Source organism: Priestia sp. FW507-14D1A, assembly GCF_058781295.1.
Window position 1 is genome coordinate 1 of sequence record NZ_JBYSWQ010000007.1, and the last position, 112,662, is coordinate 112,662.

Annotated in this window: 125 protein-coding genes, 3 pseudogenes, 2 riboswitches and 3 other annotated features (1 of these 133 only partly in view); of the genes and pseudogenes, 84 read left to right on the plus strand and 44 right to left on the minus strand. The window is 38.7% G+C overall.

The window, feature by feature from the left end; translation table 11 throughout:
* The first annotated feature begins 192 nt into the window (after window positions 1–192).
* The 4 genes from AC3WJG_RS21115 (at window position 193) to AC3WJG_RS21130 (ending at window position 5,378) form a co-directional block, all read left to right on the plus strand.
* A complete protein-coding gene (locus AC3WJG_RS21115) occupies window positions 193–768 on the plus strand; it encodes a TetR/AcrR family transcriptional regulator (RefSeq protein WP_492588565.1) in 576 nt (191 codons plus the stop codon).
* 33 nt (window positions 769–801) lie between these two features.
* Window positions 802–1,251 (plus strand): DUF6188 family protein, encoded by a 450-nt coding sequence (locus AC3WJG_RS21120; RefSeq protein ID WP_013057813.1) that lies wholly within the window; start codon window positions 802–804, stop codon window positions 1,249–1,251.
* A 120-nt stretch (window positions 1,252–1,371) separates the two neighbouring features.
* The gene (locus AC3WJG_RS21125; RefSeq protein WP_336117776.1) at window positions 1,372–4,410 is read left to right on the plus strand and encodes an efflux RND transporter permease subunit; all 3,039 of its coding nucleotides are present in this window, start codon (window positions 1,372–1,374) and stop codon (window positions 4,408–4,410) included.
* 245 nt (window positions 4,411–4,655) lie between these two features.
* Window positions 4,656–5,378, plus strand: a complete 723-nt coding sequence (locus AC3WJG_RS21130) for a GDSL-type esterase/lipase family protein (RefSeq protein WP_098524741.1) — start codon at window positions 4,656–4,658, stop codon at window positions 5,376–5,378.
* A gap of 29 nt (window positions 5,379–5,407) precedes the next feature.
* On the opposite strand, the pseudogene AC3WJG_RS21135 reads toward AC3WJG_RS21130, so the two are convergent.
* Together AC3WJG_RS21135 and AC3WJG_RS21140 are read right to left on the minus strand one after the other, a co-directional pair.
* Window positions 5,408–6,448, minus strand: a pseudogene (locus AC3WJG_RS21135) (alkene reductase); the annotation flags it as partial.
* 171 nt (window positions 6,449–6,619) lie between these two features.
* Window positions 6,620–6,739, minus strand: coding sequence for a DUF4023 domain-containing protein (locus AC3WJG_RS21140; RefSeq protein ID WP_013057809.1), 120 nt, complete (start codon window positions 6,737–6,739; stop codon window positions 6,620–6,622).
* A gap of 209 nt (window positions 6,740–6,948) precedes the next feature.
* On the opposite strand from AC3WJG_RS21140, the gene AC3WJG_RS21145 reads away from it, so the two are divergent.
* Window positions 6,949–7,266, plus strand: coding sequence for a hypothetical protein (locus AC3WJG_RS21145; protein ID WP_013057808.1), 318 nt, complete (start codon window positions 6,949–6,951; stop codon window positions 7,264–7,266).
* 93 nt (window positions 7,267–7,359) lie between these two features.
* Here the strand turns inward: AC3WJG_RS21145 and AC3WJG_RS21150 are convergent, their stop codons facing one another.
* The gene (locus tag AC3WJG_RS21150; RefSeq protein ID WP_102813096.1) at window positions 7,360–8,547 is read right to left on the minus strand and encodes a macrolide family glycosyltransferase; all 1,188 of its coding nucleotides are present in this window, start codon (window positions 8,545–8,547) and stop codon (window positions 7,360–7,362) included.
* Window positions 8,548–8,766: 219 nt separating this feature from the next.
* On the opposite strand from AC3WJG_RS21150, the gene AC3WJG_RS21155 reads away from it, so the two are divergent.
* A complete protein-coding gene (locus AC3WJG_RS21155) occupies window positions 8,767–9,483 on the plus strand; it encodes a CPBP family intramembrane glutamic endopeptidase (RefSeq protein WP_102813095.1) in 717 nt (238 codons plus the stop codon).
* Window positions 9,484–9,503: 20 nt separating this feature from the next.
* Here the strand turns inward: AC3WJG_RS21155 and AC3WJG_RS21160 are convergent, their stop codons facing one another.
* Complete coding sequence (locus tag AC3WJG_RS21160; protein WP_028409213.1) at window positions 9,504–10,613, minus strand: GerAB/ArcD/ProY family transporter; 1,110 nt, start codon at window positions 10,611–10,613, stop codon at window positions 9,504–9,506.
* Between the two features lie 15 nt (window positions 10,614–10,628).
* The gene (locus AC3WJG_RS21165) at window positions 10,629–10,862 is read right to left on the minus strand and encodes a hypothetical protein (RefSeq protein ID WP_102813094.1); all 234 of its coding nucleotides are present in this window, start codon (window positions 10,860–10,862) and stop codon (window positions 10,629–10,631) included.
* A 222-nt stretch (window positions 10,863–11,084) separates the two neighbouring features.
* Between AC3WJG_RS21165 and AC3WJG_RS21170 the strand changes: the two genes are divergently transcribed.
* From AC3WJG_RS21170 to AC3WJG_RS21185, 4 genes are all read left to right on the plus strand, one after another.
* Window positions 11,085–11,357: a hypothetical protein gene (locus tag AC3WJG_RS21170; protein WP_028409211.1), complete on the plus strand. Its 273-nt coding sequence runs from the start codon at window positions 11,085–11,087 to the stop codon at window positions 11,355–11,357.
* Between the two features lie 84 nt (window positions 11,358–11,441).
* Window positions 11,442–11,633 carry a hypothetical protein gene (locus AC3WJG_RS21175; RefSeq protein WP_014459359.1) on the plus strand — a complete coding sequence of 64 codons (192 nt, stop codon included), beginning with the start codon at window positions 11,442–11,444 and terminating at the stop codon, window positions 11,631–11,633.
* Window positions 11,634–11,675: 42 nt separating this feature from the next.
* A complete protein-coding gene (locus tag AC3WJG_RS21180) occupies window positions 11,676–12,047 on the plus strand; it encodes a hypothetical protein (protein WP_013057801.1) in 372 nt (123 codons plus the stop codon).
* 44 nt (window positions 12,048–12,091) lie between these two features.
* On the plus strand, window positions 12,092–12,625 hold the full coding sequence (locus tag AC3WJG_RS21185; protein ID WP_337134123.1) for a GNAT family N-acetyltransferase: 534 nt from the start codon (window positions 12,092–12,094) through the stop codon (window positions 12,623–12,625).
* Between the two features lie 238 nt (window positions 12,626–12,863).
* Here AC3WJG_RS21185 and AC3WJG_RS21190 read toward each other — a convergent pair whose 3' ends face one another.
* Window positions 12,864–13,625: a MerR family transcriptional regulator gene (locus tag AC3WJG_RS21190; RefSeq protein WP_337134122.1), complete on the minus strand. Its 762-nt coding sequence runs from the start codon at window positions 13,623–13,625 to the stop codon at window positions 12,864–12,866.
* 158 nt (window positions 13,626–13,783) lie between these two features.
* Here AC3WJG_RS21190 and AC3WJG_RS21195 point away from each other — a divergent pair, with 158 nt between their 5' ends.
* Entirely contained in the window at window positions 13,784–14,236 is a 453-nt protein-coding gene (locus AC3WJG_RS21195) for a MarR family winged helix-turn-helix transcriptional regulator (RefSeq protein WP_013057798.1), read from the plus strand.
* A gap of 22 nt (window positions 14,237–14,258) precedes the next feature.
* Complete coding sequence (locus AC3WJG_RS21200; RefSeq protein WP_337134121.1) at window positions 14,259–15,866, plus strand: MDR family MFS transporter; 1,608 nt, start codon at window positions 14,259–14,261, stop codon at window positions 15,864–15,866.
* 34 nt (window positions 15,867–15,900) lie between these two features.
* Here AC3WJG_RS21200 and AC3WJG_RS21205 read toward each other — a convergent pair whose 3' ends face one another.
* Window positions 15,901–16,053, minus strand: coding sequence for a hypothetical protein (locus AC3WJG_RS21205; protein ID WP_013057796.1), 153 nt, complete (start codon window positions 16,051–16,053; stop codon window positions 15,901–15,903).
* A gap of 25 nt (window positions 16,054–16,078) precedes the next feature.
* The gene (locus tag AC3WJG_RS21210; RefSeq protein ID WP_028409205.1) at window positions 16,079–16,261 is read right to left on the minus strand and encodes a YolD-like family protein; all 183 of its coding nucleotides are present in this window, start codon (window positions 16,259–16,261) and stop codon (window positions 16,079–16,081) included.
* Window positions 16,262–16,874: 613 nt separating this feature from the next.
* Between AC3WJG_RS21210 and AC3WJG_RS21215 the strand changes: the two genes are divergently transcribed.
* Entirely contained in the window at window positions 16,875–18,683 is a 1,809-nt protein-coding gene (locus AC3WJG_RS21215) for an assimilatory sulfite reductase (NADPH) flavoprotein subunit (RefSeq protein WP_028409204.1), read from the plus strand.
* Between the two features lie 22 nt (window positions 18,684–18,705).
* On the plus strand, window positions 18,706–20,427 hold the full coding sequence (gene cysI / locus AC3WJG_RS21220) for an assimilatory sulfite reductase (NADPH) hemoprotein subunit (RefSeq protein WP_016764771.1): 1,722 nt from the start codon (window positions 18,706–18,708) through the stop codon (window positions 20,425–20,427).
* Between the two features lie 49 nt (window positions 20,428–20,476).
* On the opposite strand, the gene AC3WJG_RS21225 is transcribed toward cysI, so the two are convergent.
* Complete coding sequence (locus AC3WJG_RS21225) at window positions 20,477–20,743, minus strand: hypothetical protein (protein ID WP_028409202.1); 267 nt, start codon at window positions 20,741–20,743, stop codon at window positions 20,477–20,479.
* 199 nt (window positions 20,744–20,942) lie between these two features.
* On the opposite strand from AC3WJG_RS21225, the gene AC3WJG_RS21230 reads away from it, so the two are divergent.
* Window positions 20,943–21,692 carry an SDR family NAD(P)-dependent oxidoreductase gene (locus AC3WJG_RS21230; RefSeq protein WP_102813090.1) on the plus strand — a complete coding sequence of 250 codons (750 nt, stop codon included), beginning with the start codon at window positions 20,943–20,945 and terminating at the stop codon, window positions 21,690–21,692.
* Window positions 21,693–21,732: 40 nt separating this feature from the next.
* Here the strand turns inward: AC3WJG_RS21230 and AC3WJG_RS21235 are convergent, their stop codons facing one another.
* Window positions 21,733–22,263 (minus strand): GNAT family N-acetyltransferase, encoded by a 531-nt coding sequence (locus AC3WJG_RS21235; RefSeq protein WP_028409200.1) that lies wholly within the window; start codon window positions 22,261–22,263, stop codon window positions 21,733–21,735.
* Between the two features lie 248 nt (window positions 22,264–22,511).
* A complete protein-coding gene (locus tag AC3WJG_RS21240) occupies window positions 22,512–23,516 on the minus strand; it encodes a DUF3231 family protein (RefSeq protein ID WP_060746335.1) in 1,005 nt (334 codons plus the stop codon).
* Window positions 23,517–23,833: 317 nt separating this feature from the next.
* Between AC3WJG_RS21240 and AC3WJG_RS21245 the strand changes: the two genes are divergently transcribed.
* The 6 genes from AC3WJG_RS21245 (at window position 23,834) to AC3WJG_RS21270 (ending at window position 28,318) form a co-directional block, all read left to right on the plus strand.
* A complete protein-coding gene (locus AC3WJG_RS21245; RefSeq protein WP_028409198.1) occupies window positions 23,834–24,628 on the plus strand; it encodes an AAC(3) family N-acetyltransferase in 795 nt (264 codons plus the stop codon).
* A 270-nt stretch (window positions 24,629–24,898) separates the two neighbouring features.
* The gene (gene ystJ, locus AC3WJG_RS21250; protein ID WP_060746334.1) at window positions 24,899–26,131 is read left to right on the plus strand and encodes an NADP-dependent malic enzyme; all 1,233 of its coding nucleotides are present in this window, start codon (window positions 24,899–24,901) and stop codon (window positions 26,129–26,131) included.
* 164 nt (window positions 26,132–26,295) lie between these two features.
* A complete protein-coding gene (locus AC3WJG_RS21255; RefSeq protein ID WP_013057785.1) occupies window positions 26,296–26,601 on the plus strand; it encodes an antibiotic biosynthesis monooxygenase family protein in 306 nt (101 codons plus the stop codon).
* Window positions 26,598–26,963, plus strand: coding sequence for a hypothetical protein (locus AC3WJG_RS21260; RefSeq protein WP_028409196.1), 366 nt, complete (start codon window positions 26,598–26,600; stop codon window positions 26,961–26,963). The genes AC3WJG_RS21255 and AC3WJG_RS21260 overlap by 4 nt, the downstream gene beginning before the upstream one ends.
* Before the next feature lie 191 nt (window positions 26,964–27,154).
* Window positions 27,155–27,799 carry a hypothetical protein gene (locus tag AC3WJG_RS21265; protein ID WP_102813089.1) on the plus strand — a complete coding sequence of 215 codons (645 nt, stop codon included), beginning with the start codon at window positions 27,155–27,157 and terminating at the stop codon, window positions 27,797–27,799.
* A gap of 99 nt (window positions 27,800–27,898) precedes the next feature.
* Window positions 27,899–28,318, plus strand: a complete 420-nt coding sequence (locus tag AC3WJG_RS21270) for an Rrf2 family transcriptional regulator (protein ID WP_028409194.1) — start codon at window positions 27,899–27,901, stop codon at window positions 28,316–28,318.
* A 30-nt stretch (window positions 28,319–28,348) separates the two neighbouring features.
* Here the strand turns inward: AC3WJG_RS21270 and aimA are convergent, their stop codons facing one another.
* From aimA to AC3WJG_RS21295, 5 genes are all read right to left on the minus strand, one after another.
* On the minus strand, window positions 28,349–29,971 hold the full coding sequence (gene aimA, locus AC3WJG_RS21275; RefSeq protein WP_098524736.1) for a glutamate/serine transporter AimA: 1,623 nt from the start codon (window positions 29,969–29,971) through the stop codon (window positions 28,349–28,351).
* A 393-nt stretch (window positions 29,972–30,364) separates the two neighbouring features.
* A complete protein-coding gene (locus tag AC3WJG_RS21280) occupies window positions 30,365–30,820 on the minus strand; it encodes a hypothetical protein (protein ID WP_014459377.1) in 456 nt (151 codons plus the stop codon).
* A 239-nt stretch (window positions 30,821–31,059) separates the two neighbouring features.
* Window positions 31,060–31,512, minus strand: coding sequence for a DMT family transporter (locus AC3WJG_RS21285; RefSeq protein ID WP_102813088.1), 453 nt, complete (start codon window positions 31,510–31,512; stop codon window positions 31,060–31,062).
* Between the two features lie 12 nt (window positions 31,513–31,524).
* Entirely contained in the window at window positions 31,525–31,953 is a 429-nt protein-coding gene (locus tag AC3WJG_RS21290; RefSeq protein WP_028409192.1) for a DMT family transporter, read from the minus strand.
* A 70-nt stretch (window positions 31,954–32,023) separates the two neighbouring features.
* On the minus strand, window positions 32,024–32,338 hold the full coding sequence (locus tag AC3WJG_RS21295; protein ID WP_013083854.1) for an ArsR/SmtB family transcription factor: 315 nt from the start codon (window positions 32,336–32,338) through the stop codon (window positions 32,024–32,026).
* A gap of 296 nt (window positions 32,339–32,634) precedes the next feature.
* Here AC3WJG_RS21295 and AC3WJG_RS21300 point away from each other — a divergent pair, with 296 nt between their 5' ends.
* From AC3WJG_RS21300 to AC3WJG_RS21310, 3 genes are all read left to right on the plus strand, one after another.
* Entirely contained in the window at window positions 32,635–34,125 is a 1,491-nt protein-coding gene (locus tag AC3WJG_RS21300) for an MFS transporter (RefSeq protein ID WP_337134120.1), read from the plus strand.
* Between the two features lie 286 nt (window positions 34,126–34,411).
* On the plus strand, window positions 34,412–34,582 hold the full coding sequence (locus AC3WJG_RS21305) for a hypothetical protein (RefSeq protein ID WP_013057775.1): 171 nt from the start codon (window positions 34,412–34,414) through the stop codon (window positions 34,580–34,582).
* Window positions 34,583–34,728: 146 nt separating this feature from the next.
* Complete coding sequence (locus tag AC3WJG_RS21310; RefSeq protein WP_028409190.1) at window positions 34,729–35,121, plus strand: hypothetical protein; 393 nt, start codon at window positions 34,729–34,731, stop codon at window positions 35,119–35,121.
* Window positions 35,122–35,144: 23 nt separating this feature from the next.
* Here AC3WJG_RS21310 and AC3WJG_RS21315 read toward each other — a convergent pair whose 3' ends face one another.
* Window positions 35,145–35,501: a helix-turn-helix domain-containing protein gene (locus AC3WJG_RS21315; protein ID WP_028409189.1), complete on the minus strand. Its 357-nt coding sequence runs from the start codon at window positions 35,499–35,501 to the stop codon at window positions 35,145–35,147.
* Window positions 35,502–35,769: 268 nt separating this feature from the next.
* Here AC3WJG_RS21315 and AC3WJG_RS21320 point away from each other — a divergent pair, with 268 nt between their 5' ends.
* The gene (locus AC3WJG_RS21320; protein ID WP_060746329.1) at window positions 35,770–36,753 is read left to right on the plus strand and encodes an asparaginase; all 984 of its coding nucleotides are present in this window, start codon (window positions 35,770–35,772) and stop codon (window positions 36,751–36,753) included.
* A gap of 20 nt (window positions 36,754–36,773) precedes the next feature.
* Window positions 36,774–38,204, plus strand: a complete 1,431-nt coding sequence (gene aspA, locus AC3WJG_RS21325) for an aspartate ammonia-lyase (protein ID WP_014459383.1) — start codon at window positions 36,774–36,776, stop codon at window positions 38,202–38,204.
* A 31-nt stretch (window positions 38,205–38,235) separates the two neighbouring features.
* On the opposite strand, the gene AC3WJG_RS21330 is transcribed toward aspA, so the two are convergent.
* Entirely contained in the window at window positions 38,236–38,679 is a 444-nt protein-coding gene (locus AC3WJG_RS21330; RefSeq protein ID WP_372497652.1) for an HIT family protein, read from the minus strand.
* Window positions 38,680–38,878: 199 nt separating this feature from the next.
* On the opposite strand from AC3WJG_RS21330, the gene AC3WJG_RS21335 reads away from it, so the two are divergent.
* From AC3WJG_RS21335 to AC3WJG_RS21350, 4 genes are all read left to right on the plus strand, one after another.
* On the plus strand, window positions 38,879–39,301 hold the full coding sequence (locus tag AC3WJG_RS21335) for a MerR family transcriptional regulator (protein WP_098332019.1): 423 nt from the start codon (window positions 38,879–38,881) through the stop codon (window positions 39,299–39,301).
* A 427-nt stretch (window positions 39,302–39,728) separates the two neighbouring features.
* A complete protein-coding gene (gene clpP / locus AC3WJG_RS21340) occupies window positions 39,729–40,310 on the plus strand; it encodes an ATP-dependent Clp endopeptidase proteolytic subunit ClpP (RefSeq protein WP_337134305.1) in 582 nt (193 codons plus the stop codon).
* A gap of 12 nt (window positions 40,311–40,322) precedes the next feature.
* Window positions 40,323–40,487, plus strand: a complete 165-nt coding sequence (locus AC3WJG_RS21345; protein ID WP_165918639.1) for a hypothetical protein — start codon at window positions 40,323–40,325, stop codon at window positions 40,485–40,487.
* A gap of 161 nt (window positions 40,488–40,648) precedes the next feature.
* On the plus strand, window positions 40,649–41,065 hold the full coding sequence (locus AC3WJG_RS21350; protein ID WP_016764756.1) for a YhfM domain-containing protein: 417 nt from the start codon (window positions 40,649–40,651) through the stop codon (window positions 41,063–41,065).
* A 280-nt stretch (window positions 41,066–41,345) separates the two neighbouring features.
* Here the strand turns inward: AC3WJG_RS21350 and AC3WJG_RS21355 are convergent, their stop codons facing one another.
* Complete coding sequence (locus AC3WJG_RS21355) at window positions 41,346–41,615, minus strand: GlsB/YeaQ/YmgE family stress response membrane protein (protein WP_013083843.1); 270 nt, start codon at window positions 41,613–41,615, stop codon at window positions 41,346–41,348.
* A gap of 349 nt (window positions 41,616–41,964) precedes the next feature.
* On the opposite strand from AC3WJG_RS21355, the gene AC3WJG_RS21360 reads away from it, so the two are divergent.
* A complete protein-coding gene (locus AC3WJG_RS21360; RefSeq protein ID WP_102813087.1) occupies window positions 41,965–42,780 on the plus strand; it encodes an STAS domain-containing protein in 816 nt (271 codons plus the stop codon).
* Between the two features lie 43 nt (window positions 42,781–42,823).
* Here AC3WJG_RS21360 and AC3WJG_RS21365 read toward each other — a convergent pair whose 3' ends face one another.
* Window positions 42,824–43,009 carry a Spo0E family sporulation regulatory protein-aspartic acid phosphatase gene (locus AC3WJG_RS21365; RefSeq protein WP_337134119.1) on the minus strand — a complete coding sequence of 62 codons (186 nt, stop codon included), beginning with the start codon at window positions 43,007–43,009 and terminating at the stop codon, window positions 42,824–42,826.
* Between the two features lie 158 nt (window positions 43,010–43,167).
* Window positions 43,168–43,431, minus strand: coding sequence for a GlsB/YeaQ/YmgE family stress response membrane protein (locus tag AC3WJG_RS21370; RefSeq protein ID WP_013083841.1), 264 nt, complete (start codon window positions 43,429–43,431; stop codon window positions 43,168–43,170).
* A gap of 204 nt (window positions 43,432–43,635) precedes the next feature.
* Here AC3WJG_RS21370 and AC3WJG_RS21375 point away from each other — a divergent pair, with 204 nt between their 5' ends.
* From AC3WJG_RS21375 to AC3WJG_RS21385, 3 genes are all read left to right on the plus strand, one after another.
* On the plus strand, window positions 43,636–44,394 hold the full coding sequence (locus AC3WJG_RS21375; protein ID WP_253352920.1) for a GNAT family N-acetyltransferase: 759 nt from the start codon (window positions 43,636–43,638) through the stop codon (window positions 44,392–44,394).
* Window positions 44,395–44,536: 142 nt separating this feature from the next.
* Window positions 44,537–45,013, plus strand: a complete 477-nt coding sequence (locus AC3WJG_RS21380; RefSeq protein WP_098332023.1) for a hypothetical protein — start codon at window positions 44,537–44,539, stop codon at window positions 45,011–45,013.
* A 138-nt stretch (window positions 45,014–45,151) separates the two neighbouring features.
* Complete coding sequence (locus AC3WJG_RS21385) at window positions 45,152–45,634, plus strand: hypothetical protein (RefSeq protein ID WP_337134118.1); 483 nt, start codon at window positions 45,152–45,154, stop codon at window positions 45,632–45,634.
* 36 nt (window positions 45,635–45,670) lie between these two features.
* Here the strand turns inward: AC3WJG_RS21385 and AC3WJG_RS21390 are convergent, their stop codons facing one another.
* Together AC3WJG_RS21390 and ytvA are read right to left on the minus strand one after the other, a co-directional pair.
* Complete coding sequence (locus AC3WJG_RS21390) at window positions 45,671–46,504, minus strand: STAS domain-containing protein (RefSeq protein ID WP_102813084.1); 834 nt, start codon at window positions 46,502–46,504, stop codon at window positions 45,671–45,673.
* Window positions 46,505–46,742: 238 nt separating this feature from the next.
* Complete coding sequence (gene ytvA / locus AC3WJG_RS21395) at window positions 46,743–47,525, minus strand: YtvA family blue-light photoreceptor (RefSeq protein WP_098334396.1); 783 nt, start codon at window positions 47,523–47,525, stop codon at window positions 46,743–46,745.
* A gap of 152 nt (window positions 47,526–47,677) precedes the next feature.
* Between ytvA and AC3WJG_RS21400 the strand changes: the two genes are divergently transcribed.
* The 4 genes and pseudogenes from AC3WJG_RS21400 to AC3WJG_RS21415 all read left to right on the plus strand — a co-directional run.
* A complete protein-coding gene (locus tag AC3WJG_RS21400) occupies window positions 47,678–47,941 on the plus strand; it encodes a hypothetical protein (RefSeq protein ID WP_102813083.1) in 264 nt (87 codons plus the stop codon).
* Between the two features lie 350 nt (window positions 47,942–48,291).
* Window positions 48,292–48,957, plus strand: a complete 666-nt coding sequence (locus AC3WJG_RS21405) for a cobalamin B12-binding domain-containing protein (protein WP_028409181.1) — start codon at window positions 48,292–48,294, stop codon at window positions 48,955–48,957.
* Window positions 48,944–49,768: an STAS domain-containing protein gene (locus AC3WJG_RS21410; protein WP_028409180.1), complete on the plus strand. Its 825-nt coding sequence runs from the start codon at window positions 48,944–48,946 to the stop codon at window positions 49,766–49,768. Before AC3WJG_RS21405 ends, AC3WJG_RS21410 begins: the two co-directional genes overlap by 14 nt.
* A 134-nt stretch (window positions 49,769–49,902) precedes the next feature.
* Window positions 49,903–50,283: pseudogene (locus AC3WJG_RS21415) on the plus strand (EamA family transporter); the annotation flags it as partial.
* Window positions 50,284–50,396: 113 nt separating this feature from the next.
* Here the strand turns inward: AC3WJG_RS21415 and AC3WJG_RS21420 are convergent.
* On the minus strand, window positions 50,397–51,311 hold the full coding sequence (locus AC3WJG_RS21420; protein ID WP_028409179.1) for a LysR family transcriptional regulator: 915 nt from the start codon (window positions 51,309–51,311) through the stop codon (window positions 50,397–50,399).
* Between the two features lie 410 nt (window positions 51,312–51,721).
* On the opposite strand from AC3WJG_RS21420, the gene AC3WJG_RS21425 reads away from it, so the two are divergent.
* Window positions 51,722–52,825, plus strand: coding sequence for a citrate/2-methylcitrate synthase (locus AC3WJG_RS21425; protein ID WP_337134117.1), 1,104 nt, complete (start codon window positions 51,722–51,724; stop codon window positions 52,823–52,825).
* A gap of 54 nt (window positions 52,826–52,879) precedes the next feature.
* Here the strand turns inward: AC3WJG_RS21425 and AC3WJG_RS21430 are convergent, their stop codons facing one another.
* Window positions 52,880–53,344 (minus strand): DUF4306 domain-containing protein, encoded by a 465-nt coding sequence (locus AC3WJG_RS21430; protein ID WP_223260182.1) that lies wholly within the window; start codon window positions 53,342–53,344, stop codon window positions 52,880–52,882.
* 188 nt (window positions 53,345–53,532) lie between these two features.
* On the opposite strand from AC3WJG_RS21430, the gene AC3WJG_RS21435 reads away from it, so the two are divergent.
* Window positions 53,533–54,417: a diacylglycerol/lipid kinase family protein gene (locus AC3WJG_RS21435; protein WP_169305205.1), complete on the plus strand. Its 885-nt coding sequence runs from the start codon at window positions 53,533–53,535 to the stop codon at window positions 54,415–54,417.
* 28 nt (window positions 54,418–54,445) lie between these two features.
* Here AC3WJG_RS21435 and AC3WJG_RS21440 read toward each other — a convergent pair whose 3' ends face one another.
* Entirely contained in the window at window positions 54,446–55,009 is a 564-nt protein-coding gene (locus AC3WJG_RS21440) for a YitT family protein (protein WP_016764744.1), read from the minus strand.
* 357 nt (window positions 55,010–55,366) lie between these two features.
* Here AC3WJG_RS21440 and AC3WJG_RS21445 point away from each other — a divergent pair, with 357 nt between their 5' ends.
* Together AC3WJG_RS21445 and AC3WJG_RS21450 are read left to right on the plus strand one after the other, a co-directional pair.
* The gene (locus tag AC3WJG_RS21445) at window positions 55,367–56,536 is read left to right on the plus strand and encodes an MFS transporter (protein ID WP_337134116.1); all 1,170 of its coding nucleotides are present in this window, start codon (window positions 55,367–55,369) and stop codon (window positions 56,534–56,536) included.
* 184 nt (window positions 56,537–56,720) lie between these two features.
* A complete protein-coding gene (locus tag AC3WJG_RS21450; RefSeq protein WP_337134115.1) occupies window positions 56,721–57,167 on the plus strand; it encodes a GNAT family N-acetyltransferase in 447 nt (148 codons plus the stop codon).
* A gap of 328 nt (window positions 57,168–57,495) precedes the next feature.
* Here AC3WJG_RS21450 and AC3WJG_RS21455 read toward each other — a convergent pair whose 3' ends face one another.
* Both AC3WJG_RS21455 and AC3WJG_RS21460 read right to left on the minus strand, forming a co-directional pair.
* The gene (locus tag AC3WJG_RS21455; RefSeq protein ID WP_337134114.1) at window positions 57,496–57,852 is read right to left on the minus strand and encodes a hypothetical protein; all 357 of its coding nucleotides are present in this window, start codon (window positions 57,850–57,852) and stop codon (window positions 57,496–57,498) included.
* A gap of 66 nt (window positions 57,853–57,918) precedes the next feature.
* Window positions 57,919–58,785: a YitT family protein gene (locus AC3WJG_RS21460; RefSeq protein WP_013057742.1), complete on the minus strand. Its 867-nt coding sequence runs from the start codon at window positions 58,783–58,785 to the stop codon at window positions 57,919–57,921.
* A gap of 162 nt (window positions 58,786–58,947) precedes the next feature.
* Between AC3WJG_RS21460 and cobT the strand changes: the two genes are divergently transcribed.
* Window positions 58,948–59,985 (plus strand): nicotinate-nucleotide--dimethylbenzimidazole phosphoribosyltransferase, encoded by a 1,038-nt coding sequence (gene cobT, locus AC3WJG_RS21465; protein WP_028409174.1) that lies wholly within the window; start codon window positions 58,948–58,950, stop codon window positions 59,983–59,985.
* A gap of 58 nt (window positions 59,986–60,043) precedes the next feature.
* On the opposite strand, the gene AC3WJG_RS21470 is transcribed toward cobT, so the two are convergent.
* Window positions 60,044–60,208, minus strand: coding sequence for a hypothetical protein (locus tag AC3WJG_RS21470; protein ID WP_155727968.1), 165 nt, complete (start codon window positions 60,206–60,208; stop codon window positions 60,044–60,046).
* Window positions 60,209–60,496: 288 nt separating this feature from the next.
* On the opposite strand from AC3WJG_RS21470, the gene AC3WJG_RS21475 reads away from it, so the two are divergent.
* Window positions 60,497–61,177, plus strand: a complete 681-nt coding sequence (locus AC3WJG_RS21475) for an FHA domain-containing protein (RefSeq protein ID WP_050689859.1) — start codon at window positions 60,497–60,499, stop codon at window positions 61,175–61,177.
* Between the two features lie 15 nt (window positions 61,178–61,192).
* On the opposite strand, the gene AC3WJG_RS21480 is transcribed toward AC3WJG_RS21475, so the two are convergent.
* From AC3WJG_RS21480 to AC3WJG_RS21490, 3 genes are all read right to left on the minus strand, one after another.
* A complete protein-coding gene (locus tag AC3WJG_RS21480) occupies window positions 61,193–61,960 on the minus strand; it encodes a class I SAM-dependent methyltransferase (protein WP_337134113.1) in 768 nt (255 codons plus the stop codon).
* Window positions 61,961–62,148: 188 nt separating this feature from the next.
* A complete protein-coding gene (locus AC3WJG_RS21485; protein ID WP_028409172.1) occupies window positions 62,149–62,610 on the minus strand; it encodes a DinB family protein in 462 nt (153 codons plus the stop codon).
* Between the two features lie 120 nt (window positions 62,611–62,730).
* Window positions 62,731–63,006: an AbrB/MazE/SpoVT family DNA-binding domain-containing protein gene (locus AC3WJG_RS21490; protein ID WP_013057736.1), complete on the minus strand. Its 276-nt coding sequence runs from the start codon at window positions 63,004–63,006 to the stop codon at window positions 62,731–62,733.
* A 413-nt stretch (window positions 63,007–63,419) separates the two neighbouring features.
* On the opposite strand from AC3WJG_RS21490, the gene rpsN reads away from it, so the two are divergent.
* Window positions 63,420–63,689, plus strand: a complete 270-nt coding sequence (gene rpsN / locus AC3WJG_RS21495) for a 30S ribosomal protein S14 (RefSeq protein WP_013083817.1) — start codon at window positions 63,420–63,422, stop codon at window positions 63,687–63,689.
* Between the two features lie 29 nt (window positions 63,690–63,718).
* Here rpsN and AC3WJG_RS21500 read toward each other — a convergent pair whose 3' ends face one another.
* Window positions 63,719–65,470 (minus strand): N-acetylmuramoyl-L-alanine amidase family protein, encoded by a 1,752-nt coding sequence (locus AC3WJG_RS21500; protein ID WP_028409171.1) that lies wholly within the window; start codon window positions 65,468–65,470, stop codon window positions 63,719–63,721.
* A 560-nt stretch (window positions 65,471–66,030) separates the two neighbouring features.
* Here AC3WJG_RS21500 and AC3WJG_RS21505 point away from each other — a divergent pair.
* Window positions 66,031–66,564, plus strand: a complete 534-nt coding sequence (locus AC3WJG_RS21505; RefSeq protein WP_028409170.1) for a GrpB family protein — start codon at window positions 66,031–66,033, stop codon at window positions 66,562–66,564.
* 35 nt (window positions 66,565–66,599) lie between these two features.
* Here the strand turns inward: AC3WJG_RS21505 and AC3WJG_RS21510 are convergent, their stop codons facing one another.
* The 4 genes from AC3WJG_RS21510 to AC3WJG_RS21525 form a co-directional block, all read right to left on the minus strand.
* Window positions 66,600–67,280 carry a DUF4397 domain-containing protein gene (locus tag AC3WJG_RS21510; protein ID WP_028409169.1) on the minus strand — a complete coding sequence of 227 codons (681 nt, stop codon included), beginning with the start codon at window positions 67,278–67,280 and terminating at the stop codon, window positions 66,600–66,602.
* 115 nt (window positions 67,281–67,395) lie between these two features.
* Complete coding sequence (locus AC3WJG_RS21515) at window positions 67,396–67,833, minus strand: hypothetical protein (RefSeq protein WP_028409168.1); 438 nt, start codon at window positions 67,831–67,833, stop codon at window positions 67,396–67,398.
* 93 nt (window positions 67,834–67,926) lie between these two features.
* Window positions 67,927–68,664 (minus strand): oxygen-insensitive NADPH nitroreductase, encoded by a 738-nt coding sequence (nfsA, locus tag AC3WJG_RS21520; RefSeq protein ID WP_098524731.1) that lies wholly within the window; start codon window positions 68,662–68,664, stop codon window positions 67,927–67,929.
* A 29-nt stretch (window positions 68,665–68,693) separates the two neighbouring features.
* A complete protein-coding gene (locus tag AC3WJG_RS21525) occupies window positions 68,694–68,978 on the minus strand; it encodes a putative quinol monooxygenase (protein ID WP_013057729.1) in 285 nt (94 codons plus the stop codon).
* A gap of 204 nt (window positions 68,979–69,182) precedes the next feature.
* Between AC3WJG_RS21525 and AC3WJG_RS21530 the strand changes: the two genes are divergently transcribed.
* On the plus strand, window positions 69,183–69,497 hold the full coding sequence (locus AC3WJG_RS21530; RefSeq protein ID WP_013083811.1) for an ArsR/SmtB family transcription factor: 315 nt from the start codon (window positions 69,183–69,185) through the stop codon (window positions 69,495–69,497).
* Window positions 69,498–69,516: 19 nt separating this feature from the next.
* Here the strand turns inward: AC3WJG_RS21530 and AC3WJG_RS21535 are convergent, their stop codons facing one another.
* Entirely contained in the window at window positions 69,517–69,852 is a 336-nt protein-coding gene (locus AC3WJG_RS21535; protein ID WP_028409166.1) for a CHY zinc finger protein, read from the minus strand.
* 177 nt (window positions 69,853–70,029) lie between these two features.
* Between AC3WJG_RS21535 and murG the strand changes: the two genes are divergently transcribed.
* The 16 genes from murG to AC3WJG_RS21615 all read left to right on the plus strand — a co-directional run bounded on the left by murG (window position 70,030) and on the right by AC3WJG_RS21615 (window position 84,855).
* Window positions 70,030–71,097, plus strand: coding sequence for an undecaprenyldiphospho-muramoylpentapeptide beta-N-acetylglucosaminyltransferase (murG, locus tag AC3WJG_RS21540; RefSeq protein WP_013057726.1), 1,068 nt, complete (start codon window positions 70,030–70,032; stop codon window positions 71,095–71,097).
* Window positions 71,098–71,254: 157 nt separating this feature from the next.
* Window positions 71,255–71,397, plus strand: a riboswitch (cyclic di-AMP (ydaO/yuaA leader).
* A gap of 72 nt (window positions 71,398–71,469) precedes the next feature.
* Window positions 71,470–71,607 carry a hypothetical protein gene (locus tag AC3WJG_RS21545; RefSeq protein ID WP_155920457.1) on the plus strand — a complete coding sequence of 46 codons (138 nt, stop codon included), beginning with the start codon at window positions 71,470–71,472 and terminating at the stop codon, window positions 71,605–71,607.
* Window positions 71,608–71,622: 15 nt separating this feature from the next.
* A riboswitch (cyclic di-AMP (ydaO/yuaA leader) is annotated at window positions 71,623–71,765 on the plus strand.
* A gap of 370 nt (window positions 71,766–72,135) precedes the next feature.
* The gene (kdpF, locus tag AC3WJG_RS21550; RefSeq protein WP_063611563.1) at window positions 72,136–72,216 is read left to right on the plus strand and encodes a K(+)-transporting ATPase subunit F; all 81 of its coding nucleotides are present in this window, start codon (window positions 72,136–72,138) and stop codon (window positions 72,214–72,216) included.
* 24 nt (window positions 72,217–72,240) lie between these two features.
* Window positions 72,241–73,902, plus strand: a complete 1,662-nt coding sequence (gene kdpA, locus AC3WJG_RS21555) for a potassium-transporting ATPase subunit KdpA (protein WP_176526453.1) — start codon at window positions 72,241–72,243, stop codon at window positions 73,900–73,902.
* Between the two features lie 21 nt (window positions 73,903–73,923).
* Window positions 73,924–75,999, plus strand: a complete 2,076-nt coding sequence (kdpB, locus tag AC3WJG_RS21560) for a potassium-transporting ATPase subunit KdpB (RefSeq protein ID WP_337134110.1) — start codon at window positions 73,924–73,926, stop codon at window positions 75,997–75,999.
* A 13-nt stretch (window positions 76,000–76,012) separates the two neighbouring features.
* Window positions 76,013–76,579, plus strand: coding sequence for a potassium-transporting ATPase subunit KdpC (gene kdpC / locus AC3WJG_RS21565; RefSeq protein WP_098332037.1), 567 nt, complete (start codon window positions 76,013–76,015; stop codon window positions 76,577–76,579).
* A gap of 53 nt (window positions 76,580–76,632) precedes the next feature.
* The gene (gene kdpDN / locus AC3WJG_RS21570) at window positions 76,633–77,775 is read left to right on the plus strand and encodes a KdpD-like non-kinase potassium sensor (protein ID WP_060746321.1); all 1,143 of its coding nucleotides are present in this window, start codon (window positions 76,633–76,635) and stop codon (window positions 77,773–77,775) included.
* 35 nt (window positions 77,776–77,810) lie between these two features.
* On the plus strand, window positions 77,811–78,245 hold the full coding sequence (locus AC3WJG_RS21575; RefSeq protein ID WP_337134109.1) for a CBS domain-containing protein: 435 nt from the start codon (window positions 77,811–77,813) through the stop codon (window positions 78,243–78,245).
* Window positions 78,246–78,499: 254 nt separating this feature from the next.
* The gene (lepB, locus tag AC3WJG_RS21580) at window positions 78,500–79,054 is read left to right on the plus strand and encodes a signal peptidase I (RefSeq protein WP_013057720.1); all 555 of its coding nucleotides are present in this window, start codon (window positions 78,500–78,502) and stop codon (window positions 79,052–79,054) included.
* Between the two features lie 90 nt (window positions 79,055–79,144).
* Window positions 79,145–80,239: an oxidoreductase gene (locus AC3WJG_RS21585; protein ID WP_098524727.1), complete on the plus strand. Its 1,095-nt coding sequence runs from the start codon at window positions 79,145–79,147 to the stop codon at window positions 80,237–80,239.
* Window positions 80,240–80,488: 249 nt separating this feature from the next.
* Window positions 80,489–81,376 (plus strand): sulfite exporter TauE/SafE family protein, encoded by an 888-nt coding sequence (locus tag AC3WJG_RS21590; protein ID WP_013057718.1) that lies wholly within the window; start codon window positions 80,489–80,491, stop codon window positions 81,374–81,376.
* Window positions 81,377–81,809: 433 nt separating this feature from the next.
* The gene (locus tag AC3WJG_RS21595) at window positions 81,810–82,271 is read left to right on the plus strand and encodes a hypothetical protein (RefSeq protein ID WP_013057717.1); all 462 of its coding nucleotides are present in this window, start codon (window positions 81,810–81,812) and stop codon (window positions 82,269–82,271) included.
* Window positions 82,272–82,386: 115 nt separating this feature from the next.
* Window positions 82,387–82,845, plus strand: a complete 459-nt coding sequence (locus tag AC3WJG_RS21600) for a hypothetical protein (RefSeq protein ID WP_060746317.1) — start codon at window positions 82,387–82,389, stop codon at window positions 82,843–82,845.
* Window positions 82,845–83,165 (plus strand): hypothetical protein, encoded by a 321-nt coding sequence (locus AC3WJG_RS21605; RefSeq protein ID WP_013057715.1) that lies wholly within the window; start codon window positions 82,845–82,847, stop codon window positions 83,163–83,165. The genes AC3WJG_RS21600 and AC3WJG_RS21605 overlap by 1 nt, the downstream gene beginning before the upstream one ends.
* Window positions 83,165–84,424, plus strand: a complete 1,260-nt coding sequence (locus tag AC3WJG_RS21610; RefSeq protein WP_337134108.1) for a glutathionylspermidine synthase family protein — start codon at window positions 83,165–83,167, stop codon at window positions 84,422–84,424. The genes AC3WJG_RS21605 and AC3WJG_RS21610 overlap by 1 nt, the downstream gene beginning before the upstream one ends.
* Before the next feature lie 14 nt (window positions 84,425–84,438).
* Window positions 84,439–84,855 (plus strand): DUF350 domain-containing protein, encoded by a 417-nt coding sequence (locus AC3WJG_RS21615; RefSeq protein ID WP_013083802.1) that lies wholly within the window; start codon window positions 84,439–84,441, stop codon window positions 84,853–84,855.
* Window positions 84,856–84,873: 18 nt separating this feature from the next.
* On the opposite strand, the gene AC3WJG_RS21620 is transcribed toward AC3WJG_RS21615, so the two are convergent.
* Entirely contained in the window at window positions 84,874–85,020 is a 147-nt protein-coding gene (locus AC3WJG_RS21620; RefSeq protein WP_016764718.1) for a hypothetical protein, read from the minus strand.
* A gap of 189 nt (window positions 85,021–85,209) precedes the next feature.
* Here AC3WJG_RS21620 and AC3WJG_RS21625 point away from each other — a divergent pair, with 189 nt between their 5' ends.
* Window positions 85,210–85,635: a DUF6843 domain-containing protein gene (locus AC3WJG_RS21625; protein WP_014459441.1), complete on the plus strand. Its 426-nt coding sequence runs from the start codon at window positions 85,210–85,212 to the stop codon at window positions 85,633–85,635.
* 42 nt (window positions 85,636–85,677) lie between these two features.
* Here the strand turns inward: AC3WJG_RS21625 and AC3WJG_RS21630 are convergent, their stop codons facing one another.
* On the minus strand, window positions 85,678–86,130 hold the full coding sequence (locus AC3WJG_RS21630; RefSeq protein WP_013083800.1) for a hypothetical protein: 453 nt from the start codon (window positions 86,128–86,130) through the stop codon (window positions 85,678–85,680).
* A gap of 172 nt (window positions 86,131–86,302) precedes the next feature.
* On the opposite strand from AC3WJG_RS21630, the gene AC3WJG_RS21635 reads away from it, so the two are divergent.
* Both AC3WJG_RS21635 and AC3WJG_RS21640 read left to right on the plus strand, forming a co-directional pair.
* The gene (locus tag AC3WJG_RS21635) at window positions 86,303–87,640 is read left to right on the plus strand and encodes a sodium-dependent transporter (RefSeq protein ID WP_028409155.1); all 1,338 of its coding nucleotides are present in this window, start codon (window positions 86,303–86,305) and stop codon (window positions 87,638–87,640) included.
* A gap of 303 nt (window positions 87,641–87,943) precedes the next feature.
* Window positions 87,944–88,345: a YfbO family protein gene (locus AC3WJG_RS21640; RefSeq protein ID WP_013057709.1), complete on the plus strand. Its 402-nt coding sequence runs from the start codon at window positions 87,944–87,946 to the stop codon at window positions 88,343–88,345.
* A gap of 217 nt (window positions 88,346–88,562) precedes the next feature.
* Here AC3WJG_RS21640 and AC3WJG_RS21645 read toward each other — a convergent pair.
* Window positions 88,563–90,087 (minus strand): annotated as a pseudogene (locus AC3WJG_RS21645) (catalase); the annotation flags it as partial.
* Between the two features lie 452 nt (window positions 90,088–90,539).
* On the opposite strand from AC3WJG_RS21645, the gene AC3WJG_RS21650 reads away from it, so the two are divergent.
* Entirely contained in the window at window positions 90,540–91,715 is a 1,176-nt protein-coding gene (locus AC3WJG_RS21650; protein ID WP_028409153.1) for a C40 family peptidase, read from the plus strand.
* A gap of 124 nt (window positions 91,716–91,839) precedes the next feature.
* The gene (locus tag AC3WJG_RS21655; RefSeq protein ID WP_028409152.1) at window positions 91,840–92,154 is read left to right on the plus strand and encodes an MTH1187 family thiamine-binding protein; all 315 of its coding nucleotides are present in this window, start codon (window positions 91,840–91,842) and stop codon (window positions 92,152–92,154) included.
* Between the two features lie 64 nt (window positions 92,155–92,218).
* Here AC3WJG_RS21655 and AC3WJG_RS21660 read toward each other — a convergent pair whose 3' ends face one another.
* Window positions 92,219–93,802 carry a PucR family transcriptional regulator gene (locus AC3WJG_RS21660; RefSeq protein WP_102813069.1) on the minus strand — a complete coding sequence of 528 codons (1,584 nt, stop codon included), beginning with the start codon at window positions 93,800–93,802 and terminating at the stop codon, window positions 92,219–92,221.
* Window positions 93,803–94,108: 306 nt separating this feature from the next.
* On the opposite strand from AC3WJG_RS21660, the gene allC reads away from it, so the two are divergent.
* The 11 genes from allC to AC3WJG_RS21715 all read left to right on the plus strand — a co-directional run bounded on the left by allC (window position 94,109) and on the right by AC3WJG_RS21715 (window position 105,778).
* Window positions 94,109–95,350, plus strand: a complete 1,242-nt coding sequence (allC, locus tag AC3WJG_RS21665) for an allantoate deiminase (protein WP_253352919.1) — start codon at window positions 94,109–94,111, stop codon at window positions 95,348–95,350.
* A gap of 12 nt (window positions 95,351–95,362) precedes the next feature.
* Window positions 95,363–96,613 carry a pyridoxal-phosphate-dependent aminotransferase family protein gene (locus AC3WJG_RS21670; protein ID WP_028409149.1) on the plus strand — a complete coding sequence of 417 codons (1,251 nt, stop codon included), beginning with the start codon at window positions 95,363–95,365 and terminating at the stop codon, window positions 96,611–96,613.
* A 43-nt stretch (window positions 96,614–96,656) separates the two neighbouring features.
* Window positions 96,657–98,267, plus strand: coding sequence for a gamma-glutamyltransferase (gene ggt, locus AC3WJG_RS21675; RefSeq protein WP_060746310.1), 1,611 nt, complete (start codon window positions 96,657–96,659; stop codon window positions 98,265–98,267).
* A gap of 24 nt (window positions 98,268–98,291) precedes the next feature.
* Window positions 98,292–98,876, plus strand: coding sequence for a chromate transporter (locus AC3WJG_RS21680; protein WP_028409147.1), 585 nt, complete (start codon window positions 98,292–98,294; stop codon window positions 98,874–98,876).
* Window positions 98,873–99,403 carry a chromate transporter gene (locus tag AC3WJG_RS21685; RefSeq protein ID WP_028409146.1) on the plus strand — a complete coding sequence of 177 codons (531 nt, stop codon included), beginning with the start codon at window positions 98,873–98,875 and terminating at the stop codon, window positions 99,401–99,403. The genes AC3WJG_RS21680 and AC3WJG_RS21685 overlap by 4 nt, the downstream gene beginning before the upstream one ends.
* Window positions 99,404–99,462: 59 nt before the next feature.
* Window positions 99,463–99,921, plus strand: coding sequence for a GNAT family N-acetyltransferase (locus AC3WJG_RS21690; RefSeq protein ID WP_013057699.1), 459 nt, complete (start codon window positions 99,463–99,465; stop codon window positions 99,919–99,921).
* 200 nt (window positions 99,922–100,121) lie between these two features.
* Window positions 100,122–100,327, plus strand: a binding site (T-box leader).
* A 70-nt stretch (window positions 100,328–100,397) separates the two neighbouring features.
* Window positions 100,398–100,604 (plus strand) — a binding site (T-box leader).
* Window positions 100,605–100,730: 126 nt separating this feature from the next.
* On the plus strand, window positions 100,731–101,804 hold the full coding sequence (locus AC3WJG_RS21695; protein WP_013057698.1) for a bifunctional 3-deoxy-7-phosphoheptulonate synthase/chorismate mutase: 1,074 nt from the start codon (window positions 100,731–100,733) through the stop codon (window positions 101,802–101,804).
* A gap of 6 nt (window positions 101,805–101,810) precedes the next feature.
* Window positions 101,811–102,011 (plus strand) — a binding site (T-box leader).
* A gap of 48 nt (window positions 102,012–102,059) precedes the next feature.
* Window positions 102,060–103,226, plus strand: a complete 1,167-nt coding sequence (gene aroC, locus AC3WJG_RS21700) for a chorismate synthase (protein WP_013057697.1) — start codon at window positions 102,060–102,062, stop codon at window positions 103,224–103,226.
* 20 nt (window positions 103,227–103,246) lie between these two features.
* Window positions 103,247–104,104: a prephenate dehydrogenase gene (locus AC3WJG_RS21705; RefSeq protein ID WP_028409144.1), complete on the plus strand. Its 858-nt coding sequence runs from the start codon at window positions 103,247–103,249 to the stop codon at window positions 104,102–104,104.
* A gap of 15 nt (window positions 104,105–104,119) precedes the next feature.
* On the plus strand, window positions 104,120–105,391 hold the full coding sequence (gene aroA / locus AC3WJG_RS21710) for a 3-phosphoshikimate 1-carboxyvinyltransferase (protein WP_102813066.1): 1,272 nt from the start codon (window positions 104,120–104,122) through the stop codon (window positions 105,389–105,391).
* 141 nt (window positions 105,392–105,532) lie between these two features.
* Entirely contained in the window at window positions 105,533–105,778 is a 246-nt protein-coding gene (locus tag AC3WJG_RS21715) for a hypothetical protein (protein WP_013057694.1), read from the plus strand.
* Between the two features lie 42 nt (window positions 105,779–105,820).
* On the opposite strand, the gene AC3WJG_RS21720 is transcribed toward AC3WJG_RS21715, so the two are convergent.
* Window positions 105,821–107,365, minus strand: coding sequence for an FAD-dependent oxidoreductase (locus AC3WJG_RS21720; RefSeq protein WP_337134106.1), 1,545 nt, complete (start codon window positions 107,363–107,365; stop codon window positions 105,821–105,823).
* A 127-nt stretch (window positions 107,366–107,492) separates the two neighbouring features.
* On the opposite strand from AC3WJG_RS21720, the gene AC3WJG_RS21725 reads away from it, so the two are divergent.
* The 5 genes from AC3WJG_RS21725 (at window position 107,493) to AC3WJG_RS21745 (ending at window position 111,521) form a co-directional block, all read left to right on the plus strand.
* Window positions 107,493–107,651, plus strand: a complete 159-nt coding sequence (locus tag AC3WJG_RS21725; RefSeq protein ID WP_337134105.1) for a hypothetical protein — start codon at window positions 107,493–107,495, stop codon at window positions 107,649–107,651.
* A 366-nt stretch (window positions 107,652–108,017) separates the two neighbouring features.
* Window positions 108,018–108,989: an extracellular catalytic domain type 1 short-chain-length polyhydroxyalkanoate depolymerase gene (locus tag AC3WJG_RS21730; protein ID WP_028409141.1), complete on the plus strand. Its 972-nt coding sequence runs from the start codon at window positions 108,018–108,020 to the stop codon at window positions 108,987–108,989.
* A 340-nt stretch (window positions 108,990–109,329) separates the two neighbouring features.
* On the plus strand, window positions 109,330–109,749 hold the full coding sequence (locus AC3WJG_RS21735; protein ID WP_013057690.1) for a CBS domain-containing protein: 420 nt from the start codon (window positions 109,330–109,332) through the stop codon (window positions 109,747–109,749).
* A 178-nt stretch (window positions 109,750–109,927) separates the two neighbouring features.
* Entirely contained in the window at window positions 109,928–110,428 is a 501-nt protein-coding gene (locus AC3WJG_RS21740) for a hypothetical protein (protein ID WP_337134104.1), read from the plus strand.
* A gap of 139 nt (window positions 110,429–110,567) precedes the next feature.
* Window positions 110,568–111,521, plus strand: coding sequence for a sporulation protein (locus tag AC3WJG_RS21745; protein WP_028409139.1), 954 nt, complete (start codon window positions 110,568–110,570; stop codon window positions 111,519–111,521).
* 29 nt (window positions 111,522–111,550) lie between these two features.
* Here AC3WJG_RS21745 and AC3WJG_RS21750 read toward each other — a convergent pair whose 3' ends face one another.
* A protein-coding gene (locus AC3WJG_RS21750) for a hemolysin family protein (RefSeq protein WP_060746966.1) crosses the window boundary here: on the minus strand, window positions 111,551–112,662 show its 3' portion. 214 nt of this gene lie beyond the right edge of the window; the window shows 1,112 of its 1,326 coding nt (coding positions 215–1,326); its start codon lies off the right edge, out of view; it ends in the stop codon at window positions 111,551–111,553.

The following is a 112,662-nucleotide window of genomic DNA, read 5'->3' on the forward strand; positions in this document are numbered from 1 at the left end:
TCATATACAAGCATCATTTGTATCTGTCACAAAAAAGTCGAAAACGCTTTAATTTGCTCTATAGAAGTGTTTGGTTTCAAAAACTGACATACTCTTGTGATGCAAGGGATAAAGAAGCACACTACGTGTTGACAAGTTATTTTAATTATTTTATATGTATAGTATCGAAAACGTATGAGAGGATTTTTTACCATGACAAACCGAAAACAGCAGAGAGAGAAAATTTTAGATGCTGCTTTTGAAGTGTTCGGATCCAAAGGCTACTATGAAGCAAAAATGATTGATATTGCTAAACTAGCCGGTGTATCTAAAGGAACGCTTTACTTGTACTTTTCGTCTAAAGAGTCGCTTTATATCGCTGTGAACAATCGTTCGTTTGATGAGTTTTTGTATCATGCAAAGCGAAGAACGGATGAATGCCAAACGTTTCATGAAAAGCTGTATTCAATTGCGAAGCATCATCTGCTCTTTTTTTACGAAACTAAAAAATATCCCGACTCTTTTTGGCAAGCCCCTCACCAAATGCCAGAGATGATGGGTAGTCTTCATCAATTTTTTGAGGATTATCACGGGCTTGTTGCTAAATTGATTGAAGAGCAGAAAATAAAAAATGCTTTTTTACATTCAAAAGCGTTTTGCAGCATGTTAAATGGGTATAGGATGGATATCGTTTCCGATGATGATATAACAGAAGAAGATATCATGAACTATGCGGAGTTCATTGTGAACTTATACATTGAAGGCTGCCATTTTGAGACCCAAAAATGACTCGTCGGTACTGGTTGATAATGGAGGGATATGATGAATACCAGCAGCACAGTAATTAATTTTTCATATTTTCAAGAACAAACCGTTACCAAGGTTAACACAGACAATACCCTGCCGTTTTCTCTTGGATTTAGTAAAGGTGGACTTGTGGCAGAATGTCCATGGAGACTAAAAAACAAACGCAGCATCTTGCTTGGTCAAGCGGACTGGAAATCGCTGCATTCTGCCGAGCAGCGTCAGCAAGTCGAAGCGCTGCTGCTTGGCCAGCACATTATTTCTATACAGTGGTATGAAGATATCGGTATACTCCGAATTACGTTTTCTAATGGGTATGCGCTAGATATGTTTCACGACAGCTCGTTTTTTGAAGGTTGGGATTTATATGGTCAAGACGGCTTTTCCTTTATCTCGCTGCCAGGGGGAGCGTGTGACCATCAAATTTCAGTTTGTATAGACAGTTCATCAGCACATGAGAGGAGGTGAGTTTTTTTGTGAAAAACTGACCCGTGGGTACTCTAAAATTGTTGAAAAATTAAAACGGGTCTGCAGCTATTAAAGGATGAAGGCTTCTCAAATAACTTAGTTACGTAACGGAGGAAAAAGATGAATTTTTTGACGAGATTTAGTTTAAAAAATGCGGTAGCTGTGTTTATCGTTTCATTTTTACTTATTTTAGCGGGGCTATATTCATTTTCAAAACTAAAAATTGATTTACTGCCGAATATCGAATTTCCGCAGCTGTCCATTGAAGCAACGTATCCTGGGGCTTCTCCTGATGACGTAAATGAAAGCGTCACGTCGAAAATCGAAGACCAAGTGAAAGGAATTGAAGGCGTTAAAAGCGTACAAAGCGTATCGTATGAAAACGTTGGTATTATTAATTTAGAATTCCCGTTTAATACGGATTTAGATAAAGTTGAACAGCAAATTAACTCGTCGATAAAAGAATTAGATTTACCAGAGTCATCAAATGTAGACGTAAATCGTTTTTCGTTTGGTTCATTCCCGATTTTCAACATTTCACTGTTTGCGAAAGATGATGCAAATCTTGAAAAAGTATTAAACGATGAAGTGATTCCTGAATTGAATAAAATTCAAGGTATTAACTCCGTCTCAGTTGGCGGCGTGAAAGAGGACCTTTTACAAATTACGGTCGATAAAGAAAAAGCAGCTCAAGCTGGCTTGACGCTTGATGAGATGAAAGAACAAATTAATCAAAAAGCTGTTTCATTCCCAGCAGGAACATTAAACGGAAAAGAGCTTCAAATTCCAGTGCGAGTAGAAGAAAAAGTTGCGACGATCGATGCATTAAAGAAAATCCAGCTGAAATCTACGATGAATCCTGAAGCAAAGCCTGTGAAGCTTGGCGATATTGCCAAAGTCGAAGCCGTAACAGAACAAGGCGAATATACGCGCTATGACGGCAAAGATGCGCTGTCGATGGCCATCACAAAAAAACAAGATGCCAATACGGTTGAAGTAGCAAGCGAAACGATGAAAATTTTGAAAAAATATGACGATCAGTTAGACTACGCAATCGGCTTTGACTCAGCTGACGGCATTGAAAAGTCTGTTGAAACATTAGTGCGTGAAGGATTGCTCGGAGCATTATTTGCGTCACTCGCCGTGCTGATTTTCTTGCGTAACTTCCGCGCTACGATCATTGCGATTATATCGATTCCATTATCGCTGTTAGTATCAGCTATTTTCTTAAACCAGCTTGATATTTCACTTAACATTATGACACTAGGCGGAATGGCTGTAGCCGTTGGGCGCGTAGTGGATGACAGTATTGTTGTTATTGAGAACATTTTCAGACGCGTACGCCGTTCAGAAGAAGGCATGAGCAATAAGCTTGTCGAATCGTCCACAAAAGAGATTTTAAAAGCTATCACCTCGTCTACGATTACAACGGTTGTCGTATTCTTGCCAATCGGCTTTGTAGGAGGAATTACAGGAGAGTTCTTCTTGCCGTTTGCCTTAACAGTTGTTTTTTCACTGTTAGCATCTCTTCTTGTAGCGATTACAATCGTGCCGATTCTAGCAAAGTTTGCATTTAAAAAAGTACCGCCTGAAGAAAAAGAAGGAAAGCTGCAGCGCGGGTATGCAAAAGCGATTGCATGGTCGCTTAATCATAAAATTAAAATTTTAATTTTATCCTTTATTTTACTGTTTGGTTCATTTGCGCTTGTGCCTTCATTAGGCTTTACGTTTATTCCAAATGAAGAACAAAAGATGCTTCAAGCCAATGTCCAATTACCGGCATCTACATCACTTGAAAAAACAAACGACGTATCCTTAAAAATTGAAAAGATGTTTGCGGATCAAAATGAAATTTCAGATGTGACTACGGAAGTGGGATCACGCGACTTTTCAACAGGTGTAAAACGCCCGAACCAAGTTGGCTATTTCTTGAACGTAAAAGAAGGCGTGAATGTTGATACGTTTATTGATAAAGTTCAAAAGAAAATGGAAAGCATCACGAAAGAAGAATCACCAAAAGCAACAGTTAATGTGCAAGAAGCATCAACAGGAGGGCCTCCTACAAATAATAACGTAACGGTTGATTTATATTCTTCTAATTTAGATGACTTGCAAAAGGCAGCTAAGCAAGTGGAAAACCACTTAAACAAAGACAAACGTCTTAAATATGTAACAAATAACTTCTCAGATAAGCAAAAGCAGCTTGTAGTCGAAGTAGATCCTGATAAAGCGGCAGAGTACGGAGTATCTGGATTTCAGCTGCTTGGTACAATCTCCGATCAAACCAAACCGGTATCCGTTGGAGACTTAAAACTAGATAATACAAAACGAGCGGTTCAGCTTTCATACGATAAAGACCTTAGTTCAGTAAAAGAAATTAAAGATCTTCAAGTGTTTACAGAACGAGGACCTGTGTTAGTAAAAGATATCGCTGACGTTCGTACAATTGATACGTTCACTTCTATTCAAAAGCTTGACGGCAAAGTATTTGCGCGAGTGGAAGCAGACATTAAAGGCGATGATGTTCAAGCTGTGACCAAAGATGTTGTAGATGGAGTGAAAAAGTTAGACTTGCCAAAAGATGTGAGCTTGGACGGTGGAGGCGGAAGCGACGAGACAGTAGAAGTCTTCCAATCTCTAGGTCTAGCCATTTTAACAGCAATCGGCCTTGTGTATTTAACGATGCTCGTTACGTTTGGAAAAGCGCGCATTCCATTTATCATTTTATCGTCACTCATTTTTGTGCCAATCGGTTCGTTAGTTGGCTTAGTACTTGCAAAAGAACCGCTGTCCGTCAGCGTCATGATTGGATTCTTAATGCTGATCGGAATTGTTACAACAAACGCGATTGTGCTTGTAGATCGAATTACCCAAAATCGTGAACAAAAAGGCATGACAATCCGCGAATCCCTTATTGAAGCTGGGAAAACGCGCTTGCGTCCAATTTTAATGACGGCATTTGCTACCATTGCTGCATTAATTCCGCTGGCGCTTACTACATCAAGCGGAACGCTGATTTCAAAAGGCTTAGCTATCACGGTGATCGGAGGGCTGGCGTCATCTACCCTTCTTACCTTAATTATTATTCCAGTGGTATACGAACTCTTCTTCGCAAGACAAGTGAAAAGAGAAAAACAGCTGGAAAAAGAAACGACATAAGAACTATTTTCTAATAGAGGAAAATATGACCATGTACTGTATGTTATAATAAAAGTACGTTTTAACCCCTTATATTATAGAAAAAGAAGCGGCGCTTTCAAGCGCCGCTTCTTTTTTATGTAAAATCATTATTTACAAAAAATGATTAAAAGTCTTGTATGGAGGGAAAGAGTGTTAACAGGAAGCTTTACTATATCATCGTAGAGTTATCTAAAAAACATACAAAGTACAGGAGTGTCGTTTTCGTGAGTTCAACAAAGAAAGTTGTATTTATCAGTTCCATTATCTTAAATGTCCTTTTCATAGGTGTTTTTGCTTTTTATGCAAGTAGCAGCAGCGCGATGAAAAATCCGCTGTCATCTAAAAATTCGTCTAAGCAAAGCTATAGAGATAATCCTTATTACATTGAACGGACCACTTTGTTCAAGCAATTAAGTATTCCTAAAGAGTCAATCGTATTTCTCGGTGATAGCATTACCCAGCGCTCTGAATGGAGCGAACTTTTTCATAATAAGCAGATTGTCAATCGAGGCGTAGCCGATGATACAACAGAAGGGGTATTGCACCGTCTAAAAAGTATTACAGATGCTAAGCCAAAAAAAATTTTCTTGATGATTGGCATTAACGATTTAAACGAGCAAAAATCTGTAAAAAAAACCAAAGCCAATTATGCTGAAATTCTTGAGCGTATTCATAAAGAATCACCGAATACAAAAGTCTATATTCAAAGTGTACTGCCCGTGAACAATAAAAAATGCGGCGACGCAGTGGACAATAAAGATGTGATTGCGTTAAATAACTATTTAGAGCGTCTGGCTAAGAAACACAATGATTCTTACATTGACCTGTATTCGAAAGTATCTACACATAATCAGTTAAAAAGTAATTTCACGGTTGATGGTCTTCATTTAAAGGGCCAAGGCTATGCTATTTGGAAACAAGAAGTTCAGGCATACGTAAACCAATAAAAAAAGCGCTCCGAAAGGAGCGCTTTTTTTTAGATAAGCTCTGGTAAATGTTTTTTAGCATCGTATTCGACAAGAGCATCTCCGTTTTTGATGCGCTGTAAATAATCAGGATTTGAAATAAGTGGGCGACCAATAGCAGCTACGTCGATCCAGCCGGCTTGCAGCGCTTTTTCAGCTGATTCAGGCGTTAAGTCACCTACACCGATAATCGGTCCATCCCAGTACTTACGCGTAATTTCATAAAGATTTTGACCGTTTTGAACATCTTCATAAAAATCTAGCATAGACGGATGAATGATCTCAATTCCTGTTTCTTTAAATGCTTCTGTATACGTTTGAATAGCTTTTTCAGTGTCGTCCCAGCGATAGTCGGGTTTATCAAGCTTATGAGGAGAGAAGCGAATCACAACGCGCTCTTTTCCAACGGCGTCGATAACAGCAGAAATCACTTCTTTCATAAACGTTAATCGCTGTGCAAGGTCGCCTCCGTATTCATCCGTGCGTTTATTAGACCAGTCTGAATTAAACTGATCGATTAAATAGCCGTGAGCACCGTGAATTTCAACGCCGTCAAATCCTGCTTCAATGGCGTTTTTAGCGGCTTGAGCGTACTGTCCTACAACTTCTTTAATATCTTCTTTTGACATTTCTTCAGGCTCTTCGTAGGGCTTGCGGAAACGAGGCACTTGGCCTTGTGCTGCAATAGCGGAAGGGGCCTGAGGCTTATGTCCATTGATTAACCCGGAATGACTCAATCGGCCAACGTGCCAAATTTGAGCGATAATCGTGCCGCCTTCTTCATGAACAGCTTCTGTTACAGGCTTCCATGAATCAATTTGTTCTTGGATATAGATACCGGGAACGCCAGGATTTCCCTTTGCGCGTTCGCTGATAACGATTCCTTCACTAATAATTAAGCCAATACCATCCTTTGCGCGGCGGCGGTAATAGTCTACAACGTCTTGACCGACTACGCCTGTCTCTGGATCAGCAAAGCATCTTGTCATCGGTGCCATTGCTGTACGAGTGTGTAAATCAAATGCTTCAATGTTTGTTGGTTGGAATAGTTTTTCAAATGTACTCATTTTATATTCAGCTCCTTAAGAGGAAAGTATAGCTGCAAACGTTTTGCAGTGGGTTCAGTTTATTGTAACAGGGGATTTGTTTTATCTTCAAACATTTCGACTTCCGAAAAAAGTCCAAAAAAAAGCCGGCTGTCTTTACAGCCAACTTTTACAACATTAATGCTGTTTATTAGGAAGTTTTTTCTCAGGATGTCCAGTAGCTTGACCCTGCTTGTTTTTACGCTGCTTTTCTTGATTATCGTTCAGCTTTTGAACAAATTCATTTGTGTTTTCCATATTATCTAAACCTCCTTTATGAGCCTTTCCCTGTTACTATAACCCATTGCCTGCAAAAACATGACGCCAATCCGCTAAAAGCCGCTCCATATATACACCGGTATATAGAAATTAACAGGAAAATCGTGTATACTGTTGTAAAAATAACGTTAATGTTTCGTGAGTTTATAATTTCTTATTCATTCATGAACAAGAAAAGGTGTTACGCAATGAGTGATTTTTTTAGCGGGAAAGAAATGTCGTTTATTTTGATTTTGACATTCAGCGTGTACATATTTGTCTGGAATGTGCCCCTTCAGGCAACAAATGCCATGATGATCTACTTTATCCTGCTGTTTTTGTATACAGTCAGTAAGCTGCTTTTTTCTCCTCAGTTCCGACAATTTCCGCTTGTTAAGGTGCTATTGGCCATTTTATTCGTTCTTATGCTGGCTGAAATAATCGTTGCTTACAGCACTCATAGCATAAAGATTACAGATTTAAATCATATTTTCGATTATTTCAGTCATATGGATTTGTATTCATAAGTTTTTGAGCCGTCATTTTGCTAATCATTGGCGTATATACAGTTTGTACATAGCTGGTTTAATAAAAAAAAGTGCACAAATGTGCACCTTTTTTTATGAATATTGTTTCACTACGTGATTTACTATTTTTTCGGCTGCAGCGGCGGGGCCAGCTGCCTGTTCGAAACTTACGTTGATTTCTTTTATCCCTTTTTTGTAGCGGTCGTCATGTATGACTTCGTCAACGGCATTCCTTAACAGAGAAGCATTTACCGTTTCTTTTGCTAAGCGATACCCGGCGTTTAGTTCCACGAGTCTTTGAGCAACGATCGGCTGATCTTTCCCATGAGGTAAAACGACTAACGGTACGTTAAAATGAATCCCTTCATTTACGCTGTTCATGCCCCCGTGCGTGATAAAAACGTCCGCTTCTTTTAACACGTCAAGCTGAGGAACATAGGGTGAAATAATAAAATGCTCCGGTGCTTTTTTTATTTTTTTAAAATCAGCCCGGTCTCCTGCTGCAATCACAACTTTTCCATCAAAGTCGCTAAATGCGTCGATGCAAAGGTTGAAAAAGCCTTCTACATCATGAAGTACCGTTCCCATTGAAATATAAAGAACTTTTTCGTCTTTTAGCTTTTCTAGCGGAAAATCATGAGAGCCGTGACGCTCTGGAAAGCTTGGCCCAATAAATAAACACGAGTCATCAAAATGTTCATGAAGCGGCTGAAAAAAGCGGCTTGTATATACGACCGTTAATTCGCCTTCATTGTTCATAAATTGAAGCAGGTTTTTAGGTTCTACGCCAAACTGATTTTTTAGCAAGCTGAGCCCGTACTGAGCTTTTTCGTCAGGTTTAAATGGAACGCCTGAATCCGGATGCAGAGGCATCATTGCTAAGCGTTCTTTTGGCATTAAAAAAGACGCAGAGGATACAATCCCGGGAATCCGCAAATAATCACGCACTAATTCGCCTGCTCCAAACTTGTCGTAAAACACAAAGTCAAAGTCAATTTTTTTTGATAACGTATGAACAAGCTTCAGCGTATCTAAAGACGTTTGGATGTGGATATTTAAAAAAGCGTTGATTCCTTGAGGAGTTTCAGGCTTGATGGATACACCGCTTAATAAGTCTCGGTGAGTGTGTACGATAGCCCCGGCGTTTTCAAGGCGCTCTTTAAAACGCTCGGCCGTAATGTAGTGAACGGTATCACCTCGGTCTGAAAAAGCTTTTACCATTCCAAGCGTTGGGTTTACGTGACCTTCAGCAGGAAAATTAATCATTAAAATGTTTGCCATTTTTTCACTTCACTTTCGGTAAGATTTCTTCAAGCGTAATCAAATATAAGGAAGTTGACAACTAATTTGACTAGCTCATTTATCTTTTCAAACTCTACCTTTGTGTGTAAAATGTGAAAAAATATAACTTTTTTCCTAAAAAATAACATCATTAAGCGGAGATTATGGTAGAATTTTGAGAGCACTAGAGAGAAAGAATCATTTTTGGAGGTTGCTATTTTGAGTACGTTATCAACAAATTCAGAACCGGTTTTAAAGCCTAAAAAGAAAAAAGAGTTTACTTACTTCACGCTGCTTCTATTTATCGTGTTGGGCTTTGGTCTGCAGATTATAGCCGGAATTGGAGTAGCTATTTACGATGAAGTTACGGGTTCAAATATGACGGGAATTTTATTAGAAGGACCATATGCTCTGCTGGTAGACGCGGCGTTTTTTCTAGGTGTTGCCGTGCTGTACAGGCCTGTGCGCAGATTTTTAAAGCCTATGTGGAATTTCTCAGTATTAAAAGAAAGAAAAACGTATGTATATATTGTAGTAGGCTTTTTAATTGTAGCCGCGGTGCAGTACGTGATGCTTTCATTTTTAAACGTAGAAAGCGCAGATCAGCAGCAAAAAGATTTAAATCAGGGCAGTTTTAATCAAACGCTGCTTTCGAGCTGGATATTTTTTATAAGTGTAGCAGTTATCACGCCTATTAAAGAAGAGCTGCTTTACAGAGGTGTTTTATGTGGTTTCTTAACCAAACGCCACCACATGCTTGTGGGCATTTTCGTTTCCGCTCTTGTATTCGGTCTTTTACATATTGGCTTTCCGATTACGGCTACCGTCATGGGACTTGTCTTTGCCAGTATTTATTACCGGACAAAATCTATTTTCCCATCTATGATTTTACATATGCTGTGGAATGGATTAGTGAGTATAACCGTCTTCTTTTGAAAGCCGCTTAAGCGGCTTTTTTATTTGGATAAAGACGCAGAATGCTTTATGCGAATTTTCCCAACTATTAATAATCCAAGAGGGTAAAACAGCCCAAATAGCAGACTGTACGGGATCCACGTATCTCTGTCCCACGTTTGTTCATATGGAATGCTTGGATACACGATAAGTGAAAATGTAACGGCAATAATGCCTAGCGGAAGAGTTAAAATTCGGTAGTTTTTTAATTCAAGAATTTGAGCGAGTCCAGAAACGGTCGCATAATAGTAGAGAGACGTTTTAAAATAAAGAGATAAAAACCACATAATAGCCATAATTACTTCAATGTTTTTTAGAAAATCCGCAACTTCGATCCGTCTTGCAAGCTCATAGCTTGGATATAAAGCAATACGTGTATATGTATTTCCAAGTACAAGAATGCCAAGCAGTAAGATAATAATCATAATGCCTCCGCCGATTAAGCTTCCCGTAAAAAAAGCGCGGTTTCGCTGTGCTGGTTCCGCTACGTGAGCAGGGAAAACGGTTAGCAATACAATAAAAGTGAGAGATGTAATACTTGTAAATACCAGAATAGATCTGATAATAGGCTTAACGCCTACCTCTAATAAAGGCTGCAAATTCTCATAATGAATTTGAGGGAAAATCGAAAAAACTAAGATTAAGAACGGAATAACAAACCAAGGAAAGAGAATTTCAGCACAGCGGGCAATCGTTTCAATGCCAAGCCGAACGCCGACAATCACAATTCCCATAAACAAAATATGAACAGCAAGCATAGGCGTTTGGATAATAATCCGAGTTGTTAGAAACGAGCCCACGTAAAACAAAACTTGACTGCAAAAAAGAAGAGTAGAAGCGACAAATAAAAGAGAGACAAACTTTCCTAGCCACTTGCCTAAAATGGCTTCGTTTAGTTCTATAAGGGTTTTATTCGGATAAAGGCTAGAAAGTTTGATATACATCCATACAAGAAAAACGCCTACACACACGCCTAAAATAGCTGGAATCCATGCCTCTTGCTTTGAATCAGCCGTTAAGCTTCCAGGCACGACTAAAATAGTGTCGCCTAAACTATAAAAAATGACGAGTATTCGAAACTGTGCTGCGGATAATTTCATCTGACTGTGCACGTTGTTCACTTCCTTTTACTTCAACAGACTGAACAAAAAATCACTAAAAGGTTTTAATAAAAAAGCAATGCCGTCTCCGGGGTTAGGGATCTCCACACCGCCGTATTTTAAACTAACAATTAAAATACTTACTATGAACAAACTCCAAAAAATTTGCTTTTCTTTTTTACTGTTCACTTTTTTTAAATAAGGTATTTCTAATAAACAAACAGCTGCACAAAGTAAAAAAATCCCTAAAAATATAAGCATGTATCAACCTCAATTAGTAACCCTTCAAAAATAATGAAGGGATGTTAAAGACGCCTGTGTTTCAAAAATAGTATCACCCAAGATGGCTTCATTTATGAAAAGTAAGACTAAAGGCAGTGCAAAACCGTGTTATAATGACCAAGTTAAGCGTTATAATAGAGAAAAAACAGCATGATTACAAACAAGTAGATACATAACAAGGTAAGGATGGGAGAGAGATAGATGGCAGACGAATTCAAAAAAATGCTAGATGACAAAGAAAAGGTACAGCTTATGATCGCAGCCGTTGTCATGCTCGGAGGCCTGGTCGTTTTGTTAAAAAGCGTTGCAACGGGTCAGGCCATGGGCCAAAGATGGCTAGAAAGTAAAGGGAATGTAGACACGGATCTGTATCTTGAAACGGTAAAAAGCTACATACACCTGTATCAAATTGTGGGTGGCGTCATGTTTGGAGGAGGCCTTCTCACGTTACTTCGTGCTAAGCTAAACAAATAAAGCGGCAGCAAAATAAAAGATCATAGTCCAAAAGAAGTGTCATATCTTTTTAATAACTTAAAAAATAGTGAAAAGGAGTTATGAATGAATAATGAAGAAAATACACCGGCTTATCATCTGTTTATGATGATAGGAGCGCTTGCTATGCTGATTTTTGGTGTTGTCGGTTTCTTTATTCAGTATCCTGCTACGTTAAGTTTTGTGATGTGCATTGGCGGAAGTATCATATTTTTGCTGCATTTATTTGAATATATGAAACCTAAAAATGAACTATAGCATCTTCAAACGAGGAAATCTAGAAGCAAAGGAAGATGAGAAATGCGGAAACACCGTACGTATGAAACGCTAGTTGATCTTTATCAAAAAAGCGCCAAAATTCATTATGAAATCGATTATCGAGATAAAAAATCTGTAAAAAAAGGCAATCGAGCTGCAGAAGATATGAAAAAAATTGCGCAGCTCATTCATTTATATTATCCAGGCATGCTGTTTGAATTTGCAACACTGCTGACGAATCCTACTTATCGAATTGATTTATGGGCTGCACATCATATTTTAGAAATCATGAGCTATTCACCAATGCTTGAGGACAACGCGCTTTCCGTCATTGAACGCTACGCCGATGAAAATGATTTTACAGCTTTAGGAAATCGCATGTGGTTAGATCAGTGGAGAGAAAAACAGCGCTAAAACTCGGCTAAGCAAACAAGAATAACTAAAAGGAAGATAGGTATATGAGTTTACGTACATTAAAGAATGGTATAGGCGTCACCCTTCGAGAAGCAGAATCAAAAGATGCAGAGAAAATGATTGCTTTTTACAATCGAGTGGGAGGAGAAAGTGATTTTCTGTCATTTGGAGAAGGGGAGTTTCTTAGACCAGTTTCAGAGTATGAAGTGTTTTTAGCTTCTGTAAAACAAGAGCAAAATGCTCTTATAGTTGTGGCTGAAAAAGAAGAGAAAATCATTAGTATTGCATCCATCACCTCGTCTCAAAACCCGCGTAATAAGCATGTGGGAACCCTCGGTATTGTAGTAGAGAAATCTTATAGCGGGCTAGGGTTAGGCAGACAGCTAATGATTGAGCTGATTGAATGGGCACGTACGAATAAACAAACAAAAAAAATCGAACTTGTGACGCGAGAAGATAACAAAAGAGCTATTTCTTTATACAGGGAGCTAGGGTTTCAAACAGAAGGATTAAAAGAAAAAGACACCTATATAAATGGCGTGTACTATAATACAATGCTTATGGGTCTTCATTTATAAAAAGAGGCTCGAACAAAAGTATATTAAGTGAATGAAAATCCGAACGATGAATCGTTCGGATTTTTTCATTGTGGTGATGAACATAGGCTTCATATAGGTAGTGTTTTTAGCGGTTTTGGAGGCTCAGCGGCGCCCGCGGAACGCGAAGCCTTGGACGGAAATCAACAGCGGCGGAACAAGCAGTTCAGATCATATATGCTAATTGTTCGTCTTTAGATTGCATTGATGTAGTTATATCTCAGTCTTTTGGTTTATTATTTTTAGCGTCTGCAAATACACTCATCGCCTCGTTCATAAATTTGGCTAATCCTTTTCCATAGCTGTCAATGGTAGTTGTAAATCGCTCATCTTGCACATACATTTCTCCAAGACCTTTAAAGGCTTCTAATGAATACGTTCCAAAGTTTTCATTTAAAAATTGATACCATGTCGCAATAGCTTTTTGAGCTTCTGTAGAGGATGGTGACAGATCATGAAGCGAAGCTAAGTGAGTGTAGATACTTTCCCATTCGTTTGACATGTGCTGCTGTTCTTCTTGTGAGAAGCTTTGTACTTTTTCATTTGCTTCATCTACCCGCTGGTTTCCCCAGCGCTTCCGTGCTTCTTCTTCGTATGGGTTATGCGAAAAATCCAGTCCTTTAAACCGCTCTTTTTCGTTCATTTCAATCGCTCCTTCTTCATATTGAATCGTTTTATTAATGGTTACGATCATTTGATCGAGCCGACTGCGTTTTTCAATCAGCATGTTTTTTTGCAGTATCAACGCTTCTGTGCGATTAAACGTCGGGTCTGCTATAATCTCGTGAATTTGTTTTAAAGGGAAGCCAAGTTCTTTAAAAAATAATATTTGCTGAAGCATATCGAGATTAGCCGGTGAATAAAGCCGGTAACCGGATTCATTAACGGCATCAGGTTTTAATAGCCCGATTTCATCATAGTGATGCAGCGTGCGGACGCTGATTCCTACTAAGTCAGCAACTTCTTTTACTTTTCTGTTCATTCTTTCATCTCCCTTCTGAAATCTACTATAAAATATAACGCAGCGTAAGGGTCAATACTAAAAAAGAAATAATTGACTTTTAGTTTATATGCATTTATATTTAATTAGCATTAACTATTTATAACATGAAATAAATAAGCAAGCCTGGAGGAATAGATGTGACAAAAAGCAATCAGTATCTTGGAGAGATTCGTTCATCGCTTCAAGTGCTATTTGAAAAAATGCAGCCCGAAATGATGGAGAGTTTAAATGAGCATGAGATGACTCCTACGCAATTATTTGTTCTTTCTTATTTAAAGAAAGTAGGGAGCAGTAAGGTTTCTCAAATTGCAGAACTAATGGATGTAAAACCGAGCGCCGTGACTCTTTTAGTAGATCGTCTCGAACAGCACAATTTTGTTGTAAGAGAACATAATAAAGAGGACAGACGAGTCGTTGATATTACCTTAACAGAATTTGGGCATCGCAAGCTTGAAGATGTGCTGAATGGTCGAAAAGCCATTATGGACCGCTATCTTTTGCATCTAACAGAAGAAGAGCTTTCCATGATGGCTTCTATTACGAAAAAGCTTGCAACATCAGCTGCTTCTTATAAAGATAAGCAGCAGTAACAAAAAAGAGGAGAGACACACGATGGAAAATCAAAAAAATTCAAAGCGCACGCTTTTATTAATTGGGTTAATTATTGCGATGTTCTTTTCTGCACTTGATGGAACCATTGTCGGAACAGCTATGCCAAGAATCGTAGGAGATCTTGGTGGTTTAAGCATGATGACATGGCTGACAACAGCCTATTTGTTAACGTCGACAACAGTTGTTCCGATTGCAGGAAAGCTCGCTGATTTAGTAGGACGCAGAGTAATTTATGTTACAGGACTTATTATTTTTATGGTTGCTTCTGCTCTATGTGGAATGGCAAATAACATGACAGAGCTTATTTTATTCCGTGCATTACAAGGAATTGGCGGCGGCGTTATGATGCCGATGGCAATGATTGTAATCGGTGATTTATTTACAGGAAAAGCACGAGCAAAGTTTCAAGGAGTATTCGGAGGAATTTACGGTCTTGCTTCTGTCATCGGTCCACAAATTGGCGGATGGATTGTTGATTCACTGAACTGGAAATGGGTGTTTTACATCAACTTGCCGGTAGGTATACTCGCTACCGTTTTTATTGCCCTGGGACTTCAAGGAAAGAAACATACGGGACCTGTGAAATTCGATGTAGCCGGTATGTTCACAATGGTTATCGGAGTAGTGAGCTTGCTTTTGGCCCTGAGCTTTGGAGGAAAAGACTACGACTGGAACTCTTGGCAAATTGTTAGTCTATTTACACTGGCTGTTGTTGGGATCATAAGCTTTATTATTGTGGAAAAGAAAGCGAAAGAGCCGATTCTTCCGATGTATTTATTTAAGAACCGAACGTTTACGCTGTTAAATATCATTGGCTTTTTTATGAGCATCGGCATGTTCGGAGCCATTACGTTTGTTCCGTTCTTTATGCAAGGAATCGTTGGAGTCAGCGCCTCGGAATCCGGTACCATTATGACACCGATGATGATTTCAATGATTGTGACAAGTATTATTGGAGGGCAGCTTGTTTATAAAGTTGGAATCAAGCCCCAAATTATTACGGGTATGCTCATTATGGCAGGAGGGTTCTTCTTGTTAACAACATTAGACCTTCATACTAGCAAACTTGTTGCCACTTCTTATATGGCCATAATCGGTTTAGGAATGGGTCTTGTAATGCCAATTTTAACACTTGCTCTTCAAGAGAGCTTTTCAAAAGAAGAGCTCGGTGTGGTTACATCATCAAGTCAATTTTTCCGTTCAATTGGAGGAACGTTCGGTATTACGATCTTAGGAGCGGTAATGAATGCAAAATCAGGTACGCTTCTTAGTGACAAACTCGTTCCATATTTAAACACATTGCCTGCTCAAGCAAGTGCTTTTGCAGACGGGTTTAAAAAAGCGATTGATACGAATCCTGAAAGTGTGCTGCAGATGCTGTTTAGCCCTGAGGCACTAAAGAGTATTCCAGCTGCGCTTTCAGACAGCATTGTGCCAATTTTGAAGACCTCGCTAATGAGCGCATTGCACAGCGTCTTTTTTATGGGCTTAGCTTTTATTATTTTAGGAGCGGTATGCACATTGTTCTTAAGACAGATCAAGCTTTCAAATAAAAAAGCCGAAGAAAAACCAGAAGAAGGCATTGCTGAAGTAGAGCCATCACATTAAAAAAAGCGCACAAATTTGTGCGCTTTTTTCTATATTAGCTAGTGGTTTCATTAGGCTTACGAAGAAAAGGGGATTGTTTAGACGTGTCATACGAAATTTGATCAAGCAAATACGTTAAATATAAGTTCAGTTCAAACCTATCTTCTGACACAAAATCTGTAAGCGCTTGCTTATTATCTTTCCACATGGTAATTCCTCCTTAATTTTACGTACTAATGAATGGATTTAATATCAGAAAGCAAAAGGGAAACAACGGCTTCATTTTCGTCTTTTACGGATAGAATTTGCTGATGGAGATTTAAGTTGTGCACGCGGCCTTTGCACGTTTGCAGCGTTCCATTTTTATAGTAAGAAACAGTTATCGTCCCACTTTTCGTTAATTCTCGTAAAAACATTCAAGAAGCCTCCTTAAAAAAGATTACCTGATTTAAAAGCCAGTCCTTTCATTTGAGATGAGCAAAAGGGAATTGTATGTACTGCAAGCTTCCCTTTATATTCTTCAACGTGTATGAATAGATGGAATAAAAGGTTGCTAGCTCACCTATAAACTGTCCTAAATTTCAGAATATACTGTCTTTTACGTATAGTGTTTTTTAAAAGGATTAATGTTACATTTATTATGTAACATTCTGATGAGAAAGAAAACCGTTTCTACAAAACTTCTCTAAAAATTACAAAATATTCATATTCACGTGAAGGATGTAGAATGAACAAATATAGAAGTAACTGCGTTTATAAAAAACGTAAATACAGCTTCAATTATTAATGATCTTAATACTAATTATCAATTATATGTATTTTACTAATTTATTCTTCTCCGATAAAATGCAGGTAGACGAATTTGATAAGAATTTTCTAATGATTTATATAATTAAATTTGATATAATCTATAGGAATAATAATGTATGAAGGGAAACATCATTGATTAATTAGACACAGGTATTATGTTGAAGATGATTCGTAAAAGCATACATATTTAAATTATATATTTTTGTGAGGTGGACAGTGTTGCAACTTAAGGTAGTAAACAGCCCTTTTAATCAAGAACAAGCAGATTTGCTTAATCGCCTTCTGCCGACATTAACAGAAGCACAAAAAATGTGGTTGAGCGGTTATTTAACAGCATCTCAATCTACATCTGCCGAAGGAACGCCAGACGTTTCTACAGCAGCGCCTGCTCAAACGAAGCAGACAGTTTCAAAAGACGTAACGATTCTTTACGGATCACAAACAGGAAATGCTCAAGGACTTGCTGAAAATACAGGCAAAACGCTTGAAGCAAAAGGTTTTAATGTAACTGTATCTTCTATGAATGATTTCAAACCAAATAATTTAAAGAAACTTGAAAATTTATTAATTGTCGTAAGTACACATGGAGAAGGAGAGCCGCCTGATAATGCGCTATCTTTCCATGAATTTCTTCACGGCCGTCGAGCGCCAAAACTTGAGAACTTCCGCTTCTCTGTCTTGTCGCTTGGAGACAGCTCATACGAATTTTTCTGTCAAACAGGAAAAGAATTTGATGTGCGCTTAGCAGAACTTGGCGGTGAAAGACTGTATCCGCGCGTTGACTGTGACTTAGATTTTGAAGAGCCCGCGAATAAATGGCTTAAAGGTGTTATTGACGGATTAAGCGAAGCGAAAGGACACAGCGCTTCGGCGACTGTTCCAGCGGAAGCTCCTGCAGGAACTTCACCATATTCAAGAACAAATCCTTTTAAAGCAGAAGTGCTTGAGAACTTAAACTTAAACGGCCGCGGATCAAATAAAGAAACGCGACACTTAGAACTATCTCTAGAAGGTTCAGGTTTGACGTATGAACCAGGAGACAGTTTAGGGATTTATCCTGAAAATGACCCGGAGCTTGTTGATCTTCTTCTTAACGAATTCAAGTGGGATGCAAGTGAAAGTGTAACGGTGAATAAAGAAGGCGAAACGCGTCCTCTTAGAGAAGCGCTAACTTCTAATTTTGAAATTACCGTTTTAACAAAACCGCTTTTAAAGCAAGCAGCTGAGCTTACTGGAAACGATAAGTTAAAAGCGCTTGTAGAAAATCGCGAGGAATTAAAAGCATACACACAAGGCCGTGATGTGATTGACTTAGTTCGTGACTTCGGCCCATGGAACGTATCGGCACAAGAGTTTGTAGCCATTTTACGTAAAATGCCAGCGCGCCTTTACTCGATTGCAAGCAGCTTATCAGCAAACCCTGATGAAGTTCATCTAACAATCGGAGCGGTACGCTACGAAGCGCATGGACGCGAGCGCAAAGGTGTTTGTTCAGTCCTTTGTTCAGAACGTTTGCAGCCAGGCGATACGATTCCTGTATACCTTCAAAGCAATAAAAACTTTAAGCTTCCTCAAGATCAAGAAACGCCAATTATTATGGTAGGACCTGGTACAGGTGTGGCTCCGTTCCGCTCATTTATGCAAGAGCGTGAAGAAACAGGGGCAAAAGGCAAGTCATGGATGTTCTTTGGAGATCAGCACTTCGTAACAGACTTCCTTTACCAAACAGAATGGCAAAAGTGGTTAAAAGATGGCGTACTGACAAAAATGGACGTGGCGTTTTCACGCGATACTGAAGAAAAAGTATACGTACAAAACCGTATGCTCGAACATAGTAAAGAATTATTCCAATGGTTAGAAGAAGGCGCATCTTTTTATGTGTGCGGAGATAAAACAAATATGGCACGCGACGTGCACAACACGCTAGTTGAAATTATCGAAACAGAAGGCAAGATGAGCCGTGAACAGGCGGAAGGTTACCTTGCTGAAATGAAGAAACAAAAACGTTATCAGCGTGATGTATACTGAGGATTGAAAGGAGATTTTCAACATGGTAAACAAAATTTTAAAAGCGCCCGAAGGTCCTCCAAGTGACGTTGAGCGCATAAAAGATGAAAGTAATTATTTGCGCGGTACATTAGGAGAAACAATGCTAGACCGCATCAGCTCAGGTATTTCTGAAGACGATAATCGTTTGATGAAGTTCCACGGAAGCTACTTGCAAGATGACCGAGATCTTCGTAACGAACGCCAAAAACAAAAGCTAGAGCCAGCTTACCAATTCATGCTGCGCGTCCGTACGCCAGGCGGTGTTTCAACACCAGAACAGTGGCTAGTGATGGATGATTTAGCACAAAAATACGGAAATGGAACGTTAAAGCTGACGACTCGTCAGGCATTCCAAATGCACGGAATTTTAAAGTGGAACATGAAGAAAACGATTCAAGAAATTCATGCTTCTTTATTAGACACAATTGCAGCTTGCGGAGATGTAAACCGTAACGTAATGTGCAATCCGAATCCCTATCAGTCAGAAGTGCACGCTGAAGTATTTGAATGGTCAAAAAAATTAAGTGATTACTTATTACCTCGTACAAGAGCGTACCACGAACTTTGGCTAGATGAAGAGAAAGTGATCAGCACACCGGAAGTGGAAGAAGAAGTGGAACCAATGTATGGTCCGCTCTATTTGCCAAGAAAGTTCAAAATTGGCGTAGCTGTTCCACCGTCTAATGATATTGACGTGTATTCACAAGACCTTGGCTTTATTGCTATTTTAGAAGACGAGAAACTTGTTGGGTTTAACGTAGCAATCGGCGGCGGTATGGGTATGACGCACGGAGATAAAGCAACTTACCCTCAGCTTGCAAAAGTGATTGGGTTCTGTCGACCTGATCAAATTCTAGAAGTAGCTGAAAAAATCATTACGATTCAACGTGATTATGGAAACCGCTCTGTACGTAAAAACGCGCGTTTTAAATACACGGTTGATCGTCTGGGATTAGAAACGGTAAAAGAAGAGCTTGAAAATCGTCTGGGCTGGAGCTTAGACGAAGCAAAATCTTATCACTTTGATCATAACGGCGACCGCTACGGCTGGGAAAAAGGTGTAAAAGGAAAATGGCACTTTACTCTTTTTGTTCAAGGTGGACGTATTGCTGACTTTGAAGACTATAAGCTTATGACGGGTCTTCGTGAAATTGCAAAAGTTCATAGCGGTGATTTCCGTTTAACGGCCAATCAAAACTTAATTATCGCGAACGTATCAACTGAAAAGAAAAAACAAATTAGTGATCTTATCGAACAATACGGATTAACTGATGGCAAGCATTATTCGGCTCTTCGCCGCAGCTCATTAGCTTGCGTATCGCTTCCAACTTGCGGGCTTGCGATGGCAGAAGCTGAGCGTTATCTCCCAGTTCTTCTTGAGAAAATTGAAGCAATTGTAGATGAAAACGGCCTTCGCGATAAAGAAATTACCATTCGTATGACGGGCTGTCCTAACGGCTGTGCACGTCCTGCTTTAGGTGAAATTGCTTTTATTGGTAAAGCACCGGGCAAATACAACATGTATCTTGGAGCAGCATTTGACGGCAGTCGCTTAAGTAAAATGTACCGTGAAAATATCAGTGAAGAAGAAATTTTAAATGAGCTGCGCGTCTTACTTCCTCGCTATGCAAAAGAGAGAGAAGAAGGCGAGCACTTTGGTGACTTTGTCATCCGCGCTGGAGTAATTGAAGCTGTAACAGACGGCACGAATTTCCACGCGTAATATGTATAAAGGGACTTTTCTAACTTACAGAAAAGTCCCTTTTTCTATTTTAATATTCTCTAACAAATACAGCTACTCCAAATACGCCTAATCTTTCAGCAGTAATTTGTTCAAAGCCGTTGTCAAGTAAACAATGAGCTGCAGTGCGGTAGCGCTGACCTTGAGCTAACAAGCGTCCGCAAGGCTTTGCGCTGCCGATTACTGTTGCTTCTACGACAGTACGAGGAGCTTGTCTATCCAAAGGGTTTCGCTCCCAAAGAATTGTCACCACATCCGGAGGACGGGGAATAGATACATTACCTGTGTGTTCATGCATAGCCATCACCTCCTTACACTATAGTAAATGCAAAAAATGACAGACTGCTTGTACACGCGCTGATTTTTATTAAAAAAGGCATTCAACTACGCCTAAATTAACTGTTTTTCTAACAATAAAGCGCTTAATAGAAAAGGTTAGTAGAAAAAAAGAATGCTATAATATAAAAAGGACTAATTTTTTCCAAGGAGGGAGAAACATGCAGCAAAAACGAGTAGCGGTTATTACAGGGGGAGCAAGCGGAATTGGCAAAGAAACTGCCTTAAAGTTTGCGCAAAAAGGAGACGCGGTGGTCATTGCTGATTATGATGAAGAGAAAGGAAAAGAGACTCTTCAAAAAATTGAAGAAGCTGGAGGGAGCGCTTTATTTGTGCAAACGGACGTCACAAAGTTTGAAGAAGTGGAAGCACTGATTGAGGAAACTGTGAACCGCTTCGGGCGAATTGATGTTATGTTTAACAATGCAGGTATTGGACGCCCTACATCTATTTTAGATCAAGACTTAGAAGAATATCACCGTATTATTAATGTGAATCAGCACGGCGTTACATATGGGATTATGGCAGCGGGCAGGAAAATGAGAGAGTTAGGTATTAAAGGCGTCATTATCAATACGGCATCTATTTTTAGCTTTTTAGCCTCACCCGGAACGTATGCTTATCACGCAACAAAAGGAGCTGTTGTGATGATGACAAAATCAGCTGCGCTAGATTTAGCTAAATATGGTATTCGCGTCGTCGCCATTGCACCAGGATTTGTTGATACGCCCATTATTCAAGGCTATAAAGATAACGGTATGATTGAAGGAATGAAAGCGAAAACGATGAGCAGAGAGCTCACTGCACCACAACAAATTGCAAATATGGTTTATTTGCTTTCCTTAGAAGAAGCGGGAGCTGTAAACGGCAGCATCATCATGGCTGATGATGGGTATGCGGCATTTAAATAAAACGAAAAAGGATTCTTTTTAAGAAAAGAATCCTTTTTTATTATGTAGTAGGCAGTGAACTATAAACAAACGTATCGTGAGTTTTTCCGTTTTGATACATATAGTTTTTTAACACTCCTTCTTTTTGAAACCCAAGCTTTTCAAGCACATGCTGTGATGCTTTGTTTTCAAGAAACACAACAGCTCCAATCCGCACTAGCTGAAGGGTATCAAACCCATACGCCATAACAGCCGAAGCAGCTTCTGAAGCATAGCCATGACCCCAGTGCTGAGGGTGTAGCTCATAGCCAATTTCCGCGCGCTTATGCTTTTGGTTCCACTGATTAAATCCAACTGTCCCGATTAATTCCCTCGTATCGAGCCGTTCAATTCCCCAGCGCATGCCTTTTTGATTTCTGTAATTTTCAGCAAAAATATCGATTAGAACCAGAGCTTCTTGAATAGTTGTGAATTTTTCTTGCCCGTAATATCTAATAACTTCTTTCTGAGAGAAGCAGTCAAAAATAGTATCTGCATCGACTTCTGTTATTTCACGCAGTGTAGTGCGAGGTGTACGAAGAATAGGAAACATACTTTTCTCCTTTCTATTTTATATAAAAATTTATATAGAAAGATTTCGTCAGCTCAGAGAAAATACCTTTTATTTTATTTTTCTGTTATAAATTAAGTAGAAATATGAGCTAAACGACTAAGAAAAAGACAGGAACAACTTCTAAATAACACAAACAGTTGTTACGTACTAGCACTAAAAACAGTATACTAAAAAAACAAATAGAGCTAGCTGCACGTAGAGCAGCTAGCTTTCCTGTAGGAAAGAACCTATTTTTTAGTTAACTGATTGCGATCTTCAATTTGAGGAGGCTCTTCAAGCCATCCGTTTTGAATCATGACTTTACCGCCTTCTTTCGCAAAGAAATAAATATCTTTAGCCAGCTGCAGCATCTTTAGTGGCAAATCACTTCGTAAACTAAAAGCGCCTCCTAAAGCATTGCTTCCTAGACCGAAGGTGCTCAGAAGACTCGTGTTATACATCATTAATTTATCTGAAAAAGGGGAGATCGTTGAGCTTGTCGCTTTTCCTGCATGCGTAGCAGGAGGCTCTATATAGCTATGACGTAAAATATCTCCTAGTTCTGTTTCAATTTTTTTTGAAAGCTTCATTCCGTTGACAAAATGCTGCTGTGCCTCTTTGTTGCTAGCTGCCTGAGCAAAGCCAATCATCAGCTGCATTCCTACAAGATTTGTATCAACCGCATGTTGGATAAGAGACACTTCAATTGTATTAAGTGATCTTTTTTCACTAAGCCAGCTTAATCCTCCGATATAATTTTGTTCGTGGACAAACCGAACTTCTTTTGGCATTGAAACGTAAGGAGGCTTTGCAATGACGCCGGTTTCTAATAATATCTGAGTAGACTGATTGTATATTTGCTGCGCTTCTGCTGTTGCGTTTACGAAAAAACTTCTGATATCTTCCCGGTAGGACATCGTTGAATGCAAAGCGAACAGTCCAGTCTCAATTTGAGCCATTAAGCGTACGTACATGACTTCAAACATAGGGTCGAACAGTTTCGGCACTCCTAGATTTACATCATGTTTAGTAAAGCCTAAAGGAATAACTGCACCTTCGTGCTCTAAAATTTCTTTGATTCGCTCCGTAATATTTAATGAGTCGCTATAATACAGCTCAAAAAGCTCTTTATGATCTTCTTTACCTTCAAGACAATATTCTAAAAACCTCAAAATCATCGTTTTTTCCTGATAAGTCATCCATAAGTTAGCAAGCTCCGAGGACGTGAGCGGCGGAAGTTTTGATGTGCTCATTGTACACATTCCTCCTGAAAATAGTGATAGGTAAATATGTATAGCTTCATTAGTATTTCTTTTATTTATAGGAATATTCTTCTTTTTAATTTATTGAAAAGCTTCAGTAGCGGTTATTATAGTAAGATAGTTGAAGGAAATAAACTTTACCAACAAGTCAGTTGTATGATAACTGATATGAATAAAACTAAGTTTTTCTATTACTTTAAATAATTTGACAATTGATGTTATTCTTACTATTATGGAAACATAAGTTTTACATATATTGCTAGAGTTCAGCAACAAATTCTAGCAGCACCATAAGTAAGGAGCTTACGATGAAGCACATTGTCCAAGCAACAGATCATCCTAGAACGAAAGATACCTTAAAAGAAGATTTACGCAGATTAGGCATAACAAAAGGGATGACTATCATGGTTCATTCTTCGCTATCTTCATTAGGGTGGGTAAACGGAGGTTCAGTAGCCGTTGTTCAAGCTTTAATGGAGACAGTGACAGAGGAAGGAACGATCGTGATGCCGTCACAGTCGGTCGATCTTTCGGATCCATCAGAATGGGGCAATCCGGCTGTGCCAAAAGAGTGGTGGGAAACTATTCGGGAAACGATGCCCGCATATGATCCAGTTTATACACCAACAAGCGGTATGGGACAAATCGTGGAAACTTTTCGAACATACCCTGGCGTAAGAAGAAGCAGCCATCCAATGTATTCATTCGCCGCTTGGGGGAAGGACAGCGAAGATATCTTAAAAGATCATTCCCTTGAATTCAGTTTAGGCGAAAATTCTCCTCTTGAAAGGCTTTACAAAAAACATGCCTTTGTTTTATTATTAGGTGTCGGGTTTGGGAACAATACTTCTTTTCATCTAGCAGAATATCGTATTCCATATCGAAACGTGATTCAAAAAGGATCTCCAGTTATGGATGCAGGAAAGCGAGTATGGAAGACGTATAAAGAATTAGAGTTTCGAGAAGAGCTGTTTGAAAAGATAGGTGAAGCGTTTATTGAAGCAAAAGGAATAAAAGCTGAAAAAATCGGTTCAGCATGTGCATACTTCTTTTCAATGCCTAAAGCCGTCGATTTTGCTGAAATACATTTGAAAGCGCTATAGTGAGCGGTTGTATGCTTTCTAAGTTGTCTGTATATCAGACAACTTAAAGTGAGACAAACATGAGTCGCCGCCGCGTCCAGACTTTATATTAACAAAGCGCATAAGTGGTTTAAGCAAGATAGTTTACTTTTTATATTCCTTGTTTCATAATGGCACTTGGCAGTGAATTTATTCGGTCAGGTTGTCTTACAATTATGGAGATAAAAAGCAAGTGTTAAATAAATTCATTAAAAAATTTAAATGTATAGAAAAAAAGGAGAGAATACAATTATGTCACTACGTGATCAAGCACTACATATGCATCAAGAAAAACAAGGTAAGTTAGAAGTTAAATCAAAAGTTGAAGTTCAAAACGCTCAAGATTTAAGCTTAGCTTACTCTCCAGGAGTAGCAGAACCTTGTAAAGAAATTCATGAACATCCAGAAACGGTGTATGATTACACAATGAAAGGAAACATGGTCGGCGTTGTGACAAATGGTACGGCTGTTCTTGGCCTTGGAAACATCGGACCTGCAGCTTCACTTCCTGTTATGGAAGGAAAAGCAATTTTATTTAAAAGCTTTGCAGGCGTAGACGCATTCCCAATTGCACTTGATACAACAGATACAGATAAAATTGTTGAAACTGTGAAATTAATGGCTCACACATTCGGAGGCATTAACTTAGAAGATATCGCAGCTCCACAGTGCTTTGAAATTGAAGAGCGCTTGAAAAAAGAAGTAGATATTCCTGTGTTCCATGATGATCAGCATGGTACAGCAATCGTAACGGTAGCAGGACTTGTAAATGCATTAAAAATTGTAAACAAATCAATGGAAGACTTAAAAATCGTTTTAAATGGAGCAGGAGCTGCCGGCATTGCCATTACAAAACTTCTTTATTCTTACGGCGTACGTGACATGATTATGTGTGACACAAGAGGCGCTATTTATGAAGGACGCTCTCAAGGTATGAACAAAGTAAAAGCGGAAGTGGCTTCTTATACAAATGTAAACAAAGAAAGCGGTACGCTAAGCGATGTAATTAAAGGCGCAGATGTATTTATCGGCGTATCTGCAGCAGATGCATTATCTCAAGAGATGGTTAAATCAATGAATGAAGATGCAATTATCTTTGCGATGGCAAATCCTAATCCAGAAATCAAGCCGGACGCTGCAAAAGAAGCAGGAGCGGCTGTTATTGGAACAGGTCGTTCAGACTTCCCTAACCAAGTAAATAACGTTCTTGCATTCCCTGGAATTTTCCGCGGTGCGTTAGACGTTCGCGCTACTCATATCAACGAAGAAATGAAAAAAGCTGCTGTTGAAGCAATTGCAGCTCTTATTACAGAAGAAGAGCTAAACGCAGATTACGTTATCCCTGGACCATTTGATCCTCGCGTAGCGCCAGCTGTAGCAGAATCTGTAGCAAAAGCGGCAATGGATTCAGGCGTTGCCCGCATTACAATTGATCCGGCACGTGTAAAAACACATACAGAACAATTAACAAAAATCGAAAACTAATAACGGATAAAAAAGCCCTTTGAAATGCTGTTTCAAAGGGCTTTTTATGTTAAAGACCTGCTGTAACTCCAGTGAAATCTAAACGTAACACCATTTCATCTCCCATATGATGTACAATAAAGAGAAAAGAACCCAGGTTTTGTATCATAAAGGGAGGAACAAAGATGTACACCGTATTTTCAACATTTAATGTACCGGATGAAAAAGCTGAAGAAGTGATTGGAATCTATAAAAATCGTTCAAAATCAGTCGACGAGGCTCCAGGATTTGTAGACTTTCTACTTCTTCAAAACGATAAGCGAGCAGGGGAGCTCACCGTTCAGCTTACATTTGATACGAAAGAGAATTATTTAAGCTGGGTACGAAGCGAAGATTTCAAGCGTATTCATGATTTAGAGAAAAAGTACCCTGATCAAGAACTGGCAGCCGTCATCCCAAAAGTTTCTCAGTACAAAGTGGTGGCACGATGAGTTCACTTCCCGTTAATAAGATCGTCGAAAGAGTAACGGAGAAAATCTACGAGTTAGAACCTTCTTTGCTCGAAAAATTCGGAGAGCGCGGCAAAGAAAGATGTCATGAAGATAATCACTACCATATGAAGTATCTTGAGACAACATATAAGTTAGACAACCTGCAAATTTTTACGGACTATGCCTTATGGTTAAACAATTTACTCACAAGCCGAGGCATGAAAACCCAGCATATTATTGATAATTTTAATTTTATACAAGAAGCGCTGTTTGAACTAGATAATTATGGTGATAAACAAGTACAGGCGTATGTGGCTTACTTAGAAGAAGCAAATCATATATTGAAGCAACAGCAGCTTTAAAAAAGAGGCTAGTACAAAAGTGTTTTAGTTAAAAGAAAATCCGAACGGGTTTGATTCTTGATAGAGAATTCAACTCGTTCGGATTTTTTTATTGGTAGGGTGAGCGTAGGTTTCCTGTATGTAGCTATGTCTCACTTTTTTGTTTTACATATGTATAAAGGTGGAAATAAAAAAGAAAAAGGAGAATACATATGCAAAAACAGCTAACAAAAGGAATCATGTTCTTAATCGCTATGTGTATGATTGGAAGTGCGTCAGCTTGTTCAGGTGAACCAGCTAATAAAACAAAATCTGATAATCATAAAGCAGAGGAAAAACCAATTGAAGACCGTCAAGAATTGACAAAGCTACAGCAGTATTCAAGCGACCCAGACATTAAAAAAGGGAAAGATGAAGATTTTGACTTGATCGGTACGTTAAAAAAAGACGCTGAAAAAGAAATAACGCTGAATATCGATGATCAACTCGTTAAAGTACCAAAAAGCTCTGGGATGGAAGTGGAAGGCTCACAGCTAAAAGATATGATTAATAAAGAAGTAGAAGCTGAAATTGACGCAGCTAAACAAGAAGCAACTAGTATTGAATTAACTCCAAAAGCAAAAGCAGATAAAAATGGCGTTTATGAACAAGATGGAGACGAGCGTAAAATTGTAGGTGTTTTTATAGAAGAAAGTAACAAACATATAACGGTAAAAGTTCCAAACGGCAAAAAAACGTATCAAAAAAGCACAGACTTTGAAAAAGAAGAAAAGGGCAGTTTAAAAGAAAAGACGGTATACCTTGAAATCAACTCAGCTAATGAAGTAGAAAGTATAGAAAAAGAAGACCGTGAATAAATAAAGCGACAGTTCTTCTTTCCCTCCTTGCTCTCTTGACTTTTCCAACTGTGTCACTTAACGTTACAGTAGAGAAACAAAAAAGGTGGTTTATGGAAGATGAACAGTGAATTTACCATTGCCGTGCACAGCTTAGTGTTCCTAGCAAATTTACCAGATCACCGAGCAAGCAGTGAATCGATTGCTTATAACATCTGTACTAATCCTGCACGGGTTCGGAAAATAATGAGTACACTCAGAAAAAACAACTTGGTTCGGACAAAAGAAGGGCTAGGCGGCGGTTATACTTTAGGCTGCAGCCCTGCTGAAATAAGTCTTGGATTGATTTACCGGGTTATATCGACAGGAACGCTGAAGCCTCACTGGTGCAGCGGCGACCCTGACGCTGACTGTATTGTCAAATCAAACATTCAAACAGTGATGGACGACATTTTTACAGAGAGTGAGCAAAGCGTAATCAGGCATTTAGATCAAATGACGATCGAAGACGTGCTGAAAAAAGTTAGAACTGCTCACTAAAAGGCACCTTGCTCATGCAAGGTGCTTTTGTTATGACTCTTTGGAAGCGGCTGTTTCAGCCGCTGCTGCTTTTAAGCCGTCATTTACTTTTCTTCCATTCTCTAAATACTCTGTTTTGAAGCCGCTTTTTAAAGCCCATGTGTAGAAGAGAAGGGAAACAACAACAATAATTCCCATATCCCATCCATATTTAATAACATTAAGGCCTCCAAACTTTTCGCTTCCAAGCCATGAAATAGTCATCATACAAAGTAAGTATACAACCATCCATACGCCGCCTTTGAAGTTTTGTCGAAAGCCTTTCCATTTAGCCTTTGCTTGATAATAAAAATAAATAGGAAGGCCGATTAAAATAATAAACAAAACTTGTCCAGTTAGCGGCCAGCGCGCCCAATATAGCGTTAATGAAGCAAAAATAAAACCTAGCGGCGCAATAATGCTTAATCCTTTTAAACGAAGGGGACGATATAAATCGCTGCCAGTTCGTCTTAGCGTCATAACCGTAACAGGACCTGTAATGTAAGAAATAAGCGTAGCGACTGAAATAATTTCAGCCAGCACGCCCCAGCCCCGAAATAAAAACAAAAAGACAAGAGCAACAGCTAAGTTAAAAAACATGGCTTGACGCGGAACACCATAAATAGGATGAAGGCGTCCTAGAACACTTGGCAAATATTTATTTTGTTCCATACCATAAATCATTCGAGCAGTAGTAGCTGTATACGTAATACCCGTTCCAGATGGTGAAACAAACGCATCTGCATACAGTACAATGACAAGCCAGTTAATGTTAAGGGCAATAGCTAAATCTGCAAATGGAGAGTTGAAATTTAAATGACTCCATCCCTGCGCAATATCAGAAGGATTTACCGCACCGATAAAAGCAATTTGAAGAAGCAAATAAATGACTGTAGCCACTAAAATTGAGCCTACAACCGCAATCGGAATAGCTCTTCCAGGATTCTTTGCTTCTCCAGCCATATTAATGGGGCTTTGAAAACCGTTAAAAGCGAATACAATTCCAGATGTAGCAACAGCTGTTAGCACACTAGCCCAGCCGTTTGGTGCGATGCTGCTTCCAGAAGTGAAGTTCTCACCGTGAAAGCCTACAAATAAAAGTGCTCCAATTGTAAGTCCCGGTATAACAATTTTAAAAATAGTGATTAACGAGTTGGCCTTAGAAAATAGTCCAACTGTCCAATAATTCAGTAAAAAGTAAATAATCAATAGCACAGTAGCGATGGCTAATCCTTCGCCAGTTAACGTTCCTTTTTCTACGAGGTGGCTTGTCCACTGTGCCCACTTCCAAGGCCACGAACTCATATACTGTACAGAAGCTACTGCTTCCACTGGAATAACGGATACAATCGCAATCCAGTTTGCCCAAGCAGCGATAAAACCAATAAACGAACCGTGTGAGTACTGCGTATACTTGACCATCCCGCCGGCTTCGGGAAACATGGATCCTAATTCACTGTAAGAAAGTGCAATAAATAAAATAACGACCATTCCAATGACCCATGATAAAATAGCAGCCGGCCCTGCAATTTGAGCTGCTCGCCAAGCTCCGAATAACCAGCCGGACCCAATAATTGATCCAAGTCCCGTCATGGTTAACGCGAATGTTCCCATTCTTCGATGTAAATTGTTCATCTGACTAACACCTTTCATGTAAAATAAGTCTTTCATTTAAACATTGTTGCTTTATTATTATTATTCTGAAATCTTTGGTTGTCAACTTTTGTCGTTACATGCAGTTCTTAATACCTATTGATTTCCAGTTATGCAGGACAGCTATCCTCAACCTTTCTGTCACGGTAATTAAAGCGCTTTACTTACTTTTTCATCCTACAGGAAACCCTACAGAAATAGATAAAAACCGACAAAAAGTTATCAAGTTCATACCTTATGCACTAGCAATATGAAAAAAATAGGGGATAAGTGGTAGTTGTATTCCCTAAAAATGTGAAGAAAAAACGCGCTTCATAATAAAGCCCCTTTTGAATAGAGGAATACATACCTTCAAAAGGGGGGAGAGTTGGACCTTTATCTTTCTTGATGTTTATACTCAAGCAGTTTTACAACGTTTTCTACATCATTTTCAGCAGAAAGTTCGTTAATATTCACTTTATAAATAAGCGTATCCGTTGCAAAAAATTCATCTTCTCCTTCAGGCTTTACTTTTAAGTTTAAAATTTTTACCCGCACAATATGAGTGAACTTACCGCCTTTACCGGGCTGTATTTCACCCATTTGTATCCCGATATCATCTTTTTTAATCGGGCGAACTTTTACTTTTTTATGCTGTTTACCGTAAACCTTCTCATAATGAGAAGTAATATCTTGATGTACCCAAGGTTCAAGAGATTGATAAATAAAATCTTTTACTACAGGCTGACTTACGTGTGATTCTATATTTTCTTCTGGTATATTTTCTTCTGCGGAAATGGAAAGCGTAAAACAAAAAAAGACAAATGCTGCTAAAAATAAAAATTTTCCCACGAAAAAACCCACCTTACCTGTTCGTTTATGTAGCCGATTTTCTAGATCTGCCTCTTTATCTTTTGAACAAAGGCAGGAAGGTATGCACAATTTTTTTGTGGAATTTACCTTATTTAAAATCAATTTAGTTTAAATAAAATATGTTCTAAATAATTGATTGAAAATTCAAATGCGGTTTACGTACAAAAATAGCCAAGTGCGCCTTTACATAGGGACACTTGGCTATTTTCATGAACATTTTATGCTGCTATTTTCTTATTGCCTTTGAAAATAAAATAAAGAGCTAATAACATAAATGCTACACCAATCCAGCGGGATAGATCAAAGGGTACTTCCTTGCTTCCAAACCAGCCGAAATGGTCGATAATCATACTTGCAAATAACTGACCGATAACAGTTGAGATATTAGCTGCTGTTACACCAATTTTAGGTACAGCTAAAACCGTTAGAAATAAATAAGATGCTCCGAATAAAGCGCAGGTAAGCTGCCATTTAGGGACATCAAAAACCGAGAGAATGTTTCCTTGACCAAAGAATACAACGACAATTGTTAAAATCATGGCACCTGTCGCAAAAGTTAAAAAAGCTGTTTCAAACGTACCTGTTTTTTTACTTAGTGTGCCGTTAATAGAAGACTGAGCGCTTAGCGTTAATCCTCCTATTAAGGTAAGTATCACCATCAATAAACTCATCGTAAAATCCTCCTAGAAAATAAGTACAAGCGCAATTCCCATACATACAATAGCCATTACGCGTTCTTTGTTAATTTTAATTTTGCTGCTGCCAAGCCAACCAAAATGCTCAATAATCATGCTTGTAATCATTTGGCCCACAATAACAGCAACCATTGAAACGCCAATTCCGATAAAGGGGATACTAATCACTAGAATTGTTAAATACACCGTACCTAATAAACCGCCGGTTAAATTCCACTTAGGTGCTTTTAAGACGTAAGGTAAATCTCCTTTTCCAGCAAATAAAGTGGTCAGACCTAAAATGAGAGTTCCCATGATAAAAATATAATAACTGCTTTCAAGTTTCCCCACTGTTTTTCCAAGTTCTCCGGCAATAGCGCCTTCCATACTTAAAGCAGCGCCGCCTAGAACCGCAACCAAATAAACCAACAACTTCACATTTATCACTCCAATATTTCTTTATATTTGTATATCTAGAAAAATAGATATAATGAGTGAAAAAAACTCGTTAAAGTTTTTTTCGTAAGAATGAAGAAAGCTCTTGAAGCGTTTCTTCATTTCGGCGATAGTATGTCCATTGACCGTGCCGAATTGACTCTAACAAACCTGCTTTTTGCATCATGGAAAGATAACTGGACACTGTGGATTGAGACAGCTGAGCTTTTTCCTGAATATCTCCCACGCAAACACCGCCTCTGCTGCTGACCTCCTTAGGCAAATGTGCTTGTTTGTCTTTAAAATGCTTTTCAGGTTCTTTTAACCACTCCAATATATTTAATCGAGTTTCATTAGATAATGCTTTAAAGATATCAATAGGTTTCATACTTATTATTTTATTCGTAACAGCTCAGATGTCAAATGTTCAAGTTTGCATTTTATAGTCGAATAACAAGCGATGGGTTGAATTATAACAGCTGTGCAAGAAAAGTCAACTTATAATAGAGGATAAAGAAGAACGGTTTACCCAGTCATCTTTCTATGTTATATGACCAAGAAGTATCTTATTCTTTTGAGTAGAAAAGGTGACATATTCCTTATTTTTCAAGGGATAGTTTAGTAAAATAGAAAAAAGTGAATAACAAAAGAAGCTAGTCTATTTACTCAGGGGGAGGGCTGCATATGCAAGGGAAAACAAAACAAGTGCGCTTTCGTAATATGGTAGCGTATGGATTTGGGGATTTGTTTGGCGGAGGATCCTTTTTTATCATCGGCACATTATTTATGGTTTTTTTAACGGATGTAGTCGGGCTTTCTCCTGTAGAAGCAGGAACGATTGTAGCTCTTGGAAAAGTGTGGGATGCTTTGTTAGATCCAACCATTGGGTACATATCTGATCATCTTCAGACGAAAAAAGGACGAAGAAGAGTCTTTTTTCTTTTTGGAATCATTCCAGTTGCCATCACGTTCAGTATGCTGTGGATTCCTATTGAAGGCTCGCATATGTTCAAATACACCTATTTTATCTTAGCCTATCTTTTATTTAACACGGCGTTTGGTATGGTCATGGTTCCTTACAATACGCTAGCAGCAGAGATGACAACAGATTATAGCATTCGTTCGAAAATGACGGGAATACGCATGGTCTTTTCACAAGGCGCTTCATTTTTAGGCGCTTTCTTCCCAAAACGAATCATTGATGCGTTTCCAGGTGGACAAGGGTATTTAATCATGGGCATTATCTTTGGTCTTCTTTTTGCTCTTCCATGGATTTTTGTCTATAAAGGAACATGGGATAGCGGAGAAGTAGTGAAACGAAAAAAGCAAAACGGATTTTGGTTAGAATTTAAGCAGCTTTTTATCAGTTTTGGAAGTGCATTTAAAAACAAGTCGTTTAACGTGTATCTTGCCATGTACTTAGCATCTTACATTGCAATGGATGTATTTAATGCTCTTTTCTTTTATTTTATTGCCTATTACATGCTGCGCGAAGCTATTTATGCAGACACCCTAAGCTTTGTCCAAATTACACAGGTGCTATTTATTCCTCTTGTTACGTACATAGCCATTAAGTTAGGAAATAAATTAACCTATAACTTCAGCATGATCATATGGGGAACGGGCATTATTTTATTCAGTTTCCTAACAACAGATAGCTCTTTAGTTCTTATTTATCTAGCAGCATTTTTCTTAGGAAGCGGTCATTCAGGAGCGATTATGATTCCATGGAATGTACTGCCGTTCGTATCAGATGTAGATGAAATGATTACGACAAAAAGAAGAGAAGGCGTGTATGCAGGGCTGATGTCGTTTATTCGAAAATCTTCTCAGGCGCTTGCGATTTTTCTTGTTGGTGTTGCCTTAAAAAATATTGGCTATGTACCAAACGCCGAGCAGTCAGCGTCTACGCTAACGGGCTTGCAAAAGCTGTTCATGATTGTACCTGCTATTTTGATTCTCGCTGGAATTATCGCAACCATATGGTTTAAAATAAGTCCCGAAAATCACAAAATCTTATTAACTGAAATTCAAAGAAGAAAAAAGGGAGGCCGAGCGAAAGACGTTACTCCTGAAGCGAAAGCGGTTTGTGAAAGTTTAACGGGTTATAAATACGAACAGCTTTGGAAAGACGTAACCATTTCAAAAGAAATTCGAGATAAAACGGTTGTTTAACCTATAGCTTCGCGAAAATGCGCAAAATTTTTAGCGCAAACATCCGCTAATTATATCCAATAAGAAACTTCCTCTGACGTATTGCCTTTTGACAAGAAAAGAAATTCTCCTGTCTATCGACTCATTTTTCAGGTGAATTTTAGAAAGGAAGAATTTCTTGCCATTAAAGATGTGCAATTTGGCACGTCTTGATAGGGTGGATTGTACAACTTATAATAAAACTATAAACTAGCCATAGGCGCTTTCAATGCGCAGGTATAAATTAGAAAGAAGGAAGGTACAGTTTATGCCAATTCGATATGTTTGTCCACAATGCCAAGGAGCCGGTAAGAAATTTGGATTTATAAAGTGCAAAGTGTGCAACGGCGAAGGAAACATTATCATGTCTTCGAATGAGCCAGATCCAACTAAAAATAAAAAATTAAAATCATCTTCTAAACAAGATAAAGCAATGTAAGGTATTGCTAGTAAAGGTATGTATAAACCCCGCTTTTCTACAAAAAAGCGGGGTTTTCTTCTAGACAGACGAACGCTTTTCTTATGATACAATAAAATGAAAGTCGCTAAAATAAGGGGTAGGGAACCGAAAGAAGAGGGAGATAGATGGAATACACCGCAAAACAATTTACGCCGCAGTTAGAACAACATATACATACAGTTGAAAGATCTATGCAAGAACTTCTCAAATCAATATATGCACAATATAAAGAAGCTTTTGAAAAAAAGGGGATGGAGCTTTCTGTAGAAGTGATCCGTGAAGGGGCAAATCCTTTTCAGCCTGGTTACCACGCCACCATTCAAGTGGGTATTTTGGAAAAAGGTGAGTTTTTAGACGGTCTTTTTATTCCTATCTGGCACTGTGTACGCACGTTTTGGGGCATCCGTTCTTCGAGGAAGCTCCCAGGCAGCAAGATAACCGGCGAGCTGCTGGAAGAAACAGAAGAGGAAATAACAAAAGAAGTAGTAGGGTATTTAGAAATGCAGCTAGAAGATTAGAAGCACCCTGCTTCTAATCTTCTTTAAATTGAAGAAGGTGCAGTTTCTTTTTCAATTTGTCTTTTAGCACGAATAAAAGCCGTCAGCTGCTGAATTTCTTCTTGAGATAGTTCCGCACCGTCGACTGTAATCGTATGAGGTTGAGGCGATGTTAATTCGATGGATGCATCTGAAAGAGAATGAGGTTCCTTTTCCTTACCTAGCAAGTAGTCTGTTGATGTATCAAATAGTTCTGCGATTGTAACGAGTGCTTCAAGAGAAGGACGACGATAGCCAGATTCGTATCCTGCGTAAGTGCTTTTAGCAATTTCAAGCTGGTCAGCTGTATATTGAAGAGACCATTTTTTTTCTTTCCTGAGTTGAGCTAATCTGCTTAACATTCATGACGCTCCTTTGTAGGTATAGTATGTAAAAAAACCGAGGCATTCAGCTCGCGCGCAGATCTTTGTAATCAAACCGTGAGCTAATTTACATTTTTATTCATTATATCATTGCTGCAGAAAAAAGTGTACGCGAAACGAATAATTTTTCTCTTGATTTATTGATTTTTGGTTACTATAATTACAGGTGAAGTACGCGAAATGAATATAATTTATTTGATAGATTGTCAGGTTTTTTTACAAAAATTAAGCAAAGGGGATGTCGGTTTTGAAAAAACTATTATTGTTATCAACTGGTGGAACGGTCGCTTCACTTGAAGGTGAAAATGGACTTGTTCCTGGAATGGAGCCAGATCAATTACTAAGCTACATACCTGATTTAAATGAACACTGTCAAATTGACAGCAAATCTCTTATGAATCTTGATAGTACAAATATGCAGCCAGAATGTTGGATAGAGATGGCAAAAGCGATTGAAGAGCATTATAATGAATACGATGGTTTTGTTATCACCCATGGAACTGATACAATGGCCTACACATCGGCAGCTCTTTCTTACATGCTTCAGCATTCTAAAAAACCAATTGCGATTACAGGATCTCAAATTCCTATTTCATTTAGTAAAACGGACGCGAAGCGCAATATTGCAGATGCGATTCGCTTTGCTTGTGAAGAAACAGGCGGAGTCTATGTAGTCTTTGACGGTCGTGTGATTCAAGGCACAAGAGCAATCAAGCTTCGTACAAAAAGCTATGATGCATTTGAAAGCATTAATTATCCATACGTGGCGTCTATCCATGATAATGCGGTGGAATATACAAAACCCGTTCCCTCTAGTAAAGAAGAGCTGACGGTTAATACATCTCTTTGTACGGATGTAGCGGTTGTTAAACTGTTTCCCGGCATTAAACCCGAATTTTTCGATGGATTAAAGGATGTATATCAAGGCGTTGTTGTTGAAAGCTATGGAAGTGGAGGTATTCCATTTCAAGTTCGCAACATTTTAGCCAAGCTTGTTGAGTTAACACACCACGGTGTATCCGTTGTCATTACGACTCAATGTCTTGAAGAAGGAGAAGACATGGGCATTTATGAAGTAGGCCGAATGATTAATCATGATAGCGTCGTTCGCTCAAAAAACATGAACACAGAAGCCATTGTTCCCAAATTAATGTGGGTGCTCGGACAAACCAAAGACCCTCACCAAGTTAAAAAGATGATGGAAACGTCGATTGCAGAAGATATTAATTAAAAAAGAAAGCAGGTACAGCTATGAAACAAGAAACAGCAGGATATCGTACAGAAGCTGATTTTCTAGGAGAAAAACAAATCCCAGCAGACGTATACTACGGTGTACAAACCGCACGTGCCGTAGAAAATTTCCCGATTACGGGTTATAAAGTACATGAAGAAATGATTAAAGCGCTTGCTATTGTAAAAAAAGCGGCAGCGCTTGCAAATATGGATACAAAGCGCTTGTATGAGGGTATTGGAAATGCGATTGTGCAAGCAGCTGATGAAATCTTAGCAGGTCAGTGGCATGAATACTTTATTGTGGACCCTATCCAAGGTGGAGCAGGAACGTCAATGAATATGAATGCTAATGAAGTTATCGCAAACCGTGCCCTTGAAATTATGGGAGACAATAAAGGCGAATACGGTAAATTAAGTCCGAACAGCCATGTGAATATGTCTCAGTCAACAAATGATGTATTTCCAACGGCTATTCATATTTCAACGCTGAACTTATTAAATAAACTTCTTGTTACAATGAATGATATGCACGATGTGTTTAAACGAAAAGCGCAAGAATTTGATCATGTAATTAAAATGGGCCGTACGCACCTTCAAGACGCTGTACCCGTTCGTCTTGGTCAAGAGTTTGAAGCATACAGCCGCGTGTTGGCGCGCGACATTAAGCGTATCAGCGCAACGCGTGACCATTTGCATGAAGTAAATATGGGAGCGACAGCTGTTGGAACAGGCTTAAACGCAGATCCTCGCTATATTGAAAATGTAGTCAAGCACTTAGCCGATATCAGCGGTCTGCCTCTTGTGCATGCAGAGCATTTAGTGGACGCTACTCAAAATACAGATGCTTATACAGAAGTATCTGCAGCGCTTAAAATCTGTATGACGAATATGTCTAAAATCGCAAATGACCTGCGTTTAATGGCATCTGGACCTCGTGCAGGTCTAGGAGAAATCAGCCTTCCTGCTCGTCAGCCTGGTTCTTCAATCATGCCAGGAAAAGTAAACCCGGTTATGGCTGAATTAATCAATCAAATTGCGTTTCAAGTAATGGGAAATGACCAAACGATCTCTCTTGCTTCAGAAGCAGGTCAGATGGAGCTTAACGTCATGGAACCTGTGCTTGTATTTAACTTGCTTCAATCAATCAGCATTATGAATAACGGTTTCAGAAGCTTTACAGACCACTGTTTAGCAGGAATTGAAGCAAACGAAACGCGCATGAAAGAATATGTAGAAAAAAGCGTAGGAATTATTACAGCTGTTAACCCTCACTTAGGCTATGAAGTCGTATCGCGTATTGCGCGTGAAGCGATTTTAACAGGAAAACCAATTCGTGAGCTTTGCCTTCAATACGATGTGTTAACAGAAGAGGAATTAGATCTCATTTTAAATCCATTTGAAATGACAAACCCTGGTATTGCAGGAAGTTCATTGTTTGATCGTCAGTAAAAAGAACGGCTTCCATAAGGAAGCCGTTTTTTTATAAAGACATTTGCTGAATGACGCGGCGCATTTTCTGAGCTGTTGCAGCCAAAGCGTCATCTTTTTCAGCAAACTGGGGAATTTGCGTATAAAAATCTCCGAAACACTCCTCTTGGTAGCATGGAACGATGTGCATGTGAAAATGAGTTAACTCGTTAAACATTCCCCCGTTTTGAGAGAGAGTAACTCCGTCTGGAACAAAGAGTGTCTTCACTGCTTTTGTCATTAGTTTCGCTGCATTCATCACGGACAGCATGTGTTCAGTATCAAATTCGTCGATTTCCACTATATGTGTTTTAGGAAGAATTAAGAGGTGGCCTTCGTTAAATGGCTTGTGGTCTAACAGACATGTCACAAACAAATCTTCAAATATCACATGTGATTTCTCTTGGTTATTTGCTAATCGACATCCCAAACAATCTATACGTTGATTCCCCACTATGCGTTCTCTCCTTTTTATAAAGTATAGCGTAGTAATTATTGGAAGAAATAGCTTGAGATATAAGCAGCTATTTTTTACATTACCTTTTTTAATTCTCTTATATTTTACAAATTTTTACCATGGTTTTAATTGTAAAAACAAAATGATTACAGTATAATGATAGTGTAACAGTTAACTGTAACTAACAAGGGGGAATTGTTTGAATACATATACAGGCAAGCAAATTACGGAGTTATTAAATAATGAAGGTGCGGACTTGAACCTGCGTACGGTACGATATTACACGCAAATAGAAATCGTTCCTCCGCTAGTTCTAGTAGGGAATAAACGCGTGTATACAGATCAGCACATTCACTACTTTCGAGCTGTTTTAACATTATCAAAAGCAGGGGAGTCATTAGCTTCCATTCAAGAAACGCTGCGTTCAATGAGTGATGAAGAAGTAAAAAACATCGGTGCGCAGCTTCCTCTTTACCGAAGTAAACAAATTCAAAATCAAGAAATGCATCAAGTGAATGAAGATGTATTTGTCGCTATGAACCGAAATTTATCAGCGGACGTACGGCAAAAAGTGATTGAGTCTGTTACTCAGATTTTAAAGGATCATTCATCGCATGATTAAATTGGCCTTAGCAAAATCAGTGATGGAAAAAGAAGAAGGAATGAACCACCTTTGTATTGCATTTGAACGTTCGCAAGTAAAAGTAAAAAACATCACGATTGATATTCAGCTGCCCGAAGGTCTGTTTAAAACGACAAACTTAAATGGATACCTGGAAAACGAACAGGGGCAAATCGAAGTAAAACATATCGACGATGAACCTCTATTAATAGAGCTCTACACGGAAGAGGCCGTTTTATATCCACAGGCAGAGATTGCAGTTGCTGTGACTTACCGGGATGAAAGCTTGCATATGCAGCAAGAAAGACATTCTCTAATAATTAAATTTACGGATGAAGATTTGATAGGAGATTCATTTTTAAATCATGAAATCAGTACAAAAGTGAAAAAATTTGCTCGTACTAATTCAGGGGAAAGAGGCGGTCACATGAACTTAACTCCATATGTAGTGGAACAAACAAGCAAGGGAGAGCGTGCCTATGATATTTATTCAAGGCTGTTGCTCGACCGAGTGATTATGCTCACAGGTGAAGTTACGGATGAAGTGGCTACTAGCATTATCGCTCAGCTTTTATTTTTAGATGCAGAAAACCCAGAAAAAGATATCAGCATTTATATTAATTCACCGGGAGGATCTATTACAGCTGGCATGGCTATTTTTGATACGATGCAGCTTATACGTGCAGATGTAAGCACATTGTGTATAGGGCTAGCAGCATCTATGGGTTCATTTTTACTAGCGGGCGGTCAAAAAGGGAAACGTTTTGCTCTTCCTAATAGCGAAGTGGTGATTCATCAGCCGCTAGGAGGGGCAAAAGGACAAGCAGCTGAAATTGAGATTCGAGCAAAGCGTATTTTGCGGTTAAAAGACCACTTAAATGCACTGCTGTCTGAACGAACAGGACAGTCGCTTTCAACAATTAAAAAAGATACTGATCGAGATACATTTTTTACAGCGGATGAAGCAAAAGAATATGGCATGATTGATCAAATTTTAGTTCATCAATAAGGAGGGAATTCTGTGGAAAAAGCAAATCGTTATTCAGTAGAATATGAATGGGAAAACGTAGTTTTTTATCAAGAGGTAGAAGCAATGACGATACAAGAAGCAAAAGAGTACGTTCAGCAGGCAAAAATAAACGCCTCTATTCGCGCTGTTCATGTCATAGAAGATGTCGAATCGTAACGAAAAACTGGATCCTTTCGGGGATTCAGTTTTTTTGAGCAAATGAAGCAGGGATTTAGATGAAGAAAGGAGAATGCAAAAAGAGATTTAAAAACGAGCAGCTGGTAGCATCATTCAACAAGAACATCTCATTTCAATTACACAAAGAAAGGTAGATGTAAATGAAAAAAGTATGGTCTGGATTAGTTGTTCTCATTGCTATTTGTTGGGTGATAACAGGATGTCAGCAAAGCAGTGCTTCAAGCGGTACTGTTGAACAAAAGCTCGTAATCGAAAAATACATAGCCGATAATCAATATGGCCATGCGGTTAAAATGAAAGACCAAAATCAAGTGCAGAAAGTGCAGCAGTGGTTAAAAGATGTATCATGGAGAGAAGAAAAAGCTGAAATGATTCGAAAACCTAACTACATTCTCCACTTTGAACCGGTGGAAACAAAAAAGGATATAAAGGTACAATCTTATCGGATGTGGGTCAACTTAGAAAACGAAACCGTTGAATTAGCTACAGATACACACTACGCACAGTTAAAGGGCAAACAAGCAAGATCATTTATTGAATTAGTAGAACCGAAATAGAAAGCAGCTATACAACAATGTCCAATGAAAGCTAAAACTGCACTTGTTCATATTGAAGCTATCTTCACCGATATGCTTGATGATCTCGAAGGTCCAAAGCTGCTCATTACTAATGCGCTTGATATGAGGGTATAGAAGTATTAAATGTGAGAGGTGACAAGCAGCAATTTTTAAATGTAGCAACAAAGAATTACACTTACAGGTAGGTCCATTGTTAAAATATTTTACTACAAGAAGTAAGGAAAAAAGAGAAATCAAAACGCTGATTTCTCTTTTTTATTCAGGCATGTCGATGATTGTTATTTCCGCGCATTTTGCGTAAAACAAAACTCACAATTAAGACTAAAATAACAGCACCAATAATAGCAGGAACAATTGCGAATCCGCCGATCTCTGGACCGAAATCTCCAAAAATTAGAGAGCCTAACCATGCTCCAATGAACCCAGCGATGATGTTTCCGATAATTCCACCTGGAACATCTCGTCCCGTTAACACACCAGCAAGCCAGCCGATAAGTCCTCCAACAATAAGCGTCCAAATAAATGACATATACCTAGCCTCCTTTTTATAGGGAATTCCTTTTCATTCTTTCCTAAAACACACCCTGTCATGCGACATGCTTGCTGCAAACCCTTTTACATTTTTTCATTTATTTATCATATATGCTAAGATAGCCCAACATTAAATTGAAGAGTTATGTATGAGAATTCACTGTGAAAGTAACGATAAAACGAAGGAGAGACGTTCAGCTTATGTACGGTTTAAATTCAATTTAGCTCATTCTATTCGTAAAAAGGGACATCCGGTTCACTTTTTAAAGCTTTTTCCCCTAGTTTTACTTTTTTAACGGTATTTGTGATATCATTTTAACTAAACAAATTCTTAACGGGAGAACAATATGGAGTCATTATTATTAGATAAAAAGCTTAAACACATTACGAATTTAATTGTAGAAAAAAAAGAAGAGTTCTCGAAACAAAAACAATATGAAGAAAAAAATATTCAACAACAGTTAGAACCGTGGCGCGTTCATTTAATTCAAATATATGCTGATTCTGTCTCAACAAATGATACAAAAAACTTTGAAGTGCTTGAGGAGTGGGGAAGAGAAGTAGCCAATTTACTCGTTGTCCTTCAGCTTCCTTTGGATGTAGCATTAGAAGAAATCAGCTATTACCGAAATCTTATCGGGGAAATTATTAAAGAAGAGGCAAAAGCCGAAACGTTTACGTTTGATGCCTTCTATCAAGTTATTTCTCGTTTCAACGTAGTAGTAGATAAGGCCGTACACTGGGTTAGTAAATCATATATGACGGACTTTGCAAACAAAATCCAATCGGCTCGCTATGCAATTGATGAACTTTCAATTCCTGTGGTACGCATTACGAAAGAAATTGGCGTGATTCCTCTTGTTGGCGATTTAGATACAAACCGTGCTCAAATTCTAATGGAAAATGCGCTTCAACACGGCAGCGACTACAAGCTAAATTGGTTGATTATTGATTTATACGCGGTTCCAATTATTGATACGATGGTAGCGGACCAAATTTTTAAAGTAATCGGTGCTTTAAGATTATTAGGAATTCAAGTGGTTTTAAGCGGGATTCGTGCTGAAATTGCTCAGACGATGGTGAACTTAGGGTTAGATTTGGCTGACATTACGACTTTCAGTAGCCTTCACCAAGCAGTGGAATACGTTAATCAAGCGGACTAATACAACACAAAAGCCCATGAGTATGTAACCATATCATGGGCTTTTATTGGTAAAAGAAAATTTGAAGCTTATTTAATAAAGCATCTAATGATTGACTAACTTGAAGTGTGTTGGGACTTGTCATTCCTTCACGGACAGCCGTTTGAATCATTAACGTTCGTGTCCGTTCGATTTCTTCTATTAGTATTTGGTACATGGATTTGTCTTTTGAGTGGGTTGAAAGCAGCATGTTAATTCCTCTTTTTTCTATAGTGATTATGGTTAAATTAACATTAATAGGTTTATTTTTCAATATTATGAAATTAAAAATAGTAAATTTTAAGAATTTTTCATATAAAAAAAGAACCTCTTTTTCAACAGAGGTTCTTTTTCTAATATAATAATTTATTAGGCATGTTTATGACTGCCACGCATTTTTCTCATAATGAAACTTACGATTAACACTAAGATGATTGATCCAATAATAGCAGGAATAATAGCAAATCCACCTACAACTGGTCCGAAGCTTCCAAAGATAGCTGAACCTAACCAAGAACCGATAAAACCGGCAATAATGTTACCAATAATACCTCCTGGAACGTCTCTTCCCGTAATTAATCCGGCAAGCCACCCAATAATACCACCTACAATAAGTGCCCATAAAAATGACATAAATATCATCCTCCTTTTTAATGATGTATTGCTTATATAGGTTAATACCCCACTTAAAAGAAAACTATTCATAGAATAGCAAAAAAAATAAAAAAAACTTGTAAAAGGATTTAAGAACTGCGATAGAGTCATAGAAAATAGACTAACTAGTATATAATAGAAAACGGAACATAGTTTAGAAAAGAAAGGAGACATGAAGTGAAAATGAAAAATCAAAGCGAGGTAGTAGAACAGCACTTGATTCAGCATTGGATGTATTTTCAGCATACGAAGAAATCTGTGAAGGTGGATACATCAGAAATTAAATGGATTTCTGCATCTCCTTACAATCGGGGCATATATGCAGGAACCCGCCATATTGAGCCTGCGTTGCGAATATGCCCTCGGCAAGGGGAGGAACCTCTATGGATTGTTGGTCCATCTTCATATGATAACCTTGGGCCAGTTCTCCATAAAAACGGATTTGTTCCTTCTGAAAAATGGATCGGAATGATTCAGCACATTCAAGAAAAAGAATACATACATACAGGAGTAGAAGGGTTTCAATGTAAGCGAGTGCGCACAGAAGCTGAACTTAAAGAATGGATAACGGTATACATAGACGGCTATCAAAAACCAAAAGAATATCGAGCTGACTTTCTTGAAAGGTTTAGGGAACTTATGCAGCACGGTGACCAATATCAGTTATATCTGGGCCTTTATCACAACCGGCCAGCTGTAGCCGGGTCTCTCTTTTTTTATGACGGTACAGCGGGTTTGTATTGCATCACTACAGCTAGACATATGAGGAGAAAAGGCCTGGCCACCGCATATTTGAAGGAAGTTCTTACTGAAGCAAAAAAACAGGCGGATACGTGTATTTTGCATGCGACAAGTGCAGGAAAGCCAGCCTATGAAAAAATTGGTTTTACAGCGGTTAACGAATTTGATGTATACAGATGGAGAAATAGAGATGGAACATAATGTGCTGAGGTTTGTGAGAAAAGAGACAAATTTCGACAAATTTTTAAAAAAGTGTAGCTTCCACTTCGTTTTTGGTGTATCCTAGGAAAAAGCAGCAGCATGAGCTAGTGTTGTACATAGAACACAGATAAAAGGAGTCATTATGAAACATTTTTTTAAAACGAGCACGTTTTGGATAGGTTTGGTTGTCGGAATCGCGCTCACATTTGGGGGATATTTTACTGTTACTAGTATTTATGATTATTATTTAGGACGAGAACAGCTGAAAGTATTGACTGCCTCTCAGAAAAACCTTCAAACTGCTTTTAAAGAGTATAATCAGCTGATGGCCGAAAAAAAAACCAAAAAGCAATTTATCAATGAACTCGATGATATTTCAAATACTATAAACTATGAATATAATGAATTAGCTTCCCTTGATCCTACGATGAAAACGATGTATAAGCATACGGGCGTCATCGATGATATGGAACTGATGATTGATAATATCGATAGCATCTATGAATTAACGATGAATGATCACAAAAACGCAACAAAACCGCTTCAAACCTACGTATCTGATTTAATGGAATATGTAGAAAAAGATATGAAAAAAGAAATCAGCATGCTAAGTAAATAGAACAAAACAGCTGTCTAAACAAATAGGCAGCTGTTTTTTTGTTGATTATAAAAGGAATCTTTTGGTTGCAGGCGAAAGAGTATACTATGCACCCGCTCACTTACGTGCACCACGTTTACAAAAAAGGGAGGACATAGTATGAAGAAAGTGGTGATTATCCTATTTATTTTGTTTTCATTAGCGGCATGTCAGGTTCCTACAGCTGAAACGCTTGAAGATCCTTATCCACCCGCTATAAAAATAATAGCTGAAGGCAAAGAAGCCATCATCAAGCCTTTATTCTTCTGCTGGACCGAATGTGAAGCTGATTTTGGCGAACGAAAAAATTTTAGACAAATTGTTATGAAAGATAGTATTCCCGTCTCTCAAGGTGGGCAAGTGTCAATTAAAATAGATGGTAAAAAACCTAATGCGCTTTATTACAAACAAATTCGTAATCAGTCTATTTATGAAAACATCGTAGAAAAAAAGGACATAAAAAAAACATCTGCTATTACAGTAGATTCTGCCTCTCACAGTGACAGTGATCGGTATATACTCGTAGCAGACTGGAAAGATAACAACGGGAAAAAGTTAATCGGGCGTGTCTACTATACCCCAGTGAAATTTGAAACACCATAGATATGGCTCTCTATGCTGTAATAGAGAGCCATATGCTTAACCAATAGAATTAAGAGCTTGTGCAAGAGAAGAAGTAGTTTTAACATGTTCAAATGAAAGTCCTAAACGAATGGCAGTTTGAGAAATTTCCGGTCGAATTCCAGATAAAATTGTTTGCACACCAATTAAACGGAGAGCTTTTACCAAATTAAAAATCTCTTGTGCCATCATCGTATCAATCGTAGCTACACCGAGCAGGTCAATACATAAATGTTCAACGTCTTTTTCCGAGCATTGCTGAAGCGTGTTTTCTAAAATAAACTGACTTTTAACCGTTCCAATATCTCCCACAAGAGGCAGAAGGGCAACTTTGTTTTGAAGCATGATCACAGGAGAACTTAATTCATTAATTAACTCTTTCTGAGCGTTCAGCTGTTCTTGCGTATTTTTATGATATTCTTGAATAAAGATATAAATAGATAGATCAAACGCTTTAACAATAATGTCATACCACATAAATATCTTATCCACGCTTACCTCTTCTGAATGCAAAGAGATAAACTTCTTTAAGTAATTAACAACAATTTTTTGTGAATTAAAATATTCTCGAATAACAAAGTGAAGAGGCGTACTTAAATGTTTTGGGTCACGTGCAAGTTCGACCGACCACTGCTGGAAATCGGAAAAAAAGTATTCCTCATCTTTTATAAATACGTCAAATAAATGCTGAAAATAATCTTGATTTTGCTGCTTCAGTTCTTTCACAATTGCTGGATTTTTACTCGAATAGACAGAGAACTCATTTTCATCGTCGAGCTGATTGTACCAGTCTTCGGTTAATTGAAGAGAATGTTCTTTGAAAAAATGATATAAGTCCTGATTTTTATGCATGAAGACTCTCCTTATATATGTATAGTCTAATTGATTTATAAATAAAGGCATAAAAGCATCCCCTGATCTAGAGTGAGGATGCTTATAAATAAATCCATTATGAAGCGCATTTATTTTCCTATACGCCTTGTTTTCCCTAACTGTATACTCTCAAACCCAATTTATTAAAAAATAAACATTTTTTAACTAGCATATTCATGCATTTTACCTATTTTTCATAAAGAACCACTTCTTGCGCTTATAGCTTTAGCTTGGGTAAGGCATCTTTAATGCTTTGATAGACTAAAATAAAAGACATATCATCTTCCATAGTGCTCATATGTATGGCCATGTCAGGAGAAATTCCTGTTAAAACAAGCTGAGTTCCCATGAGCTTCAGCCAATTGTAAATATTAAGAATATCACGGCCGAATGAATCATTAAATCGCGCTAACCCTGAGACGTCTAGGATTAAATAACGATCTTTGCTCCTTGTGTTACGTGAGGTGAAGCTATTAAATAGCATTTCTATACGCCGTTCGTTTAACGTTCCGATTAATGGAAGAACAGAGATTCCTTTCTCTATTGGCACGATAGGGGTGGATAGCCTTTCAACTTCTTCCAAAGCTTGCTGTAGCTGTTCCTGGGCTGTAATCTCTATTGTTACGTCTTTTTGAACCCCGATAAAGTAGTATTTATCTTCTTCTTCTATATATGTCGGGTCAATCGTTAGCTGATTATGAAAGAAAGAGCCGTCTTTTCGATAATTAACAAGCGTAACAGAGACTGACTGATTGCGGCTGATAGCGCTGCGAATTTCATCAATGTGGTGCGGGTTTGTTAGAGGCCCTTGTAGAAAACGGCAATTTTCTCCTAATACTTCTTCTTCCTTATAGCCGGTCATAAGGGAAAACCCTTGATTGAGGTAAATAATTGGGTTATCAGGCAAAGAAGGGTCTGTCACGATAATGCCAGATTGTGAGCTATGAAGGGCTTTATTTAAAATGGACCATTTTGAATCTTGAGCTTCGGGTGTAGTCAATGCATTCCCTCATTCCTTGGAATTTTTATAAAAATATTGTGACATAAACACATTAAAAAAACAATTTTCGACGCGTGTGCTCCTAGAGAAAGAATGAAGATAAGGAAAAATATGTTATAATAGTTTCAGGGGCAAAGGGAGTGTGAACAAACGTGATAACCATCAATTTATTTAATGTTAGTTTCTTTGTGATGGCGCTAGCAGGCTTTATTCTTATTTTTTGTTTGCGTCTAAAGTTTAACCGGCCACTGTCATTATTTAAATGGTCTTTTTTGTTCGGAACGGTGCTGCTGTCGCTAAGCTTATACTTGTTTATGGCGACCAGCCAATATATTCATTTGATATGCAATACAATCGGCTCAGTTATGACAGCGCTCTATCTTATCAGTATTATGGTCGGAGCAGAAGAGTCATAAATACATATGTTTAAAAGTCTATTGAAAGTGGAAAAAAGAAAGATGCATAAAAGAGAAAGATACAAACTTACATTCTTTTAGCTGAAATGATGACGACTGGAAAAACACCTCGGTATAAAATGCCGAGGTGTTTTTCATAAATAAAAGGGAAAGGAGAATATTTAGAGAAATACTAGTCTTATTCTACTGAGTGTAGTAAAATAAAAAGTTATTATTCTATTTTTATGTTGTTGCTATTGGCAACATGTGTTAGTCTAAAAGTGGTATACATTTTAGGCGATCCTGAAAAAGAGAGACGAGAAGCTTTTATTCAAGTTTCTTAAAAGCTTTACGTTTACTGAGGTGAAACAATGAAATCTCAAGTACAAAAATTTGTAGGCTATTTATTAGCTGGTGATCAAGACAGCGCTTGGGAAGTTGTGCTAGAAGAAATCCAACAGGGAAAGAACAGCCTAGATATTTATGAAAATTTAATTACAACCGCAATGCGAGTAACTGGAGATATGTGGGAAGAAAATATCATTTCTGTAGCTGATGAGCATGTTGCAACTACGACATGTGATTATGTGCTAACTCGCTATCGCTTTTATAAAAAAATTCAGGGACACGCTTCAGACACCGCTCCAAGGGCACTGCTTCTATGCTTGGAACAAGAACAGCACTTCATTGGTTTAAAGATGGTGGCTTTATTGTTTGAGGAACATGGTTGGAATACTCGCTTTTTAGGGGCCAATCTCCCTCTGGAATACGCTGAGAAAATGGCTATAGAATGGAAGCCGCATATGGTAGGATTATCTGTCAGCATCCCTTATCATATTGAGAGGCTTGCTGAATATACCAAAACTTTGGACAAATTAGAACCAAGACCAACGGTAATGGTAGGGGGGCGCTTAGTTTCTCAAATTGATTTCCGTTCTTACTGTTCTGAGCATACACGCCTAATTCCGGATCTTCACCAACTAAATAACTGGTTAATCAGTTATCACAAAGGAGTGGAAGTTAATGTCGATGCTTGAATATGTTCCAATTCCTTACTTTTTAGTGGATACTGAATTTAATATTTTGGAATGGTCGCAACAATCAGGTCATTTATTTAAGCCTTCAGCTAATTTTTTAGATCTTGTAGACGTATTTAGTCAAGAAAAGGCGAGAAAGTTTTTAAGCCTGCGCCAAAAAGATTCTCGAGAATTGTCTGTAGACGAACCCCATGATGAGCAAACGCTTGTCCAAAGCCGAGGCCAGGCTATTCAGAAAGTAGAGCTTGTGATGCAAACCAATGATTCGCCTTATTCACTGTTTGAATGCTTAATTCAATGGGATAGTGATATAGGTCATTTAGTTTGTATTCGCCAAGATGAACGTATACAAGAGCTAACGAATCTTGTTCAAGACCATCGGAAACGATTAGCAGATACAGATTTTGAACTGCTTGAACAAAAAGAACGTCTTGAAAAATCATTACAAAAAATTAAGCAGTTGTCCGCTTCTTTTATTAAGTTATCCTCTAAAGTAGGACTTATACCTCTTTTTGGAGACTTAGATACAGATCTTGTAGCTGAAAATACGTCCATTTTGCAAAACTTTGCGCATGAAGGAAATTACACCACGCTTCTATTTGACTTTGGGGGACTAGATATATTAACGACCGAAGGAATTCAAGCTTTTGCAGGCTTTATGCAGTCCTTCTATCTCATGGGTATCACATGCTATATTATTGGCATGAAGCCGCACCATACGGCTGCTCTGAAAAATAGAACGTTTGGTGAGCAAATTATTTATATGAATAACCTGAGTGAAATTATTGCTGTGAATAAAAATGTGAGTTAAAAGAGTGGAGGAGAAGAAAGTTATTCTTCTCCTCTTTTTGTATACACTTCTCTTCTTATAATTAAACATCTATTAAAGAATCTTTTTATATTTCAGCTGAAAGAATGGCGTTAAGACGTTGAAGTCCTGTGTCGTTTTTAATTAACGGTATTCAAATGTTTTACGGGGGAATATTTCTACCGGTGCTATCTTTGTGTACAGAGCAGATCCATGTTTCAACTATTATGCCTTGGAACGCAGTATGGTCTATTGTATATTTAATTTTTGTTGGTTCAATTGCTGGACACGGCTTATATTATTGGCTAATCGCCCAAATAAATCCGGTTTTTCCATCTACTTGGTTGTATGTATCTCCTTTAATCGCAGTGTTAATCGGCTATGTAGTCTTAAATGAAGCTATCACGCCTTCTATTATTGGCGGAGGCCTTCTTATTTTAATAGGAGTGTTTATGGCCAATCGTGAAGCTTTGGGAGTACATTTTAAAAAAGGTGTGCTATTCAAAAAGCAGCTGTAAAACAAGTCGCCATTTGCTGACTTGTTTTTAGTTGATCGCAAGACAAAAAAGATTGAAGAAAGATATAAAAGATGACTAAAAGCCTCTTCCTAATGAAAGAAGAGGCTTTTTTGTTAAGAGTTTGCTGACATTGTATGAGACGGCAAAATGATATCTTGGTCTACTAGGAAGGATAAAAGTTCCCGTGTAGCATATGACATATAGCGATCTTTTTTCAAAATGATGCCGAGCTCCCACATTGGGGTAGGTGCGGCAATTGGAATACTTTTAATAAAAGGGTTATTGATCTTTGGAAACACGGACTTTGGTAAAATTGCAATACCTAATTCAGAAGCGACTAGTTCAATAATCAAATCCCATTGCGAACTTTCGTACGCTATTTTTGGATGAAAACCCGCTTGAATGCACTCATGAATAATGCGATCATGAAGAGAAAAATCTTTGCTGAACAGGACAAACGGCTCTTCTCTAAGCTCGCTCAAAGCAACGATTGATTTAGATGCCAGCGGATGCTCATGATGAATGTATAAATTAAACTCTTCTTCAATAAACGGATAGACGTGAAAAAGAGGGTTTTGAATAGGCAGCACGATAATGCCAAGGTCTACTTGTTCGTTTTCTACAAGTTCGACAATTCGCTTTGCGCCAAGCTCCACAAGCTCTAATTTTACCTGAGGATGTTTTGATGTAAAGTTTTTTGCAATCATCGGGAAAACAACAGTTCCTACTAAAGGAGGAATTCCTACTTTAATATCTCCTGTAGGAAGATTTCGTAAATCATCTAACAGAGCATGCAGCTCGTGAAGAGTGGATACCAGCTTTTGGCTTTGCCCATACACAATCTGTCCTGCATCGGTTAACGTCAGCTTTCGAGTAGAGCGATCAAAAAGATCTACGCCGAGTTCTTCCTCTAGTTTTTTTACAATTTTACTTAATGCTGGCTGAGACAAATGAATTGCAGCTGCTGCTTTCGTGAAACTTTTTTGATTAACTACTTCCATGAAATGTTGCAGTTCTCGAATATCCATAAATTCTCCTCACTAGTATTCTTAGTTTTCATACTATTTATTCTATTTATCTATTTTACTTATGATTCAAATAAATGTAAACTCTTACATAAGGAAGTGAATAGAGATTCATCTAAAAATAGTACATCAAATTCCTCTAAATACGTTAGAAACCCACATATTTGTAAGCGTTAACAAAAAAAGCACCCTCGAAGAAAATCCTAGAAAAATATTTTTTTCTCCTGTAAAACAAAGCCGCGAGCGCAGAAATAACACGTGTTGAAATGTTCATTTTGTATACTGTTCTGACAATTAAGAAAGAGGAATAAAATGGTATAGTGAACCACTAAGGTGAGTCTATTCATTCTGCAAACGAGCCGTACATAGAAAAAAGGGCCGGTTTGTTAAAAATAATTGGGGGAGTGGTTGAGATGACATACGTTAAAGGACTAGAAGGAATCGTTGCAGCTGAAACAAAAGTAGGGCACGTTGATGGAGAGAAAGGTCAGCTGATTTATCGCGGATATTGGGCAAAAGATTTGGCGATCAATTATTCTTTTGAAGAAGTTTCTTATTTAATTTGGAACGGCACGCTGCCAAATCATGATGAGTTAAAAGCATTCAAACAAAAAATGGTGACTCATCGTACGCTTCCGGCTAATATTGTTGCGTTAATGGACTGTTTGCCAAAAGATACAGAAGTGATGAGCGCGCTTCGCACATGTATCTCAGCATTAGGAGACCCTTCATACAGCTGGCCTCCGACAAAAGAGCAGGCGCTTGCGATTACAGCGGTAACACCTACCATTATTGCCTATTGGTATCGTAAAATGAATGATTTAGAAGTAGTAGAACCTAACGAGCATTTGGATCATGTAGCAAACTATTTATATATGATTAACGGAGAAATTCCAGATCAAAGTTTGGTTACTGCACTGAACGCCTATTTTGTTTTGACAATTGAGCATGGGATGAACGCCTCAACCTTCTCATCACGCGTTATTTCATCTACCGAATCTGACATGGTTTCAGCTATTTGCGGAGCAATTGGCGCGATGAAAGGTCCGCTTCACGGAGGAGCTCCTTCTGGCGTTATTACCATGTTTGATGAAATTGGAAGTGAAGAGAATATTGAGCCTTGGGTTCGTAAAAAATTAGATAATAAAGAGAAAATCATGGGATTTGGTCATCGCGTTTATCGTACACATGACCCAAGAGCAGAAGCATTAAAAGAAGTATCGAAACAAATCTCAGGAGACAACGGGCTATTTGATTTAATTGTTAAAATTGAAGATAAAACCATTGAATTACTCAATGAATACAAGCCGGATCGAGGCATTTATACCAATGTAGAATATTTCGCTGCAGCGGTTATGAAAGCGGTTGAGCTTCCGTCTGAACTATTCACCCCAACCTTCACAGCAAGCCGTGTAGTTGGCTGGACAGCTCATGTCGTAGAACAGTCAGAAAATAATCGTATCTACCGACCTCAGTCTGCGTATATAGGTTATACGCCAGTTGAACAAAATCAATAAATAAACTCGCTTTCACATAAAAAACGTCGGTAGATCCGGCGTTTTTTCATATGGTTAAATATATTCTTTTTGAGAATAAAATCGCTTTAATAAATAGAATAATCCGACTGCTAAGCATAAACTTGCTGCAGCTAAGCTAGAGGTAATCATGGCGTGCTCACCTTCGGTAGGGGTATGTGAAAGTTTATAGCTGCTGTAGCATAAGAGAGCTGTGATACATAAACAGCAGGAGCTAATCAATCCATACCGCTTTTTGAAGCCAATAATAGATAGTAATACAATCAAATAAATTCCGCTCACCATCATCATAATTGGAAACTGAGGGTGGAATTTAATTGTATATAACAAATAATCGATGTGAGAATAGTGATGAACCGCCGAGGACTTTGTTAGCCCTCCGGTCAAACTAGCTGATAAAGGTCCTTCAAGCATCGAAGAGCCGTTATACCAAGTAGCGACTGAGGAAAGTAAAAAAACAAAACAACTTGCAAATAGCTGCGTCATGCATTTTATTGACACGTATAGAAAGCTCCTCTCAATAACCATCTTTTGTTAATACAAGTCCGAAAATTATTATAGCAGGTTTTGAAAGTAAAAAAAGTACTATTGGAATGGTTTCATAAAACGTTCATATTTGAAAAGGTTTGTTTTTTAAAAATAAAGGGAAAAAAAGTGAAACGGAAGATATGAATAGAGGAGAGAGAAAGATGAAGGCAGCAGTGATTTTGAATCCAAACGCAGGAAACAAAAAATTAGTAAATGAAATTGACTTTATATGTGATCGGTTAAACACTGCATTTGAGACGGTTACTTTATATAAAACAGAGCAACCTGGAGATGGTGCCGATCTGGTAAGAAAATTGGAAGGCAAAGCGGATGTCATTATTGGAGCAGGAGGAGACGGGACAATTTATGAACTCATTAATGCTCTTGCTCCGCTGCAGCAACGTCCTGTATTTGCTATTTTACCTGGTGGAACGTGCAACGACTTTTCGCGTGCAATTGGAATGAATCAAAATCCTTTAAAAGCGGTGGAGCAAATTATAGAAAAGCAGACCGAGGCAGTGGATGTTGGAAAACATGGCGAAGATTATTTTTTAAACTTTTGGGGAATCGGCCTCGTAGCTGATGTATCTGAAAATATTTTGGAAGAAAATAAAGAGAAATTTGGTAAGCTCTCTTACTACATGAGCGTAGGCAGAACTTTAAATCAAGCAGAGCCTTTTCAATTAAAAATGACGAGCGAAAAAGCTTCCTATGAAGGAGAAGCTGTTATGGTGTTAATTGGAAACGGTCCTTTTTTAGGAGGAACTCGCGCTATGCTAGGAAACAGCTCATTTCAAGACGGATTATTAGATGTATTCGTTATTAAAGAAATGGGAATCGAGCCTGTTATGGCATGGTTACAAACAAGCCCTGATGAGGAACAGCTTAACCCTGAAAGCAACCTTATGCATTTTCGTGCAAAAGAAGTTCATATTGAAACTACTCCTGAAAAAACGGTAGATTGTGATGGAGAAAAAGAAACGACGACACCTTCAACGATTACGGTTCTCCACAATCACATCAATATGATAGTCGGAAACAAATAAAAAAACGCTGGAAGTTCCAGCGTTTTTTTTATGAAGACAGCCATCGCGGAGAAGTAAAGAGCATAATCATTATGCTGCTCATCGTAATAACAAGCATGGAGTAGCAAAAAGCAGTAAATCCGATAATATGTAAGCCCACTATCATAATCGTACTGTCTAAGATAAAAATGGTTATTCCTATATTGATTTTCCATTTTTTCGATACAATAATGGCAATTAAATCAAGCCCATCCGAACTGATGCCGTAGCGAAGCATCAGCCCTATTCCCATTCCTACGAGTGCGCCTCCAAGCAATGAGCTAAAGAGCAAAGGAAGCTCCAGCGTACCTTCGAGAATAGAGAGCCATTCTGTCATAAAAAAAGAAACAAATAAACCTATACTTCCATAAAAAAAGTTTTGACGATGACGAAAAAAAGCATATAAATAGACAGGTACGTTCAAAAAGAAAATGGACAGTCCGATAGGAGTTCCAAACACATAATATACGATAAGCCCAAATCCTATAAGTCCACCGTCTAGTAAGTGATACGGAGCAATAAATCCGTTTAGCCCTAGTCCAATTAATAAGCTTCCACAGCAAATCGAAACCACTCTCGAAAAAATATTCCTCACCCTATACGTTAAATTTTAATAGGAGTACTCGTCCCTCTATGTATATGGCAAGCTTAGGTTATTTAGAAGTGAAGAAGAAAAAGAAAATTATGTAAAAAGTATTGATTCTATAACTCTGATATTCTATAGTTAATCTAACTTCGTTTTCACGACAATTTCTTGATTTTTTACGATACTGTTTAACTGTTTGTATTTTTTACTATATAAAAAAGGTTCGTTCTGCAAAAAGCATACGATTGTAATAAGTCGGTAAAAGCAAGCCGCTATATAAAAGGGGTTGATTACGTGTAGGATTCTCTTTCTTTTCAGTCATACTAAAAAGAAAGAGGGATTGTCGTGAAAAATCGTTCCGTACTTTTTTTATGGTTTGGTCAAAGTCAAGCCAATTTAGCAGATGTATTATATATTGTTGCGTTAATCAGCATTCTTTATGCTCAAAATAGTTCTCCTGTGCTGCTTTCATGCATTCCATTTACCATTACGACTGCTAAGTTTTTGAGCAGTTTTACTGTGCCTTTTCTTATAGATCGCTACAGGGCTAAGCGTATTCTTGTTGTGTCTCAGCTGTTAAAAACCAGTGTTTTGTCTATGTTTTTCCTGTGGCATATGTCGCTTATCAGCATTCTGTGCTGCGTGTCGCTTATCGCTTTTTTCGATGGGTGGGCAGCTCCGGTTCAAAGCTCTATGCTTCCTCATTTAGTAGATAAAGAGAAGCTGTTGAAATGGAACAGTATGTTTAATGTCACCGATCAAACGATTCAAATTGCAGCCTATCCGCTTGGAAGCTTTCTGATCATTAGCTGGGATGCTACTGGCCTTTTATGGCTGTCATTTTCGTTATTCAGTTTGTCAATCGTATTTATGCAGGCTATTCGCATTAACGCTCATTCTTCTAAAACGAAGCAAAAACAAGGGTTAAAAGAGGGATGGAAGCTAATTTGGCATTATCCGCGCCTGCGGGTTTTATTAGTCATGGAGGTTTTAGAAGGAATGGCTGCCGGCGTTTGGGCATCAGCAATTGTCTACGTGTTTGTGAAAGAGATATTAAATAAAAATGAAGCTTGGTGGGGATATATCAACAGCAGTTTTTTTGTTGGAACGGTTCTTGGAGGTTTCGTTTTGTTGAAGATTTCAGTTGAACAAGAGAAAAGTCTTTATCATATCGTAACACTAGGCAGTCTTTTATCAGGTTTCTTTACATTATTGTTCGGAGTGATGCCTGCTCCTTTTCTTTCACTTTTACTTAGTTTTGCTATTGGCATTGCCCTTCAAATAAGCGCTACGTGTTCTTACACGCTTACACAAACGGCCGTTCCTTTAGAAAAGCTTTCTAAGGTACTTTCCGCTACGCTTAGCGTTTCATATGTGACGTTTGGGCTTTCGGTGCTGCTGCTTGGAGCTGTTGCTTCGCTAAATGTAACGGCGGCGTTTCTAACAGCAGGAGGACTGATTGTAATCAGCGGCTGTGTAGGTTTATTCTTACGAAATTATGCGCTTGCTAACTAAAAAAGGTTGCTATTTGCAACCTTTTTTAAAACATCGTATTTTTTCTCCTCAACCATAAGCCGTATAAGGTTGTTTGCCTTAAATACCCCTTGCGTAAAAGTAGGGAGCTTTTCACGAAAACGAAAGGAAATAAAGTATGGCTATCGAATTATGTTAAGAGCGTTCAGCTAAAAGGAGTGATTAAATGGTTGTCATTCGACAGGCGGTTGAAACTGATCGAGAGCGACTGGCTACGTTAATGCAAGAATATATAGTAAAATTCTGTGAGCAGCCTGCCCCTTCCCGGAAAGCTTTAACTTTACATATTAAGCGCTTATTGAATAATCCTTCCTATGGTATCCAGTTTGTTGCTGAATTGGAAGGGAAACTAGTAGGTTTTGCGACGGTGTACGTATCGTGGAGCACCAATTATTTTAAAGAAACAGCCACCTTAAAAGACTTGTACGTATCTCCTTTAAACAGAGGAAATAAAATTGGTGAACGTTTGTTTAAGATCTGCCTGGCCTATTCTCAAAAGTATGAGTTTGCAGGGATGACCGCTGAGTGCAGCAGTGAAAATAAAGTGACTCAAAACCTTTATCAAAAAATGAACGGTAAAGAAAATGCAGGGGTTCAATACCTTTTTTTTTAAGAGAAGTGCAGCTTTTACTTTTAAGACTTCTACTAAATGGCAAAAATATGTTATAGTATGAAAAGTGAAATTGATGAAAATGTCGGTGGGCTATATGTTAGATGATTGTATCAATAGTAGGGGGAAGTTGGACTAGCTGTTTGAAAGGCGGCCATCCTATTTTTAGTATAGCCGCAAGGAAGGAGCAGGACCTTGAAAAAAAATCCAATCTTAAACGCGTGGAAAATAGTAACTGCGACGAGCGGTTTTTTACTTGCGCTGTTTATCTTTAAAGTCCGAAAAGGAAGATAATCATATAAAGAAAGCTCCTCGATTGAGGAGCTTTTTATTATTTAGTAATAGGAAACGCCAAGGGAGTCACGGTTGATAAAGAATCTCTGTAAGAATGATAAGTGAAATAATGACGTGTTGGACTATAAAAAGTCATGTAAAGTAAATAATCATATTTCGTTTCCATATAGAAAAAAACGCCGTCTATGTGGAGTGTATAGAAAGAGTACGAAATCCCGAGCAGCGTTTGCTTTTGTACACGTGTGCTGGGGTTTTCTTTAATCCATTCGTACAGTTCAAACACACTCACTCCTGGTGATGATTGCAGCGTATGTACTTTGTCATATAACTTATCAGATACATCAGAAACCGACTGTTTTAATTGGTGAAATAAGTTGGACATTTGTTCTTTCATTGTGGTGAGCTCCTTTACGGGTAGTCAGCTATTAGCATGCTCAGAGAAATCCACGCTTATGTATAGTTAGTGGATGGCTGATTTGAATTTGCCGCCATGCGCTTCTTGGGTATCCATAATGGTTGTAAAGGCATGTGGATCTATTTCGGAAATAATGGTTTTAAGCTTGGTAATTTCTAAACGCGTCACCACTACGTATATGACTTCTTTTTCTGTACCTTCAAATCCGCCTTTACCATACAGTTTCGTCACGCCGCGGCCTAAACGATGCGTAATAGCGTCTGATAGCTCTTCATAGTGATTTGAAACTATAAAAGCTGCTTTTGTTTCATCAAGCCCTTGAATAATCGCATCGATTGTTTTAGAAGCAATATAGTACGTAAGAATTGAGTACATGGCCTGTTCCCAACCTAGCACAAACCCTGCCCAAGCAAAAATGAAGATATTTAAAAACATCACAAATTCGCCCACAGAAAACGGGATTTTTTTTGTTAATAAAATACCTAAAATCTCAGTTCCGTCTAATGCTCCGCCGTGACGAATGACCGTTCCTACACCTGCTCCCAACAGCAGCCCGCCAAATACAGTAGCAAGAAGCGGTTCAGATGTTACGGCTGGAACATGGTGCAATTGAGATTCTACAATGGATAAAGCAACGACTGCAAACATAGATGAAAAGCAAAAGTTACGACCAATTTGTTTGTATCCACTATATAAAAAAGGGAGATTAAAGATGATGATAAGAAGACTGAACGGCAATTTCGTTAAGTACACTAAAATTAGAGAAATACCTATAATACCGCCATCAATTACGGAATTTGGGACTAGAAATAATTCGATAGAAACGGCAGCCAAGGAAGCCCCAATTAACATCATAATGTAGCGATAAATGAGCCGACCTGCCTTTTCCTTTTTGTGCTGTTTCGTTGTCATAAAATCTTTCCTTTCAAAATACTGCCTATACGCAACTCTTACTAGTATAACTAAGTCTTGGGAACTCTATCCAATTATCTACTTTAAAAAAGACTAGCCAGAATAAACAAAATCCTGTTAAATTAAACGGTAGACATTTGCTGAAATAAAGGAGCTGTACATATGATAAACGTATATATTCCAGCGCTTCAAACAAGCGCTGGCGAAAAAGCGGCACGCTATATTGATACATTAACCAAACCGATAGGAAGCCTTGGCAGACTCGAAGAAATAGCAGTGGAATTAGCGGCCATGACCGGGGAAGTTTTTCCGACGGTCACGCCGCCAGGAGTCCTCGTTTTTGCAGGTGATCATGGAATTGTAAAAGAAGGAGTTTCAGCTTATCCACAAGACGTAACGGCACAAATGGCGCTGAATTTTTTACAGGGAGGAGCAGCTATTAACGTGTTTAGTCAGCAAATAGATGCCCAGTTCAAACTGATTGACATCGGCATTGCTTCTGACCTTTCCCATAAGAACCTTGTACAACGCAAAGTGAAGCTAGGTACAGCAAGTTTTTATAAAGAAGACGCGATGACGCGCAGTGAGGCAGAACTGGCTGTTCAAGTCGGATATGAAGAAGCTGAAGAGCTTATTGCCCAAGGAATCAAATGTTTGATTGTAGGAGAAATGGGCATCGGAAATACTACGTCAAGCACGGCTATTTTAGCTGTATTGACAGGAGAAAAAGTCTCTAAGCTTGCAGGAATGGGCACAGGGATTTCTGATGAACAACTGCGCCACAAAGTGAACGTGATTGAAGAAGCGCTGCAAAACAGGCACATCAACCCTCAGGATCCGATTGATATTATCAGTAAAATAGGGGGTCTTGAAATTGCCGGGATGACAGGCGCTATGCTGGCGGCAGCTGCTCACCGTATTCCTATTTTAGTAGATGGTTTTATTTGTACAGTTGCAGCCCTTCTAGCGACAGAAATCAATACACAAGCAAGAGACTATATGTTTGCTAGTCACGAATCTGTTGAACAAGGCCATGCGTGTGCAATGAAGCTTCTTGACAAGAAACCGCTCCTCAACCTCAATCTTCGGTTAGGTGAGGGAAGTGGAGCTGCTGTTACATTTCCGCTGCTGCACTCGGCTTCACTGATGATTGCCAATATGGCTACGTTTCAATCTGCGGGAGTGTCTGAGAAAGAATAAACCTAAAAAAGACATGGGAACAAAACCATGTCTTTTTTCTTTATTTTATAAAAAAATCTTATATTTTTAACATCATAAACCAATAAATGCTAAAGCTAGCACCTGTTAAAATAAATGATCCAATAATTAACAATACCAGTGCAACGCGTCGTTTAATCGCTTGAATTTCTCTATCTTTTGGCAAACGTCCCATTGGTCTTCCTCCATTATGTAAATATTTCACGTATTTTCCTATTTTACTCCGCTTTAAAAAGAGAGAACATATGTCAAAGTTACTAAAAATCAAATTATTTTACAAAAAAATTGTATCCCCGTTACAGCAGGGCAAAGAATACGTATTTTTTCAGTTAGAAAAGGACTGCTCTAAAGGTTTACTTACATGGCAACAACCTTTATCATATAACTGACTATACTATGATGTTATCCAAAGTTGGAAGAAATCTCAATAAATGTGAGTGTTATAATTACATGATAAGAGTCAGAAAATTTTAAAAAAGAGTGTGAGCAAACAATGAACGGTATGTTGATTATTCGGAACGGTGCTCCTTTTTATGAAGGAGCTTCCGTGCCTATTCCAAAAGATAAATCCTGTATTATCGGACGAAGCAGTGAAGAATGGGAGCCTTATCTGGCCTTTCAAAGTGCTTACATTTCACGCAAGCATTTTGAAGTAACGTACGAAAGCAATGCTTTTTTCATTACAGACTTGTTTAGTAAACACGGGACAAAAGTAAATGGAGAAGAGTTACAGCCTGGAACCCCTCGTTTATTAAAAGAGCAGGATGTCATTACCTTAGCAAATGAAGAGGCAGCTTTAGTATTTAGAAATGATGATATGGATGCAACCCTCGATTTAGGACCTTTGCTAAAACAAATAAATAAGCCATTTTACACATTAGATCCAATTTTGCAGAAAGTAAAAGTAAAAGAGGAAACGTATATTCTGTCAGATAAAGAATACGCGTGCTTAGCTTATCTTCTAGAATACAACAATCAATTTGTTTCAAAAGAAGCATTAAAAAAAAGCGTTTGGCCTGAACGAGTAGAGTCAAATGGAGAAATTCTAGTAGCAGCAGAAGAGCTGAATGCGCTGATTTACCGGGTTCGCAAAAAAATAGGAACATATTTAGAAATCGAAGTGATTCGAGGAAAAGGATATTGGCTGCACTTTAACGAAAATGGACGTGAATAGAATCACGTCCATTTTTTAATCTCGTTTTACAGCATGTACACGTATATGTTTAGCTTCTGCCAGCCAAGATCCGTTTTGAAATAATTTGTCTTGCATTCGATTTTCTAAGCGCGTAATGAGGACATTTTTAGTTTCTGTCGTCACGTGAGCAAAAAGAGGGGCTGCATTTGTTTCCAGCCAATTACGCAAGCCGTTTTCCCCTTTTAACAAGAAGGGACGGCTGTAGTGAATAGCCGTGGTGACTTGAAAATTCTGTGATTCCAAAAGAGAAGAATATTCAGCTACAGAAGGAAAGTACCATGGGAAATCTACATCGTTATAAGGGATATCAAACGTTTTAAATTGACGAATGATTTCTGTGAAAATTTCGTCCATGTTTCCTTTTCCAAAAAATTCTGCTACAAATCGGCCGTTTGGTTTTAAAGCATTGTAAATGTTTTTAATGACAAGGTGAGGAGGACGGATGTCGTGTAAAGTTGCATTGGAAAAAACTGCGTCAAATTGTTCGTAATAAGCAAGGTTAAGGGCATTTACCTGTTCAAAGGATAGAGTTGGATACTGATGACGAGCTTGTTCAATCATATTTTCAGAGCAATCGATGCCTGTTGCACGGACATGAAGCTTATTGAGCTGCGAAATAAATTCGCCAGTGCCACAGCCAATATCTAAAATATGTTCGCCAGCTTGAGGAGAAAGAAGGTTCATAGCACTTCCTCCAAATGAAGAAACAAACGGAAGATGATACACTTGAGCAATTTTTTGTTGATTAACAGTTTGACTCATGAAGTGATTCCTCCTTTGTAAAAGATGATGACTATCGTTTTATAAGAAGAAACAAGCTTTGAATAGTAGATATGAAGTTATTGATAGAATTATACCATATATCTTACTTATTATGCCGAAAACTCCAAAGAAAAAGCGCACCAAACTTCTAGTTTGGGCGCTGATAAGCATGAACTATTTTATAACCATTAACCGAACTGAACAAATAGAGGAAGATCTGTATGACCCATCTCACGTACGTAGACGTATAAATTTCCTTTATGATGAATTTCATGGTCAATGGCCATTTGTAAAAGTTGTCTTCCAGGAAGCTTTCTTCCAAACGCTGCAGTTGCGTCAATGGTCTTGTTTAAATCATCTTCGCTAAGTGAGCGTAATACGTCTACTGTTTTTTTCGTATATTCAGCTGCAAGGTCCGATAATGATTTATTACTGAAATCAGCTTTTTGACCAAGTGGAGATAAATCACCGGATTTTACCACTGATGCAAATGCATAAAAGGATGTTAAAATATGCGTAGATAAGTCAAAAGCGGACATAGATGTCGGGGCAGGCTTGTATTCGTAGTGACCTGCTTCAATTTTGTTGATTAATTCATTAGTTACGTTTCGATGTGCTAAAAAGTGATGAGTCATTTGTTCAACTGTCATGATGAAAGGCTCCTTTATTATGTATTCGCTTCTGAGTATAGCATTTGAAAATCAGAAAGCGAAGAAAAAACTTTATCAATAAGAAAAACAGCTGCATATGAGCAGCTGTTTTTCTTATTATTAGAAATTACGTTGTTTTAACTCTTCAAGCAATAACTCCATACCTTCGCGGCTTAAAGTTAATTTGCCATCTGCGATTGTTACGTTGTCAGAAGATACTTCGCCAGTAATCGCACAAGCACCGTTCGGCTCATATTTCTTTAAAATAATTCGATCTGTTTCGACAAAAATTTCAACAGGATCTTTTACATCTATTTCAAGAACACGTCTTAACTCTTTAGGAATTACGATACGACCTAAATCATCTACTTTTCTTACAATACCAGTCGATTTCATTTTTTAATCACCTTTACTTTTATATTTTATTGAGTACGCAAAATATTATTTTTGGAATTTCTAAGATGATTATATACTAGATAACCGCTAAATTTGTCGAAGTTATTAATATGTAAATGAACTGTAATATTATTGAAATATTATCTGTAAATACAAATCCTCCTACAATATGGAATATGTAGGGCTCTTTGTATGATATAGGAGATGCAGGAATTAATTACATTTGACATACAGTTTTATTTATGTTTATGCAGCAGCCTAGAGTTAGGCTACATGTAAGTGTGGAAGCAAACAAGTTGAAAGAATGAAGAGAATATGATTAAATTAAAAAAGTAACTTGCTCAAAATAATTAAATCGTAATGATTACGTATTTCAAATAAAAAAGTAATAAAACGAAAGGATGACAAAGAGTTTGGCTAAAAAATCAAAAGTTGTAAAAGAACAAAAGCGTCAAGAGATGGTAGCGAAGTATGCGCAATTGCGCCAAGAGCTGAAGGAAAAAGGAGATTACGAAGCGTTAAAAAAATTGCCTAGAGATTCTTCGCCAACGCGCTTAAATAATCGCTGCCGCGTTACCGGTCGTCCGAGAGGCTACCTTAGAAAATTTGAAATGTCACGCATCGCGTTTAGGGAATTAGCCTACAAAGGACAAATTCCAGGTGTTAAAAAAGCAAGCTGGTAGTATAAAAGCCCTCATAATGAGGGCTTTTATTATTTATTAGCTGCAAAATATCGAGCAATTCCCTGGTAAATACCTGTAGATATTTGCTGCTGATACGCGTTAGAAGAAACAATTTGCTCATCGTGAGCATTTGATAAAAAGCCTAATTCAAGAAGTACAGCCCGCTGGTTGTTTTCTCGAGTAACATAATAATCTCCAAAACGAACCCCCATATCCTTCATAGAAGGCGCGTTTTCAGCCATGCTTTCTTGAATGTATTTTGCTAATTCTTTATCTTTGGATTCACTGTAATAAAATGATGCGATGCCGTTTGCAGACGATGTAGTAGACGCGTTATAGTGAATGCTGATAAATGCATCTGCATGCTTTGCTTCACTAACGTTCACTCGTCCGCTTAGTGAAATAAAAGTATCGTTTGAACGCGTCATAAATACATTTGCTCCAGCATTAGCTAAGCGGCTTGCCACAAGTTTTGCTGTTGTTAACGCTAAATTTTTCTCAATCGATGACTTGCCTGAAGTGCCAGGATCATATCCGCCGTGCCCAGCGTCTACTACAATAATTTTATCTTTTAAAGCAGCAGATGAGGAAGGCAAACTAGCTGAAGTTGTAGAATCGGCCGCAGCTGTTAACCCTTTTGATACCCATGCTGTTTGACTGGCAGAGTACTGAATTTGCACCCAGTCATTCGTTTCGTTTACTTTTTTGAATCTTTCACCTGCTTTTGCTACGCGAATGATTCCCGCATTTAAGCTCGGCTGAGTGCGTAAATTTGAAGCTTTTGTAATTTGAATCGACTGGGCTGTTTGTGAAGACTGTCCAGAACCTGTTTGTAAGTATTGACTTGCCACCCAGCCTGTTTTGCCGCTTGCTGTTTTAATCTGGGACCAGGATCCGCTTTCTTTTAACACGGTTACTTTTGCATTGCGCGGTAAGTTCGTCACGATGGACGCACTTGTGCTTGCAGAAGAACGAACGTTTAATGAACTGGCGTTAACGACCGCTGGCTTGGTTGACGTAGAACCAGAGTCATTAGTCGGCGTAGAAGAACCGGAGCCTGCTTGTAGGTACTGACTCGCCACCCAGCCCGTTTGACCACTTGCCGTTTTAATTTGCGACCACGATCCGCTTACTTTTACCACCGTTACTTTTGCATTACGGGATAAGTTCGTTACGATGGACGCACTTGTGCTTGCAGAAGAGCGAACGTTTAATGAGCTAGCGTTAACGACCGCTGACTTCGATGTTGTAGAGCCAGAATCCTTAGCTGGCGCAGAGGAGCCAGAGCCTGCTTGTAGGTACTGACTTGCTACCCAGCCCGTTTGACCGCTTGCCGTTTTAATCTGGGACCAAGACCCGCTTTCTTTTAACACGGTTACTTTCGAATTGCGCGGTAAGTTCGTCACGATGGACGCGCTTGTGCTTGCAGAAGAGCGAACGTTTAATGAGCTCGCATTAACGACCGCTGACTTCGATGTCGAATTTGCGGTAGACGTACTGTTTGTTTGCGTTTTATTTATGTATTGAGATGAAATCCAAGCTTCTTTACCGTTATAGGTAATTTTAGCCCATCCTTTGCTTTCATCTACTATATCAACGGTGTTTCCCTTCGTTATTTTTCCAACGATAGCACCGCTTGTACTAGGCGTTGCACGTACATTTAACGATGTAGCAGTTACTTTAGCCGATTCAGCTGCATCTGCATCAATTGAATTCAAAAGCAATGAAGAGCTTAAAAGAACAGAAGAAACGGCTGTGTACATGACATGTTTTTTATTCATTTTTTCCTCCTTGCAAATTACAAATTTCAACATAAGGTTATTGGTATACAAATCATATATCGGCAAATAGTCCAAAATTTTGAGTTAAATCTACTATTATCTCATAATACCGATATTATCCATCATACTATATGTCGAAATTCAATTGTATAATGAATTTGAACTATCTGCCATCTTTGCCGATAAAATTTTACATTAATGTAAAATATAATTATATTAAAGGTGGAATTTAGCGATATTAAAGACCTTTAATCCTTTGTTCATCTACATTTTGAGGATGTGTCTTCTACTAGTAAGAACGTAAAATAGTATAAAACAGCTGAGTGTGAATATGATAGAGGAGAGATAGAAAATAAAAGCGTATCTATCTTTTGGAGGAGGAAACATCCACAATTATGAAACATTTAGAATAAAAATAACAAAAATATATAAAATAATACAAAGCCTGTCTGGAGGGGTATAAAGCTCGTAGCGCAAACCAAAAGTAAATAGTTAGAAAATTCTTTCTTTTTACTTTAAAACATGGTACAGTATAAAAAAGTGAAAGGGTGGAAACTGATATGCGAAAGATTGTTCAGTATGAAACAAAGTGGTCGCTTTTGTATCAAATGGAAAAAGAAGCGTTGCTTAATACACTAAGAGATTTTTCAGTAGACATCGAACATATTGGAAGCACGTCCGTTCCAGGATTGGCTGGTTCACCAATCGTTGATATTTTAATCGGAGTCAAACGCGAAGAAGATATAAATGAAGTGCGCGCTATATTAAAAAATAAATCTCACGTATATGTAGCAGAAAAAGAGATGTTTGTCTTATTAAAAGAAGGCGTTCCAGCTGCACACTACCCTCCAATTATGACAGCTAAAAATGCACGTAAGCTCATTCCACATGATGCGAGAAGAAGTCATGTGTACGTAACGGTCAGTGAATCACCTTACTGGAACGAACGAATTAATTTCAGGGAGCAGTTACGCTCGAACGAACGTGCTAGAAAAAAATATGAAGGTATGAAATACGAGCTTTCAAAACGACTGTGGAACGATATTTCTACCTATGAGTACAAAAAAGAGGAATTCATTCAGCGCAGTCTATAAAAAACGTCATTTCAATTGAAATGACGTTTTTTTAATTAATTATCTTGTAAAACAATGGTCTCAAGCTTGTCAGCAGTATTTACTGCGAGAACCGTATAGTTTTTACCACTTTGAAGATTTGTTCCAGGAAGACTTAGTATTTCTTTTCCATCTGCCGTGGAAACAGATAGATCATACGAACCCGGATTTACTACTTGATAACCTGAAATGCTTTTAAAAGACAGATCTTTAAATAAAGGAGCAGCACCTTTAGGACCTACGTTTACCGCAGGAGCATCAGGAGATAAATGAGCAACACGTAAGCTTGCTTTTCCATCCATTCCTTGCTTATTATTCGTGAAAGCCTGCAGTTCAAGGTTTTCTGCTTTATTTACAGCGGCCACTGTATACGATTTTCCACCGTCTACAACAAGGGTAGCTTCGATGATGGAATCTTTTGTTCCTTTTGTCTTTGCTTCGTATACTTCTACTTTATGAGAACCGGCTGCCAAAGGCAAAGAGTTGGCGACATCTTTAAACTTTGCTCCTTCTACTAAAGCTTTGTCATCCACAAAAATGTCTACAGCCGGAGCATCCGGTGAAGCATGAACGATGCGAACTTCTGCATTTTGAGCTGTTCGCTCATCTGCAGCAGGAGGTGTTTCAGCGGCAAATACTAACATGCGGCTAAGCGCCAAGAAGGCAATCACTGCTGCTATTACGAATAGTCGTTTCATCAAGTATCACTCCTTTTTTAGTATACACAGCTTTATGTAAAGAGAAGGACTGTGCAGTTGTTAGCGTATACTAAATAAAATCAACTATTCGTTTGTTTGTTAATTTTTGATGTGTTTACTGAGATTTCTGACGAAAAAATCGAAGAATAGCCAAAATATTGTACAGAGCTGTTAAGAGCCATGTCAGTAAAAAGCCTAGGCCAAGCCCAATATTGGCATCTATATACGTATGCGTGAAGTCATCATATACGACGTAAGAAAGAGGAGCAATCGACAGTAAAAATAGAAGAAAAAACAAAAGCGTTTTCCATTTGTTTAAAGTGAAGGTTAAACAAAAGAAAAGGAAAGCAGCGAACAATAGAAGAGCGTCTCGAATAGCCCAAGGTAAAACGCCGATATGTGGATTAGCGAGAAGAAAAGTCGGAATAATTGAAAGGAGGAAAAGGAGAGAAAGTAAAGTCACGTGAAGAGTGTGCTTTTTTGTAAAAGCCGGCACCAATAAAAACGCTGCGGTTGCGCTTAAAAGAAAATTACAAATTAAAATAAACTCCATATCAACACCTCATTTATTGAGTATTACTTTTAGTCTATTCAGCATGCTGTTAAAGTAGATAAAAAAAGCTGCGATGTTCATCGCAGCTTTTGGTTATTCGAATTTAAATCCTTGTTTTTCAAGCATAGCTCGAACTTCTGGGTAATAAATGGTTTTATAAATAGCTGATACAGTTTGTGACCAGTTGCGGTCATCAGCACCGTTTGTTCTCTTTTTCATATACTCTGCCATTTCAGCATCATAGTCTTGAATCAATGGCTTTAAGTCGTGATTATAGCTTTCACGATGGTGCACAGCAGCTTGTGGCAATCGAGGTTTTTTCGCAGAATGATCTGCCGGATGTCCAACCACAAGACCGCTTACTGGGAATACGTATTCCGGTAAATCGAGCAGTTCAATGACTTCTAGCGGCTTTCTGCGAATTCCTCCGATTGGGACTGTACCTAAACCGAGTGATTCTGCTGCAACTGTTGCGGCTTCTAAAGAAATTCCAGCATCAGTTGCTCCGACTAAGATTGATTCAAGCCCATCGGTTACGCCAAGAGGGGCATCGTTAAGTTCAGCTGCAATCTTAGCACGATTAAAATCTGCACAAAAGATTAAAAATAGAGGAGCTTGGTCGATCCACGCTTGGTTGCCGGCAAGCTCTGAAAGTTTTTTCTTCTTTTCTTTATCTTGGACGCTAATAATAGTCACTTGCTGTCCATTAATAGAAGAAGCAGCTGACTGAGCAGATTGAATAATCGTATCTAAATGCTCGTCACTTACTGCTTCGTCTGTATACTGACGGATAGAACGATGATCTTGAATTGTACGAATTGCTTCATTCATGATGCGTCATCCTTTCAAAGAAGTTATGATTAACCTTGTAATGTTTTTACATCTAAAGGTGCTACAAGTACACCAGTTTGAGCAAATGCTACAAAACTTTGGAAGTGAGCTGATTTATTGTGTGCTTGAATTGCTTCTTCGCTTTTCCACTCTTCAATCATCATAAATGTGTTAGGTGTAAAAGCATCTTCAAATAGTTGATAGTTGCTGTTTCCTTCTTCTTGTAAAGAATGCTTAATTAGTTCTTGTACGTTTTCTAAAAATTCTTCTCTTTTTGCTGGGTTAACTTTCATTGAAGCTTGTAAATGAATCATGGGTGATTCCTCCTTTAATAATGATGGTGCTTTATATTATTTGTTTTGTTTTTAATCTTTCATTCAATTTATGATTAAAATGAAGATAAGTTCGAATATCATCGAACAATGAAACTATAACACCGATTAAATAACAGTGCAAGGAATTTAGTTCGAAAGTTATCGAACATTGATACACAAAAGAAGCTGTGTTATATTTTAAGCATGAGAAAACCTTATCAACCACCGAAATCTGAAATTAAATTAACGCCTATTTTACACGCGTTGAGTGATCCTAACCGGCTGCGAATTGTACAGTGTTTAGCGACAAGAAAGGAGCAGACCTGTTCGTATTATCAAAAATTAAATGTATCAAAATCAACGCTATCACATCATATTAAAGTACTTCGCGAAGCTGGAATTATCAAACTACGTATAGAAGGTACGCAGCACTATTATTCCTTGCGTTTAGAAGAACTTGAGGAATTGTTCCCAGGTCTGCTTCCTTCCATTATAAATATAGATGAGCAGTTATTTTAAAAGCTGAACAATGTTTTGTTCAGCTTTTTTGTTCAAAATAAATGTGTCCATGCAGGCTGCATCCGGGATTAAAAGAAGAACGACAGTGAGGGCAAGTCGAGTTACAGGTTAAATATTCATGAATGGATAGCTCATGTTTACATACTCCGCAAAGAATAGCTTTTTCATTAAACATAGCTTTTGGCCACCTTTTAATATCATGATCAGCATGTCCGTTATGACATTGATAGCATGGATAATATGTATTACAGCAATAAAATTTTATTGCAATAATATCTTTATCCGTACGGTAGTGCATGCAGCGCGTTTCGGAATCCACCGTATCACCTTTTACTATAGGTGCAGATTTGTTCATTATCATCACTCCCTATGAAAAGTATAGCATGCTTTTATACGCCTTATCATACATATGTAAAAAGAAAAATGCTATAATAAAACCATCGTTTTACATGTCAGATTGCATGCTAAAAAGATCAGATAAAAATTGATGTCAAAACAGATCCATTAAGTGAAGTAAAGAGAGGAAGAAAAAATGAGTAAGCAAGTTATCGTTTTTACCGGAGGCGGAACAGCTGGACACGTAACACCAAACATTGCCATTATGAAAGAATTAGACAGTGAAAAATGGGATATCCATTATGTCGGTTCTCACAATGGTATTGAGAAAGAATTAATTACAAAATTAAACGTTCCATATCATGCGATTTCAAGCGGGAAGCTGCGTCGATACGTAGATATGGAAAATGTAAAAGATGTATTTCGAGTAGCAAAAGGAGTTGGCGATGCACGTCGCGTGCTGAAAAAGTTAAAGCCTTCTCTTGTGTTTTCAAAAGGCGGTTTTGTCACAGTCCCTGTTGTAATGGCTGCTAAATCGCTAAACATTCCCGTGTTCATTCATGAAAGTGATTTAACACCGGGACTGGCAAATAAAATTGCGCAGAAATTTGCCACTAAAATTTTCACTTCTTTTGATGAAGCGGCAAACTATTTTCCAAAAGAAAAAGTGCAGGTTGTTGGTTCACCTATTCGAAAAGAATTATTTAGCGGAAGCGCAGCGAACGGGGAAAGCTGGCTTCGCTTTTATGATAAGCGCCCAATTTTAACCATTATGGGCGGAAGTTTAGGAGCACGTCGCATCAATGAGATTGTTCGAGAGTCCTTGCCTGAACTGCAAAAGAAATTTCAAATTGTACACCTGTGCGGAAAAGGCAATGTTGATACAAGCCTTGAAAAAGAGTCGGGCTACCGTCAGTTAGAATATGTAAATGAACAGCTTCCAGATGTTCTAGCGGCGACTGATTATGTGATTACACGCGGCGGATCAAATGCTATCTTTGAGTTTTTAGCCCTTCATAAACCGATGATGATTATTCCTTTGTCAAAAGCACAAAGCCGAGGAGATCAAATTTTAAATGCACAGTCCTTTAAGAAAAAAGGCTACTGTATGGTTGTGGAAGAAGAACAGTTAACAAAAGAAGTGTTTTTGCGTGAAGTAAATGAGCTTCAGCAGCAGGCAAGTACGATGAAGCGTACAATGCGTGAAGCAACAAAAACGGATGCCATTTCAATTCTTGTAAATGAAATTGAGAAAATGAGCTAAAAAAAGCGTTCTTATCGAGGAGATAAGAACGCTTTTTTCTTTGAATCTATTATTTTAAAATAATGAATAAACAGCAAAAAATAAAGTTTTTAAAATTTCAAAAAATGTTGTTGACAGTAAATTTTAACAGGAGTAAGATTACTCTCATGAAACGTTCCACAGTGAAACGCTGAGTCTTTCCTGAAAGAGAGGGAAAGAGCGGAGGACCCAATTACTAGGGGTGAATCTCATAATTGAGTAGGGTTACTTTCTTGACCCGAACCCGTCAGCTAACTTCGTAAGCGTTAAGAGAGAGGATGGTGTAATCGTGGCCGTTTTCTATAAAAGCGGATAGCGCGTTCCTTTCAAAATATAGGCGAAAGGAGCGTTAACATGCATTTATCTAAGCAAATGATTCAAATGATTGAATATCGTGCAATATGTGATCAGCAATCTTTTGATCTAGCAAACCGCTATTTGTCTATGTTAGCTAATCAAAGTATTAAACGCAGCAGTAAAAACCATAATTAAGTCTAAAAATTAAATAATAAATATACGCTTAATCAATTATGAGCGGGGGACCCAATATTTTGTACGTATGTACTAGGGGTGAATCTCTTAACTGAGTAGGGTTACTTCCATAACCCGAATCCGACAGCTAACTCCGTAAGCGTTTTGGGAGTGAAAAAATTCGTGTCGATCACGGCTTATTTGTCGTGCATTAAACCGCGGAAGAGGACTCTCTTCTGCGGTTTTTTTATGGGAAAATAGGAGAGCAGCTTATGTCTGCACCGTAAAGAGGATATAGTAGGGCTTTTAAAACGAGATCAACAATACGTGAGGAATAATCAAAGATAACCTTTCGCTGCTAGCTCACTTGGGCGTGATGCTTTACGCACGGTAACAGTCACTACGCTTAATTATTGGTGGTAAGAAACAGTTAGGAGGGAGCAACTTGGATATAATCATGCTGGGAACGCTTGTCATATTAACAGCTGCTATGTACGGAATTATTTGCTGGTCGTCTCGTGTAGTAGACGAAAGAGAGGAGAAGTGAACGTGTCGTTCATTTTGCTAGGTATTTCAGTTCTCGTTTTAATTTATTTAGTATATGTACTGTTAAATCCAGAACAATTTTAATAAGCGGAGGAATAAAACGTGGGGATTTTTCTACTATCAGTTGCGCTGCTGCTTGTTTTTGTAGCGCTTATTGCAAAGCCCGTAGGTATTTATATAGCGAATGTGTTTTCAAACGATAAAAACACTAGCTTGGTAGGAAAGATAGAATCGGTGATGTTTAAAGCGGCAGGAATTAAAGGGCATAATCAGACGTGGAAGCAATATGCAATTGCTCTCGTTTTGGCGAATACGTTTATGATTTTTGTGGTGTATCTTATCTTCCGGTTTCAAGGAGTACTGCCGCTTAACCCAAGCCACATCAAAGGAATGGATCCGGCCCTTGCTTTTAACACGGCCATTAGTTTTATGACAAATACGAACTTGCAGCATTACAGCGGTGAATCAGGTTTGTCCTATTTCTCGCAGATGGCAGCCGTTGTATTTATGATGTTTGCTGCACCAGCAACGGCACTTGCAGTAGCAATCGCGTTTATTCGCGGGTTGGCAGGGAAGGAAATAGGAAACTTTTTTGTTGATTTTGTGAAATCAATTACGCGTGTTTTACTTCCTATCGCTTTTATAACCGGCATTTTATTTATGATTTCAGGTGTCCCTCAAACGTTAAGCGGAACGGTGACTGCCCATACATTAGAAGGGGCAACACAGCAAATAGCAAGGGGACCAGTTGCTTCTTTTCTTTCAATTAAAGAGCTAGGCAACAACGGAGGGGGATTTTTTGGTGTTAATTCAGCCCATCCATTTGAAAATCCTAACGCGTTGAGCAATGTATTACAAATTGTCCTTATGCTTTTATTGCCAACAGCACTTCCTTTTACGTACGGAAAAATGATCGGACAGCGTAAGCAAGGCCGCATCTTGTTTGTAGCGATGAGTATGCTGTTTATCGTTATTTTAAGCACAGCGTTTGTAACAGAGTGGGGCGGCAATCCAAGACTTGATGCTTTTCATCTAAATGAAGCGAGCGGTTATATGGAAGGCAAAGAAGTTCGTTTTGGTGTCGGTATGTCGACGCTTTACGCCATCGTGACGACAGCAAGTGAAACAGGTGCGGTCAACACCATGCACGATACCCTTACACCTCTTACCGGGTTGTTAACGCTTGGAAATATGATGTTAAATACCGTATTTGGCGGTGTCGGAGCAGGATTTATGAATGTCATGATGTACGTCATCATCGCCGTATTTTTATCAGGTTTAATGGTTGGAAGAACACCAGAATACGTAGGTAAAAAAATTGAAGGAAAAGAAATGAAGCTCATCGCCGTGACGCTTATTCTGCAGCCGCTGCTAATTTTAGGAGGAACAGCCGTAGCGCTAACTACTCATTTAGGAATAGAAGGTATATCAAACCCAGGCTTTCACGGGTTAAGCCAGGCACTGTATGAATTTACATCATCAGCAGCAAACAATGGCTCTGGTTTTGAAGGACTCGGTGACGCAACTCCGTTTTGGAACATTTCTACGGGAATTGTTATGTATATTGGACGCTATTTCGGACTAATTACGATGCTGGCGGTATCGAGCTCACTAGCATCTAAGCAGCTTGTTCCTGAAACACCTGGGACATTTAAAACGGATACGTCTTTATTTAGCGGCATTTTAATTGGAACTACCGTTATTGTAGGGGCACTTACGTTTTTCCCAGTGCTTGTACTTGGGCCGGTTGCTGAGTATTTGACACTGTAATCAAGAAAGCGGAGGATTATAATGAATAAACGGAATTTTACGAATAATCTTGAATTGGATCGTAACAGTCACATTCAAGGTGCTGTAGATAAACAAACTTCATCGATTTTTATTCAATCAGTACAGCAGGCTTTTATCAAGCTAAGTCCAAGAACGATGATAAAAAACCCTATCATGTTCGTAGTAGAAATCGGGTTTGTTATTACGCTTTTTTTAGCTGTTGTTCCAGATCTTTTCGGAGAAAGTACAGTAAGCGCAGGCTTTAATATTGCCATATCTCTCGTGTTATTTTTCACAATTGTTTTTGCTAATTTTGCAGAGGCATTAGCAGAAGGTCGAGGAAAAGCACAGGCAAACTCATTAAAGCAATCGAAAGGTGATATTACAGCTAATAAACTTCAAAACGGGCAAATGATACAAGTTTCGGCATCGCACCTAAAAAAAGGAGATATCGTCGTCGTTTCACAAGGCGAAATGATTCCTGGAGATGGAGAAATCATTAAAGGACTGGCATCTGTTGATGAATCGGCCATTACCGGTGAATCGGCACCTGTTTTGAAAGAAGCAGGCGGGGACTTTAACTCTGTAACTGGAGGTACAAGAGTTGTCAGCGATGAAATTACAGTTAAAATTACGTGTGAGCAAGGTGAATCATTTTTAGATAAAATGATTTCGCTTGTTGAAGGAGCAGAGCGGCAAAAAACGCCAAATGAAATTGCGCTAAATACGGTTTTAACAAGTTTGACGATTATTTTCTTACTAGTTGTTGTGACGCTTCCTGTATTTACAAACTACTTACATTTTCAACTGGACACGGCTATTTTAATTTCACTGCTCGTTTGCCTCATTCCTACGACAATTGGAGGATTATTATCGGCCATTGGAATTGCTGGGATGGACCGAGTTACGCAGTTTAACGTGATCGCTATGTCAGGAAAAGCAGTAGAAGCAGCTGGTGACATTAACACAATCATTTTAGATAAAACCGGCACCATTACGTTTGGAAACCGAATGGCTCATCAATTAACGACTGTAGAAGGCACAGACGAATGTGAACTTTACAAATGGGCGTTTGTTTCTTCTCTTTATGACGAAACACCAGAAGGACGCTCAGTTGTTGATTTTATTCAAAACCGCATGGGAGTAGAAGATCTTAAAAAAACCGAAGGGACGTTTGTTGAATTCAAAGCTGAAACGCGAATGAGCGGCATTGACTTACAGAATGTATCTGTACGAAAAGGGGCAGTGGACGCCGTCACGGCATGGGTAGAGTCAAATGGCGGGATGGTTCCCTCTGATTTGCAGCAAAAAGCAAACGAAATTGCAGGAGCTGGTGGCACGCCGCTTGCCGTCGCCGCTGATGATAAAATTTACGGCTTGATTTATTTAAAAGACACGGTAAAACCAGGAATGAAAGAACGCTTTGAGGAACTTCGTAAAATGGGCATTAAAACAGTCATGTGTACAGGAGATAATTCGCTAACCGCAGCAACCATTGCAAAAGAAGCGGGAGTAGATGAATTTATTGCGGAATGCAAGCCAGAAGACAAGATTCAAGTGATTAAATACGAACAGCAGCAGGGAAAGCTAGTTGCCATGACAGGTGACGGGACAAACGATGCCCCTGCACTTGCTCAAGCTGATGTTGGCTTAGCAATGAACAGCGGAACCTCAGCTGCTAAAGAAGCAGCAAATATGGTGGACTTGGATTCCGATCCCACAAAAATCATTGAAGTCGTTTCGATTGGAAAACAGCTATTAATGACAAGGGGTGCCTTAACTACATTCAGTATCGCAAACGATATTGCGAAATATTTTGCCATTATTCCAGCGATGTTTACCTTGGCGATTCCGCAAATGGAGGCTCTTAACGTAATGAAGCTGAATTCACCTCTATCTGCCGTATTGTCAGCGCTTATTTTTAATGCGGTCATTATCCCGCTGTTAATTCCCTTAGCCATGAAGGGAATTGCGTATAAGCCGATGAGTTCTAACGCCCTATTGCGAAAAAATTTGTTCATTTACGGGTTAGGCGGGGTGTTGGTTCCATTCATTGGGATTAAAGCAATTGACTTACTACTTTCATTTGTAATGTAGAGGAGAAGAAACGATGATACAAACAGAACGAACGGGAAGCATTATTGTTCGCTTAACAATTATGATGATAATTCTTTGTGGTCTTATTTATCCTGTTGTGATGACAGGTATTGCTCAAACAGCTATTCCAAGTAAAGCAAACGGCAGCTTAATCTATTCAAACAACCACCAAGTTATCGGTTCTAAGCTCATTGGACAGCAGTTTACAAGCAATGAATTTTTCCATGGCAGAGTCTCTAGTATCGATTATAACGGGGTAGGATCTGGGTCGTTGAATTTAGCACCTTCAAATAAAGATCTTACGAATCGTATCGAGAAATCCGTAGCGGCGTGGAAAAAAGAAAACGAGGTGCCAAAAGAAGGAATTCCAGTTGATGCCGTCACAAATTCGGCTTCTGGACTCGATCCTGACATTACGCCACAAGCTGCATATGCACAAGTAGAACGAGTGGCAAAAGCGGCGCACATTAAAACCAACATGCTAAAAGAGCTGATCAAAGAACACACTCAGCAAGGAGCTTTTGGTGAAAAACGAGTAAATGTAGTAGAGCTAAATTTAGCTGTTCAACGAGAGCGCTAATTACATGCACTCGCTTCATGTATTGAAGCGAGTGTGATAAAGGAGTACAAACAATGAAAGAAAAAGAAGCTCATCCATACTTTCGAAGAAAAACTCCGGAAGAACTATTGCGTGAACTTCATGATCAGAAGCGAGGAAAGCTTAAACTTTACATCGGTGCCGCGCCGGGAGTAGGAAAGACGTATAAAATGCTTCAAGATGCGCACGATTTAGTCAAAGAAGGCATAGATGTCGTAGTTGGATATATAGAAGCACACGGCAGGCACGAGACTAAAGAGATGATCGGAAATCTAGAAGTAATCGAAAGAGAAACCGTTTTTTATAAAGGAAAAGAATTGAAAGAGCTTGATTTGCTGGCGATTGTAAGAAGGCGCCCAAAAGTTGTAATTATCGATGAACTTGCTCATACAAATGTTCCGACAAGCCGTCATAAAAAACGTTTTGAAGATGTTTCTTACCTGCTCAACCAAGGCATTTCAGTCATGTCAGCAATGAATATTCAGCATATGGAAAGCGTACATGATCTCGTATATGCCATTACCCAGGTAAAAGTTCGTGAAACAGTGCCAGATTTATTTATTCAGCAAGCAGATGAAATTCAGCTTGTCGATGTTACGCCGGAACAGCTGCAAAAGCGTCTTCGTGAAGGCAAAATATACGAAGTTCATAAAATTGAACAAAGCCTGCAGTCTTTTTTTAAGCTCGCAAATCTCCATGCCCTTCGTGAATTAACGCTCCGAGAAGTAGCGGATGAAGTGGACGGTAAGCTCATTCATGCCCATGAAATTGGCGTAACAGGTATTTGCGAACGCATTTTAGTATGCATTCAATATAGTGGAACAGCTGAAAAATTGATTCGAAGAGGCTGGAGAATGGCAAACCGATTGAAAGCAGATTTGCTGCTGCTTCATGTTTTTACAGGCGAGCAAACTGAAAGGCAAAAAGCACAAATTAAAGAGTGGCGGGAATTTGCTGATCGCTTTCACGCATCGCTAATTGTTGAAGAAGCTAAAAACCAAAAACCAGCTGCAGTGATTGTGAACGTAGCCAAGCAGTATCGCGTTACTCAAATCTTACTAGGGCAATCAGCCAGGACAAGGTGGGAAGAGATTCGAAAAGGGTCTATTGTGAATACGATTATGAGACAGACTTATAACATCGACATTCATATTGTTTCAGATTCAGCAAAGCAATAACAATAAAATGGATGTATACTAAAAGGAGAATATGAGTGAATATTGCGTTTTTTTTACTCCCGAAAAAAGAAGTCGTTACCCTGTTGACACGGTCAACTGTCCGTCAAGCATTGGAGAAAATGGAGTATCATCGCTATTCTTCTGTACCGCTCATTAACCAAAAAGGAGAATATGTAGGGACTTTGGCAGAAGGAGACTTGCTATGGAAGCTAAAAAGCCTAGAACATATAGAACTTCATGAGCTAGAACACCTGCGAATTGAAGAGGTCTCAAGGCATCGTGATTATGAACCTATCACCATTAATGATGAAATGGAAAGTATTTTGTCACGTGCGTCTGAACAAAATTTTGTACCAGTTGTAGATGACCAAAATATTTTTATTGGACTCGTGCGGCGAAGAGAGATTATAGAGTATTGTATCTCTCAACTTTTTATACATGGAGAAACGTCTTTAAATGTGAAGATTTAGTTAAGTTTGCGTAAAAAACATAATTTTTACATAAAAGGTAGTCTCTTTTTATATAATTAATGTTATAATAAGAGATGTAAAGACGAAACTTGCGTAATGTAAGCCTCTAACATTTGTTAGAGGTTCTTTTTTTACATAACATAAAACATTTGATTTCAGTTCTTTCTATGATTAAGTTAGAATAAGTGTTAAAGTAAGAGGTTTCTTGCTTTTTTACATAAGAAAAGTGAGCTGTACAAAGGAGACAAAGTATATTGACTACGGAAAAAACAAAAAGCGATCAATTACGCAGCATATTCAAAACTATTATCTTCGCTATCGCTCTAGTATTTATGATTCGCGCATTTTTATTTTCTCCGTATATCGTAGAAGGCGCTTCAATGAACCCAACGCTGCATAACGGAGAGCGTTTGTTTGTGAATAAACTGTCGTATTCGCTCCATGATATTCGCCGCGGAGATATTGTGATTATTAAAGATGAGGCTAAGAATAAGCATTATGTAAAAAGAGTAATCGGTCTGCCAGGTGAAAAAATCGAAATGAAAAAAGATCAGCTTTATATTGATGATAAAAAAGTAAGTGAACCGTATTTAAAAACGAATCGTCAAATTGCCAATAACATGGATATGGAGCTTACAGGAGATTTTGAACCTGTTCAAATACCTAAAAACGAAGTATTTGTAATGGGTGATAACCGTTTGTACAGTATGGATAGCCGCAACGGTCTAGGTCTCATTGATGAAAAACGGATTGTCGGAAAAAGCGAATTTGTATTTTACCCCATTAAAAAAATAAGAAAAACAACGTAAAAAGAAATGCCGGCGAAGGTATTTCTTTTTTTGTGCCTATGTCTACTCGGCTTCTAGATGGGCAAGCTAAGGAAAAAAGGTGTGAATTAATTGAAGACAGCCTATGAAAAATTATTTAAGCATTTTAAATTTGTTGATGCTCTTGAGATGAAAAACCGATTAGCAATGGGACCTATCCTCACATACGCTTCACGGGAAAACGGAGAAATATCCGATCTTGATATGTCTTTTTACGAAAAACGAGTAGGGGGCGTCAGTACGGTAATTATCGGCCCCGCGTTTATCACAGAAAATGGCCAAGTAGCACATGGTCAAATCGGCATTCATCGTGATCAGGTTATAAGAAAGCTTCATCAACTAACCCAAATGATTCATAGAAGAGGAGCTAAAGCGATTCTTCAACTATCACACGGGGGAAGAAAGTGCGTAGAAATGAAAAATAAGGGGCAAGCCATTAGCCCAAGTGAAAAGCCTCATAAACGTAAAGGCAAAAAGCCTGTTCAAATGACCGAGCGCGATATAACTTATATTGTTCAAGCGTTTGGCGAAGCTACCACTAGAGCTATGGAAGCCGGGTTTGATGGAGTAGAAATTGACGGAGGAAATGAATGCTTACTGCAGCAGTTTATGTCAAGGCAAGCAAATGAACGAAGCGATTCTTATGGAGGAAGCGCAGAAAACCGCTTCACTTTTGCACTTGAAGTTATTCGTGAAGTGACGCGTCGAGCAGCTCATGCGGGCAAACCATTTATTGTGGGATATACATTAGCACCCAAAGAAAAAGGCTATTTAGGAAATAAAGTGGAAGATACATTTGAGTGGATTGATCGTCTTGTTCATACAGAAATTGACTATTTACATATCAGTGCTTTGCATGAACCTACCTTAAGTAGTGAAGAAAATCGTTCACTGGTTTCTTCGATTATTAAGCACGTTAATCACCGGGTCCCTCTTGTGGGTACAGGAGGACTTACGGCAACAGAAGTAGCAGAAGCTTTTGAGAAAGGGCTGGCTTTAATTACGATTGAACAAGCATTAGTTGTACAGCCAGATTGGGTAGAAAAAGTGATAAATAGCGATGAGCCCGCTTCTATGGATGTGACGTCATTAGATAAAGATGTGAGTTTGCCACCTGAAGTGCTGGCTCACTGGCAAGATATGCATAAAAACGACCGCCCTTATTAAGTGAGCGGTCGTTTTTATGTTGTTGACTTAACAATAAGAATTTTATTTTACTGATACTATAACCAAGCAGCATACATAGACTAAAAGAAAAACTAAAAACACAGTTGACTTCTAGGAATAGTTAGGATTACAATATAAACAACTTATTCATAAAACGGACAGCTGATCGGACATACCGAAGGCTTCTAGCAAACAACTGTTGGAGGCCTTTTTGTGCTTTCTAACAGAAGATGAAAGTGGAGGGACAACATGAAAAAGTTAATTACGTTTGCACTTATTGGCTTTTTAGCTCAGTTAATTGATGGATCACTTGGAATGGCATACGGGGTGACATCAACTACGCTGCTTTTAACGTTTGGAATTGCACCAGCTGTGGCTTCCGCATCTGTTCACTTAGCAGAAGTTGTAACAACAGCAGCTTCTGGTGTTTCGCATATTAAATTTGGAAATGTAGATAAATCGATGGTGTTAAAACTAATTATCCCGGGTTCCATCGGAGCTTTTGTAGGAGCCTGCTTTCTAAGTAATTTACCTGGAGATGCGGTAAGGCCTTACGTTTCAACATTCTTATTACTTCTAGGAGTTTATGTGTTATTTCGTTTTTTATTTACGTTTAAAACAAACGAAGAAAAGAGTACCAAACCTTTATCGACGAAGCAGTCCATTCCGCTGGGATTAATTGCTGGATTTGCTGATGCTACAGGAGGAGGCGGCTGGGGGCCGATAGCAACGCCTGTATTGCTAGCTAAAAAAGGCACAACAGCACGGAAAGTCGTTGGAACCGTGGATACAAGTGAATTTGCTATTGCCGTCTCGGCTACACTTGGCTTTTTAATTTCTCTTGGCTGGGAGCAGGTAAACTGGTTCTGGGTAGGTGCCCTTATGATTGGCGGAATTATCGCGGCTCCGATTGCTGCATGGTTTGTTCGTATTATCCCGGCTCACTTGCTTGGTTCACTTGTTGGTGGGTTTATCATTTTAACAAATGCTCGAACACTCTTAAACACTTGGGTATCAAGCAGCTCTACTCAGATAGCTGTATATGCATTCATACTTATCGTGTGGGCAGCAGCGATCATTTACTCACTGTTACAAGGAAAAAAATATAATCAAAATCGAAACGTAGAAGTTTCATAATAAAAAGGATGGAATAAAAGTAGCTCAGTTAAAGAAAGATCTGAACGCATTTGATTCTGGATGGAGAATCAAATGCGTTCAGATTTTTTTATGTTTAGAGTGAAGGGAGTTTCATGTATGTAGTGGTTTCTAGCTGTTGATTGGAGCGCAAGCGACGAGGAGGCTTAGCGGCCGCCTGCGGAAAGCGAAGCCTTGTACGGAAATCAACAGCGGTGTAACAAAGGGGCCATACTAGCGCATTATCCCATTTGTTCGTCTTTAGATTGGGGTGATTTCATTATGTCTCAATCTCTTTTATTATCTGAATTCCGTAAAATAGAGAAGCGTAGATATTTTTTTTGCGTCTTATGATACAATAGACGAGTTCATTCATGAGTGGGAATACTTTCTAACACATATAAAATTCATTGAATCGTCGAGGTGTGAAGAGTAAGTGGTCTATTTTATTTTAGTATTAGTAGCAGCTATCGAAGTAATTGTCTTATTGATTAATCGACCTGTATTTGCAAACATTCCGTATGTTCAAGTATATATTGTTCCTTTGTTAGTAGTAATTGTCATCACAATGTTACTTTCGCGAAATCCAAAGAGATTTATGCGTTGGTTTAAACAAGGGCTTATTACGATTTCAGTCGTTGTGCTTGTATTCGTACCGGTTCTCTATGCCAAAAATCTCCCGCTGTATGGTTATAATGAAGCAAAAAAAATGCTTGCGCAAAGAGAACAGCTCTTGCTAAGTCAGTTCCAAAAAGGAAAATACGTATATCCAGCAAAAGACAGCCCTAAAAAATACCGTTATCTATTTAAAGTCAATCGTGGAAACGGCATGCTTGAATATGTATTCGACCCATACACAGGCGGTTATGAAGTTGTGACAGATGTGATAAAAAAATAAAGGTTTAGCTTATTTAAAGCTAAGCCTTTTAATATGAGAAAAATTGAAACTTTTTGAAAATCTGTGCGTATTTATTAAAGAACGTTCACAAAAAAGTCACAAAAGGAGTTGCACAATGGGAAAGTTAGAATACCGACTGCTAAAGCCTGATGATACGTTTGTATCTATTTATCACTATCAATCTATTGAACTTGAACAAATTTTAGCACGAAGAGAATGCGAATTTTTTGTTAAAGAAGGAGTAACGTATAAACAAACTTCATCTGCAGTCGAAGATGATATACATATTATTTATGTAAAAGAACATGAACATGGGCCGAAAGAGCAAGCAGAAGACGATAACAAAGAGATTACGTTAGAAGTACGCGAACTGAATTCTCTTCGAGGACATCCAATTTTATTCGTCTCTTCATTTTATACGCATTTGGACGTATTAAGCTATATCGGAACAGTTTATACATACTACAATGGATGGGAATGGGAAAGAGACTCTGCGGAAATTGATGAAGATCGCAGCGTGTACAGTTTATATGTAACAAAAACAGGCGTAACGTATGAAGGGGGTAAGGCGTAATGTCAAAAACAAAAAAAATGATGGCCGGGGTTTTGACCACAGCTTTAATGACATCGCTCGTTGCCTGTGGTTCAACTGATCAGGCAAGACCAGCTAAACCGAAAGATAAATCGTGTGACAAGTGGAAGTGGGATGAAGATACCCAAACGTACTACTGTTCAGATTCTTCTTCTTCGCACAGCGGCTCATATTATCACGGAGGCCGCTACTACGGCTCTAAAAAACAGTTGACCTCATCATCGGCCTATAAATCATTTAAATCAAGCAGCTCGTATAAATCTGGAATTGGGAGCGGCTCTAAAGGCGGTTTTGGCGGGTAATGCATAAAGAAAAACGAGAAATGTTTTATAAAGAAATTGAAGATTTTTGGCACGATTTATACGGAACAGAGTATGCTCTTTATGACGTACATACAGAGTCTTCTCATATCATTGATTCTATTAAAGAAGCTGCAAATCGAATTGGAGAATTATTTTTTAAAACTGCACCTTTACTTCGTTCGTTAGATGATCAGACGCTTTTTTCTTTAGGATTTCCAAAAGACAGCCTCCCGTACCTACGACTGAAAACGATGGAAACAGAAAGTGTGATTTCGCGCCTTGATTTTGCTGTTACGACTGATCAAATTAAGCTTTTAGAACTAAATGCGGATACGCCTACGTTCATTAAAGAATTATTTCATGTAAATGAGTTAGTCTGTCGGCATTTTCAAGTACAAAACCCTAATAAGCTTGAAGAAAAAAAGCTTGCTTTAGCATTAAAACACGCCATTTTTGAAGCTTACAACGAGCTCGGTAGAACGAACTATCCAAACGTCGTTTTTTCTTCGCACGATACGCATGAAGAAGATAAGTTAACGACTCTTTATTTAATGAAGCTAGCCGATGTAGATGCTACATACGTTCCATTATCGCAGCTTCGGATTGTTCCTTCCTCTACAGTGGAAGAAGGTGAACATATAGAAGCGGGCGTGTATGATCAATATGGACAAAAAATAGACGTACTCTATCGCCAAACGTATCCGCTTGAACATTTAATTGAAGATGAAGATCCGAGTACGAATGAAAAAGTCGGACACATGCTTTTAACATTGGCACAGCAAAAACAAGTAGCCATAATCAATCCGCCTTCTGCATTTTTGCTGCAGTCCAAAGCCGTGCAAGCACTCATTTGGGCTTTGCATGAACAACATCATCCTTTCTTCACTAAAGAAGAGCATCACATCATTGAAACATACTTTTTACCAACGTATTTAGAAGAAGATCCATTTATTGAAAGAAAACAAGCATTTGTGAAGAAACCATCCTTTGGTCGTGAGGGAGATACCGTTGAAATTTATAATGAAGACGGAATCAAAATAGACGAAGATCAGCAGAAAACATATCAAGAATACACGGCTGTGTATCAACAGTTTATTCCTTTGCGAACTGCAACGATGAAGACTCAAACGCAAACAATAGAGGCTCATATCATGTACGGGTGCTTTTTATTAAATGGAAAAGCAAGCGCAGTAGGAATACGAGCTGGAAATCAAATTACCGATAACGAATCTTATTATTTGCCGATTGGATTAAAATGAAAAGGGGAATAAAAATGACACAATGGATTGATTGGGCTAGTATAGGAAGTTTTTTATCTCACGTAGCGGTAGGGTTAGGGCTATTATTTATCGGAGTTATGGTATTTGAATTAACAACAAAATTTAATGACCGTGAACTCATAAAAAAAGGCAATGTGGCGGTCGCTTTGAAGTTATGGGGAAAAGGAATCGGGCTTGCTATTGTCATTTTTACTGTATGGAGCAACAGCTTAAATTTGGTAGATGCAACTCTTTGGGGAGTAGTAGGTATCATTACTCAAGTAGTGGCATATTGGATTATTGAATTTATCATGACGCCCAAAACGAGCCTAGCCAAAAAAGTAGAAGAAGGAAATATAGCGGTTGGAGTAACTCTTTTTGCAGCGTCGGTTGCCGTCGGCCTTATTGTGGCCGGAAGCTTAACATATTAAAAGAAGGCGATTCCTGTTTTACGGGGAATCGCTTTTTTTATGTCCAGATTGCTCGTGTTCACTTAGTAATAATGTACGTGTATTTTCACGGTCGGCACGAACAATTTTTTGCTGTGTGTAAAGCGGAATGACAAAGAGCAAAATAAATAAAAAAACATAGCTCATTTTTGTTATCCTCCCATGTAAATTGTAAACGCCTGCTAATAGTGTGTGCCAAACAATACGTAAATATATCATATTTGACTGGGTGAACTGGAAAAAATTGAGGGATGCAAAAAGAATATAATCTTACCTTCAACAAAAACTAAAAGCAGTATAGAGGCACGTCTTTTATTAAGAAAGGAGTTGGGAAAAGTGAAAAGGTGGCTCATTTTGTGCTTAATGATTATAATCGCAGCTGGATGTGGACGCCCAGATGAAACGTCTCAACCGAGCATTTTCCTTATACCAGAAGGGTACAAAGGATGGGTTATGGTCGAATATGATAAAGATAACGGAAATCCCAGCAAGACAGAAGGAGACTACACTGTATTTAAAGTAAATGACCAGGGAGTCGGGAAAACCAAAACGCTTTTAAGCGGCGGCGGCTGGGCAAGAAATAAATATTTCTATGTAAATAAAAATGGAGAGCGAAAGCAATTGAAGCAGGGTAAAATGATTCATGGAACGACTCAAGGTAACAAAAATCATACGGTAACCTACTTTTTCGTCGGCACCGCAAAAGAGTTCGATAAGGCCGGAGACTATCGAAGAAAACTTACCGAAGAAAGTTCTTCGTAAGAAAAGAAACGTTGCCTCTTTGGCAACGTTTCTTTTCTATCTTCATTTGAATGTGCAAAAAACGGTATCTTTTAAACGTTGAATTTCACTTAATGCTTCTTCTTGCTTATGAATTACCCAATCTGGCAATGAATGTTCAACCGACAGCTCGTCGAAACAAGCCCCGCATGTTTTAACTTCAATATAAGATTCAATATACTGAAGGTGATCTAAGTTATAAGCCCAAAGCCGACGTTCAGGGCATATCGTTTCTAAGTAAAGCGGAAGCTGAAAAAAAGGATCTACTGCTTCAGAAAGTTCTAACGGCCCTTGGCTATCAGCGTTGGTTACGTCTAGATAACCGCAGTGAGGACACGTGCATGAGTGCGTTGACCCGCTCAATTTTTTATCCAGTTTTACAACTCGCGCACATAGTTCGCAGTTTGGACATTTTACTAAGATAAAGTCAAGGAACTTATCTAAAAATTGTTGCTGTATTACTTGCTGATTTGTCATTTTTTGTACCTCTAACTGTCAAACTTTTTTTAGTTACGAAAATAATTCATGAAACCTACATACTATTCATAACACATGATGAGGGTTAAAACAACAAAAACCCTTTTCGACAGAAGGGTTGTATGATATAGTATGACAAATCAGAATAAATAAAGAAAAATGGTGAGAAAAAATGAGTCAAAACGAACAATGGACATCAAAACTCGGCTTTATCTTGGCATCTGCCGGTTCCGCAATTGGAATCGGAGCCATTTGGAAACTGCCTTATGTAGCCGGAACAAGCGGAGGAGGAGCCTTCTTTTTACTGTTTATCCTGTTTACAGCAATTATTGGTTTGCCGCTTTTACTCGCTGAATTTGTACTAGGTAGACATACACAAAAAGAAGCAATTCGTGCATATGATGCAGTTGCTCCCGGTTCCCTATGGAAAGGAATCGGGTATTTAGGTGTGATCACATGCTTTATTTTATTATCCTTCTATAGTGTAGTAGGAGGCTGGATTTTGCAATATATTTTTGCAAGCGTCACGGGTCAGCTGAATGGAGTAAGTGACTACGGGAGTTTATTTAACTCGACCATTGCTAATCCAACAAGTGCTGTTATCTCTCAACTTGTTTTTCTTCTTTTAACAATTGTTGTAGTAGCAAGAGGCATTCAAAATGGTATTGAAAAAGCAAACAAAATTTTAATGCCTGCTCTCTTTATTTTATTTATTATTATCATTATTCGTTCTTTAACATTAGACGGGGCAATGGAAGGCGTATCTTTCTTTTTGTATCCGGATTTTTCAAAGCTTACATCCCAAACCATTTTGTTTGCGATGGGACAAGCATTCTTTTCCCTTAGCGTAGGCGTTTCAGTTATGGTTACGTACAGTTCGTATCTATCTAAGCAGCAAAACTTGCCAAAATCGGCTATTTCAATTTCGGCGTTAAATATTTTGATTTCTTTACTAGCAGGACTGGCAATTTTCCCTGCGGTCTTCTCAATGGGTGTAAAACCGACGGAAGGACCAGGTCTTTTATTCATTGTATTGCCTTCTATTTTTGAACAGCTTCCGTTCGGAATTGTGTTTCAAACTTTCTTTTTGGCGCTGTTTTTATTTGCCACTTTGACATCTGCGTTTTCGATGTTAGAAATTATTGTTGCTTCTTTAGCCAAAGGAGAGCAGCATAAGCGTATAAAGCTATCTTGGATTTCGGGCTTGCTAATCTTCGTGGTAGGAATACCTTCAGCACTATCGTATGGTTTATTAAGTGACGTATCGATCTTTGGAAAAAGCATCTTTGACTCTTTCGATTTTCTTGTAAGTAATATCCTTATGCCCCTAGGTGCTCTTTTAATTGCCATCTTTGTTCCTTGGAAAATGAAAAAAGATGTACTAATTGAAGAATTTAAGCACGGTTCAACGAATGTGAAGCGCTGGTTCTCTTTATGGCTTCTTGCTATTCGATACATTGCACCTGTTTTAATTATCATTGTATTTATTAATATGCTAGGCTTTATCTAACGAAAAAACGCTGTTAAAACGCTTGGTTTTAACAGCGTTTTTTTGAAGGAAGAGGAGGAGTATGATGCTTGATTTCTTATATGATATGTTTGCAGGGGCAGGGGTATTTATTTTATTAATAATTGTGTTGCTAGTAGCGAGAACGTCAGGGAAACGCAAGAAATAGGCGGGTATAATTCCCAGTGTAAAAACCCCAAAAAAGACTAACACCACAGAATTAAACTATGATAATATATTATCCTATGAGCATAATAAATGCTCACATATGTTGTGATGAAGCGTTTTTTAGAAAGAGGGATCATCTTGAGTGGAGAAGTTCTTGTCAAGATTTTATCTCAAGCGTATGAACAAAAAAAGACATTACCAATCGTCTCATTCTCGTCTTTTTTTGAACAAAAAAAGGTGGGCTTTCGTTTAAATAACGATGTGTCCGCTGATATTATCTACCATACGCTTATGTGTATTCAGAGAAAAACGTGTGTCCAAGATGTGTTAGTGGAAGTACTAAAAGTTGATAGTCCAAACAATGACGGGGCATTTTCTGATTGTGTATATATTTTAGCAAATGGTACAAAACAGCAAGTGAAAGAATGGGTTCAACCCTTACATCCTAAAAGAGTGAAACAAGGATATCAGCACGGGACACCCATTGATGCGCCACAGTTAAAAAATGACTACCACGTGTTTGCCGTTACTTGGTCATAAGCGTTTAACCCAAAAAACATCCTGCTGTCGCTGCAGGATGTTTTTTGTTAATAAGGATGAGCATCGTGTCCTTTTTCATTAGCTTCTTCTACCGCATCAGCAGCTTTGTTGCTCCCTAACGGTGAACCGCCTTCTTTTGGCAATTTGCCGTATGTAGGAGTCATTTCTGCTCCCATTTCAATTTCTAGGGAACCATCATCATGCATTAGAAGACCAATGCCATTTGCTACTCGATTGCCATAGTCAAAATCACATTGAGTTAAAAGCTCAATCATCTTTGTTTGAACGGTATGATGACAACATTTTAAGCCGTCTACTAAATTTTGAATAAGCTCATCACGTTCCCAGTCCTCTAGTAAACGATAGCGTTCACCAGCTTGCTTAAAGTCATTTGTGCGATCAAGTTTTTCTTTTTTTACATTTCCTTCAACATAAGGCTGATGAGGTTTTGGATGGTCATGCGCTTCTTGAAGACCTCCAAGAGAAGAAGGTTCGTAATTCACGTGCGGGTTCTGACCTGGAGCAGCATCTACATGATAGGCCATTTGACCGTCGCGTTGATTTGTTGCTACATGTTTTTTCGGCGCGTTAATAGGCAGCTGCAAGTAGTTTGTTCCCACCCGGTGACGCTGCGTGTCGGAATAAGAAAACGTTCTTCCTTGCAGCATTTTATCATCAGAAAAATCCAGCCCGTCTACAAGTACACCCGTACCAAATGCGACTTGCTCCGTTTCAGCAAATACGTTGCTTGGATTTTTATCTAGGACCATTTTACCTACTGGTAGAAATGGAAATTGGTCTTCCGGCCAAATTTTCGTGTCATCAAGCGGATCAAAATCCAGTTCAGGATGCTCTCCGTCTTCCATTATTTGTATACAAAGTTCCCACTCGGGGTAGTTACCGCTCTCAATCGCTTCATACAAGTCTTGAGTGGCGTGACTGATATTTTTAGCTTGAATTTCTTCTGCTTGCTTTTGGGTCAAATTTTTAATTCCTTGTTTTGGTTCCCAATGGTATTTCACAAGAAACGCATCGCCATCTTTGTTTACCCACTTATATGTATTAACACCGGAACCTTGCATTTGCCGATAGTTAGCAGGTATTCCCCAAGGTGAAAATAAAAAAGTAATCATATGCATAGCCTCAGGGGTGTGAGAAATAAAATCAAAAATACGCTCGGTATCTTGACGGTTTGTCACAGGATCGGGCTTAAAAGCATGAATCAAATCAGGGAATTTAATAGCATCGCGGATAAAAAATATTTTAAGGTTATTTCCTACTAAGTCCCAGTTTCCGTCTTCTGTGTAGAACTTTACAGCAAATCCCCTTGGGTCTCGCATTGTTTCTGGAGAGTCCTTTCCATGAGTTACGGTAGAAAATCTGACAAAAACGGGCGTCTGTTTGCCTGCTCCTGAAAAAACTTTTGCGCGGGTGTATTTTTCAACGGGCTCATCCCCAAGTTTTCCGTACGTTTCAAAATATCCGTGAGCTCCGGTTCCTCGGGCATGAACAACACGTTCTGGTATACGTTCACGATCAAAATGCGAAAGTTTTTCAATCAGCTGGTAATTTTCAAGAGTAGCAGGTCCTCTGTTGCCTACCGTTCGAGAATTTTGGTTATCACGAATGGGGTGACCTTGACGCGTTGTAAGCGTCTGCTCGTTTTCTCCGGCTGCATAGCGTTTGTCTTCCGAGTCACCTGATCCGCTAACATTTGTACCATGAATGCCTTTATGGCTCATAAAATAATCCTCCTTGTTTCAAACATAACAAGACTATTTTTTTCAGCCCTCGCTTTTTTATTCATTAATATGGAAATAATATAAATTTTTAGAAGAAAAGCTGTTTTACTAAAGAGGGGAACAAATCCGCTAAACGAATAAATTTTAAAAAAGTTTCACATTTCAAAAAAAAATAAATTGTTTTTTTTGAAATATAAAGATAATGTTACGGGTGATTTTTTACCTATTATTAGTGTAGGAAAAGGAATAATATTGGAATATATTAGCTTTTTTGTCGAACTTATTAAGTGTTAAACGACAATAAACTACGACAATATACACCATACACCTGCGCTACTGTCGTTTCCTGTAACATAAATGTAATATTAGTGATGTTATTTTGTAATAATGTGTTGTTACAATGTAAACGTCTTATAGATTAGTAGATTATGGCATTGGAGGAACCTTTTTTTATGAAAAAGTTGATATATTCGTTAGCGTTATGTGGATCTTTAACAGTAGTACCTACAATTAGTGAAGCTGCTTTAGGAGATGCTACGCTGCACCCAGGAACAAGTAATTCAGATGTGAAAGAATTACAGCAAAAATTAAAAAACAAAGGTTATTTTACATACGGTACAACAACAAACTATTACGGTTCAATCACGACTAGCGCAGTAAAGTCGTTTCAGCGTGCAAATGGCTTGTCTGCAGATGGTATTGCAGGTCCATCTACATTTAATAAACTGCTAGGAAGCGGAAGCTCATCAAGTTCATCAATTAGCTCAAGTTCATTGCTGCGCGTTGGTTCAACTGGACCAAACGTACAATCTTTACAGCAGCAGCTAAAGAATAAAGGCTATTTTAAAGGAACTACGACTCAATACTTCGGTTCAATTACAAAAAATGCAGTAATGGCATTTCAACGTGCAAACGGACTGTCCGTGGACGGAATTGCGGGTCCAGCTACGTTGAGTAAATTAAAAAATGGCGGTTCTAGCGCTTCAACTGGTGGTTCTAGCTCTAGCAGCTCAACTATTTTACGTCAAGGTATGAAAGGTTCAGCAGTAAGCAGCCTTCAGCAAAAACTAAAAAATAAAGGTTACTTCTCAGCTGGTGTAACAGGCTACTTTGGCTCAATTACAACAAGTGCAGTAAAATCATTTCAACGTGCAAATGGTTTATTAGTAGACGGAGAAGCGGGTCCAGATACGCTGAATAAATTAAATTCAAGCAGCTCTAGCAGCTCAAAACCTTCAACATCAACAGGAAGCAGCACAAGCTCAAGCTCAGCTTCAAAAGTTATTTCATATGGTAAACGTTTTATGGGAACACCTTATGTTTGGGGTGGAGCTGCGCCTGGAGGCTTTGATTGCAGTGGTTACCTTAACTATGTATATCGCAATGCAGTAGGTGTAAGTCTTCCTCGTACAGTTGCTAGCATCTATCAAACTGGTACGCGTGTAAGCTCACCTCAGCCTGGTGATATCGTTTTCTTTGAAACGTACCAACCAGGAGCTAGTCATGCTGGAATTTATATCGGAAACGGTCAATTCATGCATGCAGGTTCTTCAACAGGCGTGACAATCACATCACTAAGCAACTCTTACTGGTCAAAACGTTACTTAGGAGCAAAGCGTTACCTATAAGAGTGTAACAAAAAGGAGTAGTTGTAGAACTATTCCTTTTTTCTATGCACCATAAACGTAAAAGTAGGAAATTTTTGCGCGATTTGGTATGATAACTAGGGAACAAATAAAAGGAGTGTATAACATGGCTATTGTAGATGTAACCATTATTCCGGTAGGTACGGAAACGCCAAGCGTGAGTCAGTACGTAGCTGATATTCAAAAAGTGTTGGCCAAGCATGAAAATGAAATTACATACCAATTAACCCCTATGAATACATTGATTGAAGGGGAATTAAGCACGCTGCTAAAAATTGTCCAAGAGATGCATGAAGTACCTTTTGAAAATGGCATTCAGCGCGTATGTACAAATTTACGAATTGATGATCGCCGTGATAAAGAAAATCATACGATGGCGGGGAAATTACAATCAGTACAGTCTAAATTAAAAGCGAAATAAATAATATGAAATACAATAAAAAACGCCTGAGTATCCACTCAGGCATTTTTTATTGTATTTATACTTAATTAGCATGCACAAGAGAAAAAATTTGAAAAGCCACGCGCAGCCTAAGAGTTTCCTCTGACGTGTGAATAGGTCTTTTTAATAATTCTTCGCATTTTTCAATTCGATAGATCACCGTGTTCCGGTGAACGAATAACTGCTTAGCGGTCTCTGAGATTTGGCAATTGGAATTTAGATATGTTTCCAGCGTGTCAAGTAAGATGGAGCGATCTTTCTTATCGTACTGCAGCAAACCTTCTAATGTTTGAGAATAGTAATCCTGTAAATCGTTTGCTGGAAGCAACCTCAGCAGTTCTTTAAACTGTTTTGGCTGATAAAATTGAATAAGCTTCGACTGATCTTTAAAATGGATGGTTTCAAGAGCTTCAACAGCTTCTTTATATGAGTCAGCGATTGTAAGTAGGGATTGGCTTTGGTTTCCAACTCCAAATGACATTCGCTTATCGTAGTGACGGTAAACAGCTTCCTGCAAGCGATGCAAGCATTCTATAATCATAGGTTGAGAATGAGGTGTAAACAAAAGAATATAAAGATTGTCATAGAAAAACAAAATGGTCTCTGGATGACCTGCTGATAACTCATAGTGAAGGAGCTCATAGATCATATCATCATCGCTGTAAGGCGTGAATGTAGAGTGGATTTTCCCGACGGCGCAAATATAGCTGTTTGCTGCTGATAAGCCCATCATCTGCGCTTGAAAGGAAGCATCTTCAAGCGTTTTATAATAATTGTTAACAAGCTGATTGAAAAAATCGTTTTTTCGTCGCCGTTCAGCTTCATACAAAGCCTGCTGCCTCATCATTTCGAAGGATAAAACGTTTGTCGCTTGTTCAATCGTTAGGAGCGCTGAATCGGATAAAGAAACTTGATGTTCAATAAGTAAATAACTGTACTTTCTTGTATGTGTCGCAATCGGAAAAAGCGTAACGGTTTTTTTGGTGTGTAAAAAGGAAAAGGTTGTATATTTTGACGTTCGTAAAAACAGCTGCTTAGCGCCCGCTACCGCTTCTTCCATCGGGAGTGAAAAAGGTTCGCGTTTGTTTGTATAAAAGAGTTCATGGCCATGGGTATCAAAAAGGGCAACATGAGCATTGCATAACGTTTGAATGGATTTCATAATTTTCTCAATGCCTTTTCCTTGTAAGATGTATGAGGAAAATAGCTGATGTGTGACCATCGCTTGCTGAAGCTCGGCTGTTTTTTTATCTAAAATAAAGCTGAGAGATTCGTTAATAACCGCGCCTAACGTTTCGTCCGTTTGGAAATCAATGATCGGAAAGTGAAGTTCATCAGCTAGCTGACAAATAGAAGCAGGCACGTGTTCGAAAAAGCGCTTCGTTTTGATGGCCAATCCTGCACATTTCTTTTTAGCCATTCCTTCTACAAGTTTTGCTAAGCTTTCTTCATGTTCTTTGAAGTGATAACCCGTTGTAATTAAAAATTCTCCTTCTTTTAAAAAAGATAAAATATCGGGTGCGTCCATCATATTGACGTTATGTACTTTGCGGGTGACTCCTTTTTGCCCAGCTACTACAGATGCTTTCTCATAAATTGGAATGCGTAAAAGAGTTTGTAGTTCCATTATTTATTACTCCTTTTGTTAAAAATTCTCACATTTCCCTGCGCGTATCTTTATCTATCTTTTATTTTATAAGAAAGTTTAGTTAAAATAAATAAAATTTTCAGAAAAAAATGTATAAATTGTTAATGAAGAAGTGTATTCAATCCTGTAAGATAAAATAAATAACATATAATGTTAGAAAAAGTGACGTATATAAGACTTTATATATTTAGTGATAATAGCCAAAAAAACACTAAATCATTGTAGGAAGTGTTAATGAAAACAATCAGTCATTTTCTTAAAATGAAGATAGCAGGAGGGATAGCAATGGTTGCAGATATGACGGGAAAATCTAAGCTTTGTCAGCAAATCGAAGAAAACGTTAGCTGGCTGTCACAGTTTGGGTTAGATGAAAAAGAAGGGGTCACGAGGCTTTTATATACGGAACAGTGGAATGCAGCTCAAAAGGCATTGGAAGAAAAAATGAAGGGACTTCACCTCAAAACGTATTACGATGATGTAGGAAATTTATTTGGACGGTTGCAAGGAACGGGTTCAGAACAACAAGTTATTTTAACAGGATCCCATATCGACACCGTGATAAACGGAGGAAAGTATGACGGGGCGTTTGGTGTTGTGGCAGGTATCATTGCTCTGCAGTACCTATATGCGCATTACGGATCCCCTACAAAAACCTTAGAGGTCGTATCACTTTGTGAAGAAGAAGGCAGTAGATTTCCTCTTACGTATTGGGGATCAGGTAATATGAATGGATTACACAGCAAAAGTGATGCAAAACATGTTATAAATAAAGAAGGGGTTAAGCTGGATGACGCAATGAAACAGCTCAATTTCGGAAAAGGCCTCCACAGCGAGCCGTACCGCACGGACATCGCTTCTTTTATTGAACTGCATATCGAACAAGGAAAGCAGCTTGAAATGTCTCATTGCGATATCGGAATTGTTTCTAGTATCGTCGGGCAGAAACGATTTACAGTATCTGTTGAAGGTGAAAGTAACCATGCGGGCACAACCCCGATGAACATCAGAAAAGATGCATTTTATGTGAGCTGCAAACTTGCTAAAGCATTTATTGAATTGAGCGAAAAATATCATAACGCTTTATACGTAACGGTTGGCAAAATTACACTTTCTCCAAATGCACCGAATGTAATACCAGGATATGTAGAATTCACGGTCGATATAAGACATCATGAATATGAGGCTTTACAAGAGACAGAACGAGAAATGAAGGAAATTATAAAGCGAACAGCAGGGGATTTAGAAGTGAATATCGACTGCTGGATGGATGAAAAACCTGTCGCCATGAGCGGGAAATTATCTGAACTTTCCAAAATTATTTCCTCGGAAAAGAATATCTCCTCCCGAGAATTAGTAAGCGGTGCAGGACACGACTCGCAGGTATTCGGACGAAGAGTTCCAACATGTTTATTATTCGTACCGAGCCAAGATGGAATCAGCCATTCCCCAAAGGAATTCACCAAAGGAGAACAGTTAGAAAAAGGAGTAAAGGTCTTAATAGAACTATTATATAAACTTGCCTACTAGGAGGAATTTGACATGACTATAACAAAACAGCTTCATACACCGCCGCGTACGATTATGACCCCCGGACCCGTAGAAGCAGATCCCCGCGTATTAAGAGCATTAGGAACACCTATTTTAGGTCAGTTTGACCCCGCATTTACGCACATTATGAACGAAACGATGGAAATGCTTCGTGAACTATTTCAAACCAAAAACAAATGGGCTTTTCCCGTTGATGGAACGTCTAGAGCTGGGATTGAAGCAGTTCTTGCAAGTGTAATTGAGCCTGGCGATAAAGTGTTCGTTCCGATTTTCGGCCGCTTCGGCTATTTATTAACGGAAATTGCCGAGCGCTACGGAGCTGATGTACACAATATTGAATGCGAATGGGGAGAAGTATTTGACCCTGAAACAGTTATCCGTGAAATAAAAAAAGTAAATCCGAAAATTGTTGCAATGGTTCATGGTGAAACGTCTACAGGAAGAATGCAGCGGCTTAAAGAAATTGGTGCTGCATGCCGCAACCAAGATGTTTTATTTATCGTCGACGCAGTAGCCACTATTGGGGGTACGGATGTAAAAGTAGATGAGTGGAACATTGACGCATTGATTGCAGGCACACAAAAGTGTTTATCTGTTCCGTCCGGCATGGCACCTATTACGTACAATGATCGTATTGAAAAAATTATCATGGAACGCAAAAAAGTTGAAAAAGGAATTGCCACAAAAGCAGATGCTCAAACTGTTCGTCTGCGTCCGAATATTATCAGTAACTATTTTGATTTGAGTCAGCTTCAAGACTATTGGAGTGAGCGCAGATTAAATCATCACACGGAAGCAACGTCCATGCTCTATGCTTTAAGAGAAGGGCTGCGCGTTATTTTAGAAGAAGGATTAGAGGAAAGATTTGCAAGGCATCGCCTCCATGAAAAAGCACTTGTAGCCGGTATTAAAGCAATGGGATTATCTTTATTCGGAGATGAGGATTCAAAAGTTCCAACCGTTACTTGTGTTTTAATTCCCCGAGGTATTGACGGAGAGGCAGTTCGTTCTACACTCCTTGAACAATTTGGGATTGAAATTGCAAGTTCTTTTGGGCCGATGCACGGAAAAATATGGCGTATCGGTACAATGGGATACAGCTGTCGAAAAGACAACGTTCTATTTACATTGGCTGGTCTTGAAGCAGTGCTTATTCGAAACGGTGCAACCGTGAATGCAGGTTCTGCTTTGCAAGCAGCATTAGAAGTTTACGAGGAAGAGGTAGCGTTGTCTAGTCTGTAAAGATTCGTTTTATTCATCATATAAAGAAAAGAGGAGATTTTCTATGAGCGAATACTTTTTTACACACCCCTATGCATCGCAGCGTACGTGTACGTTTGGAAAAAATGGAATGGTAGCAACCAGTCAGCCTCTTGCCGCTCAAGCGGGTCTTGAAATGTTGAAAAAAGGAGGCAATGCGGTAGATGCTGCTATTGCCTCCGCGGCTTGTTTAACGGTTGTAGAGCCTACTTCAAATGGAATTGGTGGAGACGCATTTGCTCTTGTGTGGATCAATGAAGAGCTATACGGACTCAACGCAAGCGGTCCTGCTCCTGCTTCTATCTCTATTGAGGCTCTGCGTGCCATGGGGATAAAAGAGATGCCCGCTCGCGGTTTTGTTCCTGTTACGGTCCCAGGTGCCCCGAGTGCGTGGGCGGAGCTGTCAAAACGCTTTGGGCGGCTATCGTTAAAAGAAGTGCTGCAGCCTGCTATTTCATATGCACAAGAAGGGTTCCCAATCTCCCCGATTTTAGGGTACAATTGGGAACGAGCGTTTGAACGATTTACACACGCGTTAAAAGGTGACGAATATAAGCACTGGTTTGAGACATTTACCAACAATGGATCAGCTCCTAAAGTAGGGGAAATGTGGCGATCGCCAGACCATGCTGCTACGCTGCTTGAAATTGCCGAAACGAATGGAGAATCTTTTTATAGAGGGGATTTAGCTGATAAAATAGCAGCTTTTTCGAAAAAACACGGCGGATTTTTAGCAAAAGAAGATTTAGCAGCTTTTAAAGCAGAGTGGGTGAAGCCGATTTCAACTTCTTACCGAGGATATGATGTGTGGGAAATTCCGCCTAACGGCCAAGGCCTTATTGCACTTTTAGCTTTAAATACGCTAAAAGGCTTTTCTTTCGATGCCAAAGATTCTGTCGATACATACCACAAGCAAATTGAAGCCATGAAGCTAGCGTTTGCAGATGGACAAAAATTCATTACAGATGCTGATAAAATGACAGTAGCAGTTGAAGATTTGTTGAATGATTCTTATGCAAACAAGCGCAGAGGGCTGATTGGTGAAAAAGCGCTTATTCCCGAAGCCGGACAGCCGTCTCATAGCGGCACGATCTATTTAGCGACAGCTGATGGAGAAGGAAACATGGTATCATTCATTCAAAGTAATTACATGGATTTTGGCTCAGGACTTGTCGTACCTAATACGGGCATATGCCTGCAAAACCGCGGGCATAATTTTTCGTTAGATCCACAGCACCATAACCGATTAGAGCCTGGAAAACGGACCTACCATACCATTATTCCTGGATTTTTAACAAAGAATAAAAGCGCTGTAGGTTCATTCGGTGTAATGGGCAAATTTATGCAGCCTCAAGGACATGTGCAAGTCGTCATGAATATGATCGATTTCCATCTAAATCCTCAGGCAGCTTTAGATGCACCAAGATGGCAGTGGATTGAACATAAAAAAGTTCTTGTGGAAAAAGAAATGCCTTCACATATTGTAGAAGCATTAGAACGCAAAGGGCATGATATTCATGTGGCTACGAGCAGACATACGTTTGGAAGAGGGCAAATTATTTTAAGAGATGAACAAACCGGTGTATTATACGGCGGCACAGAAGCGCGAACAGACGGAGCGGTCGTTGCTTATTAGATCACAGAGAAAGGAGCGCGAGAAATGCGACAATTGGATATTTTTATAGCGTTTTTTCGCTCAGGTATGCTCGGCTACGGAGGCGGGCCTTCAGCTATTCCACTCGTGAAAAAAGAAGTGGTCGATACGTACAAGTGGATGGATGACGATGAATTTGGCGATTTATTAGCAATCGCCAATACGCTTCCTGGGCCTATTGCTACAAAACTGGCTGGATACATCGGCTATCGAGTCGGCGGTATTTTGGGTCTCGGGACAGCTTTATTTGCAGCCGTTATTCCAACCGTTTTTTTAATGGTATTGCTGTTAACAACTTTAACGCAATTTAAAGATCAGCCGTGGGTTATGGGCATGACCAAAGCAGTTGTTCCTGTAGTGGGAGTTATGCTCGCGGTTATGACGTGGGACTTTTTTAAAAAATCAACGTCTGGTTTAGGGTGGACTCCAGCTATTATCTTACTGATTATTAGCTTAGGATTAATGGAATTTGCCCATATCCATCCAGCGGTCATTATTATTGTTCTTATGGCAGCAGCTTGGATTCCGCTAAAACGAAAAGGAAAAAAAGGCGAAAGTGCTGAACACAAGCAAGAGAGGGAATCGGTATGATTTATATTCAGCTATTTATGGCGTTTTTTGTTTCAAATATTTTAGGCTATGGAGGCGGACCAGCGTCGATTCCGCTTATTCAAAAAGAAGTCGTGGATCACTATCATTGGCTTACGGTCAAAGAGTTTAGTGAAATGCTGGCAATTGGAAATGCGCTTCCTGGTCCGATTGCAACAAAAATGGCGGGGTTTATCGGATATCAGCAGGCAGGGATTTTAGGTTCTGTGATTGCTCTTTTTGCAACGATTGCTCCATCGGTTTTACTTTTAGTTATTTTACTTCGAATATTATTTAAGTATAAAGATTCGCCAAATGTTAAGAAAATGACGAACTACATTCGTCCCGTTATCGCCATTTTACTGGGCTTGATGGCGTATGAATTTTTTATGAATTCATATGGTGATTCAGGTATATGGCAAACTTTATTTTTAGTAGCAGCAAGCTTTCTTTTATTAGAAAAATTGCGCGTGCATCCAGCGTTCGTTATTGTCGGAGCACTCGTATATGGAGCTGTTTTTCTTGCTTAAATGAAGCTCTCAAATAATGAGAGTTTTTTTGTGTAAAAGAGACGAAAAGAGGGGAAGTCATGGTTGAAAAAGCAGCGCTAGAAAACGTTCAGGATTTGGTTAAACTGCGAATGTTGCTCATGAAAGAACTGGGAGAATTAAACGGGAACGAGGAGCTGTTTCAAAAAGCTACAGAAGAATATTTTACTGCAAATATAAATAATCCAAATAGCTATACGGCCATTTTAAAAGCGGATGGAGAAATTGTATCAGCAGGAAGCATCGTCTTTTTTATACGTCCGCCTTCACCGAGTAACCTCCAAGGAAAAGAAGCATATGTTATGAACATGTATACAGCTTTTGATCACCGAAAGCACGGCTATTCTTCAGCTATTTTAAAGCATTTGATGCAGTACTGCCAAAAAAGTGGCGTAAATCGAATATGGTTAAATGCTTCTTCCGCTGGAAAAAGCTTGTATCAAAAACATGGATTTATTGAATGTGAATCTGAAATGGAATACAAGTTTGAAAAAAAATAGAGTAGCAAAACTCTTGATAGAGAAGGGTTTGAAAGAGCTGTGGTTTTAAAAAAATAAAAAAAATTAATAAAAAGTGTTGACGAAGATAAAAAAACCATTCATAATACAAATCAACATCACACAACATTACACACAACTTGGAAGCGACAAACAGTTTCAAACGATCGGAACTGATTATCCAAGTACACATACATAGTCAATACTGAGCGTTGATAGGAGCACTAGTAGAAAAAATTTCCCTGTAACAGAGAGCTGACGGTTGCTGCGAGTCAGAACACAAATTTTTTCGAAGTACATTCCTTGAGCATCTTTTCCGAGCAGGAAAAGACGGCCTAGCCGTTATTTTAATGAAGAGGCAAGCAAAATGCTTGCAACTAGGGTGGTACCGCGAATTTTCGTCCCTACTGACTCTTAAGAAAAATCTTAAGGGTGAGTAGGGACTTTTTGTATTTCGGTCCGTTATAATTTTATATCCATTACAAGCGATGAAAAGAGCATAGTAGCAAAATCTTCCCTGTATTCAGAGAGCTGATGGTTGGTGCGAATCAGTACAAAAGAGATTGCGAATTACATTCTTGGAGCTTTCTTTTGGCGATAGTCAAAAGCGGCAATAGCCGTTATCTTAATGAAGAGGCAAGCAATGCTTGCAATTAGGGTGGTACCGCGATCAATTCGTCCCTACTGATACAATCAGTAGGGACTTTTTGTATATCCGCATAAGCGGCTGTGTAGGTGTAAAACGGATTTTTCAATACAAACTAAACGAGAAAGTCCGTTCGAGGTTATAAAATCAAAGGAGGATTTTTAAAATGACAAAATCATTAGAACAATTACGAGGACAAATCGACGAAATAAATTTAGAAATTTTAGAATTATTAAACAAACGCGGTGAAATCGCACAAGAAATTGGAAAAGTAAAAGGTACACAAGGTGTGAATCGCTTTGATCCAGTTCGTGAACGTAAATCGTTAGATCAAATCTTAGCTAACCATAATGGTCCATTCGAAGCTTCAACAATTCAGCATATTTTCAAAGAAATTTTCAAAGCTAGCTTAGAGCTTCAAGAAGACGACCACCGCAAAGCACTTCTTGTATCTCGTAAAAAGAAATCCGAAGATACAATTGTTGACATCAACGGTACTAAAGTAGGACCTGGAAACTTAGAATTTGTAATGGGACCATGTGCAGTAGAAAGCTACGAACAAGTAAAAGAAGTGGGCTTAGCGCTTAAAGAACAAGGCATTACATTAATGCGCGGCGGAGCGTTCAAACCACGTACATCACCTTACGATTTCCAAGGACTTGGAGTGGAAGGATTAAAAATCTTACGTCAAGTAGGAGATGAGCTAGGCCTATCAATTATTAGTGAAATTGTTTCTCCTCAAGATATTGAAACGGCTCTAGACTACGTAGATGTGATTCAAATTGGTGCACGTAACATGCAAAACTTTGAGCTATTAAAAGCAGCAGGTTCTGTAGACAAACCAATTCTTTTAAAACGTGGATTGGCAGCAACAATTGAAGAATTCATTAACGCTGCTGAATACATTATGTCTCGTGGAAATGGAAACATTATTCTTTGTGAACGCGGTATCCGCACATACGAGCGTGCAACACGCAACACATTAGATATCTCAGCTGTTCCAATCTTGAAAAAAGAAACGCATTTACCAGTTGTAGTAGACGTAACGCATTCAACAGGACGCAAAGACTTACTATTACCATGTGCAAAAGCAGCGATTGCTATCGGCGCAGATGCTGTAATGGCAGAAGTTCATCCAGACCCAGCAGTAGCACTATCAGATTCAGCACAGCAAATGAACATTCCTGAATTCCACAAATTCATGGAAGAATTAAAAGGTGCAGCAGTAAAATTATCTTAATTTCATAGTGATACAGTGATAAGAAACTAGTAGCAAACATTTCCCTGTCTCAGAGAGCTGACGGTTGGTGGAAGTCAGTACACAAATGTGAGCGAATTACACTCTTTGAGTACTCTTTTATAGAGCGGTCAGCGGATCGTTAACAATTCGAGGTGGCAAGCAATGTTTGCAACTAGGGTGGTATCGCGAGAAAAACTCGTCCCTATGACGTAGGGGCGAGTTTTTTATTTTTTATAACAGAAAGGAATCGATAATATGAGATATTTAACAGCAGGAGAATCGCACGGACCTCAATTAACAGCGATTATTGAAGGAGTACCGGCAGGGCTTGAATTAACAGCCGAACATATTAATGAAGATTTAGCAAGAAGACAAAAGGGACATGGGCGCGGACGCCGCATGCAGATTGAAAAAGATCAAGTTCAGATTAAAGGTGGGGTTCGCCACGGTGAGACGCTTGGTTCACCCATTGCTTTAGTCGTTGAAAACAAAGATTTTACTCACTGGAGAAATATTATGGGTGCTGATCCAGTTGATCATGATGAAGAAGTGAAGCGACAAATTACAAAACCTCGTCCAGGTCATGCGGATTTAAATGGAGCGATTAAATACGGTCACAGAGATATGCGAAACGTATTGGAACGTTCATCTGCTCGTGAAACGACGGTACGAGTAGCCACAGGCGCAGTTGCCAAACAAGTACTAAAAGCTGTAGGCGTAAATATTGCATGTCACGTACTTGAAATCGGCGGTGTGAAAGCTGAAAAAACGGCATATGAGTCACTGACAGAACTTCAGGAAAAAACAGAAGCGTCGCCTGTTCGCTGCTTAGATGAAGAAGCGGGACAGAAAATGATGAAAGCAATCGATGATGCAAAAGAAAATGGAGACAGCATTGGTGGCGTAGTGGAAGTAGTAGTAGAAGGAATGCCTACTGCAGTGGGAAGTTACGTGCACTATGATCGTAAGTTAGACTCAAAGCTAGCTGCTGCTATTATGAGCATTAACGCGTTTAAAGGCGTTGAAATCGGCGTAGGCTTTGAAGCAGCTCGCAGACCGGGAAGTGAAGTCCATGATGAAATTCTATGGGATGAACAAAACGGCTATACGCGTAAAACGAACAATGCTGGAGGTTTAGAAGGAGGCATGACAACAGGGATGCCGATTGTTGTGCGAGGTGTCATGAAACCTATTCCTACCTTATACAAGCCGCTGCAAAGTGTAGATATTGATACAAAAGAGCCATTTGCTGCAAGTATTGAACGCTCAGACAGCTGTGCAGTACCAGCGGCAGCGGTTGTAGCAGAATCAGTGATTGCTTGGGAACTAGCATCTGCTATTATCGATCAATTTGGAGCAGATCGAATTCAGTTAATTCAAGAAAACGTAAAAAAACATGAAGAATACGCAAAGCAATTTTAATGAATAGAGGAGAATGAAAGGTGAAAACACGTGTATTACTTATTGGCGTTGGTCTTATTGGAGGATCATTAGCGCTAGCTATGAAGAAGCATCGTCACGTCACAGTCGTTGGAGCTGATATCAATACAAATGAAGTACAAGTAGCCAACCAGCTAGGTATCGTTGATTATGTAGCTGAAGATATAAAAACAGAAGCAGCCCAAGCAGATTATATCGTGCTTGCTACTCCAGTAGAGTACACGACAGCATGGATACACGACCTTTCTACTTGGAAGCTTAAAGAAACGGTTATCGTAACGGATGTCGGAAGTACCAAAGGTGAAATTATGAAATCAGCCGAAGCGCTGAATAAAAAACGTATTTCATTTATTGGCGGACATCCGATGGCTGGTTCTCATACGAGCGGTGCAGTCAATGCACGAGCGGATTTATTTTGTTCGGCGCGCTATATTTTAACGCCGTTTGAAAATGAGCAAAAAGAAAAAATAGATGCGCTTATGCATTTGCTAGAGCCTACAGGTGCACAATTTGTACCGCTTGATGCAGCTACTCATGACCAAATCACTGGAGTTGTCAGTCATTTACCTCATGTGATTGCGACCAGTCTTGTAAGACAAGTAAAAGGATATTCAGCACAGAATCATCTTGTCACGGAAATGGCAGCAGGCGGTTTTCGAGATATTACGAGAATTGCTTCAAGCAACCCTCATATGTGGAGAGATATACTAAAACAAAACCGTTCTATGCTTTTAACATTGCTTGATGACTGGATGAAAGAAATGGAACAAGTAAAACTATTAGTAGAAAAAGGTGACGGTCACGAATTATTTGATTACTTTTCAGATGCGAAAGAATTTCGTGATTCGCTTCACGCATAAAAGGAGAGACGTATTGTGACAGTAAAAGCTTTACGAGGAACGATTCAAATTCCAGGAGATAAATCCATTTCTCACCGTTCCGTCATGTTTGGTTCGATTGCAGAAGGAACAACAACGATTAACGGATTTTTGCCAGGAGACGATTGCCTTAGCACCATTTCCTGCTTTCAAAAACTAGGTGTAGATATTCAAATGATTGATGAACAAAGCGTCGTGGTAAAAGGAAAAGGTATACAAGCGTTGAAAGAGCCATCTGATATTTTAGATGTTGGAAATTCGGGCACCACGATTCGCCTCATGATGGGGATTTTAGCAAATACACCCTTTCATTCAACATTGATTGGAGACGAATCCATTGCCAAACGCCCTATGAAGCGTGTGACGGGTCCGCTTCGTGATATGAATATTCATTTAGACGGCCGAAAAGAAGCTAATTTTACACCGCTTGTTATACGAGGTGGGAAAGCAAAAGGTATACACTATACATCTCCCGTTGCGAGCGCACAAGTAAAATCAGCTATTTTACTTGCTGGACTGCAGGCGGAAGGAACAACTTCTGTAACGGAACCGGCGAAATCGCGTGATCATACAGAACGTATGCTAGAGGCATTTGGTGTTAAAGTCGAAGAAGAAGGCTTAACCGTTTCAATTGAAGGCGGTCAAACGTTAAGAGGAACGCATGTAGAAGTGCCTGGTGATATTTCGTCAGCTGCATTCTTTTTAGTAGCGGGGGCTATTATTGCAAACAGCCGCATTGAAATTCAAAAAGTGGGGATGAATCCGACTCGAACGGGTATTTTAGATGTGCTTTCAAATATGGGCGCTTCGATCGAGACAGTCAAAGAAACAAAAGAAACCGCAGAACCCTATGCAGATTTAGTTGTAGAAGCTTCTCACTTAAAAGGTACAGAAGTAGGCGGAGAGTTAATTCCACGCTTAATTGACGAAATCCCAATTATTGCACTAGCTGCCACGCAAGCAGAAGGGATTACAGTTATTAAAGATGCTGCAGAGTTAAAAGTCAAAGAAACAAACCGTATTGATACGGTAGTGAATGAGTTAACCAAAATGGGCGCTAACATTGAAGCAACGGAAGATGGAATGATTATTCACGGAGGTGCAAAACTTCACGGAGCAAATGTAAACAGCCACGGAGATCACCGTATCGGTATGATGCTCGCTGTTGCCTCTTGTATTGCAGAAGGGGAAACAATTATTGAAAATCGCGACGCGGTATCCGTCTCTTACCCGCAGTTCTTTGCTCACTTAGAGTCTTTACAGCAGTAAATTCCCTTATTATGTTAAAATAACAGTTTGAAAGTTGTAAGGAATTTATAAAATTAAAACCAATGACTCTATATTTCACCGGAGAAATCCGATATAATCATTACAACACCTCTAGTATTAAATAGAATTTGGTGAATGATTATGTTTTTGATGATTGTCTACATCGGGGCCATTTTATTTTTTATAAAAATGTTTATGGATCGAGATTTTATTTGGTTTTTATTTTTATTGCCATTTTTGATGTTTGTTATGTTTTTTGAAACAGACTATCTTGATCATGTCCCTGAATCTGGAAGGTTAATTATCTTTACATTTTCTTTTTTAGTCATTTATGCAATGGTTTTGGTGTATAATCGATACTTTAGAAAAGAAGGATGTAAAGAGTAAACTCAAATGTGAATCCATTGATAATGATAAAAAAAGCATGCCCTACGGCGTGCTTTTTTTATCGCTTGAATTGACATCCACTGGTGTAAGCGGCTTTTTAGCAGGGCCTTCTATCACAGATCCGTCGTAAGAGAAACGAGAACCGTGACAAGGGCAGTCCCACGTGCGGTCACCAGCGTTCCAATTCACTTCACATCCTAAATGCGTGCATGTAGTATCGACGCAGTGAAGCTTCCCTTGAGGATCTTTATAAGCCCCTGTACGTTTGCTGTTTACATATACGACCGATCCTTCATCATTTTGGAGCTGATCCAGTCCTTTTTCAGGCATTGAAAACTTACCGGTAATAAAGTGTTCAGCCACATCAAGATTTTGACGAAAGAAATGCTTAAGGCTAGGGTCCGCGTAAAAACGAGATGGATTATACAACTCTGCATATGGGTTGTCTTTTCCGGTTATTGCATCTCGAATAATATGTGCTGCAATGGTGCTATGAGTCATTCCCCATTTTTTAAATCCGGTAGCAATAAAGATATTTGGCTTGCTTTCTTTAATGGGACCGATATATGGAATTTTATCAAGCGTAAATAAATCTTGTGCAGACCATTTATAACGCAAATGTTGAACAGTAAAATTTTCTTCAGCGAACCTCTGAAGGGACTCATAGTGGAACATAGTATTAATTCCTTGTCCAGCTTTGTGGCCTTCTCCACCAATTAAGATGAGTTCTTCTCCGTCAACTTTTGTTGAACGCAGCGAATGAGTAGGCTGATCAGCGCTTAAATACATGCCTCCAGGGTAAGCTTGTTCAACTTTTGCTGCTAACACATACGAACGTTTGGCATACATGCGCGTATAGTAAAAGCCCGCTCCATCATAAAATGGAAAGTGTGAACACGCCACTACATATTTGCAAGAAATTCGATGGCCGTCTCTTGTGACAACGGTGGGCGACGTGCTTTCTTCTACGTCCGTTGCTACGGTGTTTTCAAAAATCAATCCGCCGCTTTCTGTGAATTTTTTGACTAAATGAAGCAGATATTTTAACGGATGAAACTGAGCTTGATCTTTCATAATAGCCGCTGCTCTAATATCAAAATTAAAAGGAAGCTCTGTTGCAAATTCACATGGAATATGTAATCGCTGATAGGCTCGAAATTCTTTACGAACTCGATGATCAAACTCCAGCGTTTCTCCGTATAAGTAAGCATCTTGTACCGAAAAATCACAGTCAATGTTTTCCGTTTGAATTAAGTTTTTCATAAACTGCAGAGCTTGTTCGTTTGCTTTATAATACAGCAGCGTTTTTTCTTCGCCAATGTGTGAAAGCAGCTCATCATAGATAACGTCATGCTGAGCTGTAATCTTTGCTGTTGTGTGACCGGTTGTACCATTTAAAATATTATCAGCTTCAATTAACGCCACGTTCAGCCCTTCTTTTTGTAATAAATAAGCTGTTGTAATACCGCTAATACCGCCTCCTACTACTACAACATCAACTTTTCGATTTTCTGAAAGAGATGGGTATGTTGGAAACTTTAAATGATCTCGCCAGTAGGGCTCAGTATCCTTTGGGATATTTGCCAATTTATTCACCTCCATATGATAAATCTTATTTTTACCATAGTTTTCTAAAAAATGTATGCAAAATAAAGGAATCTACTCTAATAGCATCTCTTTGCTGTGCCTATTTAAGCAAAAGGAGGGGAAAAGAGTGATTGCAATCAGCCTTTGTACGATTGTTGCGAACGAAGCAGGGGTTAAACGAAAATATTTGCTCTTCAAGATTCTTCTTTTTCAACGTGGCTTCCGCACCTGCACCTTGCCGTTTGCTAGGATAGAAGTGGTGAATAAAAAGCAGAGTAGGGAATAGTAAAGGTTACAGATTTAAACATGAAGAGCAATAAATTCATATAAATGATAGGGAGCATCATATAATAAAAGTATAGAGGCTTAATTCGGCAAAAGGTATTTAAACATCAGGGTCCAAATAAAAGGGCAAACGGCATGTTTGTCCTTTTTTCATGATTATAGTGACAATTTTCATATATAGTAATAAAGTATATATATAGCAAAAAAATCCCAAATTTCAAGAAGATAAAAAACGGCTTAAAACCAAAATAAGTTGTACTCTCAGAGTATGTAGAACGTGCAAAAAAACGAAATAATATGTAGTATTGTAATACAGGACGTAATTGGGAAGAAAAATGAAAACGTTGACAAAAAGAGGAGGGGTACCATGTTGGGTTCACTACCTAATGTTATAAATACGTCAACGCTTGTGTCTTCAAGTGAACAACAAGAAGCGTCATCTGAATCATTTAAAACATATACTCATAAAGGAAAAAAATTTAAGGTCTATTTACCTAAATCTTATCATATTTTAAAATCTTATCCACTAATGGTTATGCTGCATGGATGTACACAAAATGCAGATGATTTTGCAATAGGCACGCAAATGAACGAGCTCGCCGATGAAAAGGAATTTATTGTCGTATACCCACAGCAGTCTTCTAACTCAAATATGAATAAATGCTGGAACTGGTTTGAACCTCTTCATCAAATTAGAGGGTTTGGCGAGCCAGCTATTATTGCAGGAATTGTAAAAAAAGTCCAAAACATGCACTTCATTCAGAAAAATAAAGTGTTTATTGCCGGTCTGTCAGCAGGAGGAGCAATGAGCATCGTTATGGGGGTAACGTATCCAGAACTGTTTGCTGGAATAGGTGTGTCAGCAGGTATCGAATATCAGGCGGCTCTTAACGTATTTAATGCGTATTCTGTCATGGCCAGTAAAGGTCCTTCCCCCGTTAAACAAGGGAGAATTGCTTATCAGCAAATGGGAAAACGGGCAAAGCCACTGCCGCTCATTGTATTTCATGGTAACGCTGATTCTACGGTAAATGTAGCCAATGCAGATCAAGTGGTTCACCAGTGGATTACAACGAATAATCTTGCTTATAACGGAAGAATAGATGGATGGATTCAAGATAGCCCGGTTAAAACGAGAGAAGAAAAAATTCTCTTTGGACGGGATTATACAACATATCGCTACGAAAGCAGCAAGGGAGAATTGGCTATTGATAAATATATTATCAATGGAATGGGTCATGCATGGTCAGGAGGGAACTCAGCGGGCAGCTATACAGACCCTAAAGGCCCCAACGCTAGTCGAATCATGTGGGACTTTTTCATGAGTCAACAAGTATAAACAGAGCATATAATGAGGTTCAGTTGCGTTCTTATCGCAGAGAAGAAGAGCTGAAAGTAGCTCTTCCGGCCCTTATTAGTATAAAGAAGCAGCTGCAGGAACCATTATTTTAACTAGACGTGTTTTTCTAAAAATTAGGATTTGATTATTTAGAAAACGGGTACTGTAATAAAGAAAATAAGAAGTCAAAATTACATAGCTTAGGATTGACAGCTTATAGTTGTAAATGTAAGATAACTGCGAGCTGCATTTTGTATGATTAAAACATTAAAATAAGCCGAAAACTGAAAAAATAAATAGAAATTGTAAGATGAGCGGGTAAGGAAAAGGAGATTAAAAAATGAATATTGCATTTTTCTTAGTACCAAAAAGTGATGTTGTAACACTAAATATTCAATCCACATTAAGACAGGCTCTTGAAAAAATGGAGTATCATCGCTATTCTACAGTTCCACTAGTTGACGATGATGGTAAATATGTGGGCGTTCTTACTGAAGGGGATCTTCTTTGGAAGTTAAAAAGCCTAGGAGACTATCGCTTTCAAGATACGGAAAATATTAAATTAACAGAGATTGACCGCTATCAAGATTATAACCCAGTTGCTATATATGATGAAGTTCAAAACATCCTTTCAAAGGCAATTGACCAAAATTTTGTTCCTGTAACGGATGATCAAGGTGTATTTATTGGAATTGTGAGAAGAAGAGAAATTCTAGAGTTTTATGCAGAAAGCGCAAGTAAAGTGAAAAATCAAATATAAAAAAAGTCATCTCTAGATGGCTTTTTTTCTTGTCTTATCGCCCCCGTACATACTCCTAAAAACAGGCTTAGGTCATGGCCCACAGCAATGCACTTCCTTGTACTAGTTTACATAATCTATTTATATATAGGTATAAAATTGCCTATATAAATCTTATTTATAGATAAGGATGGTTTATGTGAGTTACAACAATAAAAAGAAGTGTTGCTGGTGTTCTAATCAGTATTATTACAAAACTTCTGGCTATGATCCAAGAAGCAGCCATGAAGGAAAATGCTGTCATAGCGATTATAAGCATAACGATCATTGTCCTAAACATGATGATGATCATCGTTCTGGACATAAAAAATGCCATCATGGTGGCAACCATGGCGGAGGTCACGACGGTAACCATGGCGGAGGTCACGACGGTAACCATGGCGGAGATCATGGTGGTAACCATGGCGGAGGTCACGGCGGTAACCACGGTGGAGGTCACGGAGGTTGTCATGGTGGAGGTCACGGAGGTTGTCACGGCGGAGGTCACGGAGGTTGTCATGGCGGTAACCACGGTGGAGGTCACGGAGGTTGTCATGGCGGTAACCACGGTGGAGGTCACGGAGGTTGTCATGGCGGAGGTCACGGCGGTAACCACGGCGGTTGTAAAAGACGTCGCTGCTGTTGGGGCTGGGTGTTTTAATTTAATAAATAATTGAATTAAAATGAAGCGTTGATTTAGCAGAAAGAACTCAAGAAATTGAGTTCTTTTTTTGTAAGTTGAAACTTATAAACGGTATACTTCGTATATATAGTAAGAGCATTTTGGAGGAGGAAAAAAAATGTTTAAAAAAATGTTTGCTAAAATTGGAGTTGGAGCTGCCAAAGTAGATTTACGCCTAAATGAAACGGCCTATACGCTCGGTCATGTAATTGAAGGAGCTATTATCATCCAAGGTGGAAACGTTCAGCAACATATTAATTTAATTGATGTTGAATTTTGGCTTGAAGTTCAAATGAAAAGCGGTCAAATGCATACACATCGTGTGGAAAGCCTGCGCGCAGCTTCTTCATTTACAATTAATGAAGGCGAGAAAAAAGAAATTCCATTTACATATCATTTACCTTTGGATCTTCCAATCTCTGCGAGCAACGTCAGCTATTTCTTTAAGACACACTTAGATATTGAAGGGGGAGTAGACTCAACAGACCGGGACCCTGTGCGCATTAAAGCTCCAAAAAGCTTATATCAGTTAGTAGAGGGCTTTGAAGCACTTGGGTTTAGAGAAAAACATCATTCAGGAAAATTTAACGGATACAAACAAGAATTTGCATTTTTTCCTACAGACTTCTTAAAGGGGTATGTAAATGAGGTTGAGTTTGAGGTAGCCATTGAACGAGAAGGTATTCGCGTGTTATTGGAGCTGGATTTGCCTTCTTTCGGCCGAGAGAGGGAAATAAAAAACGAACTCTTTTTTACAAATGATGAACTAAGCCAGCCATCCACTATCGCTCGCTTGCTGGAAGAAGCGATGGAAGAGATGATGGAAAATCCTCGAGACTATGAGTATTATAAGCCTTCTCACTATGATCAGCATTCACACCACCCACGTATGAGCGGTTTGGGAGGAGCAATGGGAGGCTTTGCAGCCGGTATGTTAGGCGGACTGCTCATTGAGAATTTGATGGATGATATGTTTGAAGACTCGGCGCTTGGCGAAATTGGAGAAGATATTGAAGAAGCCGGGGAGGATCTGTTGGATGGAGATTTTTTTGATGGAGGAGACGATTGGTAAAAGGGATTTTGAATAAATAAAAAGGATGATTAATGATGATCATCCTTTTTTTCTTTCTTCTTTCTTTTTTTTACTTCTATATACTTAATGTGAAAATCCTCTATAATCAGAACTTTAAAGTAAAATTGCTCATGCTGAATGATATCATTTTTGGTCACATCAAACTTTTCGGTTAACACCCACCCGGCAATGGTATCTACTTCTTCATCGCTAATATCCGTACCGAGTAAATCATTTACTTGGCTAATGAGCATTTTTCCATCAAGAATATAATGATCGTCTTTAATTTTTTGTACATAAGGAATTTCGTCCGTATCAAACTCATCTCGAATTTCTCCTACAATTTCTTCAATAATATCTTCTACTGTAACAAGCCCAGCGGTTCCGCCATACTCATCAAAAAGAATAGCCATTTGGATACGTTCTTTTTGCATCTTTACAAGCAAGTCATGAATAGGTACAGTTTCAATCACTTTAAAAATAGGCTTGACGTATGATTCTAACGTATTAGTGCCGTCTTTTTCGTTAAATACAATATCATTATAAATTTCTTTGATATTAACAAGACCGATTACTTTATCTTTATCCCCATCTTCAACAATTGGATAGCGCGTATATTTTTCGACATTTGCGATTTGCAAAAAAACCTCTACGACGTCGTCTTTGGAAGCACTCACAATTTCCGTACGAGGGACCATTACTTCTTTAGCTAAACGATCATCAAAATCAAAAATTTTACTCATATATCGATATTCGGATTGATTAATTTCGCCGCCTTCGAAGCTCTCAGATAACAAAATGCGCAGCTCTTCTTCACTATGAGCAGCTTCATTTTCTGAAATCATCGTTATACCAAAAACCTTGGTCAACATACGAGCTGAGCCGTTTAATATTTTAATGAACGGATACATAAGTTTGTAAAACACGATAATCGGTTTTGCAAAGTTCAGCGTAATTTGTTCAGCCATTTGAATAGCAAACGTTTTAGGAGCTAATTCTCCCAAGACAACATGTAAAAAAGTAATAACAACAAATGCAATGACAAAAGATAAAATGCCAGCAAGCGGCTCATTCGTATGGAAGGTAGTAAAAAGAGGGTGAAGCAACCGATCTAGCGTCGGTTCACCAAGCCAACCAAGCC

Coding starts and splice junctions, on each gene's coding strand:
- AC3WJG_RS21115 (WP_492588565.1), top strand. CDS start 193: ATGACAAACCGAAAACAGCAGAGAGAGAAAATTTTAGATGCTGCTTTT.
- AC3WJG_RS21120 (WP_013057813.1), top strand. CDS start 802: ATGAATACCAGCAGCACAGTAATTAATTTTTCATATTTTCAAGAACAA.
- AC3WJG_RS21125 (WP_336117776.1), top strand. CDS start 1,372: ATGAATTTTTTGACGAGATTTAGTTTAAAAAATGCGGTAGCTGTGTTT.
- AC3WJG_RS21140 (WP_013057809.1), bottom strand. CDS start 6,739: ATGGAAAACACAAATGAATTTGTTCAAAAGCTGAACGATAATCAAGAA.
- AC3WJG_RS21145 (WP_013057808.1), top strand. CDS start 6,949: ATGAGTGATTTTTTTAGCGGGAAAGAAATGTCGTTTATTTTGATTTTG.
- AC3WJG_RS21150 (WP_102813096.1), bottom strand. CDS start 8,547: ATGGCAAACATTTTAATGATTAATTTTCCTGCTGAAGGTCACGTAAAC.
- AC3WJG_RS21165 (WP_102813094.1), bottom strand. CDS start 10,862: ATGCTTATATTTTTAGGGATTTTTTTACTTTGTGCAGCTGTTTGTTTA.
- AC3WJG_RS21170 (WP_028409211.1), top strand. CDS start 11,085: ATGGCAGACGAATTCAAAAAAATGCTAGATGACAAAGAAAAGGTACAG.
- AC3WJG_RS21175 (WP_014459359.1), top strand. CDS start 11,442: ATGAATAATGAAGAAAATACACCGGCTTATCATCTGTTTATGATGATA.
- AC3WJG_RS21180 (WP_013057801.1), top strand. CDS start 11,676: ATGCGGAAACACCGTACGTATGAAACGCTAGTTGATCTTTATCAAAAA.
- AC3WJG_RS21185 (WP_337134123.1), top strand. CDS start 12,092: ATGAGTTTACGTACATTAAAGAATGGTATAGGCGTCACCCTTCGAGAA.
- AC3WJG_RS21190 (WP_337134122.1), bottom strand. CDS start 13,625: ATGAACAGAAAAGTAAAAGAAGTTGCTGACTTAGTAGGAATCAGCGTC.
- AC3WJG_RS21200 (WP_337134121.1), top strand. CDS start 14,259: ATGGAAAATCAAAAAAATTCAAAGCGCACGCTTTTATTAATTGGGTTA.
- AC3WJG_RS21205 (WP_013057796.1), bottom strand. CDS start 16,053: ATGTGGAAAGATAATAAGCAAGCGCTTACAGATTTTGTGTCAGAAGAT.
- AC3WJG_RS21210 (WP_028409205.1), bottom strand. CDS start 16,261: ATGTTTTTACGAGAATTAACGAAAAGTGGGACGATAACTGTTTCTTAC.
- cysI (WP_016764771.1), top strand. CDS start 18,706: ATGGTAAACAAAATTTTAAAAGCGCCCGAAGGTCCTCCAAGTGACGTT.
- AC3WJG_RS21225 (WP_028409202.1), bottom strand. CDS start 20,743: ATGCATGAACACACAGGTAATGTATCTATTCCCCGTCCTCCGGATGTG.
- AC3WJG_RS21230 (WP_102813090.1), top strand. CDS start 20,943: ATGCAGCAAAAACGAGTAGCGGTTATTACAGGGGGAGCAAGCGGAATT.
- AC3WJG_RS21235 (WP_028409200.1), bottom strand. CDS start 22,263: ATGTTTCCTATTCTTCGTACACCTCGCACTACACTGCGTGAAATAACA.
- AC3WJG_RS21240 (WP_060746335.1), bottom strand. CDS start 23,516: ATGAGCACATCAAAACTTCCGCCGCTCACGTCCTCGGAGCTTGCTAAC.
- AC3WJG_RS21245 (WP_028409198.1), top strand. CDS start 23,834: ATGAAGCACATTGTCCAAGCAACAGATCATCCTAGAACGAAAGATACC.
- ystJ (WP_060746334.1), top strand. CDS start 24,899: ATGTCACTACGTGATCAAGCACTACATATGCATCAAGAAAAACAAGGT.
- AC3WJG_RS21255 (WP_013057785.1), top strand. CDS start 26,296: ATGTACACCGTATTTTCAACATTTAATGTACCGGATGAAAAAGCTGAA.
- AC3WJG_RS21260 (WP_028409196.1), top strand. CDS start 26,598: ATGAGTTCACTTCCCGTTAATAAGATCGTCGAAAGAGTAACGGAGAAA.
- AC3WJG_RS21265 (WP_102813089.1), top strand. CDS start 27,155: ATGCAAAAACAGCTAACAAAAGGAATCATGTTCTTAATCGCTATGTGT.
- AC3WJG_RS21270 (WP_028409194.1), top strand. CDS start 27,899: ATGAACAGTGAATTTACCATTGCCGTGCACAGCTTAGTGTTCCTAGCA.
- aimA (WP_098524736.1), bottom strand. CDS start 29,971: ATGAACAATTTACATCGAAGAATGGGAACATTCGCGTTAACCATGACG.
- AC3WJG_RS21285 (WP_102813088.1), bottom strand. CDS start 31,512: ATGAGTTTATTGATGGTGATACTTACCTTAATAGGAGGATTAACGCTA.
- AC3WJG_RS21295 (WP_013083854.1), bottom strand. CDS start 32,338: ATGAAACCTATTGATATCTTTAAAGCATTATCTAATGAAACTCGATTA.
- AC3WJG_RS21300 (WP_337134120.1), top strand. CDS start 32,635: ATGCAAGGGAAAACAAAACAAGTGCGCTTTCGTAATATGGTAGCGTAT.
- AC3WJG_RS21305 (WP_013057775.1), top strand. CDS start 34,412: ATGCCAATTCGATATGTTTGTCCACAATGCCAAGGAGCCGGTAAGAAA.
- AC3WJG_RS21310 (WP_028409190.1), top strand. CDS start 34,729: ATGGAATACACCGCAAAACAATTTACGCCGCAGTTAGAACAACATATA.
- AC3WJG_RS21315 (WP_028409189.1), bottom strand. CDS start 35,501: ATGTTAAGCAGATTAGCTCAACTCAGGAAAGAAAAAAAATGGTCTCTT.
- aspA (WP_014459383.1), top strand. CDS start 36,774: ATGAAACAAGAAACAGCAGGATATCGTACAGAAGCTGATTTTCTAGGA.
- clpP (WP_337134305.1), top strand. CDS start 39,729: ATGAACTTAACTCCATATGTAGTGGAACAAACAAGCAAGGGAGAGCGT.
- AC3WJG_RS21350 (WP_016764756.1), top strand. CDS start 40,649: ATGAAAAAAGTATGGTCTGGATTAGTTGTTCTCATTGCTATTTGTTGG.
- AC3WJG_RS21355 (WP_013083843.1), bottom strand. CDS start 41,615: ATGTCATTTATTTGGACGCTTATTGTTGGAGGACTTATCGGCTGGCTT.
- AC3WJG_RS21360 (WP_102813087.1), top strand. CDS start 41,965: ATGGAGTCATTATTATTAGATAAAAAGCTTAAACACATTACGAATTTA.
- AC3WJG_RS21365 (WP_337134119.1), bottom strand. CDS start 43,009: ATGCTGCTTTCAACCCACTCAAAAGACAAATCCATGTACCAAATACTA.
- AC3WJG_RS21370 (WP_013083841.1), bottom strand. CDS start 43,431: ATGTCATTTTTATGGGCACTTATTGTAGGTGGTATTATTGGGTGGCTT.
- AC3WJG_RS21375 (WP_253352920.1), top strand. CDS start 43,636: ATGAAAAATCAAAGCGAGGTAGTAGAACAGCACTTGATTCAGCATTGG.
- AC3WJG_RS21380 (WP_098332023.1), top strand. CDS start 44,537: ATGAAACATTTTTTTAAAACGAGCACGTTTTGGATAGGTTTGGTTGTC.
- AC3WJG_RS21385 (WP_337134118.1), top strand. CDS start 45,152: ATGAAGAAAGTGGTGATTATCCTATTTATTTTGTTTTCATTAGCGGCA.
- AC3WJG_RS21390 (WP_102813084.1), bottom strand. CDS start 46,504: ATGCATAAAAATCAGGACTTATATCATTTTTTCAAAGAACATTCTCTT.
- AC3WJG_RS21405 (WP_028409181.1), top strand. CDS start 48,292: ATGAAATCTCAAGTACAAAAATTTGTAGGCTATTTATTAGCTGGTGAT.
- AC3WJG_RS21410 (WP_028409180.1), top strand. CDS start 48,944: ATGTCGATGCTTGAATATGTTCCAATTCCTTACTTTTTAGTGGATACT.
- AC3WJG_RS21420 (WP_028409179.1), bottom strand. CDS start 51,311: ATGGATATTCGAGAACTGCAACATTTCATGGAAGTAGTTAATCAAAAA.
- AC3WJG_RS21425 (WP_337134117.1), top strand. CDS start 51,722: ATGACATACGTTAAAGGACTAGAAGGAATCGTTGCAGCTGAAACAAAA.
- AC3WJG_RS21435 (WP_169305205.1), top strand. CDS start 53,533: ATGAAGGCAGCAGTGATTTTGAATCCAAACGCAGGAAACAAAAAATTA.
- AC3WJG_RS21450 (WP_337134115.1), top strand. CDS start 56,721: ATGGTTGTCATTCGACAGGCGGTTGAAACTGATCGAGAGCGACTGGCT.
- AC3WJG_RS21455 (WP_337134114.1), bottom strand. CDS start 57,852: ATGAAAGAACAAATGTCCAACTTATTTCACCAATTAAAACAGTCGGTT.
- AC3WJG_RS21460 (WP_013057742.1), bottom strand. CDS start 58,785: ATGACAACGAAACAGCACAAAAAGGAAAAGGCAGGTCGGCTCATTTAT.
- cobT (WP_028409174.1), top strand. CDS start 58,948: ATGATAAACGTATATATTCCAGCGCTTCAAACAAGCGCTGGCGAAAAA.
- AC3WJG_RS21475 (WP_050689859.1), top strand. CDS start 60,497: ATGAACGGTATGTTGATTATTCGGAACGGTGCTCCTTTTTATGAAGGA.
- AC3WJG_RS21480 (WP_337134113.1), bottom strand. CDS start 61,960: ATGAGTCAAACTGTTAATCAACAAAAAATTGCTCAAGTGTATCATCTT.
- AC3WJG_RS21485 (WP_028409172.1), bottom strand. CDS start 62,610: ATGACAGTTGAACAAATGACTCATCACTTTTTAGCACATCGAAACGTA.
- AC3WJG_RS21490 (WP_013057736.1), bottom strand. CDS start 63,006: ATGAAATCGACTGGTATTGTAAGAAAAGTAGATGATTTAGGTCGTATC.
- AC3WJG_RS21500 (WP_028409171.1), bottom strand. CDS start 65,470: ATGAATAAAAAACATGTCATGTACACAGCCGTTTCTTCTGTTCTTTTA.
- AC3WJG_RS21505 (WP_028409170.1), top strand. CDS start 66,031: ATGCGAAAGATTGTTCAGTATGAAACAAAGTGGTCGCTTTTGTATCAA.
- AC3WJG_RS21510 (WP_028409169.1), bottom strand. CDS start 67,280: ATGAAACGACTATTCGTAATAGCAGCAGTGATTGCCTTCTTGGCGCTT.
- AC3WJG_RS21515 (WP_028409168.1), bottom strand. CDS start 67,833: ATGGAGTTTATTTTAATTTGTAATTTTCTTTTAAGCGCAACCGCAGCG.
- nfsA (WP_098524731.1), bottom strand. CDS start 68,664: ATGAATGAAGCAATTCGTACAATTCAAGATCATCGTTCTATCCGTCAG.
- AC3WJG_RS21525 (WP_013057729.1), bottom strand. CDS start 68,978: ATGATTCATTTACAAGCTTCAATGAAAGTTAACCCAGCAAAAAGAGAA.
- AC3WJG_RS21530 (WP_013083811.1), top strand. CDS start 69,183: ATGAGAAAACCTTATCAACCACCGAAATCTGAAATTAAATTAACGCCT.
- AC3WJG_RS21535 (WP_028409166.1), bottom strand. CDS start 69,852: ATGAACAAATCTGCACCTATAGTAAAAGGTGATACGGTGGATTCCGAA.
- murG (WP_013057726.1), top strand. CDS start 70,030: ATGAGTAAGCAAGTTATCGTTTTTACCGGAGGCGGAACAGCTGGACAC.
- AC3WJG_RS21545 (WP_155920457.1), top strand. CDS start 71,470: ATGCATTTATCTAAGCAAATGATTCAAATGATTGAATATCGTGCAATA.
- kdpB (WP_337134110.1), top strand. CDS start 73,924: ATGAATAAACGGAATTTTACGAATAATCTTGAATTGGATCGTAACAGT.
- kdpC (WP_098332037.1), top strand. CDS start 76,013: ATGATACAAACAGAACGAACGGGAAGCATTATTGTTCGCTTAACAATT.
- kdpDN (WP_060746321.1), top strand. CDS start 76,633: ATGAAAGAAAAAGAAGCTCATCCATACTTTCGAAGAAAAACTCCGGAA.
- AC3WJG_RS21590 (WP_013057718.1), top strand. CDS start 80,489: ATGAAAAAGTTAATTACGTTTGCACTTATTGGCTTTTTAGCTCAGTTA.
- AC3WJG_RS21600 (WP_060746317.1), top strand. CDS start 82,387: ATGGGAAAGTTAGAATACCGACTGCTAAAGCCTGATGATACGTTTGTA.
- AC3WJG_RS21605 (WP_013057715.1), top strand. CDS start 82,845: ATGTCAAAAACAAAAAAAATGATGGCCGGGGTTTTGACCACAGCTTTA.
- AC3WJG_RS21610 (WP_337134108.1), top strand. CDS start 83,165: ATGCATAAAGAAAAACGAGAAATGTTTTATAAAGAAATTGAAGATTTT.
- AC3WJG_RS21615 (WP_013083802.1), top strand. CDS start 84,439: ATGACACAATGGATTGATTGGGCTAGTATAGGAAGTTTTTTATCTCAC.
- AC3WJG_RS21620 (WP_016764718.1), bottom strand. CDS start 85,020: ATGAGCTATGTTTTTTTATTTATTTTGCTCTTTGTCATTCCGCTTTAC.
- AC3WJG_RS21630 (WP_013083800.1), bottom strand. CDS start 86,130: ATGACAAATCAGCAAGTAATACAGCAACAATTTTTAGATAAGTTCCTT.
- AC3WJG_RS21635 (WP_028409155.1), top strand. CDS start 86,303: ATGAGTCAAAACGAACAATGGACATCAAAACTCGGCTTTATCTTGGCA.
- AC3WJG_RS21650 (WP_028409153.1), top strand. CDS start 90,540: ATGAAAAAGTTGATATATTCGTTAGCGTTATGTGGATCTTTAACAGTA.
- AC3WJG_RS21655 (WP_028409152.1), top strand. CDS start 91,840: ATGGCTATTGTAGATGTAACCATTATTCCGGTAGGTACGGAAACGCCA.
- AC3WJG_RS21660 (WP_102813069.1), bottom strand. CDS start 93,802: ATGGAACTACAAACTCTTTTACGCATTCCAATTTATGAGAAAGCATCT.
- allC (WP_253352919.1), top strand. CDS start 94,109: ATGGTTGCAGATATGACGGGAAAATCTAAGCTTTGTCAGCAAATCGAA.
- AC3WJG_RS21670 (WP_028409149.1), top strand. CDS start 95,363: ATGACTATAACAAAACAGCTTCATACACCGCCGCGTACGATTATGACC.
- ggt (WP_060746310.1), top strand. CDS start 96,657: ATGAGCGAATACTTTTTTACACACCCCTATGCATCGCAGCGTACGTGT.
- AC3WJG_RS21680 (WP_028409147.1), top strand. CDS start 98,292: ATGCGACAATTGGATATTTTTATAGCGTTTTTTCGCTCAGGTATGCTC.
- AC3WJG_RS21685 (WP_028409146.1), top strand. CDS start 98,873: ATGATTTATATTCAGCTATTTATGGCGTTTTTTGTTTCAAATATTTTA.
- AC3WJG_RS21690 (WP_013057699.1), top strand. CDS start 99,463: ATGGTTGAAAAAGCAGCGCTAGAAAACGTTCAGGATTTGGTTAAACTG.
- AC3WJG_RS21695 (WP_013057698.1), top strand. CDS start 100,731: ATGACAAAATCATTAGAACAATTACGAGGACAAATCGACGAAATAAAT.
- aroC (WP_013057697.1), top strand. CDS start 102,060: ATGAGATATTTAACAGCAGGAGAATCGCACGGACCTCAATTAACAGCG.
- AC3WJG_RS21715 (WP_013057694.1), top strand. CDS start 105,533: ATGTTTTTGATGATTGTCTACATCGGGGCCATTTTATTTTTTATAAAA.
- AC3WJG_RS21730 (WP_028409141.1), top strand. CDS start 108,018: ATGTTGGGTTCACTACCTAATGTTATAAATACGTCAACGCTTGTGTCT.
- AC3WJG_RS21735 (WP_013057690.1), top strand. CDS start 109,330: ATGAATATTGCATTTTTCTTAGTACCAAAAAGTGATGTTGTAACACTA.
- AC3WJG_RS21745 (WP_028409139.1), top strand. CDS start 110,568: ATGTTTAAAAAAATGTTTGCTAAAATTGGAGTTGGAGCTGCCAAAGTA.